Below are 112310 nucleotides of genomic sequence, written 5' to 3' on the forward strand. Positions count from 1 at the left end.
GCGCAGCTGGTGGAGCGCGCCGTCGCGATGGGCGAGCTGGCCCAGCGGCGCCCCATGACGCCGTCCGAGGCGCGGGTGCTGCTGGGCCTGGGCTGACCCGATATTCCTCAGCAAAGTGGTCGCCCCAGCGCCTCGGGAACGACCATCTTGCTGCGGACTATCGGCCAGCGAGGTCGGGCAGCGCCGGGAGGGGCGGGCACGGTGGCGGCCACGGGCCGCGCTCACGCCGCAGCTGCTCGGCGTCCCGTTCTTCCCTCTCCTTCCACCAGTCGGGCTGGTCGAGGGTCCACGTGCGACGGCTCGGCGCGATGTCGGCGCGCCGGTTCCAGGCCGACCTGAGCCGGGTCACGGCCCCACCGCGGGTGTCGCCCTGGGCGACCTCCACCGGTGTCAGGTGGTGCGCACGGAAGCGCTCGCCCCGTGCCAGGTCGCGGCCCCGCTGGCCCGGACGCTGCCAGTGGTAGGCGCCCTGGTACTCGCCGGCGAGCCCGCGCCGCGGGTCGAACAGGTCGGGGACGCCGATCAGTCGCTCGTCCAGGTCGAACACAGGCTCGTTGACGAGCGGCTCGGGCAGGTCGGCGTCGCGCCAGGCACAGAGCAGCCACGCCTCGCGCGCCGAGCGGGCCCGCGCCGTCGCCAGCGGCCAGGCGTCGCGGAAGAGCTGGATGCCGGTCCACGAGGTGCGCCGGTAGGCGTAGGTCGCCAGCTGCTCGATGTCCACCAGTCCGGCCGCCAGCACCATGCTCACGGCCACGACCGCCTCCCAGAGCTCGCCGCGGGCCACGACCTCGTCGAAGAGGGCACGCAGGGGCGTCGTCACGGGGATGCCGGCCACGAGGTGCCGGTCGTACGACGCCAACCGGACCCTGCTCGTGACCGACGCCGGGTGGGCCCGCAGCATCGTGGCGCCCGCCAGCAGCGGCACGGGCAGGTCGGCGTCGCCGCCCGGCCCACGGCCGTCGAAGTACGCAGCGCCCTGCCACCGCAGCGCCGCCCAGCCGGTCACCGCGCCACGGCAGTCGCCGAGCACCCGGTGCCCCTGCTCCAGGATGCGCTGCTCGACGGTCGTGGGCCGGCCGGCCGTGGGCACGTACCACCGCGGCGCCACCGCGAGCCAGCGCCCCGACCGCACCTGCCCCCGGGTCGGCCCCGCGGAACCCGTGGGGTCGAGCCGTCGCGGTGCCACCAACCCCGGGGGTCGGTGGCACCACAGCCGGCTGGCGGCGTCGGCGTCGGTCTCCATGCCGCCGGAGCCTGGACGTTCCCCACCCTGCGCGCGCCTCGGTCTCCCGACCCTGTGGACGGCCCGGCGGGCGACCCCGCGCTGTGGACGGCCAGTGGGCCGATAGTCCGCAGCAAGACGGTTGTGGGACGCCCCGGATGACGACCACTTTGCTACGCACTATCGCGATCGACACCGCGCGACCCCCGCCACCTACAGTGACCCCGTGAAGATCCTCGTGACCGGCGGCGCCGGCTACCTCGGCTCGACGACGGCGACGGCGCTCGAGGAGGCGGGGCACACGCCGGTGGTGCTCGACAGCCTGCTCACCGGGCCGCGCGTGTTCACCGCGGGACGCATCTTCTACGAGGGTGACATCGCCGACCGGGCGCTGCTGCGCCGCATCCGCGACGAGCACCCCGACCTCGAGGCCACCGTGCACATGGCCGCGCGGATCGTGGTGCCCGAGTCGGTGGAGCAGCCCTACGAGTACTACCGCGACAACGTGGCCAAGTCGCTGGAGCTCTTCGACGAGCTCGCCGCGCTCGACCTGCCGCGCGTGATCTTCTCCAGCTCGGCCTCGCTCTACGACGTCAAGGAGGGCTTCGAGGTCCTCGAGAGCGACCCGCTGGCGCCCAACTCCCCGTACGCGCGCACCAAGCACATGATGGAGCAGGTGCTGCAGGACATGGCCGCGGCCACGAACCTGCGCGCCATCATCCTGCGCTACTTCAACCCGATCGGCTCCGACCCGGGCCTCACCTCCGGCATCTACGCCAAGGAGCCCTCGCACGTGCTCGGCCAGCTCGTGATGGCGGCGCGCGGCGTCAAGCCGCAGTTCACGATCACCGGCACCGACCTGCCCACCCGCGACGGCACCGGCATCCGCGACTACATCCACGTCTGGGACCTTGCCCGCGCTCACGTGCGCGCCGTCGAGCGCTTCGACGACGCCCTGGCCGCCGTTGATGCGCCGAGCACGATCATCAACCTCGGCACCGGCGACGGCGTCACCGTGCGCGAGCTGGTGGCCTCCTTCGAGCGCGTCTTCGGCCGCTCGGTGCCGCTCGCCGAGGCCCCGCCGCGCCCCGGCGACGCCGTCGGCGCGTTCGCCAACGCCGACAAGGCCACGCAGCTGCTGGACTGGCGCACCGAGCTGAGCCTCGACGACGCGATCGCCTCGGCGCTGGCCTGGGGCGAGAAGCGCCGGGAGATCCTCGGGTACGAGTGATGCGTGCGTGGGCCGCGGGTCTCGCGAGCGCGCTGCTGCTCGCCGTCCTGCCGGCTGCGCCGGCGGCCGCGGACGACGAGGGACACTCGGCACTCGTCGGGGGAGTGCTGGCCGGTGCCGCGGACCGCGAACCCCTCGCCGGCCGCGTCGTCGTCCTCGACGCCGGTCATCAGCTCGGCAACGCCCGCTTCCCCCGGCAGACCTCGCGGCTGGTGCCCGCCGGTGGGTTCCGCAAGCCGTGCAACACGACCGGGACGGCGACGAACGGCGGCGTGCCCGAGGCCACGATCGTCTGGCAGGTGACCCGCCTGCTGCAGCGCCGCCTCGAGCGGATGGGCGCGCGGGTGGTGCTCACCCGCACGAGCAACAGCGCCCGGCGCTGGGGACCGTGCGTGGACGCGCGCGGCCGTGCCGGCAACCGGCTGCCCTCGGGTGGGGCCGCGGACCTCAAGCTCAGCATCCACGCCGACGGCTCCTACGCCCGCGGAGCCCGCGGCTTCCACGTGATCGTCCCGCCGGCGCGCCGCCCGTGGACCCACGACATCGCCCGCCCCTCGCTGCACCTGGCCCGCGACGTGCGCGGCTCGCTGCGCCGCGCCGGCCTGCGGCCCGCCACCTACGTGGCCCGCGGCACCGGCATCGACGTCCGCAGCGACCTCGCGACCCTCAACCTTTCCGACGTGCCCACCGCGCTGGTCGAGCTCGGCAACCTGCGCGACCGCGGCGACGCCCGCCGTCTGACCTCGCGCGCCGGCCAGGCCCGGCACGCCGCAGCGCTCGCCCGGGCGGTCCGGCTGCACCTGCGCTGAGGGCATCGCAGGTGTCGGCTGCCTGCGCCATGGTCCAGACAGGTGGGCAGACGTAGTCCGCACGGGCCATTTGCGGCCCGGGTTCCCCTGTCACCTGGCGCAACGCATCGGTAACCGCGAGGGTGGAGGAGCGCCGTGGGGAGCGGCGCTCTGGGCGTGTTCATGGGGGAGGCGCCCGCACCGGGGGAGGAACAGCCGATGACGGCGACGACGACGCACGCTTGTGCGCGCACGACCAGCACCAGCACATCCAGCCGACGGCGCGCAGCCGCCGTGGCGTTGCTGCTCGCCGGGGCCGGGAGCGCGCTCGCCGTCGCACCGGCCACCGCCGCCGAGACCAGCGGTACCAGCGCGACGTCGAGCACCGCCGCCACCATGCTGGTCTCGGCCTCCAGCACGGGCGTGCCCGGCAACCGGGCCGCCGACCGTCCGCAGATCAGCGGCAACGGTCGCTTCGTCACCTTCGACACCGCCTCGACCAACATCCACCCGGGCATCACCACCTGGGGCCTGCGCGTCTACCGCAAGGACCTGGTGACTGGGCAGCTGACGGTGATCAGCGCCGACGACGCCGGCACGCCCACCAGCGAGTGGAGCAGCCTCAGCTGGCCCGACGACAGCGGCAACCTGGTGGCGTTCGTCTCCGACGCCGCCCTCGACTCCGGCGCCCGCAGCGTCGGCCGCAACGTGTTCGTGCGCGACGTCGCGGCGGGCGACACCGAGCTGATCAGCGTCGGCGTCGACGGACGTGCGGTCAACGGCGCCTCGAGCCGCCCCATGATCTCGCGCAACGGCCGCTACGTCGCCTTCTCCAGCTTCGGGTCCAACCTCACCTCCGCGGGCGGCAACGGCCAGGAGCAGGTCTACCTGCGCGACCGCCTGGCCGGGACCACCACGCTGATCAGCAAGGCGGCCGACGGCGCGCTGGGCAACAACCGCAGCTACCGCGGCATGGTCAGCGACAACGGCCGCTACGTGGCCTGGGCGTCGTCGGCGTCCAACCTGGTGGCCGGCACGCAGGTCAACGGCGAGAGCATCTTCATCCGCGACCTCGCCACGGGGACGACGCGCCGCGCCAGCATCCGGCCCTCCGACGCCAAGCCGATGGGCGGCTCGCGGCCCTACCTGAGCCCCGACGGCCGGCTGGTGGTCTTCAACAGCTACTCCGCAATCGTGCCCAGCGACACCAACGGGCTCTCCGACGTCTACACCTACGACCAGTTCGCGAACACCGTCGCGCGCGAGAGCCTCTCGGTCTCCGGCGGCGACGGCAGCGACGAGGCGCTGCGCGGCTTCGTGACCGACGACGGCACCCACTTCGTCTTCAACAGCTTCTCGGGCAACCTCACCGAGGACGACCACAACTCCTACGGCGACGTGTTCTTCCGCAACCGCGAGACAGGCCGCAACTACCTGATCAGCCGCAGCACCACGGGCGGCGGCGCCGACGGCCAGTCCTTCCGCCCGGTGCCCGACGCCGACGGATCGGTGGTCACCTTCCTCAGCGCCGCACGCAACATGGTCGCCGGCGACACCTCCGAGGGCTACCAGGTCTACGCCACCGACACGAGCGCGCTGCTCGGCGGCGTGCCGGTCGACGACGCCGCGCCCGTCGTCGCCGTCACCTCGCCGACGCCGGGTCAGAGCCTCCCGGGCGAGTCCCTGACCATCACCGGCACCCTGGCCGACGACACCGCCGTGGTCTCCGGCTGGGTCCGGCTGCGCGACGACGGCACCGGGCTGTGGCGCCAGACCAACGGCACCTGGGGCACCACCGCCGCCAAGCTGCCGGTCGACCTCGCCGGCCCCGGAGCGCCCAGCACCGACTGGACCCTGGCGCTCCAGCTGCCGGCCGGCAGCTACCGCTTCGAGGCCGGTGGCACCGACCGTGCCGGCAACGAGAGCACTGGTTCCGGAGCAGTGCTCTTCTCCATGCTGGGCACGCCGGCGGACACCAGCGCGCCCATCACGCAGACCACCTCGCCCGAGGCCGGTGCCACGTTGGCCAGCCCCGAGGTGACCTTCGCCGGCACCGCCGTCGACGACCGAGGGGTCACCGCCGCCTGGGTGCAGGTGCGCGACAACGACACCAACCTGTGGCTGCGCGCCGACGGCACGTGGGAGCGAGGCGCGCGGCGCGTGCCGGTCACGCTCGCCACGCCCGGCGGCACCACCACCGCGTGGAGTCTGGCCGTGCCGCTGCGCGACGGCCGCTACGGGTACGAGATGCAGGCCCGCGACGCCGCCGGCAACCTCTCCGCTGCCACCTGGCGCACCCTCACCGTCAGCAGCCGGGTGCCCGACACCACCGCACCGACCGCCGCCGTCACGGCGCCGTCCGCCGGCCAGCGCCTCACCAGCGGCGCCGTCACGCTCACCGGCACGGCCGCCGACGACACCGGCGTGAGCTCGGTGTGGGTGCAGGTGCGCGACAACGCCAGCGGGCAGTGGCTGCGGGCCGACGGCACCTGGGGCGACGGCGCGCGACGGATCGCCGCGCTGGTGGCCGCCCCGGGGTCCGCCAGCACCGGGTGGAGCCTCGGCGTCACGCTGCCCGATGGCAGCTACGGCTTCGACGTGCAGGCCCTCGACGCCGCCGGCAACGCCTCGGTGAAGCCGTGGACCTCGTTCCGCGTCGACACCGCCGTGCCCGACACCACCGCCCCGACGGTGGCCGTGACCGCGCCCGCCGCCCGCGCCGTCGTCGCCGGGCCCTCGGTCACGCTGCGCGGCACGGGCACCGACGACGTCGGCGTCACGCTGGCCTACGTGCAGGTGCGCGACAACGCCAGCGGCCTCTGGCTGCGCCCCGACGGCACCTGGGGCGCCGGTGCCCGCCGGATCCCCGCGACCCTCGCCGCGCCGGGGTCCGCCAGCAGCGGCTGGCAGCACGTCGTCAGCCTGGCGCCGGGCAGCTACGGGTTCGACGCGCAGCTCGTCGACGCCGCGGGCAACGCCTCCCTCAAGCCGTTCACGAGCTTCACCGTCTCCTGAGGGACCCACGGGGCGATAGTGCGCAGCAAAGTGGTCGTGATCCGGCCGTCCTAGCGACCACTTTGCTGCGCACTATCGGGGACAGGGCCGCTAGATTCGCCGCATGCCCCTGGACCCCGGTACCGCGACCCTCCTGCAGATGATGGCCGACGCCGGCCACCCGCCGTTCTCGGAGTCGGGGCCGGAGGTGGCGCGCCTGGCGATGCGCGCGATGACCATCGACGTCGTCACGCCCGAGACGCAGGTTCCGGTCGGCTCGGTGGAGGAGACGACCGCGGGCGGCCGCCCGGCGCGCGTCTACCGCCCCGACGGCGAGCGTCCGGCGGACGGCTGGCCGACCCTGGTCTACCTGCACGGCGGTGGCTTCGTGATCGGCGACCTCGACACCCACGACCAGACCTGCCGCCACCTGTGCCGCGGCGCCGAGGCCGTCGTCGTCTCCGTGGACTACCGGCTCGCGCCCGAGCACCCCTGGCCCGCGGCGGTCGACGACGCGCTCGCCGCGGTGCGCTGGGCCCACGAGCACCGCGCCGAGCTGGGAGGCGGCGAGGTGCTGGGCGTCGGGGGCGACTCCGCCGGGGGCAACCTCTCGGCCATCGCAGCCCAGCAGCTGCCCGACCTCGTGGACGCGCAGCTGCTGATCTACCCCGCCACCGACATCACCGGCGAGTACGCCTCGCGGGTCGAGAACGCCGAGGGCTACTTCCTCGACATGCCGATGATGGAGTGGTTCATCGGCTGCTACCTCGAGGGCGTGACCGACGCCGACCTCGACGACCCGACCCTCTCGCCGCTCAAGGGCGACTTCTCCGGCGTGGCACCGGCCGTCCTCGTGACCGCCGAGTTCGACCCCCTGCGCGACGAGGGCGAGGCCTACGCCGACGCGCTCGCCGCGGCCGGCGTCGCCGTCGACCGGACCCGCTACGACGGCCTGGTGCACGGCTTCATCGACATGGGCCTGTTCAGCCCGGTCGCCACGGCGGCGCTCGAGGACGTCGTCGCCCGCACCCGCGCGCTGCTGCACCGCTGAGGAACTTTCTCCCGATCGTTTCAACAGGGCCGCTCCGGCACCCGTAGACCCTCTCGACCGCACGCACGCGAGCGAGAGGCAGTGACGCATGACCGACCCGAGCACCCGGAGCAGCAGCCGCAGCACCCGCAGCAGGAGGCCGGGCATCCGCCTGGCCATCGGAGCCACCGCGGGGAGCCTCGCGTTCGCCGCCCTGAGCGGGGTGACGACGACGAGCGCCACCGCAGCGCCGTCCGCACCCGCCGAGCGCACCAGCGGACCCAGCGCCGCCGCGACCACCCAGGTGGGCACGAGCCTGCAGCTGCGCCGCGCGGTGCGCAAGGCCAACGCCCGCGCCGGCCAGGACCGCATCGTGCTGCGCCGCGACATCGACCTCGGCCCCGGTCAGGGGCAGGGCAACGGCCCGATGCGCGGCGACCTCGACATCACCGACGACCTGGTGATCGTGGGCAACGGCAACACCCTCAACGTGCGCGGTGTCGACCGCGCCTTCGACGTGCGCCCCGACACCCGGCTGGTGCTGCAGCGCCTGAACATCAGCAACGCCGCCGCCGCGAGCGGTGAGAGCGGCGGGGCGATCCGCAGCCAGGGCCAGCTCGTCGTCCGCGGCTCCACGATCAGCCGCAGCGTCGTGCGCGGCGAGGGCTCCTCCGGTGGCGCGATCTTCAACGACGGCGGCACCGCCCAGATCATCAACTCCCGCCTGGTGGACAACCGCGCGGCCCGCGCCGGTGGCGCCGTCGAGGCGCTGGGCGGCACGACCGTCATCCGCGGCACCACCATGCGCGGCAACGCGACCGGCTTCGCCCCGGGCAACGGCGGCGCCGTGCACCTGACCGGCGAGGGCGAGGTGCGCGTGCTCGGCAGCACCGTGACCGGCAACGGCGCGGGCGCCGAGGGCGGTGGGCTCTGGAACTCCGCCGAGGGCACCTTCCTCGTGGACCGCACCACCGTCACGGGCAACACCGCCCAGGGCGCGGCGGCCGACCAGGGCGGCGGCGGCATCTTCAACGACGGCGGCTCGCTCACGGTGACCCGCTCGACCGTCGAGGGCAACGAGGCCACCGGCGCCGCGGGCTCCGGTGGCGGCATCCTCAACGACGGCGGCGAGCTGGACCTGCGCACGACCACCGTGGCCGGCAACTCCGCGCCCCGCGCGGGCGGCGGCGTCGAGGCCGACGGCGGCACCACCGCGCTGCGGTCGGTCACCCTCGAGGGCAACGCCACCGGCGACGCCCCCGGCAACGGCGGCGGCCTGCACCTCACCGGTGCCGGCACGGTGCTGGTGCTCGGCTCCACCGTGGTGGCCAACGAGGCCGGCTCCGAGGGTGGCGGGCTCTGGAACTCCGCCGACGGTGAGTTCCTGGTCTCCAACACCGAGGTGAGGGGCAACTTCGCGCGCGGTGCCGCGGCGGACAACGGCGGCGGCGGCATCTTCAACGACGGTGGCGACCTCACGGTGCAGGGCTCGCAGGTCGTGAACAACGCGGCCTCGGGTGCTGCCGGCTCCGGCGGCGGACTGTTCAACAACCTCGGCAACGCCGAGGTCACCGACACCGCGTTCCGCGGCAACGTGGCGACGCGCGCCGGCGGCGCCGTCGAGGCCAACGTGGGCAGCACGACGATCCGCGACTCCGTGCTCGACCAGAACGCCACCGGCCCGAACCCGGGCAACGGCGGCGGCGTGCACCTGACCGGCGCCGGTGAGGTGACCGTGGCCGGCACGCAGGTGACCGGCAACACCGCCTCCGCCGAGGGCGGCGGCCTGTGGAACTCGGCCACGGGGACGTTCACCGTCACCGACTCCACCATCACCGGCAACACCGCCGAGGGTGCGGCGGCCGACCAGGGCGGTGGCGGCCTCTACAACGACGGCGGCACGCTGACCGTCACCGGCTCCACCGTCGACGGCAACCGGGCCACCGGGGCCGCGGGCTCCGGCGGCGGGCTGCTCAACAACCTGGGCACGCTCGTCGTCACCGACACCGTGGTCTCGGGCAACGACGCCCCGCGTGCCGGCGGCGGCATCGAGACCAACGTGGGCACGGTGACGCTCACCGGCGTCGACCTCACCGACAACACCACCGGTGCCAACCCCGGCAACGGCGGCGGGTTCCACACCACCGGCGCGGGCGTCGTGCTCTACACCGGCGGCAGCGTCACCGGCAACGACGCGGCCGCACAGGGCGGCGGGCTGTGGAACAGCTCCACCGGCTCGATGACGGTGACCGGCGTGACCATCGAGGACAACACCGCGCCCATCGGTGCGGACCTCTACCACCAGCCGCCGGCCAACGGGCTGTTCCTCGTGGACGGCCAGCCGGTGCCCCCGACCACGCCCTGACGCCCCCCCTCGTCACGCAGGGCGTGGCCCCGTGACCCCGGCGGTGCCGTCGGGGTCACGGGTGCGGCGCAGACCGTGTGTCGCCGTCTCGCAGCGTGACCCGCCCGGGCCGCCATGGGGTCGGCCCGGGCGGTGGCACTACCGGCCGGACCGTAGGCTCAGCGTCGTGGTCGAGGACGTTGGAGCGACGAGCAGTGGCTCGTCCATCACCACCTCCCACTGGGCGGACCTGTCGCTGAGCCGCCTCCTCGAGCTCAAGGCGACGGCGGCGCCGGGCGGCGTCAGCCTCGTGGTGCCGGCCCGCAACGAGGCCGCCACCGTGGGCGACGTCGTCACGCGGGTGCGCGAGGCGCTGGTGGACACGGTGGCGCTGCTCGACGAGATCGTCGTCATCGACTCCGACTCCACCGACGCCACCTACGCCGTGGCCACCGACGCCGGCGCCGTGGTGCACCGCTCCGCGGAGATCCGCCCCGACCTGGGCAGCCACCCGGGCAAGGGCGAGGCGATGTGGAAGTCGCAGTTCGTGACGACGGGCGAGCTGATCGTCTTCATGGACGCCGACCTCACCGACTGGGACACCCACTTCGTGCCCGGCCTGCTCGGCCCGCTGCTCACCGACCCCACCGTCGCGCTCGTCAAAGGCTTCTACGAGCGCCCCTTCACCACCGACGACGGCACCGCGGCGGTGCCCTTCGAGGGAGGGCGGGTCACCGAGCTGGTGGCGCGTCCGCTGATCGCCCTGCTCTTCCCCGAGCTGGGCGGGCTGCACCAGCCACTCGCCGGGGAGTGGGCGGTGCGCCGCTCGCAGTTCGAGACCCTCAGCGTGCCCACCGGGTACGCCGTCGAGCTGGCCGCGCTGGTCGACACGGCGCGCACCCACGGCGCCGCCGCCCTGGCGCAGGTCGACCTCGGCACCCGGGCGCACCGCCACCAGTCGCTGCGCGACCTCGGTGGCATGTCGCGCCAGATCCTGGCAGCCGCGCTGACCCGGGCCGGCGTCGCGGGCCTGGGCGACGGCGGCGACGACCCGCGCGTCGAGCGCCCGGCGGCGGTGAGCCTGGTATGACGCTGCGCCTGGGCCGCCACACCTTCGACGACGACGCCACGCTGATGATGGCGATCGTCAACCGCACCCCCGACTCCTTCTACGACCGCGGCGCCACCTGGGCGGAGGACAAGGCGTTCGAGCGCGTCTCGCTGGTCGTCGAGCAGGGCGCTGAGGTGGTCGACATCGGCGGCATCAAGGCCGCGCCCGGCGTCGAGATCGACGCCGCGGAGGAGAAGTCGCGCGTCGTCGACTTCGTGGCCCGGGTGCGTGAGACCTACCCCGGCCTGGTGATCTCGGTCGACACCTGGCGCGCCGAGGTGGGCGACGCCGTCTGCGCCGCGGGCGCGGACGTGCTCAACGACGCGTGGGGTGGCGCCGACCCCGAGCTGGTCGACGTCGCCGCCCGGCACGACGTCGCGCTCATCTGCACGCACACCGGCGGGGCGACGCCGCGCACGCGGCCCTACCGCGTGGAGTACGACGACGTCGTGCGCTCCGCGATCGAGGACACCGTCGGCTACGCCGAGCGGGCACTGGCCGCGGGCGTGGCGCGCGAGTCGCTGGTGATCGACCCGGCGCACGACTTCGGCAAGAACACCTTCCACTCCCTCGAGGTCACCCGCCGCCTCGGCGAGATGGTGGCCACCGGCTGGCCGGTGCTGGTCTCGCTCTCGAACAAGGACTTCGTGGGCGAGACGCTCGACCGCCCGGTGGGGGAGCGGCTGACCGGGACCCTGGCGGCCACGGCCATCTGCGCGATGGCCGGCGCCCGCATCTACCGCGTGCACGAGGTGCCCGAGACCCGCGAGACGGTCGACATGGCGTGGACCATCGCCGGCCGACGGCGCCCGGTGCGAGCGATCCGGGGGTTGCAGTGAGCAGTGCTCTCTCATCTGACGGCAGCCGCGGTGTGCAGCGAGCGGCGCTGGTGCCCGGCGTGCTGGCCCTGCTGCCGGAGTACGCAGGGGAAACCGACCCGGTCACCGAGCTGCGCGCCGCGTGCCTGCGTGCGGTGGCGTGGCTGGGGGAGGTCGGCGGCATCGGGGTCGCCGGCTCGCACCAGGGCCTGCGCCTGGCGCGGCACCTCGCGGCCGAGGCCGGCGTCGGGCTCGACCTCGCGCCCGAGCAGCCGGCCGGGCTGCTCGTCGTCGGCAACGGCAGTGCGCGCCGCACCGAGAAGGCGCCCGGCCACCTCGACGAGCGGGCCGCCGGGTGGGACGACGAGCTCGACGCCGCGCTGCGCGCCGGCCGGTTGCAGGGGCTCGACCTCGGGCTGGCCGACGAGCTGATGGCGGACGTCGACGGGCTGGGCACCCTGCGCGACCTTGGCGTCGTCGAGGGGTGCTCGGCCGAGGTGGACTACGCCGACGACCCGTTCGGCGTCATGTACTGGGTGATGAGGTGGCGATGCGCGTCCTGATGGGTGCCGAACGCTCGACGACAGCGGGCGAGCTGGACGACGAGGACCTGGCCGCGCTCTACGCACCGCCCCAGGACTCCTGGCTGCGCGTGAACATGGTCAGCACGGTCGACGGCGCCGGTGCCGGCGCCGACAGCCGCAGCGGCTCGATCAACAACGACGCCGACCACCGCGTCTTCGCCACCCTGCGCGCCCAGGCCGACGCCGTCGTCGTGGGCGCGGGGACGGCGCGCGACGAGGGCTACGGCACGCTCGAGGTGCCGCTGGTGCTGGTGAGCCGCCGCGGCCAGGTGCCCGAGCAGCTGCGCGACGCCGAGCCGGGCGCGGTGTGGCTCGCCACCTGCGAGTCCGCCGAGCACCTCGACGCCGCGCGCGCGACGCTGGGCGAGGAGCACGTGCTGGTGCTGGGTTCCGACGAGGTCGACCTCGCGCGCCTGCGCGCGGAGCTGGAGTCGCGAGGCTTGCGCCGCCTGCTCGGCGAGGGCGGTCCGCACCTGCTGCGCGACCTGCTGGCGGCGGGCGTCGTCGACGAGCTGTGCTGCACCGTGGTGCCCCGGCTCCTGGCCGGCGACCAGACCCGCATCGTCACCGGCGAGCCCCTCGACGTCGACCTCGAGCTGGCGCTGCTGCTCGAGGACGCCGGCACGCTGCTGGGCCGCTGGTTCGTCGTCCCTTCCCGATAGTACGTAGCAAGGTGGTCGCGGTCGGCGGCTCCTGACGACCCTTTTGCTACGCACTATCGGCGGTGCGGGCGCGCCGGTGCTGCCAGAGTGACCCCGTGGAGATCGGGATGACCCTGCCGGTGATGGAGCCCGACCTGTGGGAGCGCGGGGCGGCGACGCTCGAGGAGTGGGCACGAGCGGTGGACGACGGGCCGTTCTCGTCGCTGTGCTTCGGCGAGCGGGTGGCCTTCGACAACCCGCACGCCCTGACCCTGCTCGGCGCTGCCGCGGCCTGGACGCGCCGCGTGCGGATCGTGACGACGGTGCTGGTGCCGCAGCTGCACGAGCCGGTGCCGTTGGCCAAGGCGCTGGCCACGGCCGACCAGCTCAGCGGCGGCCGGCTGACCGTCGGGCTCGGCGTCGGCGGCCGCGAGGAGGACTACCGCGCGGCCGGCGCCGACCTCGCCACCCAGACCATGGCGGGCATGGCCGAGCGCGCCGGGGTGATGCGGCGGGTCTGGGCGGGGGAGAACCTCACCGGCGCCACCCTGCCCGTGGGCCCGCCGCCCGTGCAGCCCGGCGGCCCGCCGCTGCTGGTGGGCACCATGGGGCCGCGGACCGTCCGGCACGCCGCCTCCTGGGCCGACGGGCTGGCCGGCGTCACTCTCGACCTCGACGTCGCCGCCGTCAGCGGGCTCTTCGACCTGGCCCGCACCGCCTGGGCCGACGCCGGGCGGCCCGAGCCGCGGCTCACCACCTCGTTCTGGGTCGCGCTCGACGACGGCCGCGAGCCCGGCTGGGCCCGCACGCAGGTGCACCGCCACCTGCGCCACTACATGAACTGGCTGCCCGCCGAACTCGTCGACGCGATGGCGCCCACCACCGGGTTCGCCGGCACGGGCGCGGAGCTGCGCGAGGTGCTCAGCCGCCTGGCCGACGTCGGCTGCCACGAGGTGCAGGTGATCCCGGTGCAGTCCGACGTCGACCTCGTGCACCGCGTGGCGGAGCTGGCCGGCGAGCTGGCCGGGTCCGGGCGGTGAGACCGCCCCGGAAGAAAACGGCGACGCCGGGGGTTGGGCCCCTCGTGAGCTCGTACTCCGACGCATCGTCGCGCCCCGGGACGAGTGACCCCGTCCAGCCCCCCGGCGCTGCCGTCGACCCCGGCCCGCCTGCTGGCCAGACCACCGGCCCCGACGACTCGCGCCGCGTCTCGCTGCTGCTCGGCCTGCTCTTCGGTCTCGCCGGCATGGGCTCCTCCTCCGCGGCCGTCGCGATCCCGCTGATCAGCGAGGACTTCGGTGTCGGCCCCGGCACGGCCACCTGGGTGATCAGCCTCTACGCGCTGATGCTCGCGGTCACCACCGCCGTCTACGGCCGCATCTCCGACCTCGTCGGCATCCGCTGGCCGCTGCTCTTCGGCGTCTCCATGATGACGACGGGCGCGCTGCTGGCAGCCGCCTCGCCCAGCTTCGAGCTGCTGCTCGTCGCGCGGCTGCTTCAGGGTGCCGGCGCCGCCGCCGTGCCCACCCTCGGCGTCGCGGTGCTCAACGGCCGCTACAGCGGCGTCAGCCGCGGGCTCGCGCTCGGCCGGCTCGCCGCGGTCGCGGCCGCCGTCAGCTGCCTGGGGCCGCTGCTCGGCGGGCTCATCGAGCACCAGCTGGGCTGGCGCGCCGTGATGGCGCTGCCGGTGCTCGGCCTGGCCGTCGTCCCGGTGCTGTGGCACGCCCTCTCGGCGGAGGGCTCCGGCGCCCGGCTCGACCTGCTGGGGGCCCTGCTCGTGGCCGTCACCGCCGCGGGGGCCGTGCTGCTGGTGCAGTCGCCCTCCACCGGCATCGTGGTCGCCGTCACCGGCGCTGTGCTGCTGGTGCTCGGCACGCCCGTCACCGCCGCACGGGTCCGCCGCAAGCCGCACGGGTTCCTACCGCTGGCGGTCGTGCGCAACGGAGCGGTGGTGCGCAGCGCCTCCGCCGCGGCCTCGGTGCCGGCCGCATGGTTCGCCCTGCTGGTGGGCGTGCCCGCCGTGCTCGTGCCGCGCGGCTGGGAGCCCTGGCAGGTCGGCCTGCTGCTCGTGCCCAGCGCCGTGATGGCCTTCGCCGTGCCACGGTTCGCCGGCCCGATGATCGAGAACCGCGGGCCCCGGCGCTCGCTGGTGGTCTCCACCGCGATCGCCACCGTGGCCATGCTCGTGGCCGCCTCGGGTGCCGGCCTCGTGGCCGCGCAGGGCGGTGCCGTCGGGCCGGCGCTCATCGGCGTCGGCGTGCTGCTCGTGACCATCGCCTTCGGCCTGGGCCAGCCCGCCATGTCGGCCGCCGTGGCCGACGCCGTGGAGCCCGACGTGCGCGGGGTCGCCCTCGGCGTCGCCACCCTGGTGTTCCTGGTGGGCGGCAGCATCGGCTCGGCCGTGGTCGGCGGCGTCGGTGCCGTGCTCGGCGTCGGCTGGGCCCTCGCCATCCTCGCGCTGCTGCCCCTGGGCGGCCTCGCGGTGCTCGCGCGCCGCGGCTGAGCCACGGCCGGGGCCGGCTCGGGACTGGAGCGGCTCGGTACCGTGGACGGCGTGAGCCTCCAGCAGCGTGACATCGACCGGCCCTCGGTGTGGGTCGCCGCCGCCGTGCAGTCGGTGGGCTTCGTGGCGCTCCTCTGGGTGCTGGAGATCGTCGACGTCGCCTCCGGCAACAGCCTCGACGAGCTGGGCATCCGGCCGCGCAGCGACGAGGGCCTGGTCGGCGTGCTGCTCGCGCCGGTGCTGCACTACGGCTGGGGCCACCTGATCAGCAACTCGGTGCCCGCGCTGATCCTGCTGTTCCTCGTGCTGGTCTCCGGGATCGGGCGAGGGCTGGCCGCGACCGCGATCATCTGGCTCGTCGGCGGCCTCGGCGTCTGGCTCACCGCGCCCGCCAACTCGGTGACGATCGGCACCTCGATCCTGATCTTCGGGTGGCTGGTCTACCTGATGATCCGCGGCATCTGGAGCCGCAGCGCCGGCGAGATCATCCTCGGCATGGTGCTGTTCTTCCTCTACGGCGGTCTGCTGCTCGGCGTGCTGCCCGGGCAGCCCGGCATCTCCTGGCAGGGGCACCTGTTCGGCGCGATCGGCGGCGGACTCGCCGCCGCCCTGCTCAGCGACCCGCGGCGCGCACGCTCCCGCGACCGCTACGTCGTCTGAGCCTCAGGCCTCGCCCGCTGCCAACCCGGCGTGCTCGTCGCGCAGCTGCCGCTTGAGGATCTTGCCCGAGGGGTTCTTGGGCAGCGCCTGCGCCACCACCACGTACTTGGGCCGCTTGTAGCCGGCGAGCACCTCGCGGGCGTGCGCCATCACCTGCTCGGAGGTCACCTCGACCCCCTCCTTCGGGACGACGACGGCGGCCACCGCCTCCACCCAGCGCGGGTGGTCGACACCGAACACCGCCACCTCGGCGACGCCGGGCAGCTCGTAGAGCGCCTCCTCCACCTCGCGGCTCGCCACGTTCTCGCCGCCGGTCTTGATCATGTCCTTCTTGCGGTCGACGACGTAGAGGTAGCCGTCGTCATCGACGTAGCCGAGGTCGCCGGAGTGGAACCAGCCGCCCCGGTAGGCCTCCGCGGTCTTGGCCTCGTCGCGGTAGTAGCCCAGCGTCGCGTGCGGCGAGCGGTGCACGATCTCGCCGACCGTGCCAGCGGTGACCTCGGCGTCCTGGTCGTCGACGATGCGGGTCTCCACGTTGAGCGCCGCGCGACCAGCGGAGCCGGCGTGCGTGAGCTGCTCGTGCGGGCCCAGGATCGTGGCCAGGGGAGCCATCTCGGTCTGACCGTAGAAGTTGTACAGGTCGACGTCGGGCAGTCGCTGCTGCATCTCCTTGAGCACCTCGACCGGCATCGGCGAGGCACCGTAGTAGCCGGTGCGCAGGCTGGAGAGATCAGCGCTCTCGAACTGGGGCGAGCGCAGCAAACCGATCCACACCGTCGGCGGCGCGAAGTACTTGGTGATCCGGTGCTGCTCGATCGCGGCCAGCACCGCCGCCGGGTCGGGGCCGGGCAGGATCACGCTGGTCGCGCCGAGGTAGACGTCGACGCCGAGGAAGCAGTCGAGCTGCGCGCAGTGGTACATGGGCAGGGTGTGCAGCTCGACGTCGTCGGCGGTCATCCGGCCGTCGATCGCGCAGGAGACGTACTGCCACAGCAGCGACCGGCTCGAGAGCAGTGCTCCCTTGGGGCGCGACTCCGTGCCGGAGGTGAACATCATCCGCACCGGGTCGTCGTCCTCGACGACGACGTCGGGCGCCGGGCCCTCGTGCTCGAACCAGGTCTGCAGGTCCACCCAGCCCTCGGGCACCTCGCCGCCCGCCAGCCGGATGACGGCGCGCACGGGCACCGACCCCTCCGCCTGCTCCACCGCGGCGCTCGCCACCGGCACCAGCGCGTCCTCGACCACGAACGCCGTCGCACCGCTGTGCTCCAGGATGAACGCGATCTCCTCGGCACCCAGCTGGAAGTTGATCGGCACCAGCACGACGCCGGCGCGCGCCGCCGCGAAGTCGAGCACCGCGAACTGCCAGCAGTTGTGGCTCAGCAGCGCCAGCCTCTCGCCCTTGCTCAGCCCGGCCGCGGCGATCGCACCGGCAGCGCGGTCGACCAGGTCGTCGAGCTCGGCGAACGTCAGGCTCGCGTCGCCGTCGATGATCGCCGTCTTCCGCGGCACCCGTCGCGCGGTGCGGCGGGGCAGGTCGCCGAGGGACTGGCTGCGGGCGTGGTGGGGCAGCTGCGTCATGCCACGAATCTAGCCACGAGTGGCGTGGGTCACCAACGGTGCCTTGCCGGTGGCGTGGCGGTGGGGACCGGTGGTCGGGTCGCGGGGTCTCGGTACGCGCCGTCCCTCGCAGGCTCGGGACGGCGCTACTCGACCACCGGTGCTCACAGGGTCGGGACCGCGCTGCTCCACCACCGACGGTCAGGCCGAGCCGCGGCGCACGATGGTGGGCGGGAAGACCACCCGCATCGGCGTGCCGGCGGTGCCGCCGTCGACCTGGTCGAGCAGCAGCCGGGTGGCCTGGGCCGCCATCTCGCGCACCGGGTGGGCCACGGTGGTCAGGCCGGGCTCCGTGCGCTCGGCGACGCCGAGGTCGTCGTAGCCGACGATCGCCAGCTGGTCGGGCACCGCCACACCCTGCGCCTTGAGGTGTCGCAGCGCGCCGGCCGCCATCAGGTCCGAGGCCACCACCAGGCCGTCGAGGTCGGGGTGACGCGCCAGCAGCGCCGCGGCGGCGCGCTCGCCGGAGTCCTCGGTGAAGTCCCCGTGCTCGACGGCGTCCGCGGCGAGACCGGCCTCGGCCAGCGCCCGGCGCCACCCCTCGAGGCGGTCCAGCCCCGCGGTCATGTCCTCGGGGCCGGCGATGGTGCCGATGCGCCGGCACCCGCGCTCCACCAGCACCCGGGTGGCGTCCTGCCCGCCGGCCACGTTGTCGGTGTCGACGTACGAGACCCGGTCCGACGAGCCCCACGGGCGACCGACGAAGACGCTCGGCAGCGCCAGGTCGGCCAGCTGGCCGGCGAGGTCGCTGCGGTGGTGGGAGACGACGAGCGCGCCGTCGACGTGCCGGTTGCGCAGGTAGCGCAGCATCCGCGCCTCCTCCTGGCCGGGCCGGGCGAGGAGGAGCACCAGCTGCAGGTCGCGCGCGGAGAGCACCTCGGTGACACCGCGCAGGGTGCGGGCGAAGAAGGGGTCGGAGAACACGCGCTCGTCCGGCTCGGGCACGACGACGGCCACCGAGTCCGTGCGGCGCCGCACCAGGCTGCGTGCCGCCGGGTTGGGGGAGTAGCCCAGCCGGCGCACGGCGTCGTCGACGGCGGACTGCGCCGCCGGGCTGACCCGGTTGCCGCCGTTGATGGCGCGGGAGGCCGTGGCGCGGGAGACGCCGGCCACGCGGGCGACGTCGTCGAGGGTCGCCGAGGCGCCGCCGTTCGCCATCGCCTCGTTGAGCCGGTCCACGCGCGCCAACCTAGTCCCTCCCGGCCGGGACGATGCCCGTGCGCGCCACCTCGGCGTACCACCGCGCGCTCGCCTTGGGGGTGCGCACCTGGGTGTCGTAGTCCACGTGCACGACGCCGAAGCGCTGCGCGTAGCCGTAGGCCCACTCGTAGTTGTCGAGCAGGGACCACACGTAGTAGCCGCGCACGTCGACGCCCTGCTCCATCGCGGCGTGCAGCGCCAGCAGGTGGTCGCGCACGTAGGCGAGCCGCGCCGGGTCGCGCACCTCGCCGTCGGCGTCGACGACGTCGTGGAAGGCCGCACCGTTCTCGGTGATCACCAGCGGGGGCAGGGCGGCGCCGTAGTCCTCGCGCAGCCGCAGGAGCAGGCGGGTCAGGCCCGAGGGCTCGACCTCCCACCCGATGCTCGTGCGCGGCAGGCCGCGGCCGGGCACCACGATCCCGCCGCCCACGAACGGCGACGACGTGGGCCGCGCGGGGTGCTCGACGCCGCCGTCGGGCTCGACCGCCACGTCGCGGCCGGCGTAGGCGTCGCCCTGGTAGAAGTTGACGCCGAGCACGTCCAGCGGCTGCGAGACGAGCGCCAGGTCGCCGTCGCGGACGACGTCGAGCCACCCCCCGCCGCGCCACGGCAGCCTGGCTGTGTCGGCCAGGAGGTCCGCGGGGTAGCTGCCGCGCAGCACCGGGTCGAGGAAGAACCGGTTGAACTGGGCGTCGACCCGGCGGGCGGCGTCACGGTCGGCCGGCTCCTCCGGGTCGTGCGGGTCGGCGACGGTCATGTTGAGGGTGATGCCGAGGTCGGCCTCGGTGCCGGCGGTGCGCAGCGCCTCGATCGTGAGCCCGTGCGCCAGCAGCAGGTGGTGCCCGGCGACCATGCCGGCCACCCCCTCCTGGCGGCCGGGGGCGTGCTGCCCGCCGGTGTAGCCGAGGAAGGCCGAGCAGAACGGCTCGTTGAGCGTCGTCCACACCGGCACCCGGTCGCCCAGCACCCCGTGCAGCGCCACGGCGTAGTCGCGGAACCGCTCGGCGGTGTCGCGCTCGAGCCACCCGCCGCGGTCCTCCAGCGCCTGCGGCAGGTCCCAGTGGTAGAGCGTGAGCCAGGGCCGGATGCCGGCCGCGAGGAGCTCGTCGACCAGGCGCTCGTAGAAGTCGGTGCCGGACCGGTTGAGGGATCCCCCGTCGGGGCACACACGCGCCCACGACGTGGAGAACCGGTACGACGCCAGGTTCAGCTCGCGCATCAGGGCGACGTCGGCCGGCATCCGGTGGTAGTGGTCGCACGCGACGTCGCCGGTGTCGCCACCCAGGACGGCGCCGGGCGCGCGGGCGAAGGTGTCCCAGATCGAGGCGGTGCGGCCGTCCTCGGCTGCTGCGCCCTCGATCTGGAAGGCCGCGGTGGCGGCGCCCCAGGTGAAGCCCGGCGGGAAGGTGACCCCCTCGCCGGTGGGCGGGGCGGGCGTGGCGAGGGGGGAGGAGAGGGTGGTCATCCCTTGACGGCTCCTTGCATGATGCCGGAGACGAACTGCCGGCCGGTGACGATGAACAGGACGAGGAGCGGCACGGTCGCGAGGGTCGCGCCCGCCAGCACGAGGCTGTAGTCGGTGTAGTAGCCGCTCTGCAGCTGGTTGAGCGCGATCTGCAGCGTGGGGTTGTCGCCCGGCAGCACGATCAGGGGCCAGAAGAAGTCGGTCCACACCTGCATGAAGGTGAAGAGCCAGAGGATGGCGGCCGCGGGCCGGGCGGCGGGCACCGCCACGTTCCAGAAGATCCGGATCATCGAGCAGCCGTCCATGCGGGCGGCCTCGATGAGCTCGTCGGGCACCGCGTCCACCAGGTACTGGCGCATGAAGAAGACGCCGAACGCGGTGACGACCCAGGGGACGATGACGGCCCACACGCTGCCGGTCCACCCCAGCTCGGCCATCAGGATGAACAGGGGCACGACGCCGAGCTGCGTGGGCACCGCCATGGTGGCGACCACGAAGACCAGGAGAGCAGTGCTCCCACGGAACCGCAGCTTGGCGAAGGCGAACCCGGCGAGCGTGGAGAAGAAGACCACCGAGGTGGCGGTGACGGTGGAGACCAGCACGCTGTTGCCCATGGCCTTCCAGAACGGCACGGAGTCGAAGACCCGCGCCGCGTTCTCGAGGAAGTGCCCGCCCGGGAGCAGGGGCGGAACCTGCTGCGTCACCACGTCGGAGGTGTGCGAGCCGATCAGGAACGACCAGTACAGCGGCGCCGCCGACCCGAGCACGAAGGCGATCAGCAGGCCGTAGACCAGGAACCCCGGGTTCTGGGCGAGCCCGCGGGCGGCGCGGGTGCGCCTGGACCGCCCCGGGGGGCGCACGGGCGGGTCCGCGATCGCCGTCATCGGCCGCCTCCCAGCGCGTTGACCCGGCGGGTGATGACGAAGTTGACCATCGCGATGCTCACGATCAGCAGGAAGAGGAGCCAGGCGGTGGCGGAGGCCTGGCCGAGGTCGCGCAGCCGCCACCCGAAGTCGTAGATGAGCATCGTCAGGGTGCTGAACTGCCGGTCGCTGCCGCCGTTGGCGGCGGCGGTGTTGTCGAACAGGCGCGCCTCGGTGAAGATCTGCAGCCCTCCGATGGTGGAGGTGATGATCACGAAGATCATCGTGGGCCGGATCATCGGCAGGGTGATGCTGCGGAACTGCCGCACCCGGCCGGCGCCGTCGATCGCGGCGGCGTCGTAGAGGTCGCGCGGGACGGCCTGCATGGCGGCCAGGAAGATCAGCGCGTTGTAGCCGGTCCAGCGCCAGTTGACCATCGAGGCGATGGCGACGTGGCTCGCGAACCGGTCGGTGTGCCAGCCGATCGGGCCGACGCCGACCCAGCCGAGGGCCTCGTTGAGCAGGCCGTAGCGGTCCCCGAAGAGGCTGCCGAAGATGATGGCGACGGCCGCCGGCGAGACGACGAAGGGCAGCAGCACGCTCATCCGCCACAGGGTGCGGCCGCGCAGCTGGGTGTCGAGCAGCGCCGCCAGGCAGACGGCGATGACCACCTGGGGCACCGAGGAGAGCAGGAAGATGCTGATCGTGTTGACCAGCGACTTCAGGAAGTAGGGGTTCTCCAGGACCGTGCGGAAGTTCTCCAGGCCGACGAACTCGCCCTGGCCGCCGATCAGGTTCCAGTCGAAGAGCGACACGTAGGCCGTGTAGACCAGCGGGAAGAGCCCGACGACGGCGAACAGCAGGAAGAACGGCGAGACGTAGAGGTACGGCGAGAACCGCACGTCCCACACCGAGACCCGCTGGCGCCAGGTGAGGCGCGGTGGGACCGGGGCGCCGGGCAGCGTCGTCGCGGTGGCGACCGTGCCGCGCGGGGGCTCGGCGGCCCGGCCTCCCCCCGCGGCCGACGCGGTGGCGTCGTCCGCGGGAGGCAGGTCGAGGTCGTGGGTCATGGGTGGTCTCCGGGGGCCGGGAGGTCAGGGCGGTCGGTCAGCCGAGCGCGGAGGCGTCGCTGACGAAGGTCTCCCACGACTCCTCCGGGGTGTTCGAGCCGTCGTCGACCCGCAGGAGCGCGGCCTGGAAGGCGGCCAGGACGTCGGGGTAGTGCACGCCCTTGAACGGCTGCATGGTGAGGGCCTCGGCGCGGTTGGAAAGGATCTGGCCGGTGGGGGCGTCGTTGAAGAACGGGTTGGTGCCCTCGGTCAGGATCGGGTCGCCGAGCGCCTCGGGCTGGCTGGGGAAGGGGCCCTTGGCCTCGTAGGCGCGCAGCTGCTGCTCGGGGCGGGTGATCCACTCCGCGAACTGCTGGGCCTCCTCGGGGTGCTCGGACTGCGCCGGGACGACGAGGAACGAGCCGCCCCAGTTGCCGGCGCCGCCGGGGAAGACGTCGGCGAAGTCCCAGCCCTCGACGCCGGCGGCGTTGCCCTCGACGATGCCCAGCATCCAGCCGGGGCACGGCATCGTGGCGTGGCCGTCGTTCTGGAACGATGCCGTCCAGTCGTCGTTCCACTGCGCCAGCCGCGTGGAGAGGCCCGCCTCGGAGTTGGAGGTGACGGTCTCCCAGACCGCCTCGAGCTCGGGGTTCTCGACGTCGATCTCGCCGTCGGCGTTCTCGAAGGGGTACTCGATCTGGTTGATCATGGCCTGGCCGATGCTGCCGCTGGAGTCGTACCAGGCGGTGTCGGGCATCGCCGCGACGAACTGCTCGCCGGTGGCGTAGTAGTCCTCCCAGGTGCCCATGAGCTCCGCGACCTCCGCGCGGTCGCTGGGCAGGCCGGCCTCCTCGAAGAGGTCGGCGCGGTAGCAGATCCCCTCGGGGCCGATGTCGGTGCCGTAGCCGATCAGCTGGCCCTCGTCGTCGGTGGCCTGGGTCTCGACGAAGTCATACCAGCGGCCCTCGACCGCGGGGTCGGCGAGGTCGACGAAGGCGCCGGACTCGGCGAGGATCGCCCGCATCGCGTCGCCCTCGACGGCCTCGATGTCGGAGAGGCCGGAGTTGGCGGCCAGCTTGGTGTAGAGGTTGTCCTTGGCCTCGTCCCAGTTGGCGACCTTGCGCTGGGTGACCTGGATGTCGGGGTTCTCGGCGTTCCACTCCTCGATGAGCTCCTCGTAGCCGAACTCGTTGAAGGTGGCGATCGAGAGCTCGACGGCGCCGTCGGCGGAGTCGTCCTCGCCACCACCGCACGCGGCGGTGAGGGAGGCGACCAGGGCGGTGACCGCCGCGAGGGCGAGGCCACGACGGCGGCGGGCGCTGCGCGTGGTGCTGCGAGTGGGGCTGCTGGTGGTGCGGTTGAGCGTCACGATGGGCTCCTGCGGTGTGCTGCGAGGCCGGACCGGGATGGTGGGTCCCGGTGTGGAGACGCCCGCCTCGAAAGTGTGAGAGCGCTTCCACCAAGGTGCGAAGAGAGTGACACGCGTCACGATGCAGCGTCAAGGCCTGCCGGCCAACCGGTTGCGTGCGAGCGTGGAAACGCTCTCACCGAGCGTGCAGCGCGGCGGCCAACCGCCCGAGCTGCGTCGCCGAGGGGGAGTGTCCGGGGAAGTAGGTGCACACCCGGTCGGCCCCGAGCGGGGCGAAGCGCCGGGCGATCTCGGTGGCGCACTCCTCCGGCGTGCCGCGCACGGCCAGGGTGGCGAGCGCGGTGTCGTCGACCAGCGCCATCATCGCCGCCACCTCGCCACGCTTCGAGAGCGCGTTGAGCTCGGGCTGCAGGTCGCCCCAGCCCTCGACGTCGAGCACCGGCCGGTACGCCGGCGTCGAGCCGTAGAAGCCCAGCAGCGCCCGGACGCCGTCGTCGGCGGCCCGCTGCTCCTCGGGGGTCTCTCCCATCGCGCAGATGGCCTGCGGCAGCACCGCGAACCCGGCGCGGTCGCGGTCGCCGCGGGCCAGGCCCTCCTCGACGGCGGGCAGGGTGCGCTCGCGCAGGTGGCGCTCGGAGTTGAACGGCATCACCAGCAGGCCGTCGGCCACCTCGGCCGCGGTGCGCGTCATCACCGGCCCCAGGGCCCCGAGCAGCACCGGCGGACGGCCGAAGGGGTGCGGGCCGGGCACGAAGGTCGGCGGCATCAGCGTGTGGGTGGTGTGCTCGCCGCGGAAGTCCAGGCGGGTGCCGTGCTGCCAGGAGTCGAGGATCGCGACGACGGCGAGCACGATCTCGCGCATCCGCGCCGCCGGCGGGCTCCACGTGGCGCCGTACCGCTTCTCCACGTGCGGGCGGATCTGGGACCCCAGCCCCAGCCGGAAGCGGCCCCCCGACATCAGGTGCAGGTCCCACGCGGTGTGCGCCAGGTGCATCGGGCTGCGCGGCATCGCGATCGCCACGTTGGTCATCAGGTCGGCCTGCACGACCCCGGCGGCCGCGGCGAGCGGCAGGAACACGTCGTGCGGTCCCTCGAAGGTGAACAACCCGTCCGCGCCGGCCTCCACCAGCTCGCGGGCACGCTCGGCGGAGCGGTCGGGGCGGGCGTCCAGCTGCACGTCGAGGAGCATCGCGGCAGTGTCGCAGTAACCTGGGGCCGATGGGCACCACTGTGGTCGTGGGCGGCGGCATCCTGGGCGCGGCGGTCGCGCGGCGACTGCTGCAACAGCGGCCCGACGAGCGCGTCGAGGTGTGGGAGAAGGAGCGCGCGCTCGCCCAGCACCAGGCCGGCCGCAACTCCGGCGTCGTCCACGCTGGGCTCTACTACGAGCCCGGCTCGCTGAAGGCCACGCTGTGCCGCCGCGGCGTCGGCCTGCTGCGCACGCTGTGCGCCGAGCACGGCCTGCCCTACCGCGAGATCGGCAAGGTCCTGGTGGCGCTCGACGACGCCGAGGTCGTGCGGTTGAGCGGGATCCGCGACCGCGCCGCGGCCAACGGGGTGCCCGGCGTCCGGCTCGTCGACGCCGCCGAGCTGCGCGAGCTAGAGCCGCACGTGCGCGGCGTCGCCGGGCTGCACTCGCCCACCACCGCCATCTGCGACTACGCGGCGGTCACCCGGTTGCTGGCCCAGCAGGTGGAGGCGGCCGGGGGAGTGGTGCGGCGCGGACTGGCCGCCACGCAGGTGCGTCCCGACCGGGTGCTGGGTCGCACCCTCGCGGGCGACGACGTCGAGGTGCCGGCCGACCGCGTCGTGCTCTGCGCCGGCCTGCACGGCGACCGCCTCGCCGCCACGGCCGGCGGCTCGTCGTCGCCCCGCATCGTGCCGTTCCGCGGCGAGTACCTGCTGCTGCGCCCCGAGCGCCGCGACCTCGTGCGCGGTCTGGTCTACCCCGTCCCCGACCCGCGCTACCCCTTCCTGGGCGTGCACCTGACCCCACGCGTCGACGGCGAGGTGCTCGTGGGCCCGAACGCCGTGCTGGCGCTGGCGCGCGAGGGCTACGACTGGGGCTCGCTCAGCCCACGCGACCTCGCCGAGGTGGCCCGCTACCCCGGGTTCCGCCGCTTCGCACGGCAGCACTGGCGCACCGGCGTGCGCGAGGTGGTGGGCTCGCTCAGCACGCGCGCCTACGTGCGGGCCGCGCGTCGCTACGTGCCCGAGCTGCGGGTCGCCGACGTCGCCCCCGGGCCTGCCGGCGTCCGTGCCCAGGCGCTCGACGACGACGGCGGGCTGGTCGACGACTTCCGCATCGACCGGCTCGGCGACCGCGGTCAGGTGGTGGCGGTGCGCAACGCACCCTCCCCGGGTGCCACCTCCGCCCTGGCCATCGCCGAGCACGTGGTGGCCCTCGCCATCTCCGATAGTGCGTAGCAAAGTGGTCGTGGATCGACGGCGCCGACGACCAGCTTGCTGCGGACTATCTCGCAGCGGTCAGCGCGAGGCGCGCGCCCGCTCGGCCAGCCGGGTGGCGGCGGCCCGCACGAGCGGCAGCTCCTCGGGGTCGCGCGCCGCCTCGTGCGGCACCCGGCCGCCGGTGAGCGCCGCCGGCTGGGTGAGCCAGATCCAGGTGCGCCACGGGTCCAGGCCCGCCGTCAGCAGCGGCTCGAGCACGGGCAGCAGCTCCTCGCGCACCTCGCCGGCGTCGTCGAGCTGGAAGGTGGGCACGAGCACCCCGCCGTCGTGCGGCACCAGCAGGACGGCGCCCCGCTCGGCCGCCTTGTGGACGGCGAAGCGCGCGGCGTCCGCCGAGGTGCCGCGGCGCTCGCCGAGCCCGGCGTAGTCCAGCCAGCCGCCCGCGAGCAGCTCGGCGCGCACCCGCGCCTCGCGGCGCAGCTGCACGAGTCCCACGGGGACCGCGTGCTCGGGGTCCTGGCCCTCGGAGGTGAGCAGCTGGGCCAGCCGCTCCAGCGCGGGGCGCGGCAGCGGCGCGCCGGTGCCGGGCTCGCGCCACTGGGCGTGGCCGTCGTCGTCACGGGTGAAGGTGGGCAGGCCGGCCGGCGCGAGCTGCTCGACGAGGCCGAGCCGCTCGAGCCTGAGGGCGAGCCGGTCGGCCAGCTGGTCGTCGTCCACGACTCTCATCCTCCCCGACGCCGCCGATCACCCGCCCAGCGCGTCGGCGGACCGGCCCCTCGACCCGGCCCGAGTGCGCACGGGTCGAGCGCCGACCCGGCCCGAGTGCGCACAGGTCGAGCGTCGACCCGGCCCGAGTGCGCACAGGTCGAGCGCCGACCCGGCGCGAGTGCGCACGGGTGGGGCGTCGACCCGGCCCGAGTGTGCACAGGTCGAGCGCCGACCCGGCCTGAGTGCGCACAGGTCGAGCGTCGATCCGTCCGTGCCGCAGCCGGGTCGGCGGGAGGCGCTCAGGCGCTCAGGCGCTCAGGGCCTCGACCTCGCTGCCGGCGGGCACCTGGGTCCACGAGGTGACGAACTCCAGGCCGCTGCGGCGGAAGAGCTGCGAGACGGGGCAGCGACGGTCGGTCTCGGCCTCGAGCCGGGCGAACTGCTCGGGCGTGGCGTCGGTCTCGATCCGCGCCGTGACCTCGACCCGGTCGAAGTTGGCGTTGCCCTCCTCGCCCCCGACCAGGACCGCGGTGTCGAGGTCGCCCTGCACCCGGAAGTCCAGGCGGCCCAGCGTGATGCCGAGGTCCTTGGCCACCAGTTGCGCGGTGACCTGGTTGCACGAGGTCAGCGAGCCCAGGGCGTAGAACAGCGGGCTCGGTGCGGCGTCCTGGCCGCCGAAGGCGGGGTAGGCGTCGGTCTCGAAGCGGTGCGGGGAGTCCGGCACCTGCAGCTGCTGGGCCACGCCGGTGCCGGTGCCCTCCACGACGAAGGGGACGACGGTCTGCTTGGGACGCGTGCTCATGACGACTCCTGATCTAGATGAGAAAGTACATCTAGATTGTAGGCATAGAGCCTCAAGCCCTGTCCGGACCGGCGCAGCCGCACGCAGCCGGGTCAGCCGCGAGCGGCCTTCCGTGCCCGCGAGGCGGTCTTGGCGCGGTCGTTCTGGTCGAGCACCACCTTGCGGATGCGGACGGCCTCGGGGGTCACCTCGACGCACTCGTCCTCGCGGCAGAACTCCAGGCACTGCTCGAGGCTCAGCCTGCGCGGGGGGATCAGCTTCTCGAACGCGTCCGCGGTGGCGGAGCGGATGTTGGTCTGCTGCTTCTCCCGGGTGATGTTGACGTCCATGTCCTCGGAGCGGGAGTTCTCGCCGACGATCATGCCCTCGTACACCTCGGTGGTGGGCTCGACGAACATGACGCCGCGCTCCTGCAGCGAGGTCATCGCGTAGGCGGTGGCGGCACCCTTGCGGTCGGCCACCAGCGAGCCGTTGTTGCGCGAGCGGATCTCGCCGGCCCAGCGCTCGTAGCCCTCGGAGATGTGGTGCGCGATGCCGGTGCCGCGGGTCTCGGTCAGGAATTCGGTGCGGAAGCCGATCAGGCCGCGAGCCGGGACGATGAACTCCATGCGCACCCAGCCGGTGCCGTGGTTGGTCATCTGCTCCATGCGGCCCTTGCGCTGGGCGAGCAGCTCGGTGATGGTGCCGAGGTGCTCCTCGGGAGCGTCGATGGTGAGGCGCTCGAAGGGCTCGTGCACCTTGCCGTCGACCTCGCGGGTGACCACCTGGGGCTTGCCCACGGTCAGCTCGTAGCCCTCGCGGCGCATCTGCTCCACCAGGATGGCGAGCGCGAGCTCGCCGCGGCCCTGGACCTCCCAGGCGTCGGGGCGGTCGGTGGGCAGCACCCGCAGCGAGACGTTGCCGATCAGCTCGGAGTCCAGGCGGTCCTTGACCATGCGGGCGGTGACCTTGGAGCCCTTGACCCGGCCCACGAGCGGCGAGGTGTTGGTGCCGATCGTCATCGAGATGGCGGGCTCGTCGACGTGGATCAGCGGCAGGGCCACCGGGTTCTCCGGGTCGGCCAGGGTCTCGCCGATGGTGATCTCGGGGATGCCCGCGACGGCGACGATGTCGCCCGCACCAGCGCGCTCGCCCGGGGTGCGCTCGAGGCCCTCGGTGATCAGCAGCTCGGTGATCTTGACGTTCTTGACCGAGCCGTCGCGACGCATCCACGCCACCTGCTGGCCCTTGCGCAGCTCGCCCTGGTGGATACGCAGCAGCGCCAGCCGGCCCAGGAAGGGGGAGGCGTCGAGGTTGGTGACGTGCGCCTGCAGCGGCGCACCCTCGGTGTAGACGGGCGCGGGGATGGTCTCGAGGATGGTCTCGAAGAGCGGCTCGAGGTCGGTGCCGTCGGGGAGCGTGCCGTCCTCGGGCTGCGTCGTCGAGGCGATGCCGGCCTTGCCGGAGGCGTAGACGACGGGGAAGTCGAGCGCGTCCTGGCTGTGGGAGTCGTCGAGCAGGTCCATGAACAGCTCGTAGGTCTCGTCGACGACCTCCGCGATCCGGGCGTCGCTGCGGTCGACCTTGTTCACGACCAGCACCACCGGCATGTCGGCGTTGAGCGCCTTGCGCAGCACGAAGCGGGTCTGCGGCAGCGGACCCTCCGAGGCGTCCACCAGCAGCACGATGCCGTCGACCATCGAGAGCCCGCGCTCCACCTCGCCACCGAAGTCGGCGTGGCCGGGGGTGTCGATGATGTTGATGGTCATGCCGTCGTCGTAGCCGGCGGCCTTGGCCGAGGGACCCGTGTAGTGGATCGCGGTGTTCTTGGCGAGGATCGTGATGCCCTTCTCGCGCTCGAGGTCACCGGAGTCCATGACCCGGTCGGCGACGCTCTCGGCCTGGTGCTCGGTGAAGGCGCCGGCCTGCCGGAGCATCGCGTCGACCAGCGTGGTCTTGCCGTGGTCGACGTGCGCGACGATCGCGACGTTGCGCAGGTGGGCGGTCTTGGTTCCAGGCATGGCGGGACGACGTCGCTTCCGATGGAGGAGCGGGGCCGGCCGAGCGGGGCCCCGAGGGCGCGTCGATTCTAGTGCCGCCGGGGCTCGCGGCCCCCATCGGCGGCGCCCGGGCACGGACGTCGTCCGGCGTGGACGCCCGGGCGGGACTACGCTGCCCTCGCCGCCGCTCGGCACGGGGCCGGACGGCGGGGAGCCTCCCGAGGTCGGCATGAGTGACGCGTTGAGCCGCGCGCTGGAGGGCGGTGACGCCGCCGAGGTGGCGGCCGCCCTGGTGGCCGACTCCTCCCTGCTGCTGCGCCGCGGCGACCTCTCCGCGCTCCGTGCGGCTGCCGAGGTGGTGGCCCCGGACGGCGGCCCGCTCCCGGTCGCGGTGGCCTGGCGCCTGGGGTTCGCGCTGCACCAGGGCGGGCACTTCGACGAGGCGCTCGCCACCTACGAGCGGGCCGTCCTCGACGGGTACCCGCCACCGTCCCCGCCACCTTCCCGGGCCGACGTCGCCCAGCTGCTGGCCTCGCACGCCTCCACCCGTTGGGCCCGCGGCGACGCCGTCGGCAGCCGGGCCCTCGCCGACCGGGCCCTGGCGGAGGCGACGACGAGCGCGGACGACTCGGCCCTGGCCTCGGCCTGGGTGGCCCAGGCCCTGGTGTGCGCGTTGGAGGGCGACCGCAACACCAACCTGCACGCCTACGAGAAGGCGCTCGCCGCCGCGCGACGAGCGGGTGACCTGCTCACCCAGGTGCGCGTGCTCAACAACCTGGGCTCGCTGGAGACCGAGGAGGGCCGCTACGCCGCGGCGCTGGTGCACCTCGACGACGCCGTCGCGGTGGCCGAGGCCGAGATCTCGACCCCCATCCGGGCGCTCACCCTGATCAACCGCGCCGAGGCGCTGCTGGGCCTCGGTCGCGTCGACGAGGCGCTCGCCGAGCTGACCCACGCCGGCCGGCTGGCTCGCGAGCAGGGGTCGCCGCTGCTGGCCTACGCGGCGCTCGGCGTCGGCGACGTGAACCGTGTGCGCGGCAACGCCACGCAGGCCGCCGTCAGCTATCGCGAGGCCGTGACCCTGGCCGAGCGCACCGGTGACGCGCAGGTCCTCGGCGCGGCACTGGCCGGGCTGGCACGCGCCGGCATCGTCGAGGACCCCGAGGAGGCGCGGGCCGCCGCCGCGCGGGCGCTCGCCGAGCCGGCCGCGATGGGCACCGTGGAGCCCCTCCTGGCGGCGGGCTGGCTGGCCCTGCACGACGGCGACGCCGCCGCCTCGGCGGACCACGGTCGCCGCGCCGCTCGCGAGGCGGGACGTCGTCGCGACTCCCGCGGGCTGGCCGAGGCGCTGGAGCTGCGGGCGCTGGCCGAGCCCGGGACGCCCGCTGCCCGGGACCTGCTGGAGGAGGCGGGCACCCTCTGGGCCGCGACCGGGCACGCCATCGGCCGCGCCACGAACCGGGTGCTGGCGGCCCGCGCCCGCGGGGACGCCGTCGCGGAGCAGGCCGCCCGCGGCACCCTGCGCAGCCTCGGGGTCCGCGACGACGCCCACCGCATCGCGGGGCCGCTGCAGGCCCTCGGCGAGCACGCCGGTGCGAGCGTCGTCCTGCGGGCGCTGGGCGCGTTCTCGGTGCTGCGCGACGGCGTGCCGGTGCCGGGCTCGGCGTGGCAGTCCCGCAAGTCGCGCGACGCGCTGAAGCTGCTCGCCGGCCGCAGCGGGCGGCCGATCACCCGCGAGGCGCTGAGCGAGCACCTCTGGCCCGGGACCCCCGGCACCGGCGGCCGGCTCTCGGTCGTGCTCTCCACGGTGCGCGCCGTCCTCGACCCCGAGAAGCGGCACGGCGCCGACCACTACCTGCTGGCCGACCGGGCCACGGTGGCGCTGGCTCGGCCGACCGTGGAGGTCGACGTCGACCTGTTCGTCAGCGCCGCCCGCGAGGCGCTGGGGGCGGCCCGCGGTGCCGAGCCGGGCGCCGTCGAGGCCCTGGAGCGCGCGGCAGCGCTCTACACCGGCCACTACCTCGAGGACGACCCCTACAGCGACTGGGCCGAGGAGCGGCGCGAGGAGCTCCTGGCACTGGTCCAGGAGGTGCGTCGCACCCTCGCCCAGACGCTGCTGCGTGGCGACCAGCCCCAGCGCGCGGTCGGCTGGCTGGTGAGCGCCCTCGCCGACGACCCCTACGACGAGCCCACCCACCACGGGCTGCTGCGCGCCCTGCACCGGGGCGGGCGGTACGGCGAGGCGCGGCGCCACCACCGCGCCTACGCGGCGCGGATGGGGGAGATCGGGGTCCCGGCGGCGCCGCTGCAGGCGGTCACGGGCTGACCCGAAGGTTTCCCGAAGGGGCGGCGCGCAGGGTGGCGCCACCGATCACGGTGCCGCAGCGGCACCCGTCCGAAGGGAAGCACCATGACCTCGCTCCTGCCCTCGTTCCTGCGCCGCACGACCCCCGCCGTCGCCCTGATGGCCGGCATCGCCCTGCTCGCCGGCACGGGTGGCGCCGTCGCCGGCGGCATGATCACCGGCGCTCAGATCAAGAACGGCACCGTGACCGGCGCCGACGTCAAGAACCTCTCGCTGACCACCCAGGACCTCAGGTCCGGCACCCTGCTGGCCAGTGACCTGCGCCCGTCGGCGCAGGAGGAGCTGCAGGCGGTGAGCGCCTGGCGCGTCGTCAGCTCGACCACCGGCCCGCTGACCAACAACACCAACGCCAACCGCACCGCCACCTGCCCGGAGGGGACCAAGGTGCTCGGGACCGCGGCCTACTGGTCGGTGAGCCGGGTGGCCCCGCAGGTGGTCATCGCCAACGACGGGCAGAGCATCACCGCCTACTCGACCAACACCTCGGGCGGCAACGACACCATGTACGTGCAGGCGGTGTGCGGTCACGTGGTGCCCGCCAGCTGATCCCACCCTCCTGCCCGACCCTTGAGGGTTGTCGGTGGCGTGGGGTGCACTGTGGTCATGTCTCGGACCCCGCCCCCCGCCCGCCCCGTCCCTCCCGCCTGCGGCGTCGTCCCGCCGTACCTGCTGCGCCACCTCGCCGAGGCCACCGGTCGGTCCGGGGGTGAGGCCGGGCCGGCCGAGCGCACCCTCGTGGTCGACGAGCAGCTCCGCAGCCGCCGGGCGGCGCGTGCGGTGACCGCCCCCGGGCCGGCCGCGTCGCCCGGCCCGGACTGGCTGGTGCACGACGCCGAGGGCGGCACCACGCTGCCCGGGCGGCCGGTGCGCGCGGCCGGCGAGCCGCCGGTGGGCGACACGGCCGTGGAGGAGGCGGCCACCGGCATCACCGCCGCGCTGGCACTGCTGCTCGAGGAGTGGGGGCGCGACTCCTACGACGGCGCGGGCCGCACGGTCAGCGCCAGCGTCCACTACGGCCAGCAGTACGCCAACGCCTTCTGGGACGGCGTCCAGCTGGTCTTCGGCGACGGCGACGGCATGGTCTTCGAGCGCTTCACCCGCAGCGTCGACGTGCTGGCCCACGAGCTCGGGCACGCCGTCGTGGAGCGCACGGCGGGACTGCTCTACCAGGGTCAGTCGGGGGCCCTCAACGAGTCGTTCTGCGACGTCATGGGCTCCTGCGTCAAGCAGCGGGTGCTGGGGCAGCAGGCCGCCGAGGCCGACTGGCTGGTGGGCGCCGAGCTGTTCTCCGCCGGGGTGCAGGCTCGCGGCCTGCGCGACCTGGCCGCCCCCGGCACCGCCTACGACGACCCCCGCCTGGGGCGGGACCCCCAGCCGGCGCACCTGGACGACTACGTCGAGACCACCGACGACAACGGCGGCGTGCACCTCAACTCCGGCATCCCCAACCGGGCCTTCCACCTGGCGGCCACGGCGCTCGGCGGCACCAGCTGGGCCGGTGCCGGCCGGATCTGGTTCGCGGCGCTCACCGGCGGTGCGGTCCCGCCCGACGCCGACTTCGCCACGTTCGCCCGGGCCACGGTGGCCGCGGCCGGCCCCGACGCCGCCGCGGTGCGCGAGGCCTGGCAGCAGGTGGGCGTCGTCGTCGAGGAGTCGACGGCGCAGAGCGACACCCCCGGGGCGCCGGTCGCGCCCGCCGCGGCCACGGGGGAGGTGCGCGTGCGGCGCAGCGGCGGCATCGTGGGCCGCGCCGTCGAGGCCCAGGTGCGGCTCGACGACGAGCAGGCGCTCGCCCAGCTGCCCGAGCTGCCGGCGCTGGTGGAGCGCGCCTGCCGCACCCAGGCGTGGCAGAGCCCACCGGCGCCGCGCCCGGTGGCCGACGGGTTCAGCTACGAGTTCGAGCTGGAGGGGCAGGTGCAGCAGCTGCCGGAAGCGGCGCTCAACCCCGAGCTGCGCCGGATCGCCCAGCTGCTGCTGGGGGAGGGTGGTGCCTGAGGACCAGTGCCAGTGCCAGTGCCAGGGTCAGGCCGAGCCGAGCGCACGGTCGAGGGCGGCCTCCACGTGCAGCGTGGTGCACGGGAAGACCGGCAGCTCGGAGTCGGCCTGGTGCACCAGCAGCTCCAGCTCGGTGCAGCCCAGGATCACCCCACCGGCGCCGGCGTCCCACAGCTCCTCGATCAGCCCCACCACGGTGCGCCGCGAGGAGTCGAGCACCTGACCGTGCACGAGCTCCTCGTAGATGATCCGGTTCACCTCGGCGTGGTGGCGCTCCTCGGGCACCAGCACCTCCAGCCCGTGGCTGGCGATCCGGTCGGTGAAGAAGCTGCGCGACATCGCGAACGTGGTGCCCAGCAGAGCCACCTTCTCCACGCCCTGGGCGCGGCAGGCCTGGGCGACGACGTCGGCCAGGTGCAGCACCGGCACCTCGACGGCCTCGGCCACCTGCTCGGCGACCCGGTGGAACGTGGTGGTGCACAGCACCAGGAAGTCGGCACCGGCCCGCTCGACGCCGCGCGCGGCCTCGCAGAGCACCGCGGCGACGTCGTCCCAGCGCTCGGCCTCCTGCAGCGCCGTGACCTCGGCGAAGTCGACCGAGGCCATCACGGTGCGTGCCGAGGAGAGCCCGCCGACACGCTTCTCGACGCCCTGGTTGAGGGCCTGGTAGTAGGCGGCGCTGCTCTCCCAGCTCATCCCGCCGATGAGTCCGATGGTCTGCACGGGGGGAAGTCTGGCACGCGCCTTACTCGGGCAGGCGGTAGACCTTGTGCTGCGCGGCCTGGGCCTTGGGGCGGATGACGATCTCGTCGATGTTGACGTGGGCGGGGCGGGTCGCCATCCAGGCGATCGCGTCGGCGATGTCGTCGGCCACCAGCGGGTCGGGGACGCCCCGGTAGACCGCGTCGGCCTTCTCCTGGTCGCCGTCGAAGCGCACCAGCGAGAACTCCTCGGTGCGCACCATGCCGGGGGCGATCTCCATGACCCGCACGGGCTGGTCGAAGAGCTCCAGGCGCAGGGTCTCGGTCACCACCTGGGTGCCGTGCTTGGCCGCGGTGTAGCCGGCGCCGCCCTCGTAGGCGATCCGACCCGCGGTGGAGCCGACGTTGATGATCGCGCCCGCGCCGGAGGCGACCAGCGCCGGCAGCAGGGCGCGGGTGACCTGCATCAGGCCGATCACGTTCACCTCGTACATCGCCCGCCACTCCTCGGAGCTGGCCTGCGCCACCGGCGTCGAGCCGTAGGCGCCGCCGGCGTTGTTGACCAGCAGGTCCAGCCGCGGCCCGACGGCGTCGGCCAGCGCCGCGACGGCGGCCTCGTCGGTCACGTCGCAGGCCATGGCGGTGCCGCCGATCTCGGCCGCGAGCGCCTCGATCCGCTCGACCCGGCGTGCCGCGCACAGCACGTGGTAGCCCTCGGCGGCCAGCCGGCGGGCGGTCGCCTCGCCGATGCCGCTGCTGGCGCCCGTGACGACGGCGGTGCGGGCCGATGTGCTGGTGGTGTTCTCGCTCATGGGCGCCATTGTGCCCACCCCGCGGATGCGTGCCGGCGACCCCGGCCCGCGCTGCCCCGCGCCCGCGGGCTGTGGACCGGCCAGGAATGATCGGGGGGAGCGGCCGGTTGCCGCCCTGGGTACCTGTCAAGGGTGCCGGGTGGGTGCTGCCCGGGCCGCGCCGCGGCGAGGTGCACGAGTGGAGGTGGAGCAGTGGGGCCGATCCGGCGGCTGGCGATGGTCAGCCTGCACACCTCCCCGCTCGACCAGCCGGGCACCGGCGACGCCGGCGGCATGAACGTCTACGTCGTCGAGCTGGCGCGGCGGCTCGCGGCCCGCGACATCGAGGTCGACATCTTCACGCGGGCCACCTCCTCCTCGCACGGGCTGGTCGTGGAGGCCTTCCCCGGCGTCGCGGTGCACCACGTGCACGCCGGGCCCTTCGAGGGGCTGACCAAGCACGAGCTGCCAGCCCAGCTGTGCGTCTTCGCCCGTGAGCTGCTGCGCGCCGAGGCCGCCCACCCGGTAGGCCACTACGACGCGCTGCACTCCCACTACTGGCTCTCGGGGCAGGTGGGGGCACTGGCGCGCGACCGGTGGCGGGTGCCGCTGGTGCACTCCATGCACACCATGGCCAAGGTCAAGAACGCGGCGCTGGCGCAGGGCGACCTGGCCGAGCCCCAGGCGCGGCTGATCGGCGAGCAGCAGGTGGTCGAGGCGGCCGACCTGCTGATCGCCAACACCGACCTGGAGGCCAAGCAGCTGATCAACCTCTACGACGCCGAGCCCGGTCGCGTCGAGGTGGTCTACCCCGGTGTCGACCTCGAGGTGTTCACCCCGCTCGAGGAGCACGCGCGGGCCGCTGCCCGCGCCGAGCTCGACCTGCCGCCGGGCTCCAGCGTCCTGCTCTTCGCCGGGCGCATCCAGCCGCTGAAGGGCCCCGACGTGCTGCTGCGCGCCGTCGCGGTGCTGCTGGCCCGGCGCCCCGAGCTGCGCTCGTCGCTGGTGGTCCCGGTGGTGGGCGGCCCGTCGGGCACCGGGCTGGAGCGTCCCACCGCGCTCACGGCCCTGGCCGCGCAGCTGGGCATCGACGACGTCGTGCGCTTCGTCCCGCCGGTGGGGCAGCAGCAGCTGGCCCGCTGGTACGCGGCGGCCGACGCCGTCGCCGTGCCCTCCTACAACGAGTCCTTCGGCCTGGTGGCCGCCGAGGCCCAGGCGTGCGGCACTCCCGTGGTGGCGGCCGCCGTCGGCGGCCTCACCACCGTCGTGCGCCACGAGCACAGCGGCCTGCTGGTGGAGGGGCACGACCCCGAGCCCTGGGCCCAGGCGCTGCTGCGGATCGTCGACGACGAGCCGCTGCGCGCGGCGCTGCGGGCCGGTGCGCCGGTGCAGGCCGGGCAGTTCTCCTGGGAGGCCACCGCCGACCGGTGCCTGGAGGCCTACGACCGTGCCCGCACCATGATGAGGGAGCCCGCATGACCCCCGACCCGACCCCCGGGCTCACGCCGAACGGACCCGTGGAGGCCGCCGACCCGGTGGTGGCCGCCGTCGTCCGTGCCTACCTGACCGACAACGAGCTCGACGCCGCCGAGCTCAGCCCCGGCGTCTTCTCCTTCTCGCTGCCCGGCGAGCGCAAGCTGCAGACCGCGGTGCGCCTCGACGTCGGGCGGCACGCGTTGGGCGTGCACGCCTTCGTGTGCCGGCGGCCCGACGAGAACCACGAGCGGGTCTACCGCTGGCTGCTCGAGCGCAACCTGCGCCTCTACGGCGTCGCGTTCGCGCTCGACGCCGCCGGCGACATCTACCTCGACGCGCGGCTGCCCCTGGCCGCCGTCAGCCCCGACGAGCTGGACCGGCTGCTGGGCTCGGTGCTCACCTACGCCGACGAGTCCTTCAACACGCTGCTCGAGCTGGGCTTCGCGACCGCGATCCGCAAGGAGTGGGAGTGGCGGACCTCCCGGGGCGAGCCGACCTACAACCTGGAGGCGTTCCGCGGCTGGCTCGAGAGCGGCACCGGGGACTGACCCCCGCCCCGTCCTGACAGGCTCAGCGCGGCGCGGGCGGCTCGGTGGCCAGCGTGCGGGGCTTGCGGCGCGCCACCGCGACGCCGACCAGGCACAGCAGGCCGCCGAGGTAGGCCACCGGCGGCGGCGCCTCGCCCAGGAACAGCAGACCCAGCACGATCGTGATCGGCGGGACCAGGTAGGTGGTGACCCCCAGGCGCGAGGCGTCCATGTGGGTGAGCGCATAGGCGTAGGTGGTGAAGGCGACCGCCGTCGGGAAGACGCCGAGGTAGACCAGCCAGGCGATCGAGGAGCCGGGCGCCGCCTGGGCCTGCGTGAGCAGCTGCCCCGCGAAGGGCAGGCATACCACCGCACCCACCGTGCACGCGAGCCACGTGACGTGCACCGCGGCCAGGCTCGCCATCAGGGGCTTCTGGACGATCACGCTGACGGCGTAGACCACCGCCGCGAGCAGGCACAGCAGCACCCCCAGCACGTCGCGGCCGCCGGCCCCCTCGGAGGCCAGGGCGATCAGCCCGACGCCGGCGAAGGCCAGCGCCAGACCGAGCCCCAGCCACGCTGTGAACCGCTCCCCGAGCACCAGGGCCGCCAGCAGCGCGATCAGCACCGGAGACACCTGGATGAGCATCGCGGCCGTGCCGGCGTCGACCCGCTGCTCGCCCTCGTTGAGCGCCACGTTGTAGACGCCGAACCACAGCACCCCGATCACCAGCACCGAGCGCCACTGCGCCGCGCGCAACCGCGGCACGCCGCGCCCCAGTGCCACCACCGCCAGGCACAGCGCGCCCACCAGCAGCCGGCCCAGCGAGAGCGCCCCGGCCGAGAAGTCCTCGCCCAGGTGCCGGATCGCCACGAACGCCGAGGCCCACAGCACCAGCGTGACGCCGACCGCGGCCACCGGGAGCCACGTGGGCGGCGTCGGCCGCGCCTGGTCGGCGGTGCCCGGCGTGGAGGTGCCGGCGGCCGAGCCGGGGGAGGGAGCGGGACCTGCCCCGCGCGAGCTGCTCACCCCCGCAGCCTAGGAACCCGCGCCCCCGTCTGACACGCGGGTTTCGGACACCGCACCCGCTTCGCCTGCCATCTGCCCCCGTCCTGGCTCCGGGTGCGCCGGGTCGAGCACCGACCCGGCGCGCTCCGTGCCGGGTCGGTGGGGGCTGCGCCGACTACGGTGGTGGCAGCGGGTGCGTGGCCCGTGGTCGGCATGGGGTCGGCGAGGGGGAGTCGATGACGGTGAGCAGGTGCCCGCGGTGCGGTGCCGAGCGCACCGACCCCGCCCTGCCCTGCCCGGTGTGCGCGTTCCCGCAGCGCGACCCGGTCGGCGACACAGCGATGCGCCCCCGCCGGCCGCCGCCGGGGCCGCCCGGTCCGCCGCCACCCGGTCCGCCCCCGTCGTTCTGGCCCAGCGCCCCACCGCCACCACGGCGCTCCCGACGCACGCCGGTGCTCGCGCTGCTCGCCGTCCTGCTGGTGGTCGGCGTCGTCGTGGCCGGGCTGGTGTGGGGGCCCGACCTCCTGGGGGGTGACGACGACCCCGGCGCCACGCCCGAGCCCTCGAGCAGCGCATCGACGACCGGCCCGTCCACGACACCGACACCGACGCCCACCCCGACACCCACGCCCACGCCCACACCGACGCCGACCACGTCACCGCCGACCCCCAGCGCTCCGCCGCCCCGCCCCAGCCGCGACCTGGCCGCCGAGCGCGCCCAGGCGCGTCGCACGGCCCTGGAGGGGCTCCAGGCGTGGGCACGGGTGCAGGCGGGTGAGTCACGGGCGTGCCGGGCCGCCGTCCGCGCCACCGTGCTGCCGGGGCGCGGGCCGCTGCGCCGGTGCGGCGCCGACCTGGGCACGCGCCCCGGGCTCGACCTGCGCCTGCGCGTGCTCGGCGTCGAGCTCGGACGGCGTGCGGGCAGCGTGACCGTCCGGTTCAGCGACCGGTCTGCCGACGGCGGCGCAGGCAGCGGTCGTCGCGACTACCCGCTGGTGCGGCGCCAGGGCCGGTGGCTGCTGGACTTCCGCGAGTCGACCGGCTGAGCCCCGGGCATCCCTCAGAGGTCGAGCTTGTAGCCCAGCCCCCGCACCGTGACCAGGTAGCGCGGCTCGCTCGGCTCCGGCTCGAGCTTGGCGCGCAACCGCTTGACGTGCACGTCGAGGGTCTTGGTGTCGCCCACGTAGTCCGAGCCCCACACGCGGTCGATGAGCTGCCCGCGGGTCAGCACCCGGCCGGGGTTGCGCAGGAACATCTCGAGCAGCTCGAACTCCTTGAGCGGGAGCCGCTGCTCGCTGCCGTCGACGGTCACCACGTGGCGCTCGACGTCCATGCGCACCGGCCCCGCCTCGAGGGTGTCGGGGGAGAGGTCGGGGTCCTGACCGCGACGCAGGACGGCGCGGATGCGGGCCACCAGCTCGCGCGGCGAGTACGGCTTGGTGACGTAGTCGTCGGCGCCGAGCTCGAGGCCCACCACCTTGTCGACCTCGTCGTCCTTCGCGCTGACCATGATCACCGGCACGTTGCTGGTCTGCCGGATCGTGCGGCACACCTCGGTGCCGGGGATCCCCGGCAGCATGAGGTCGAGCAGCACGATGTCGGCGCCGTTGCGGTCGAACTCGGTGAGCGCGGTGTTGCCGTCCGCCGCGATCGCGACCTCGAACCCCTCCTTGCGCAGCATGTAGGCCAGAGCGTCGCTGTAGCTCTCTTCGTCCTCGACGACGAGTACCCGTGTCACGGGCGTTCCTCCTGTGTGGTGGTGCTGAGGGCGGGGTGGTCGGGGGAGTGCTGGGGCAGCGTCAACGTGAACGTCGACCCCTGCCCCTCCACCGACCACACCCGCACGTCGCCGCCGTGGGTGGCGGCGACGTGCTTGACGATGGACAGTCCCAGGCCGGTGCCGCCCGTGGAGCGGTGGCGGGCCGGGTCGACGCGGTAGAAGCGCTCGAAGATCCGGTCCATCTCGTCGGTGGGGATGCCGATGCCCTGGTCGACCACCGAGATCTCGACGTTGCCGTCGGTGGCCCCCTCGACGGCCTTGGTGGTGACCAGCACGGTGGAGTCGCGTTCGGAGTAGCTGACGGCGTTGGCGACCAGGTTGGCGACGGCCGCGGTGACCTGCTCCTCGTTGCCGAGCACCTTCAGCCCCCCGACCCCGCCGGTGACGACGGTGACCCCCTTCGCGGAGGCGTCGATCGCGGAGGTGTCGACGGCGACCGCGATGGCGTCGTCCAGCGAGACCGGCAGCGGGCTCTCCAACGGCTCGTCGCCCTGCAGGCGGCTGAGCTCGATGACCTGCTGCACCAGCCGCGAGAGCCGGTCGCTCTCGGTGAGCATCCGGCCGGCGAACCGGCGCACCGCCTCGGGGTCCTCGGCGGCCTCGTCGGCGGCCTCGGCGAGCAGCCGGATCGCCCCCACGGGCGTCTTGAGCTCGTGGCTCACGTTGGCCACGAAGTCGCGGCGGACCGCCTCGACGCGGCGCTCCTTGGTGCGGTCCTCGACCAGCACCAGGATCAGTCGCGACCCCAGGGGCGCGACCCGCGCCGTCACGTGCCGTGCAGGCGCCGCGGTGCGCTGCATGAGCAGCTCCGTCTCGCGGATCTGGCCGTCGCGACGCACGTGGGTGACCAGGTCGGCCAGCTCGGTGTTGAGCAGGGTGGTGCCGCGCACGAGCCCCATGGCGTAGGCCGGGGCGGAGGCCTTGAGCACCACGTCGGCGTCGTCGACCACGACGGCGCTGCTGCGCAGCACCGAGAGCACCGCGGCCACGCCGGGCGGGACGACGGGCTCCTCGACGACGGGCTGGCGGTACTGCTGGCGCTCGCTGACGTGCCAGGCGAGCACGGCACCGCCGCAGACGATCGCACCGATCGCCGCGGCGACGAACGCCTGCACCGTCGGGTCCACGCCCCCCAGGGTACGGCTCCGTCCGCCCGGGACTCACCGGGCGAGGCGCGGCTTCGCAACGTTCACCGCTCGTTCACCCCGCGCCTGCGGTCGCGCAGCCGGCCGGGGTTACGGTCCTCGGCATGCGTGATGCCTTCGACGACCAGCTGTCCGAGATGTTCGCCGACCTCGCCGGCATCGCCGGCATGGTCGAGGTGGCCATCGAGCGCGCCACCGTCTCCCTCATGGACGGTGACGCCTCCCTGGCCGAGGCCGTCATCTCCGCCGACGCCGAGATCGACGCCGTGCGCGAGAAGGTCGAGGACGACGCCTTCGCGCTCCTCTCCCTCCAGCAGCCCGTGGCCGGCGACCTGCGCACGGTCGTGGCGGGCCTGCGGATGGTCACCGAGCTCGAGCGGATGGGTGACCTGGCTGTACACGTGGCCAAGATCGCCCGCCTGCGCGTGCCCGAGACCGCGGTGCCCGAGGACGCCCGCGCCACCATCAGCCGGATGGCCGACGTGGCCCGCGACATGGTGCAGCGCGTCGTCCAGATCATCATGGACCGCGACGTCGAGGCCGCCATCGCGCTGGGCCGCGACGACGAGGAGATGGACCAGCTGCGCCGCGCCAGCTTCACCGAGCTGCTCTCCGACTCCTGGCAGCACGGTGTCGAGGCCGCCGTCGACATCGCCCTGCTGGGCCGCTACTACGAGCGGCTCGCCGACCACGCCGTCTCGGTGGCCAGCCGGGTGGTCTTCGCCGTCACCGGTGAGTTCCCCAGCCGGGACCGCAGCGCGCTGCCTGCCTGAGTCGGCGGCCTGGTCCGGCCCAGGGCCGGGCTGCGCCCGGCCTGGTCCGGGCTGCGCCTCGCTCTCCGCGGGTTCGTTCCTCACCCGCGGGTCGCTCGACTGGTGCTCGATCCGTGAGTCAGCGGGTCTCGACGCGCTCCCCGCAGGTTCGCGGGCTCACCTGCGGTCGCTTGCTCGACCACCGATGACGAGGCTTCGCGAGCTCAGCCTCGTCCCTGGTTCGCCACGGCGGCGGCGGCCTCGGCGGCGGCCTGGGGGTCGAGGTAGCGACCACCCTTCTCGATCGGACGCAGGTCGTCGTCGAGCTCGTAGACCAGCGGCATGCCGGTGGGGATGTTGAGGCCGGCGATCTCGTCGTCGCCGATGTCGTCGAGGTGCTTGACGATGGCGCGCAGGCTGTTGCCGTGCGCCGCCACCAGGGTGGTGCGGCCGGCACGCAGGTCGGCGGCCACCTCGGACTCCCAGTAGGGCAGCAGCCGGGCGATGACGTCCTTGAGGCACTCGGTGCGCGGCAGGTCGGCGTCGGGCACGTCGGCGTAGGCGGGGTGGCCCACCTGCGAGAACTCGGCGTCGTCGTCGAGCGGCGGGGGCGGGGTGTCGAAGGAGCGCCGCCAGAGCATGAACTGCTCCTCGCCGTACTCCTCGAGGGTCTGCTTCTTGTCCTTGCCCTGCAGGGCGCCGTAGTGGCGCTCGTTGAGGCGCCAGGAGCGCCGCACGGGGATCCAGTGCCGGTCGGCGGCGTCGAGGGCCAGGTGCGCGGTGCTGATGGCGCGACGCAGCAGCGAGGTGTGCACGACGTCGGGCAGCACGCCGGACTCCACGAGCAGCTCGCCGCCCCGGGCGGCCTCGCCGCGGCCCTTCTCGGTGAGGGGGACGTCGACCCAGCCGGTGAAGAGGTTCTTGGCGTTCCAGTCGCTCTCGCCGTGGCGGAGAAGGATCAGGGTGTGGCTCACTCCTCCTCACCCTCCTCGCCGTGCGGCTCGGGCTCGTCGACCGGGCACGGCACCTGCTCGACGGCCTCGTCGGCCGGCTCGGCGCCCGCGCTGGGGGCGATCTCGAGGTCGGCGGAGGGGGCGTCGTCGAGGCCGGTGTACTGGCCGCAGGCACGCTTGACGAACACGTCGACCGGCACCTCGCTGCCGTCGTCGAAGACGAAGGTCATGGGCAGCACGCGCCCCGGGGCGACCGGCTCGCCGTCGATCCGCAGACCGGCCTCCTCGAGCTGACCGCGCCCGTAGGGCTCGAGCTCGATCTCGCCGTCGGTGGCGGTGACGCCCTCGCCCTCGACGCCGGTCAGGGTGATGACGTCGTCCGCGTTGCGGCTGGCGACCAGGCCGTGCAGGGTGCCGGAGCCCTCCTCCTCGCTGACGATCACCACGTTGGAGAGGGTGACCTCGTCGGCGTGCACCGTGGTGCCGGCCGTGATCTGGTTGATCCGGTTGGTGGCCTCGTCGAAGCCGCAGGAGGCCAGCAGCGGGGCGGAGACCAGGACGCCGATGGCGGCCAGGCGCAGCGTGTGGCGCGAGCGAGCGAGCATGGGGGCAGCCTAGTGGACCGCCCCCGGCGTCACTGACGCAGTCCGAGGGTGCCGCCCACCACGATGACGGCGATGCCGACCAGCACCACGTAGGCGCTGGCGAGGGCCAGCAGGCGGGTGGCTCCGAGCTTGAGCCCGAGGGTGAGCGGCAGGTAGGTCCAGCCGTCCTCGTGGTCGGAGACCAGGCCGAAGGTCGAGCGCAGCACGTGCACCCCGACGCCGAGCGCGGCCGCCAGCAGCGTCATGGCCAGCTGCGGGGCGCCGCCCTCGGCCTGGCCGCCCCAGCCGCCGTAGGCCAGGTAGGCCGGGTAGAGCGAGAACGCCACGGCCCAGGTGAGCAGCGAGAGCGGCCCGGTGCGCAGGGCCACGTTGCCGAGCATCCCGATGGCCAGGGAGAGCAGGTAGCAGCTGCCGGCGGTGATGCCGGTGGAGATGGACAGCGGCACCACCAGCAGCACCGCGCAGGCCAGGGCGAACCAGGCGGTGCCGGGATCGAGCCGGCCGTCGGCCAGCGGCTTGCCCGGGGTCTGGTGCCGTTCGTCGCGCACGCGGTCGACGAGGTCGTTGTGCCAGCCCAGGATCGCCTGCCCGGCGAGCACGGTGAGGGCGACGACGAGCACCTCGCGGCCGGGCCGGCCGGCGAAGGCAGCGGCCGTCGCGAGCACACCGGCGGTGAGGACGGCCTGCAGCGGGTGGGCGGTGCGCAGCAGGAGCAGCGGCCACCCGTTGCGCACCCGGGAGCGCAGGTCGCGGCCCTCGCTGCCGCGGCGGGTCTCGCGGTCGGTGCGGGCGGGGCGGGGGTCGCGCTCGGCGACGGCGGTGCCGGTCCCCGTGCTTGCGGTGCCCCCGGACAACGACGCAGCGGTGTCGACGGACTTCTCGGAACCGCGTCGGCCGGGCCGTCTGATCGCCATGACGGCATTATCACCCCCACCTCCACGTCGCGGGCGTGATTCCGGGGCGCCTGCGGTGCGCCTACGGTGGGGCGCTCACCCCACGGCCCCTCGGAGGTCCCCTGTGACACCGCACCGCCGGCGCTCCCGCGTCACCGGCCTCCTGCCGGCCCTCATCCTGGCCCTCGTCACCACGCCCCTCCTGGCCCCGACGACGACGGCGGCGTCGGCGTCGGCGACGAAGGCCGGCGGTGCCGACGTGATCGGCCACCGCGGGCACCCGGTCGGCGTCACGGAGAACACCCTCGCGAGCTTCCGCAAGGCGCTGCGGGCGGGCGCCGACGGCGTCGAGCTGGACGTGCGCGTGACCGCCGACGGCAAGCTCGTGGTGATGCACGACGACTCGCTGGCGCGCACCACGACCTGCTCGGGGACCGCCGTCAGCGACGCGAGCCTGGCCTGGATCCAGCGCAGCTGCCGCGGGCGGGTCGGCGGCGAGCGGATTCCGAGCCTGGCGGCCGTCGCCGGCTGGCTGCGCCGGGCGCCCGGTGCGGTCGCCGTCGTCGAGATCAAGGGCGGTCCCTGGACCGCGCCGCGCATCCGCGGCCTGCAGCGCGTGCTGCAGCAGCGGCGGGTGCTGGGGCGCGTCACCGTGCTCTCGGGTGACGCCTGGCTGCTGCGCCAGGTGGAGCGGGCTGCTCCGCGGCTGCACACGCACGCGCTGGCCGACTCCTGGGCCGAGGTCCAGGGGTGGCGACGCGACTTCCCGCAGCTCGACGGCGTCAACCTCCACGCGGCCGACGCGACCCGTGCGCGGGTCGCCGCGCTGCACCGTGCCGGCCTCACGGTGCTGGGTCGCACCACCTCCTCGCGGGCCGACTTCCGGCGTCTGCGGGCAGCCCGCGTGGACGGCTTCGTGACCGACCGGATCGGCCTGGCGCGCAGGCGCTGAGAAACGCTCCGGGAGCGCCTCGCAGGCGGTCGCTAAGAGCCGGCGCACCACACGATCGTCGGTCTGTCAAGCCCGGATGTGGCCTCTGACCTGCGCAAACGCTGTCAGGAGTTCCCTGCGGACGTGATAAGATGAACACCTAGGAAGGGGTTCATCACACATGACTTTCACCGTCGGCGAAACGGTTGTTTACCCCAATCACGGGGCCGCGGTCATCGAGGACATCGAGACCCGGAAGATCAAGGGAGAGGACCGTCAGTACCTCGTCCTCCGCATCGTCGCCCAGCAGGACCTGGTGGTACGCGTCCCCGCGTGCAACCTGGACCTGGTCGGGGTGCGCGACGTGGTCGACAAGGAGGGGCTCGAGCGGGTGTTCGACATCCTCCGGGCCGAGCACGTGGAGGAGCCGACCAACTGGTCGCGCCGCTACAAGGCCAACCTGGAGAAGCTGCACAGCGGCGACGTCATGAAGGTCTCCGAGGTCGTTCGCGACCTCTGGCGTCGTGAGCGCGACCGCGGTCTCTCCGCCGGTGAGAAGCGGATGCTGGCCAAGGCGCGCCAGATCCTCGTCTCCGAGCTGGCCCTGGCCGAGCACACGAACGAGGACAAGGCCGAGACCATGCTCGACGAGGTCCTCGCCAGCTGAGTCCCGTCGGCACCTGCTGACACATGTTCCACCGACGGCCCCCGGGAAGATCCCGGGGGCCGTCGTCGTGCTTGGGCACAGTCGGGTGTGCCCTCGTGCCCTAGGTTGGCCCGATGAGCGACTGGGAGGACCTCGAGCCCGACCTGCCCCCCGCCCTGGGCACGGTGCTGGAGCAGGGCCGCGGCTCGCTGCCCTTCGCGCTGCTGCACGGCGAGGCGCTCGTGACCTGCGCGGTGTGGGCCCTGGGGGAGTCGGGCGTGACGCCGGTGGACCTGGGGACCGACTGGTCGGGGCTCGCGGAGTCGGGCGAACCGTTCTGCCTGCACGACAGCCTGTGCCCGATGACGCCCGCCTCCTTCATCGCCGACTGCATGCGCCATGCCGTGGCTACCGACGCCATCGTGGTGGGCGTGCGTCCGGTGACCGACACCGTCAAGCAGGTCGACGGCGGCCGCGTGGGCGCGACCGTGGACCGCGAGGGCCTGCAGGCGGTGTGCTCACCGGTGGTGCTGCCCCCGCGGGTCGTGCGCGAGCTGGCCCACGTGCCCGCCCCCGACCTGGCCGCGGCCGACCTGGCCGAGCTGGTGCGTTCCCTGGGCGAGCGCCACCCGGTGGAGCTGCGCGAGGCACCGCCGGAGGCACGCCGCGTGCTCGACGTCGACGACGTCGCCCTGCTGGAGGCGCTCACGACCCCCGAGTCGCGCCGCTGACCCCGTCGAGCAGCCCGTCGAGCAGTCGTGCCGCGAGCCCGACGTCCTCGGGCCAGGTGATCTTGAGGTTCGTGCGCGCGCCCGGGACGGCCGCCACCACCAGGTCGGGCGCGAACCGCTCCAGCGTCGCCGCGGTGTCCGTGCCCTCGACGCCGGCCTCGCGGGCGGCGGCGTAGGCGGCCAGCAGCTCGGCGGCGCGGAAGGCCTGCGGCGTCTGGACGCCGTGCAGCTCACGGTGACCGTGTGCACCCCGCGCGGGGCCCCCCAGCACCGGCCCGAGCGGCACCGTGGGCAGCGCGCCGCCGCTGCGCCGGGCCTCCTCCAGCACGCGGGTCAGCAGCCCGGGGCCCGCGAGCGGTCGGGCGCCGTCGTGGACCGCGACGACGTCGACCAGCCCGGCCTCGACGTCCGGCGCCAGCACCGCCAGCGCGGCCTGCTCGCTCGCGTGCCGGGTGGCGCCGCCGCTGACCAGCACGACCGTGCGCTCGTCGTCGGGCCCGAGCACGTCGGCCAGGTGGGCGCCGAGCGCCCCGGCGACGGCGTCGTGCTCGTCGTCGCGCACGACCACCACCACCCGCGTCACCTCGGGCAACGTGAGGGCGTCGAGCACCGACCAGGCCAGCACGGGCCGCGACCCGAGCGGCAGCAGCACCTTGTTGACCTCGGCTCCCACCCGGGTGCCGGAGCCGGCGGCGAGGACGACGACGGCAGCAGCGGTCACGGGGCGAGCCTACGACCCGAGGAGCGGCCGGGTCCGCGCACGCTGTTGCCTGCGCGTTACACGGCGAAACATCACCGACAACAGGCGCGACCTACGTTGAGGCCATGGCTCTCCGGGGACCTCACGACGAGTGGCAGCCGGTGTGCCGGATCGCCGAGCTGGAGGTGGGCCGCGGCGTCAACGCACTGGTCCACGGGCAGGCCGTGGCCATCTTCCGGACGGCGGACGACACCGTGTACGCACTGGGCAACCACGACCCCTTCGCCAAGGCCTCGATGCTGGCCCGCGGGATCGTGGGCGAGCGCGACCGGGTGCCGTTCGTGGCGCCCGTGGCCCACAAGCACGCCTTCGACCTGCGCACCGGCCGCTGCCTGGACGACCACCACGTGAGCGTGCCCGCCTACGACGTCAAGGTGCTCGAGGGTGTGGTGCTGGTCGGCCAGCGCAAGAGCGTGGCGGCCTGAGCGAGCAGCGGGTCAGAGCCCGTCGGGCAGCTCGGCGGTGAGGATGTCGTCGCCGCCGAAGACGGCGTCCTGCCACACCAGGCGGCTCCCGGAGAGAGCCGGGAACGCCTGCTGGCCGCGCGCGTCGAGCAGGTTGTAGATGGTGCCGGACCCCAGCGAGTAGAGGTGCAGGTCGGTGTCGACGACCTGGTCGCCGCCCACCTCGGCCACGCCGCCGCCCAGCGCCCCCACGGCCTCGGGCCACACCGCGTAGTCCGCGCCCAGGGCAGCGCCGAAGGGCACCGCGGTCTCGGAGAGCACCACCGCGGCGCCGGAGGGGTCGAAGAGCGCCGCGAGCTGCTCGTCGTCGAGCGCCAGCACCCGACCGCCGGCGGTGGCGACGGCGAGCACGGCGCCACCCACCTGGCCCACCTGCTGCACGGTCTCGCCCGCGGGGTCCCACAGGTAGACCTCGCCGGCGTCGGTGCCCAGGGCCACGAGCCCGTCGCCGGTGCCGACCGAGGTCACCGAGGAGATGCCGGCGGCCTCGAGGTCGAGCTCGGTCAGCGTGCCGGCGGGGTCGAGGAAGGAGGCGGTCGCGATCTCCTCGGTGGCCCACGCGGCGCCGTCCTCGCCGCCGGCGAGCCCGGCGGTGATGGTGGAGATGCCGATGTCGGCCAGCGGGGTGCGCGTGCCGTCGGCGTCGTAGCGGGCCAGGGTGCCCGGGAAGCTGTAGCCCTCCACCTCCAGCGCCACCAGCGCCTCGCCGGCGAAGGCCACCTGGACGGCGCTCTCGGAGCGCGTGGCGGGCTCGCTGCCCACGCTGCCGGTGGCCGCGACACCGGTGAGGCCGCCGGCGGTGCTGAGGTCGACCCAGGCCACCTGCTCGCCGGAGACGGTGGGGGCCAGCTGGGTCGAGGAGGAGGACTCCACCACCTGGCCGTCGGCCTCCTCGGGTGCCGTGCAGCCCGCGCAGATGTCGACGGCGTCGAAGACCTCTCTCGCCACGCGCAGGATCACCGGGTCCGCGCCGGCGGCCTGGATGGTCTGCTCGACGGCGCGACGGGCGTCGAGGAAGCCCGCGGTGGGTCCGAGCTGGGTGACCAGCGCCGCGTAGACGATCTTGTCGAAGTCGTCGGCGAGCGGTGAGGCGTTGCCGTCGCCGCCGTCGATCTCCGCGAGCCGGCTGCGGATGGTCCACAGCGCGTTGCTCCACACCAGCGAGTTGGAGTGCACGCCGCCGTTGTCCTGGTTGTCCTGGGTGAGCAGTCTGAACCGGGTGCCGGTGTCGAGCAGGTAGAGGTAGTCGCCGAAGGTGACCCCGGACTGCAGGTCGCGGGTGGCCAGCGTGTCGTACATCGGCTGGCACAGCGCGGTGGGGTCGGCGACGGCGGCGCAGCCGGCCTCGCCGAAGCTCGGGTCGTCGGCACCGCTCAGCTCGTTGCCGATCACGTTGCCCAGGTAGTCGGCGAAGCCCTCGTTGAGCGCGCCGGGCTGGCCGGAGTAGACGAGGTCGGCAGAGGAGGCGATGACCCCGTGGGTGATCTCGTGCGCGGCGACGTCGTTCTGCACGAACTCGAAGCCCTCGCACGGGACGCCGTAGACCATCTGCGGCCGGGGCAGGGAGTCGTCGAAGTAGGCGTTGCAGGCGTTCGGGCCGGTCAGGTTGACCGACGAGACCAGCGAGGAGCCGGCGTCGTCCCAGGAGCGGCGTCCGAGCCGGCCGTAGAAGTCGTACACGGCGCGGGCCAGGGCGTGCGCGCCGAGCGCGTCGCCGTCGGCGACCTGGCCTCCGGCGGAGGTGACCGGGCGGCCCGGCAGCTGGGTGTCGTCGAGCCCCTGCATGTCGAAGGTCTCGATGCCGCCCTCGCCGGTGGCCGGGTCGAAGGTGGGGGTGGTGGTGTCGAGCAGCCCCACGCTGCCGTCGGCCAGCTCGGTGCCGGTGGCGGTGACCTCGCCCATCACGCGGCTGCGGCCGGTGACCTCGACGGCGTCACCCTCCGCCCGTGAGCGGGCGCGCACCGGCGCGCGCTGGTGCAGCGGCACCACGGCGGCCACCTCGGCGGAGCCGGCGCGTGCCTCCAGCACGTCTCCCGTGACGGCGTCGACGTAGTAGCGGCCCAGCACGGCGATCTCGACCTGCTGCCCGGGCGCGGGGCCGACGACGACCTCCCACGCCAGGCGGCCGCCGTCGGCCGGCAGCACCACCAGGCGCGGGTCCGGGCGCGGGTCTCCGCCGGACGCGTCGCGCGCCGTCGCTGACGCCTCTCGCGCCGTCAGCTCAGGCTCGCTCGGCGGCTCCAGGCCCGGGAACACCCGGCCGCGGACGGCGTTGAGCCGCACGTCGTCGGCCTGCTCGTCGCCGTCGGTGAGGCTCAGCACCAGGCTGCCGTCCAGCACCGGGTACCCGGCCGCCTCCTGCGTGGCGCGCACGGTCACGACGCCCGCGATCGTGGGGTTGCCGGGCTCCTCGAGGCTCAGCTCCTCGGGAGCGACGCCGAGCAGTCGCTCGCCCCACTCGGCGAGCAGTGCCTCGCTGACGGCGAGGGCGTCGCCGCCGTCCGCCGGGGCGTAGCGGCCGCCGCTGAGCTCGCCCAGGTAGCCGGTGACGTCGTCCTGGCGGCCCACCCAGCCGGACCCGGTGATGGCCCGCAGCTCGTCGAGCGCGGACTCCAGCTCGGCGCGACGCTCGGCGGTGTCGGGCTCGCCGGGGGCGGGCTGCCAGGTGGTGGAGACGACCAGCGACTGCGGCGCCCGACCACCGCCGTCGCCGTCGCCGCCCTCGAGCGACCGGCCGCCCGTGCAGGCGGAGGCGGCGAGCACCACGCCGGCGAGGGCGGCGGCGAGCGCGACGCGCTGGCCCGGACGGGTCGTCATCGGTGCCTTCCGTGGGCCGGCGAGATCGGCGGGATCGAGCGCATTGTGCGAACGGACCAGGAGTCGTGTCAACGGTTGGAGTGGCCCAGACCCGCTCAACCACGCCGTTCTGAGCACCGGTCTAGCTCACTCGGCAAGGTCTGCGCGGATACCCCGCGGTGGTCGGGGTCTGCTGTCATCATGCGGCCACACCCGCTCCTTCTGCACCGTCTGTGGAGGTCCCCGATGCCGTGCCCCACGTGCAGCAGCGACAACCCCGAGGTCGCGGCCTACTGCCACAAGTGCGGCACCTCCCTGCGTGCAGGAGCCGGCACCCAGCGCAGCTACGCGGTCGCCTCCTCCGAGGGCGTGTGCCAGTTCGCGCTGATCTCCACGGTGATGCCCCACACCAGCCGCGAGTCGGCCGACAACTACCGCTGGGCGATGATCCTCTCCTCGGTGCTCGTCGTGGGAGCCACCGCGCTGGGCCTGCTGCCGGTGGCCGTGGCCGCCGCGGCCCTGCTCGTGCCGCTGGCCTACCTGGTCTACATCTACGACGTGAACCTGTGGGAGGACGCACCGGTCGCCGTCGTGCTCGGGGTCTTCGTGGTGAGCGGTGCTCTCGCGCTGCTGGTCTCGCTGGTCTTCTTCGACTGGGTCTTCGCCGGCCAGTTCCAGGAGTTCGCCGCCGGCGGCCGTGCGCGCAGCGGCTTCGACCTGGGCAGCATCCTCGTGCCGCTGCTGGTCTTCGCCGTCCTGCTGCCGGTGGTCTCCGAGGTGCTGCGCAACCTGCCCGGCGTGGTGCTGGCCCGGATGCCGCAGTTCGACGACATGATCGACGGGCTCACGTTCGGTGTCGCCGCCGGCACGGCCTACGCGGCCGTCGAGACGCTGGTGCTCTACCGCGCCGTGTTCACCTCCGGCGAGCTGCGCACCACCGAGGGGCTGGCCGGGTGGATCGTGGTCGTCGTCAACCTGATGGTGGTCAAGTCGCTCGTCTACGGCACCGCCACCGGCATCGCCGTGGCCGCGTTCTCCGGCAAGGGGGAGGGCTACGACGGACTCACCGCCTTCTACCTGCGCAACCTCGGCTTCGCGTGCCTGGCCAACGTGGCGTACTGGCTCGGCGTGCGGCTGCTGGCCTACCTGCCCTACGGGCAGGCGCTGGGGCTGCTGTGGGGCTTCCTGGTGCTCGCCGTGCTCGTCGTCCGGATCCGGGTGATGCTGCAGGCGGCGCTGCTCGAGGCCGCCGTCGAGGACGCGGCCAAGGCCGAGTCCTCGAGCCGCGACGTGTTCGTGGAGACCTTCTGCCCCGAGTGCGAGAACATGCTGCTCAGCGGCGCGCAGTTCTGCATCGTGTGCGGTGAGTCGGTGCGCGCGGTCTCGCGCCAGACGCGGCGACAGATGGCGGCCTCGCCCGGCGACCCGCCACCCGAGCAGCCGACCGAGGGGGGTGCCTCGTGAGCGCCCCGACGCCGCCTCCGGGTCGGCCCCCGGCCGGCCCGCCGCCGTCGCGTCCGCCGACCGGGCCGCCGGGCATGCCGCCCCCCTACGCCTGGGGTCCGCCGGTGCCGGGCGCGCCGCCACCCCCACCGCCGGGTTCCCTGCACCGCAGCTCCCGCGGGCTCACCATCGCATTGGTGGTCGTGGGCGTGGTGGCCGTCGGCGCGCTCGGCGCGCTGGCCGCCGTGCTCTTCGGCGGGGGCGGTGACGACGAGACCGCCGGGCCGCCGTCGCTGAGCAGCACCGCCGAGCCCGAGGGCGGCTCCGGCATCCTCGACCCCGAGCCGATCGGCAGCGCGGAGCCGCTGCCCGAGCCGGCCCCCGAGCCCAGCCAGCCCACCGCCCCCAGCGAGCCGCCGACCGTCGAGCCCACCGAGGCGCCGCAGACGCAGGAGCCCGCTCCAGACCCGGGAGGCCCCGACATCCCGGGCAACGGGCGGACCGTGACCGTCGGCCCCGGTGTCCAGGTGCTGGTGCCCGTCGGCTGGGAGGTGGCCGGGCAGGGAGAGAGCGACGTCGCGGTCAGCAGCGGCGACGGCTCCTTCGGCTACGTGCTGACCGGCGTCGACGACCCCTCCACCGACGCGGCGTCCGTGATCACCCAGAACCTCTCCGGCCTGCTGCCGGCCGACAACTACACCCAGCTCGACACCGGCGACGTGCGACCGCTGGAGCCCTTCGGCTCCCTGGTGTCGGTCGCCGTCATGGACTACACCTCGCTGTGGGTCGATGCCCAGGCCCCCATCCCGCTGGCCGGCCAGGTCTACGCGGCGGTGCGCTCCGACGGCGTCGTGGTCCTGATGACGGTGGAGCACACCCCGCCCGAGGACTTCGAGGCCACCGTCGGCGACTGGGGCCAGCTCGTCGACGGCACCCTGGGGCTGCTGGGCGGGTCCTAGTCCGGCCTGGCCAGGACCGATGGGGCTGGTCTTGCTGGTGTGTTCGGTGGGGTTGGTGGGGCGCAGGTGGCTCGCGTGGCGAGAGGGTGATCCCACGTGGACGTGGGAACGCGGAACTGGAGGGCCAGAATTCTGGCCCCCCGGTTCCGCGAATGCCCGTCCGGTGGGACTGGTGTGACGCATGGTGTGAGCGAGAAGACCCGCTGCTCCGGATGTCCGGCGATACTCCCGCGGTCGTGGGAGAGGAACTCAGACCAGTCCGAGGAACTTCTCGATCCGACGCGCCAGGCGCACGGGGTCAGCGAGGTCGGCCCAGGTGATGCGGATGCACCGCCACCCGGTGATCTCGCGGATGTCGTCCTCGCGCAGCCTGTCGCGCACCACAGCGTCGCTGGCAGTCTCCCCGGGGCGCAGGAGGCGTCCGTACTTCACGAGCCCGTCGAACTCCAGGAAGACGCCGTACTCGGGCCAGGCGAAGTCCACGCGGTACTTGACGTTGCCGTGCTCGTCCTTGATCTCCTTCTGCGCGATGGGACGCGGGATCCCCTCCCGGAAGCAGAAGTGGTCGAAGCGGGTCTCGCCGACCGACTCGATGAGCGGGTTCGCCAGCCGGAGCACGAGGTCGGTGACCATCGAGTTGGTCCACTGCTCCATCTCGACGGCGCGGATCTGCAGCTCCTTCTCGGTGACCATGCCCGTGAACAGGAAGAAGTTGACGACGCACAGCGCGGCCGCGGTGTGCCCGAGCAGCGTGCACTCCAGTGCGGCGCGGGCCGGGGAGGTGACCGGGAGACCGTTGACGTAGCCGACGTCCTCCAGCAGGACAGCCCCCCGGTGCTGGGTGACGTCAGCACACCGCCGGCCGCTGAGTCCGTCGGTGCGGGTCGTGTGCACGCGGTCGAGGGACAGACCCCACGTGGGGCCTCCGTACTCGGCGACGGCACTGGTGTGCGAGAGCAGGCTCGGCGTCCGGGCCGAGGCGACCACCGCGCGACCGCGCAGGAGGAATCGGCCGACGTCGTCGAGTCCCTGCCAGATGGCCGGCTGGGTGTAGGCGCCGTGCCTCACACGTGCGAGCGCGCCCTGGCGGACGAGCTTGTCGATGTGCTTGTCGCTCATCCCGCTGGCGAGCAGGTCGCGCCGGAGCATGACGGGTCCGTTGCGGGGGTCGTCCACGGGGCGGTTGCGTGTCGGTGCGTTCACGCCCTCAGTGGATGTGATGGCGGACAGTTCCCGCTGCTGTCGCGGCTACTCCTGTGGACAGGCCTCGCCTGAGGTCCACCCTGTGCACGACACGTGGGCCGACGTCACGACATCCGGGGGGCCGATCACGGAACCGGAGGGCCGGAATCCAGGCCCCCCTGTTCCGTGATCCCACGTGGACGTGGGATCACCCCCCTGGGCAACCGGCCTCAGCCGACCCGACCCCGCGCCCGGACGGCGGGCACGAGCGCGCCGTCCACCAGACCGATCAGCTCGTCGGAGACCAGCCGGTCGCGCTCGAGGGGCAGCATGTGGCCGGCGCCGGGGCAGACGACGAAGCGGGCGCCGCGGATGGCGCCGGCGATGCGGCGGCCGTGGCGCGGCGGGGTGAGCAGGTCGCGGCTGCCGACGAGCACGACCGTCGGCACGTCGTCGAAGGCGGCCAGCGCCTCGGTGCGCTCGTGGGTCATGAAGTCGCGGTAGAAGCCCGACATGGTGGCGGGCGGGCAGGCGATCAGCTGGTCGACCACCAGGCCGACGTCACGCGGCCGCAGCGGGTCTCCGAACAGGAACCGCGTGACGACGCGCCGCTCGATGCCCGGTGAGCGGCGACGCCGTGAGCGCGAGTGAAGCCGAGCCCGGATCGCGAGCATCCGCGGGATCTGGGACTTGATGAGCGGTCCGGTCTCGGGCAGGCCCAGCGTGACGGTGTCGAGGTGGCCCGAGGAGGTGGAGACGAAGAGCAGCCCGGCCACGCGCTCGACCAGGTCGGGGCGCTCCTGCGCCAGGGCCATGATCGTCATCCCACCGATCGAGTGACCGGCCAGCACGAGGCGTCCGTGCGGGGCGTGGGCGTCGATGACGGCTCCCATGTCACGGGCCAGGTGGGTGATCGTGCACGCCTGCTCGGGTGCGGCGGAGGAGCGGCCGTGCCCGCGGTGGTCCCAGGTGAGGATCCGGACGTCGTGGCCGTAGCGGGTCAGCAGGTCCCGCACCTGGTAGTGCCAGTCCGCCTCGTCGGCGGTCCAGCAGTGCGCCAGCACCACGCTGACGGGCGCGTCGGCGGGGCCGTGGGTGGTCACGTGCAGGTCGAGACCGTCGTCGGTCTTCACGAGGGCTCCTGGGGAGGGGGCTCGGGGGCGGCTCAGGACGGGGAGCGGCGCAGCAGCAGGGCGGTGGCGATCGCCGCGACACCCTCGCCGCGCCCGGTCAGCCCCAGGCCGTCGGTGGTGGTGGCCGACACGCTCACGGGGGCGCCCACCGCGGCGGAGAGTGCTGCCTCGGCGTCGGCGCGACGCGGACCGACCTTAGGCCGGTTGCCGATGATCTGCACCGCGACGTTGCCCACGTCATACCCCGCGGCCCGCACACGGGTCGCCGTCTCGGCCAGCAGGACGACGCCGGCGGCACCCGCCCACGCGGGCTCGCTGGTGCCGAAGTTCGAGCCCAGGTCGCCCAGCCCGGCGGCGGAGAGCAGGGCGTCGCAGGCGGCGTGGGCCGCGACGTCGCCGTCGGAGTGCCCGGCCAGACCAGCCGGCTCCTCGGGCCAGGAGAGGCCCGCCAGCGCCATCGGCACCCCCGGCTCGAGGCGGTGCACGTCGGTGCCGACGCCGGTCCGCAGGGCGCCGAGCAGGTGGGGGAGGGCCGCGCCGTCGTCGGGGGAGGGAGTCGCCTGGGTCACCTCGGCATCATGCACGAGCGCCGTCCGGGGTGGCCCCGGTGGCGTCATCGGTCACAATCGTGGGGTGTCCCATGCCCCACGCGGTGCCTGGACCCTGGCCGGCGTCCTCGCCGGTGCAGCCGGTCTGGCCACCAGCTACCTCGCCGCCTCGGTCCTCTCCATCCGCGAGGCGCCGGTCGTCGCGGTCGCTGACCTGGTCATCCGGCTGACCCCCGGCCCGGTCGTCGAGTTCTTCATCGGCCTGCTCGGCACCCTCGACAAGCCGCTGCTCGTCGTCGGCATCCTGGTGGTGCTGGGCCTGCTCTTCGGCTGGTGCGGCCGGCTCGCGCGCCGGCGCTGGTGGGCGCCCGCCGTGGTCTTCGCGGCGCTCGCGGTGGTCGGTCTCGTGGCGGTCCTCGGACGCAGCGGCACCACCACCGCCGACGCGCTGCCGGTCGCGGTCGGCTTCGTCACCTGGCTGATCGCCCTCTCGCTGCTCACCGGCCCGCTGCGGCGCCTGGAGGAGCTCGACGACGAGCGCGACGACGTCGCGGTGACATCGACGGTCGACGGTGAGCGCACGCCCGTGGCCGCCCAGCGGCGCGGGTTCCTGATCGGTGCCGCCTCGGTGCTCGGTGTCTCCGCCGTGCTCGGCGTGGCCGGTCGCTTCCTCGGGGCGGGCCGCCGCCAGGTGGAGGAGACCCGACGGCTGCTGCGGCTCTCGGCGGTCACCGAGCCGGCCGTGCCGGCTGGTGCGCGCGTGGACGTGCCGGGCGTCGCGCCGTGGATGACGCCGGCCGACGACTTCTACCTGATCGACACCGCGATCGTGCGCCCCGCCATCGACCCGGCGCAGTGGACGCTGCGCATCCACGGCCTGGTCGACCGCGAGATCAACATCAGCTACGCCGACCTGGTGGCGCGGGAGGTGACCCAGCGCTGGGCCACCCTGAACTGCGTCTCCAACCAGGTCGGCGGCGACCTGGTGGGCAACGCGTGGTGGAGCGGCGCGCGCATCGCCGACATCCTGGCCGAGGCCGGCGTCGACCCCGAGGCCGACTGCGTGCTGCAGACCTCCGAGGACGGCTGGACCTGCAGCACACCGCTGGCCGCCCTGCTCGACGACGACCGCGAGGCGATGCTCGCCGTCGCGATGAACGGTCGCCCCCTGCCCATCGACCACGGCTTCCCCGTGCGCACGATCGTGCCCGGCCTCTACGGCTACGTCTCGGCCTGCAAGTGGGTCGTCGACTGGGAGGTGACCCGCTTCGCGGACGTCACCGCCTACTGGACCGAGCGCGGCTGGGGCGAGATGGGGCCGGTCAAGATCGCCTCGCGCATCGACGTGCCGCGCTCGGGCGAGGAGGTGCCCGCGGGCGAGGTCGTCCTGGGCGGCTCGGCGTGGTTCCAGCACACCGGCATCTCCGCGGTCGAGGTCTCCGTCGACGGCGGGGAGTGGCAGGCGGCCACCTTGGGCGAGGTGCCCTCCGCCGACACCTGGGTGCAGTGGCGCGCCGCGGTCGACGTCGAGCCGGGCGACCACGAGGTGCGGGTGCGCGCCACCGGCGCCGACGGCGAGGTGCAGACCTCGGTGGAGCGCGACGTGCTGCCCGACGGCGCCACCGGCCTGCACGCGGTGGGCTTCACCGCGACCTGATCTACCGCCGGCCCGACGTCGGCTCCGGCCCTGTGGACGGTAGGTGGGCTGTTCCGTGCCCGACCGGGGGGCCTGTCACGGAACAGGGGGGCCAGGATTCTGGCCCCCCTGTTCCGTGATCCCACGTGGACGTGGGATCGCCCCCGCGCTACCAGTTGCCGCCGGGGGAGGCGGGGAGCGGGTGCTTGCCGTCGCGGATCACGTACACGGTGCCGCCGGAGGTGGGCAGCCAGGCGTTCTCGAACTGGGCGCGGTCGTAGGTGCGGCGCACGCCCTGGCTGTTCGCGCCGGCGGGGTCGTTGACGACGACGTCGCCGCTGCGGGTGAAGCCCACGATCACCAGCAGGTGGCCGTTGGACGCCGAGATGGGGGCGCCGGAGAGCTGCCCGGAGGCGAAGGAGATCGAGGCGACGAGCGGGATGCCGGCGGCGACCAGCAGCTCGGCCTCGCGCAGGGAACGCAGGCGGGTGACGAAGGCCTTGCCGGCGCGCGGTGCGGCGTAGGCGGTGTTGAAGGCCCAGTTGCCGGTGCCGCCGTAGTCGTGGTCGTAGGTGGCGCGGGCGGCGAAGTCGACCCAGGGGTGGGCGTGGTCGCGCGGCACCCACGGGTACTCGGCGCGGCCGGGGAGCGAGCGGTAGTAGCCCAGCACCATCGAGGTGGAGGTGGGCGAGCACCAGGCCTGGCCCCCGTTGCCCCACTGGGGGTAGTGGCCGCGGTGGGTCATCTGGGAGTAGCGCGGCACGTCGAGCACGGTGCCGGCGGCGCTCGCGGCACCGGGCCTGGAGGCGGTGACGCGGCCCTCGGGCAGTCGCGAGGCGACGGCGCCGACGGTGTCGAGGGTGGGCAGGAGCTTGCTGCCGGCGCGGCGCGCGAGCGTGACCCGCACCTGGTAGCGGGTCAGGCCGGCGGTGGCGGCGGTGCCCGAGGCCTGCCAGGTGTCGACGTTGGCGGTGCCGAGGTCGTCGGACTGGCCCGAGCTGGTGCTGCGCTTGACGGTGGCGTCGCCCGAGGCCCAGCGACCCATCAGGTCCCAGCTGGAGACCCGTCCGCTCGCGTCGGCGCCGCGCACCCGCACCTCCAGCCAGCTGTCGCCGGGGGTGCTGGCCGACCAGGAGGGGATGAGCTCGGTGAGGCCGAAGCCCGGGGTCACCCACGCCGAGGTCCAGCTGCCCTGCTGGTAGGCGCGACCGCCGAGCGTGCGGGCCACCATGCCGGTGCCGGGGCGCAGGTCGCCCTTGATCACGCGCAGGCCGGTCTTGGTGCCGGTGTGCCAGTCGGCGTAGCCGTCCCAGGCGTCGTAGGCGATGGCGCGCCCGGCGCCGGCGGCGCGGCGGGCGGCGGTGCGGCCCAGCACGGCCTGCCCGGCACGGTCGGCGGGCAGGGCGCTCTGGTCAGCGCGGTCCACGGCTGGTGCCGACGGAGCCGCGGCGGCGGGAGGCACGACCAGCAGGCCGGCGGCGAGGGCGAGGGCGGCGGGGGCGAGCGCGGGGGGAAGTCGACGCATCTCCTCAGGCTAGGTCACATGCGCCCCACGCGTCACGACATCCTCGCGCGTCACACGCACCGGCTGCCGCGCCGGCGATCAGGCCCACGGGCCCGTCCCTCTCTAGACTGTCGCGGTGACCATCCGGCTCTACGACACCGCGACCCGCGACGTGCGCGACTTCGAACCCCTCGAGGCCGGCAGGGCGGGCATCTACGTGTGCGGGCTGACGGTGCAGTCCGAGCCCCACGTGGGCCACGTGCGCTCCGGGGTCAACTTCGACGTCCTGGCGCGCTGGCTCACCCATCGCGGCTACGACGTCACGCTCATCCGCAACGTCACCGACATCGACGACAAGATCCTCGCCAAGGCCGCCGAGCAAGGTCGACCCTGGTACAACCTCGCCGCCGCGATGCACCGCCAGCTCGACGCCGCCTACACCGCCCTCAACGTGGCGCCTCCCACCTACGAGCCGGCCGCCACCGGGCACGTGCCCGAGATGCTCGAGCTGATCGAGGAGCTGATCGGGAAGGGCCACGCCTACGCCGCCGAGGACGGCTCGGGCGACGTGTACTTCGACGTCCGCTCCTGGCCCGCCTACGGCGAGCTGACCCGCCAGGGCATCGACGACATGGAGGCCGCCGGCGACGCCGACCCGCGCGGCAAGCGCGACCCCCGCGACTTCGCGCTCTGGAAGGGCGCCAAGCCCACCGAGCCCATCACCGCCACCTGGCCCAGCCCCTGGGGGCGCGGCCGCCCGGGCTGGCACATCGAGTGCTCCGCGATGGCCGGCAAGTACCTCGGCCCCGCCTTCGACATCCACGGCGGCGGCGTCGACCTGCGCTTCCCGCACCACGAGAACGAGCAGGCCCAGAGCCGTGCGGCCGGCCGACCGTTCGCCTCCTTCTGGCTGCACAACGCCTGGATCACCACCGCCGGCGAGAAGATGAGCAAGTCGCTCGGCAACTCCCTCACCATCCCGGCCGTGCTCGAGCGCTACCGCGGCATCGAGCTGCGCTACTACCTGCTCTCCGCGCACTACCGCAGCCACGTGGAGTTCAGCTTCGAGGCGCTCGACGAGGCCGCGGTGGGCTTCCGTCGCATCGAGACCTTCCTGGCCAAGGCCCCCGCGGCCACGGACGACGCCCGGCTCGGCGAGCTGCCCGAGGCCTTCGCGGCCGCGATGGACGACGACCTCGGCACCCCGGCCGCCCTCGCGGTGCTCTTCGACACCGTGCGCGAGGGCAACCGGGCCGAGGACCCGCGCCCGCACGCCGCCCGGGTGCGTGCCATGCTCGACGTGCTGGGTCTCGACCCGGCCGACCCGGTGTGGGCCACCGGTGGCGGGCGCGAGGTGGAGCGGCTCACCGGCGCCGTCGACGCTCTGGTGGGCGCGCTGCTCGAGCAGCGGCAGCAGGCGCGCGCCGCCAAGGACTTCGCCACCGCCGACGCCGTGCGCGACCAGCTGCAGTCGGCCGGCATCGAGGTCGAGGACACCCCCGACGGACCGAAGTGGAGCTTGGGCTGATGGCAGGCAACAGCAGCAGACGCGGCGCCGTCCGCAAGACCAGCAAGAAGCCCACCGCCGGGTCGGGGGGCCGGGTCAAGCGCGGCCTCGAGGGCAAGGGCCCCACCCCCAAGGCCAAGGACCGGCCCTACCACAAGGCGCACGCCGCCGAGAGGCGCGCGCAGCGCGGCCAGGCACGCCCGCGGCGCAAGACCTCCGACGTCGAGTGGATCGCTGGGCGCAACTCCGTGGTGGAGGCGCTGCGCGAGGGCGTGCCGGTGACCGGCGTCTACGTGGCCGAGGGCGCCGAGCGCGACGGCCGGCTGCGCGAGGCCTTCCGCCTGGCCGCCGACGGGGGCATCAGCCTGCTCGAGGTCAGCCGCGGCGAGCTCGACCGGCTCACCGACGGTGCCGTGCACCAGGGCCTGGCCGCGAAGATCCCGGCCTACGAGTACGCCCACCCCGACGACCTGCTCGACCTCGCCGACGAGCAGGGCGAGCCCCCGCTGGTGCTGGCGCTGGACTCCGTGACCGACCCGCGCAACCTCGGCGCCGCCGTGCGCAGTGCCGCCGCGTTCGGCGCCCACGGCGTGCTCGTGCCCGAGCGGCGTGCCGCCGGCATGACGGCCTCGGCCTGGAAGACCTCCGCCGGTGCGGCCGCGCGCATCCCGGTGGCCCGCACCGTCAACCTGGTGCGCCAGCTGAAGGCCTACCAGGAGGCGGGCTGCATGGTCGTCGGCCTGGCCGCCGACGGCGAGGTCACCCTGCCCGACCTCGACCTCGCCGACGGGCCGCTCGTCGTCGTCGTCGGTGCCGAGGGCGGCGGGCTCTCGCGCCTGGTGGCCGAGACCTGCGACCAGCTGGTCTCGATCCCGATGGCCAACCAGGTCGAGTCGCTCAACGCCGGCGTGGCCGCCTCCGTGACGCTCTACGCGATCGCGCAGGCGCGCGCTTGATCCCGAGGTGAGCAAGCGGCGCCGCGTCTTCGTCGGCACCACGTACGCGGTGGTGTGGCTGCTGTGCGCCCTGGTCATCGGCGTCGCCGTCTTCTTCGGCAGCAGCCGGCAGACCACGCTGGCCAGCCACGACGCCGTCGTGACCCCGAACCTCTCCGGCCAGGCGGTGCTGCGCACCGGGCCGGTGCTGCCCGACCTGCGCCTGCCCTCCGGCTCGCGGCTCGGCGTCGTCATCACCCTCGGCAAGACCGAGGTCGGCTCCACCGAGGCGCTGGTGGAGCGCTACGCCTTCCTGGCCAGCACCCCGGCCGGCACCATCAGCAAGGTCGAGGGCGCCGTGCGGGACATGGCCGTGGACGCGGCTGTGCGGGGCGCCACCCTGGGCGTGCTGCCGCTGCTGCTGTGGGCGCTGGTCGGGTCGGCTCGACGACGCGAGCTGGCGCGCGCGGCCGGCAGCTGGCGCGGTGGGGTGGTGCTGCTCATCCTGGCGCTCGTGGTCGCCGGCACCTGGGCGCCGTGGGAGCCTGATGAGGAGACCCTCGAGGGCCAGCAGGAGTGGTTGGCGCTGCCCGACTTCCTCGGCCCCGAGATCCCGGTGCCCGCCGAGGCCGCGCAGCTGGAGGTGCTCGGCGGGGCCACCACCAGCGGGGCGCGGCGCCTGATCCAGAGCGCCGTCGACACCTACGACAAGAGCCTGCGCTTCTACGACGCTGCCGAGGAGGCCGCCGCCGAGATCGAGGTGCGCGAGCCGGGTGACGACGAGACCGTCGTGCTGCTGGTCAGCGACCGCCACGACAACGTGGGCATGGACGCCGTCGCGCGCGCGGTGGCCGACCGCGCCGGTGCCACCGCGGTCATCGACGCCGGCGACGACACCTCGACCGGCTCGGAGTGGGAGGCGTTCTCGCTGGACTCCCTCGACGCCGCCTTCGACGACCTCGACGACCGGTGGGCCGTCACCGGCAACCACGACAACGGCCCCTTCGTGGGCGAGTACCTGGCCGGGCTCGGGTGGGACGTGCTCGACGGCGACGTCGTCGAGGGGCCCGCGGGCGGCCGGATGCTCGGCGTCCCTGACCCGCGCTCGAGCGGGCTGGGCACCTGGCGAGACGAGAGCGGCCTCTCCTTCAGCGAGGTCGGCGACCGGCTGGCCGACGAGGCGTGCGCGGCGCAGGAGCGCGGCGAGCGGATCCACACCCTGCTCGTGCACGACGCCAACCTCGGCTCGGCCACGCTCGAGCGCGGCTGCGCCGACCTGGTGGTCGGCGGGCACCTGCACGTGCAGGAGGGCCCCACCCCGGTGGAGGGCGAGAACGGCGAGGTGGGCTACAGCTTCACCACCGGCACCACCGGAGGCGCTGCCTACGCCATCGCGCTGGGCAGCAAGCTGCGCCGTCCGGCGCAGGTCACCCTGATCACCTACGACGCCGAGGGGCTGCCCGTGGGTCTGCAGCCCGTCGTGCTGCAGACCAACGGCCGCTTCGACGTCGGCGACTACGTGGACCTCACCTACGAGGCGCCCGCCGGCGAGCAGTCCGAGCTCGACGACGGGCCGGCCACCGGGCCCGACGGCGACGTCCTCGACGACGAGGTCGCCGACGAGTCCACGGACCAGCCCACCGAGGAGCCCACCGAGGAGCCCACCGAGTAGCTCAGACGGCCTCGGGGTCGGGCTCGTCGGTGGTGGCCAGCTGCTCGTCGGGCCGGTGCGGGAGCACGGTCGCCAGGTAGTCCCGGGCGGAGTCGAAGATGTCGACCTCGCGGCCGGCCTGCTCGGAGAGGTACCAGCGGTGCTCGAGCACCTCGTGGAACACCTCGGCCGGCTCCAGCTTGCCGCGCGCCTCGGCCGGGATCATCCGGGTGATCGGCTCGTAGACCTCGGTCAGCCAGCGGGCGGCCACCAGGTGTCGGTCCTCGCGGCCGAGGTCGTGGTGGGCGGTGTAGGCCGCGAGGTCGTTGAGCAGCCGCCTGGCCTGGCCGTCCTCGACGTTCATGCCGGTGAGGGCCTGCAGCTCGCGACAGTGGTGGCCCAGCTCGACGACGCGCGGCCGGATGACGACCTGGTCGCCGTCGAAGTCGGTGACGATGTCGAGCTCCTCGACGTCGAAGCCGAGGTCGTTGAGGCGCTCGATGCGCTGCTCGATGCGCCACATCTCCTCGACGCCGAAGCGCTCCTCGCCGGTGAGCTCGGCCCACAGCGCGTGGTAGCGCTCGGCAAGCATGCCCACCACGGCGTGCGCGTCGAGGGGCGCGTCGACGCCGGCGCTGGCCTGCAGGTCGAGCAGCTCGGCGAAGACGTTCTCGGTGCCCACCGTGACGTCGTACTCGCGCAGCCGGTCCGAGAGCTCGGTCTTGAGCTCGCCGGTCTCGGCGTCGACCAGGTAGGCGCTGAACCCGCCCGCGTTGCGCCGGAACAGCACGTTGCTGAGCGAGACGTCGCCCCAGTAGAAGTCGGCGAGGTGCAGCCGCACGAGCAGCACCACCATGGCGTCCACCAGGGTGGGGAGGTTGTCGGCGGAGAGGCCGTGGCTGAACAGGCTGCGGTAGGGCAGCGAGAACTGCAGGTGCTCGGTCAGCAGCGCGGCCGGCAGCTCCTCGCCGTCGGCGCCGATTCGTCCGGTGACCACGCCCTGCGGCACCACCGCCGGCAGCCCCATCCGCTGCAGGTCGCGCAGCATCCGGTACTCGCGGAAGGCGATCTCGGCCACCGTCTCCTTGACCGCGTACGTGCGGTCGCGCAGGCGCACGATGCGCACCACGTGGCGGGAGAGGCCGCGCGGCAGCGGCACCACGTGCTCGGGCGTCCACTCCTCCAGCGGGGTGGACCAGGGGAGCGTCAGCAGGGCCGGGTCGGGGCGGCTGGCGACGATGTGGAGCGCCATCCGGACAGGCTAGTGCCGTTCGGCAGGTGAAGGGGTCGGTCGCCGGTTCCGCTGCGCTCGGTGCGAGCTCGTTCCTCGCCCGCGGTTCCGCTGCGCTCGTGCTGCAGGCCGGGCTGCGAGGGTCTGGACGCGCTCCGCGCAGGTTCGCGGGCTCACCTGCGGTCGCTTGCTCGACCACCGATGAGCCGTGGTTCGCGGGCTCACTACGGCTCTAGCCGGACCGCGCCGGGTCCCTCGTGCGCCAACGCGTCCCCGGGGTTGACCAGGCTGCAGCTGCGCAGCGAGAGGCACCCGCAGCCGATGCAGCCGTCGAGGCGGTCGCGCAGCAGCTCCAGGCGGCGGATCTGCTCGTCCAGGCGTGGGCGCCAGGCGCGGCTGAGTCGGTGCCAGTCGGCCTTGGTGGGGGTGCGGCCCTCCGGCAGGGTCGCGAGCGCCTCGCCGATCTCCTCCAGGGTCAGGCCCACCCGCTGGGCGCTGCGGATGAACGCGACGCGGCGCAGGGCCGAGGAGGAGTAGCGGCGCTGGTTGCCGCTGGTGCGCTCGGAGCCGATCAGGCCGCGAGCCTCGTAGAACCGGACGGCGCTGGTGGCCACCCCGGCTCGCTCGGCCAGCTGCCCGATCGTCAGGGTCGCCATGGTGCCAGCCTCCCCGGACCTCGAGCGGACTTCAAGTCCGTTCTCGACACGAGCAAGACTAGAACAGGTTCTATTTCTCCTGCTAGCGTGCCGGGCCATGACCGCCCAGCCCTTCCCCGCTCCCTCCGCCGCCGGTGCCGCCGAGCCCCGCGTCGTCGTCGTCACCGGTGCCGCCTCGGGGATCGGGCACGCCACGGCCGCGATGTTCCGCGACCTCGGTGACACCGTCTTCGGCCTCGATCTCAACGACACGGTGCCCGACGGCGTCGAGTTCGTGCACTGCAACGTGGGGGAGCGCGCCTCGGTGGACGCCGCGATCGAGACCTGCGCGCGGCACGGCCGCATCGACGTGCTCGCCAACGTCGCCGGTGTCGTGCAGTTCGGCCACTTCGAGCAGATCACCGACGAGGAGTGGGACCGCGTGCACGCGGTCGACCTCAAGGGCCCCTTCATGCTGATCCGTGCCGCCATGCCCCACCTGCGCGCGTGCGGCGGCAACGTCGTCAACGTCAGCTCGGTGGCCGGCAACGTCTCCCAGCCCTACACCGTGGCCTACGCGGCGGCCAAGGGTGGGCTCACCCAGCTCACCAAGGCGCTCGCGCTCGAGCTCTCGCCGTCCGGCATCCGCGTCAACGCCATCTGTCCGGGCACCGTCGACACCCCGATCGTCGGCGAGGTCTTCGGCATGATGCCCGCCGACCTCGACCAGCGCGTGGCCGACCGGCTCATCATGATGCTGCCCGGCAAGCCGATCGCCCCCGCCGAGATCGGCACCGCCATCGTCTACCTCGCCTCGCCCGCCGCCCGGATGATCACCGGCGAGGTGCTGGCCTTCGACGGCGGCATGAGCTGAGGTCGTGGAACGACCCGCGGCAGCGAGGTCCGCGGCGATCTGCTGAGATGTCGCCTGGTGGACGCACGCCAGGTCCGGACGGCACCCTGTCCGAACGTGGTCAGGAGCGACCACTCGGCCGCCTTGGCGCAACTGGCAGCGCAGTGCACTTGTAATGCGAAGGTTGCGGGTTCGAGTCCCGCAGGCGGCTCGATGTCGGAGGTCGGTCCTGGCCTTCCCGCGTGCCCACCTTCACCTGCCGCGGCTGCGCCGCACTGTGTGAGGGCAGGCGCCTGCGGATCTACTGCTCGCTCAGGTGTCAGCGGGAGTACGAGCAGACCCAGCTGGTGGCGCTGTGGCTGGCGACCGGGCAGGCGAATGCCGGATCGGGCAGGAGGCACTATGTGCGTCGACACGTGCTGCGTGAGCAGAGCGGCCTGTGCGCGATCTGCGGCTCGCCTCCTGAATGGCTCGGCTCCCCACTCGCCTTCGTGCTCGACCACATCGACGGGGACTCGAGCAACAACGTGCGAGCGAACCTCCGGCTGGTCTGCTCGAACTGCGACTCGCAGCTGCCGACGTACAAGAACCGGAACCGAGGAGCAGGCCGTCACTATCGCCGCGAGCGGTACCGCGACGGGCGGAGCTACTGACCGACGATGTCGCGGGTCCGTCGGACTGGCTGGTCCGTGCGTCACCACCCGCTCCTACGATGGTCCGGTGCCCGCCCCCACCCCGCTCTTCGTCGTCGGGGTGGCGCGCTCGGGCACCACGGCGCTGACCGAGGTGCTCTCCGACCACCCCCAGGTCGTCATCGGCATGGAGCGCTTCAAGAAGCTGTGGGGCGAGCGGATCGGGGAGCTGACGCCGCAGCTGCTCACCCGGGAGCGGTTCCTGGACTTCGACGACGACCTCACCCGCATCCGCCCCGATCGCAGCCAGCGGTGGGCCGACTTCTACGCCAAGCAGGCCGACCGGTTCGACCAGGCGCGCTACGTGGGCGAGAAGATGACGGCGACGCCCATGGAGGCGCTGTGGCAGACCATGCCCGACGCGCGGTTCGTCGGCATCGTGCGGCGCATCGAGGAGGTCGCGGCCAGCTGGGACGCGCGGGCAGCCCGCCCCGACGACGTCGGCTGGTCCGAGCGGCTCGACAACGAGCGCGCCGTCCAGGCCTGGAACCGCAACAACACCCGGCTGCGCCGCGCGCGCCGTCAGCACCCCGAGCGGGTCGCGCTGGTGGAGTACGGCGAGCTGTTCGGCGACCCCGACGGCGGCGCCCTGCGCCGCCTGCTGGCCTGGCTCGACCTGGAGGTGACGCCGGAGGTGGAGGAGTCCTTCGGTCAGGCGCACCGCACCTACGTGGAGAAGGTCGCCGGCAAGGACCGCACCCTGGCACCCGAGGTGGAGAGGCTGCTCGCCGAACGGGTCGCCCCGAGGCTGTGGCACCACCTGAGCAAGCTCACCGTCTGACCTGGGCGCTGACCTGGGTGCTGACCTGGGCGCTGACCCGGCGCCGACCGGGCCCGCGCGGCGCTGCCTACGATGTGCCCCGTGACCGACCCGACGCCGCTCTTCCTCGTCGGGGTCGGCCGCTCGGGCACCACCGCGCTGGCCGAGCTGTTCGCCGAGCACGAGCGTGTGGTCATGGGCATGGAGCGCTTCAAGTACCTGTGGGGTGCTGCCCGCCTCGACGAGCTGACGCGCGAGAAGCTGCAGCCGGCGGCGTTCTTCGACTTCGACGACGGCCTCACCAACGTGCGACCCGACGTCCACCAGCGCTGGCACGACTACTACGCCAAGCAGCACGACCGCTTCGAGAACGCCGCCTACGTGGGCGACAAGATGACCCTCGCCCGCTTCGACCGGCTGTGGGAGGCCATGCCCGACGCGCGGTTCGTGTGCATCGTGCGCTCGCCCGTGGAGGTCGCGCGCTCCTGGGACGTGCGAGCGGGTCGCACCGACGACCCCAACTGGCCCGCCCACCTCGACCGCCGTCGCGGCATCGAGGCGTGGAACACCGGCAACCTCAAGATCCGCCGGGCCGCGCGCCAGCACCCCGAGCTGGTGACGGTCGTGGAGTACGCCGACCTCTTCGGCGACCCGACCGGCCGCGCGGTGCGCGCCGTCATGGAGCGCCTCGGCCTGGAGGTGACGCCTGCGGTGGAGGCCGCCTTCGCCGAGGCGCACGAGACCTACACCGGCAAGGTCCGCACCCAGCACGGCGAAGTGCCGCGCGAGGTCCGGCGCTTCGTGCGCCAGCACGTCACGCCGGACCTGTGGCGGCACCTGCGCAAGCTCGCGGTCTGACGCCGGCGCCTACCGCAGGCGGCGCGCCTCGAAGCGCAGCGGCGGCGAGGCGATCTCGTCCTGCGCGGCCACCAGCTGGATCTCGCGCGTGCCGGCCTCGAGGGTCCGCTCGAGCACCGCGAACACGCTCGAGGTGGTGGCCATCAGGGCCTGGGCCGGCGAGCCGGTCGTGCGCAGGTGCGCCAGGTAGAGCGCCGCGGTCACGTCGCCGCAGCCGTTGGGCGTGATCGGCAGGAGGGGCGTGGTCACCGCCCACGCGCCGTCGTCGGAGACGGCGACGACGTCGATGCTGTCGCCCTCGCCGCCCGCACCTCCCGCACCGCCGTCCTCGGTGATCACGCTGGTCACCAGCACGTCGCGCGGGCCGGTGGCGCGCACCGCGTCGACCGCGTCGAGCACCTGCGCCATCGTGCGGGTGGTCGTGCCGGCGAGGAAGTCGAGCTCGAAGTGGTTGGGCGTGATCACGTCGGCGGCGGGGACCACCTGGTCACGCATGAACTCGGGGATGCCGGGCCGCACGAACATCCCGCGCCCGACGTCGCCCATCACCGGGTCGCAGCAGTAGACGGCGTCGGGGTTGGCCGCCTTGACCCGTGCGACGGCGTCGAGCACCACCGCGCCGACCGCGGGGTCGCCCTGGTAGCCCGAGAGCACGGCGTCGGCCTCGCCCAGCACGCCGCGGTCCTCGATGCCCGCGATCACCTCGGCGACGTCGTCGGGTGCGAGCAGCGGTCCGCGCCAGGCCCCGTACCCGGTGTGGTTGGAGAAGTGCACGGTGATGACCGGCCACACCTCGTGCCCGAGGCGCTGGAGCGGGAAGACGGCGGCGGAGTTGCCGACGTGGCCGTAGGCCACCGACGACTGGATGGAGAGGATCTTCACGGACCCGATCGTCCTCTCGGACACCTAGCCGGAGCAAACTAGAACAGGTTACAGTTCCCGCCATGAGCAAGCGTGCAGAGCGGTGGGACGAGGCCGACTACGTGGTGGTGGGCTCCGGCAGCGCCGGGGCCGCGGTCGCCGGGCGGCTGGCCGAGTCGGGGGCGAGCGTCATCGTGCTCGAGGCCGGCAAGACCGACCTGAAGCTGCTGACCCGCAAGCCCGGGATGATCGGGCCGATGCACGCGGTGCCCGAGATCAAGAAGCTCAACGACTGGGGCTACTACTCGGTGCCGCAGAAGCACATCCTCGACCGCAAGATGCCCGTGCCGCGCGGCAAGGTGGTCGGTGGCTCCAGCTCGGTCAACGGCATGGTCTACGTGCGCGGCAACCGCGCGAACTTCGACTCCTGGGCCCGCGAGGGCAACACCGGCTGGGACGCCGACTCGGTCAACGCCACCTACAAGAGGATGGAGGACTTCGAGGACGGCGAGAACGCCTTCCGCGGCGCCGGCGGGCCGATCAAGGTGACCCGCAACAAGATGCCGCAGGAGGGGTCGCTGCAGTTCATCCAGGCCACCGCCGACGTCATGGGCTGCAAGATCCTCGACGACTACAACGCCGAGGAGCAGGAGGGCGTCGGGCGGATGCAGCAGAACGCCGCCGACGGCTGGCGCTACAGCGCCTCGCGCGGCTACATCCACGACCTGGCCCCGCAGACCCTGCAGCTGCAGTCCGAGGTGCTGGTCACCAGGGTCGTCATCGAGAACGGCCGCGCCACCGGCGTCGAGTTGCGCGACACCTCGCGCAAGGGCCGTGGCGCCACGCGCACCGTGCGCGCCGGCAAGGAGGTCGTGCTGGCCGCGGGCTTCGTCGGCTCCGCGCAGCTGCTGATGCTCTCCGGCGTCGGCCACGCCCAGCACCTGCGCGACCACGGCATCGAGGTCGTCTCCGACCTGCCGGTCGGCGACAACCTGCACGACCACATGTTCCACGCGATGACGTTCCACGCCACCAGCTCCAAGATGCGCGGCAACGCCCTGTACTTCGCCAAGGGGCTGGCCAAGGAGCTGCCCCGGCCGGGCTCCACCTTCCTGGCCAACTCGGTCTTCGAGGTGCTGGCCTTCCTGCGCACCTCGCAGGCCACCGACGTGCCCGACCTCCAGCTGCACCTGCTGCCGTGGAGCTACGTCTCGCCCAACCAGGACGAGGCCATCCGCCACGACGTCGACCCGCGGCCCGCGCTCACGATCCTGGCGACGCTCATCTACCCGCGCAGCCGCGGCACGCTGCGGCTCGCCTCCGCCGACCCTGCTGCGGCGCCGCTCATCGACCCCGCCTACCTCGCGGACGCAGCCGACCTCGACCTGCTCACCGAGGGCTCGGAGATGGTGCGCGAGATCATGGCCGGCGCCGCGTTCGGTGGTGCGGTCAAGGGCGAGATCCACCCCGGCGGCCAGCTGCGCGGCAGTGAGCTGCGCAACGCCATCCTCAACCGCGCCACCTCGGTCTACCACGGGGTCGGCACCTGCCGGATGGGCGTCGACGAGCTCGCCGTCGTCGACCCGGAGCTGAAGGTCCGCGGCGTCGAGGGGCTGCGCGTGGCCGACGCCTCGATCATGCCGTCGATCACCGGCGGCAACACCAACGCGCCCGCCATCATGATCGGCGAGCGCGCCTCCGACCTGATCCTGGGCCGCCCGGCCGGGGCCCGCTGATGGTCCGCCCGGTCGCCGGCGACCTGCGCCGTCCCGCCCACCTGACCGACGAGTTCCTCGAGGGCCTCGTGGCGCGCGTGCCCGGCTCGGGCGGCGCCACCTGGAAGCTCACCGAGGTCTACACCGGCGAGGTGCTCGTCGAGCTGCCGCAGTCCACCCCGGAGGACATCGAGCGCGCCTTCCTCAAGGCTCGCGCCGCCCAGGCGCAGTGGTCGCAGTGGCCGCTCAAGAAGCGGCTCGCCGTCTTCAAGCGTGCGCACACGCTGCTGGTCGACAACGCCCACCGCACCGCCGACCTGATCCAGGCCGAGAGTGGCAAGAACCGGCGGATGGCGGTCGAGGAGTCCTGCGACCCGCCCATGGTGATCAGCCACTACCTCAAGCGCGCGCCCAAGGCGCTCGCACCGGTCACTCGCGGCGGCCCGATCCCGGTGCTCTCCACCTCCACCGAGATCCGCCAGCCCAAGGGCGTCGTCGGCATCATCGCGCCCTGGAACTTCCCGTTCGCCACGGGTCTCTCCGACGCGATCCCCGCGCTGATGGCGGGCAACGCCGTCGTGGTCAAGCCGGACAACAAGACCGCGCTCTCGCCGCTGTTCGGCATCTCGCTGCTCGAGCAGGCCGGGCTGCCCAAGGGCCTGTTCCAGGTGGTGTGCGGCGAGGGCCCCGACGTCGGGCCGACGCTCATCGACAACGCCAACTACGTGATGTTCACCGGCTCCACCGCCACCGGGCGGGTCATCGGCGAGCGGGCGGGCCGCAACCTGATCGGCTGCTGCCTCGAGCTCGGCGGCAAGAACCCGATGATCGTGCTGCCCGACGCCGACCGCGACGAGTGGGTGAAGGGCGCGCTGTTCGGCGTCTTCGGCAACACCGGCCAGATCTGCATGCACATCGAGCGGATCTACCTGCCCGACGAGCGCTACGACGAGCTGCGCGACGCCTTCGTGGCTGCTGCCGAGAACCTCACGATGGGCGCCACCTACGACTTCGAGCCCGAGCTGGGCTCGCTGGTCTCGGTCGACCACCGCGACCGGGTGGCCTCGCACGTGGAGGACGCCGTCGCCAAGGGCGCCCGGGTGCTGACCGGAGGCCGCGCCCGCCCCGACATCGGCCCGGCGTTCTTCGAGCCGACCGTGCTCGAGGGCGTCACCAACGACATGCTCGCCGGCTCCTGCGAGACCTTCGGCCCGGTGGTGGCGCTGCACCGCTACCGCCACGTCGACGAGGCGATCGGTCTGGCCAACGACACCGACTACGGCCTCAACGCCTCGGTGTGGGGCACCGACCTCGACGCCGCCCGTGCCGTCGCCCGCCGCATCCACAGCGGCAACGTCAACGTCAACGACGCCCTGGCCACGGCCTACGCCTCCAAGGGCACCCCCTCGGGCGGCGTCAAGCAGTCCGGCGTCGGCGCCCGCCACGGCGACCAGGGGATCCTGAAGTACACCGACGTGCAGAACCTCGCCGTGCTCAAGAAGCAGGTCATGGGCGCTCAACCGGGCCAGGACTACGACGCCTACGTCAAGCAGATGCTGACCTCGCTGAAGCTGATGCGGCGCACGCGCATCCGCTGACGACGTCGCCGCCCGCGCGTCTCGTGCTGCGGGCGGCCGGGACGGCGGCTAGTGTCCTGCGCGCGAAATCCGTGTCATAGATCGCGGTCTGCGTGCGTGCATCGCAAGGCGGCGTCGCGCCGTCACATTGGGCGTCTTTCCAGCGTCGCCAACGCCGCGAGGTGCGTGCGCAGGCCGCGAGAAATGTCGCGGATTTCAAGTGCAGGACACTAGGTTGCCGCCATGGATCGTCGTGCTGCCGGGGTCGTCACCGTGCTGCTCTCGCTGCTCGCCACCCTGCTCGTCGGTGCGGGGCCGGCCTCGGCGGCCACCGGCAACATCCCGGACGCCGATCGCGACGGCGAGACCACGTCGCTCGACTTCCAGCGCGTCCACGTGAGCAACAACGAGCGGGCGGTCGTGGTGACAGCGTACTTCGACCGGGTGGCCCGGGGACTCATGGGGGTGTACCTCCAGACCGACGGCGGCGAGACGGTGCTGGTCGGCGCCGACTACCGCCCGGGCCGCGAGCGCGTCCTGTTCTACTCCGAGGGTCGGCGAACCTGCCGTGGTCTCTCCGTGCGCTGGGACGTGCACGCATCCACGGCGCGCGTGCGGGTGCCGGCGCGCTGCGTGGCCGGGGGCGACCACAGCGCGGTGCGCGCCCAGCTCATCACCGAGCAAGGTGGCGACACCGACCTCGTCCCCGACCAGACCTTTGCGGGCACGTGGCCGTGGAGCCGGTGGTTCGCCCGCGGGTGACGAGCCGCCGTCAGGCCACCTGCAGCGACCGCTTCGAGAGCCCCAGCCAGTAGCCGTCGATCACCTGGTTGCCGGGCGTGCCGGCGTCCCGGGCCGCCCCGAGGGTGACGAAGAGCGGCGAGAGGTGCTCGACGGTCGGGTGCGCGTAGGGCATGCCCGGCGCGCGCTCGGCGAAGGCGGCCAGCTCGTCGACGTCGCCGCGCGCCAGCGCCTCGCCCGCCCAGCGGTCGAACTCCACCGACCAGGTCGGCGGGGTGGCGTCCAGCCGCCAGTCGGTGAGGAACGGCAGGCCGTGGGTGAGGAAGCCGCTGCCGACGATCAGCACGCCCTCCTCGCGCAGCGGGCGCAGCCGCTCGCCCAGCCGCAGCAGGCGCTGCGGGTCGTGGGTGGGCAGCGACATCTGCAGCACGGGGATGTCGCCGTCCGGGTACATGATCTTCAGCGGCACCCAGGCACCGTGGTCGAGCCCGCGCGAGGTGTGCTGGTGCACCGGCTCGGTGGCCGGCATCATCGCGGCGATCCGGCTGGCCAGCGCGGAGGCGTCCGGGGTCGCGTAGGTCTCGCGGAAGTACTTGGGGTCGAAGCCGCCGAAGTCGTAGACCAGGGGAGCACCGCTCGCGCTCAGCGACAGCGGCGCCGACTCCCAGTGCGCGCTGACGATCAGGATCGCCGTCGGCCGGGGAAGGTCGCCCGCCCACGCCGCCAGCTGGCCCGACCACGTGGGGTCGTCGAGCAGGGGCGGCGCGCCGTGGCCGATGTAGAGCGCGGGCATCAGGTCATTCATGATTCAACTATACATCGGGGCGGACGTGTCGCCGAGTCGTCGCGGACGCGCGCCAGGGGAGGCCCGGCCCTCAGGCGACGGGCTGCTGCAGCTCGGTCACCCAGCCGGTCGGGTCCTGGAAGGGCGTCTCCAGATACAGCTCGCGGCCGGGGCCGGAGGTGGCGAGACCTCGGCGTTCCACCTCGGTCTCCAGGGCCTGCCAGGCCGCGCCGATGTCGTCCATGGGGCCGTGGTGCACCAGTGTCAGGGCCTGCTCGACGGCGGGCAGGTCGACCAGCTCCAGCCCGCCGGAGGCGGCGGTGGCCGAGCCGGCGGACGTCGGCCAGCCCACGCTGATGTCGACGCCGCCCGCCTCGAGCGGGGTGTAGCTGGCGGTGGCCGGGCCGGCAGGCCGCAGGCCGGCGGCGCCCATGAGCTCACCCAGCCGCTCGAACAGGGAGCCCACCATCGGGCCGATCTCCTCCATGGACTCGACTCGGTCGCGGACCTGCGCCAGGCTGCCGGCGGGCAAGGGCTTGATCAGGAACTCGTGCTCGGACATGGTGCCTTCTCTCTCGATCGCCCGAAGACGGGCCGCGACGCCGGTGAGGCGCTGCTGGTCGGCCGTGATCTGCTCGGCCAGCTGCGCCTCGCGCAGCCGCAGCATCCCGCGCAGCTCCTCCGCACCGACGCCGCCGTCGAGGATTCGGCCCACCTGGTCGAGGGCGAAGCCGAGGTCCTTGAGGGCGACGAGCCGGTTGACGCGCGGGAACTGCGTGGCGCTGTAGGAGCGGTAGCCGGTCACGGGGTCGACCGCGTGCGGGGTCAGCAACCCCAGCTGGTCGTAGTGGCGCAGCATCCGCACGGACAGGCCGGCGTGCTTGGCGAAGTCTCCGATGCTCAACATGACGAGGACGAGGCTGGCGTCTCACACGGTGTGAGGGTCAAGCGTTCGGCGAGTCGGGGACCGGCAGGCTCCAGTCCACGGGCGCGGCGCCCTGCTCCTCGAGCAGTGCGTTGACCCGGCTGAAGGGACGCGAGCCGAAGAAGCCACGGCGCGCCGAGAGCGGCGAGGGGTGCGCCGACTCCACCCACGGCACCGACCCCAGCTCGCCCTTGAGCGACTGGGCGTCGCGTCCCCACAGGACGGCGGCCATCGGCTGGCCGGCGCCCGCGCGCTCCACCAGCACCTTGATGGCGTGCTCGGTGACCGGCTCCCAGCCGCGCCCGCGGTGCGAGGCGGGCTCGCCGGGCCGCACGGTCAGGGCGCGGTTGAGCAGCATCACTCCCTGCTCCGACCAGGGCGTCAGGTCGCCGGAGCGGGGCGGCACGACGCCGAGGTCCTCGCGCAGCTCCAGGTAGATGTTCACCAGGCTGCGCGGCAGCGGCCACACCTCGGGGTCGACGGCGAAGCTGAGCCCGATCGGGTGCCCCGGGGTCGGGTAGGGGTCCTGGCCGACGACGAGCACGCGCACCTGCTCCAGCGGGCGGCGGAAGGCGCGGAAGACGTGCTCCCCGGCCGGCAGGTACCCACGCCCGGCGGCGACCTCCTCGCGCAGGAAGGCCCCCATCCGCGCGACGTGCTCCTCCACGGGCGCGAGGGCCTCGGCCCAGTCGGCCGCCATCAGCCCCTTCTCCACCATGCCCGCGAGCGCACTCATGCGGCGACCGTAGCGGGCGCGACCAGGCTCAGTCCGGCATGAGCCGGTCCACCAGCTGCCGGACGACGGCATCGGTGCTGGTGCCGGCGTCGATGGAGGTGGTCAGCCGGTCGAGCATCAACCCGTCGAGCGCGTAGTGGAACAGGGCGATCTCGCGCCGCCCGCCGGCCATGCCGGTGCTGCGGTGGAAGGCGACGTCGGCGGCGAAGCCCTCGCGCAACCAGGTACCGAGCAGCTGCTCGACCTCGGGACGGCGGGCGGCCTCGAGCCGGAGCTCGAAGAGGGCGAGGGTCACCTCCCGCTCGCGGGTCAGGCGCTCGACGATGTAGCCCACGTAGTCGCGCATCAGCGCCCGGCCGGGCCGGCGGCGCGCCCACGGCTCGATGACAGCGGGGTCGGGGGCGAGGCGCTCCCCGATCCGCGCGACCAGTGCCTCGAGGAGCGCGTCGCGGCTGCGGAAGTAGTTGGAGGCAGTGCCGCGCGGCGTGCCGGCGCGGTCGTCGACGGCGCGGTGGGTCAGGCCGCGGGCACCCTCCTCGGCCAGGATCGCGAGGCCGGCGTCGGTCAGCGCGGCACGTCGCTCGGGGTTGGTGGGCACGGGCAACAGGGTAGCGACGACCACGACACCTGTCGTAGTCTGGATGACGACCACTACATCTGTCGTGAAAGCAGGACGAGACGTGCGTGCGCTGACCTATTTCGTGGCCACCTCCCTGGACGGGCGGATCGCCGGCCCGGACGGCGACTGGAGCGCCTTCCCCACCGAGGGCGACCACCTCGACATGATCCTGGCGAGCTGGAGCGACACCCTGCCGGCGCACGTGCTCGCAGCGCTGGGGCGTGAGCCGGACGGCACCCGGTTCGACGCCGTCCTGATGGGCTGGGAGACCTACGCCGTCGGGCTGCCGCTCGGCGTCACCTCGCCGTACCCGCACCTGGAGCAGGTGGTGGTCAGCCGCCGGCACGGCCCGGAGGACGTGCCGACCGACGTGCGGGTGGTCGGTGACCCGCTCGCCGAGGTCCGGCGGCTCAAGCAGCAGCCCGGCGCCGGCATCTGGCTGTGCGGCGGCGGCGCGCTGGCGGCGTCGGTGGCCGAGGAGATCGACCGCTGGGTGCTCAAGGTCAACCCCGTCGTCATGGGTGACGGCGTCCCCCTGCTGCACGGCGGCGGCTACGCTCCGCGTGACCTCGTGCTGACGGCGTGCACCCCCTACCGCTCCGGCGTCGTCGTCCTGGAGTACGAGCGGGCGTGAGGCCCTCGCGGCAGGTCAGCGGGCGAGGCGCCGCTCCAGCCAGTCGACCGCGAAGGCGGTGACCGCGGCGGCGTCGACCAGCACGCTCGGCGCCTGGCCGACGCGTCCGCGGCGTCCCCGACCCGTGGCGAGGAACGCCTCGACCACCTCGGCGAAGTAGTCCTCGGCCAGCCCCTCGACGACGGGCTCGCTGGTGTCGAACTCCTCGACCCAGCGCCACTCGGTCCGGCCGTCCTCACCGAGCAGCGGCACCTCGTAGCGCAGGACCCGCTTGCCCGGCAGGTCGGCGAGGTGCTCGGCATGGTGCAGGAGCGTCATCGTGTCGAGCGGGGCTCCCAGCAGGAGCACGCGGCCGCCTGCCTCCACGAGCCGCGCGAACGGGGTGCCGGGACCGTAGCCGTAGTCCAGCGGGTGCGGGTCAGTGAACCACGCGGCGCGGGCGCCCAGGGCGGCGACCGAGGCGCCGTGCGCCGCGCTGCGCAGGGCGCCGGGGGTCGTGCGCAGGAACTCGGGCAGCACCCCGTTCTCGCGAGCGGCACGGGAGGCCCGCGGGTCGAAGGGCGCGGCGTGCGACCGCCAGGGCTCGGGCACGCTGCCGTCGTCGTCCGCCACCTCGTGGAAGCGGATCTCCCAGTCGGTGTAGGCCAGCACGGTGCCCGCCGGGCCGACGACGTCGCGCAGCGCGGCGATCACGGTGTCGGGGCCGTCGAGCAGCGGCCCCACCACGCTGACGGCGGCGTGCACCATCACGCTGTCGCCGTCCGCCAGACCCAGCGCAGCGAGATCGCGTGCCAGGTCGGCCCGGGTGAGCGGCTGGCTCACGGCGGGGTGGGGCGGCTGAGCCGGTCCAGGAAGGCCCGCATCACGGCCTCGCGCAAGGGCGGCGCGGCCAGGTCGAGCAGCGCGTTGATCTCGGCGCGACGGGTGGGCAACGACAACCCGTCGGCGTCGGCGCTCTCGCTCACTAGGCCGGCGGCTGCGAGCAGGCCGTCGAACGCGGCGTCGTCGAGGGTGGCCGGGTCGAGCAGCCCGACGACCGCGGCGACCTCGGGGTCGACCTGCACCGGCCCGGCCTGGACGGCGGCGGCCACCGACTCCGCCAGTGCGGCGGTGAACCCCTCCACGTGCGCCAGCGTGGCCGCGCTGACCGACACGTGCACGGTGGCCGGCTGGTCGCGGAAGCGCATCTGCGGCTGCACGTACCAGCCACGCTCGGTCATCTCGTCCACGAGCGTGAACGGGTCGCAGGTCTCGTCGGTGGTGAACGCGACCAGGGTCGAGTCCGGTGCCGCCACCACGCGCAGCGCGGGCTGGGCCTCGACCGCGGCCACGACGGCATCGGTGGCGCGCAGGGCCTGGTCGGAGAGCCGCTCGTAGCCGGCGTCACCCACCTGCTGCAGCACCGCCCAGGCGCCGGCCACCGGGCCACCCGAGCGTGTGGACTGCATCGTGGAGTTGAGCATCGTGTAGCCCGGCCAGTCCGCCCAGGCGAACAGCTGCGGGCGGCGCACGGCGCTGTCGCGGTGCAGCAGCAGCGAGGCACCCTTCGGGGCGTAGCCGTACTTGTGCAGGTCGACGGAGATCGAGGTGACGCCGGGTACGGCGAAGTCCCAGGCCGGCACGGCGCGACCCAGCCGTGCCGCGTAGGGCAGCACCCAGCCGCCGATGCAGGCGTCCACGTGGCAGCGGATGCCGCGCTCGGCCGCCAGGGCGGCCAGATCGGTGATCGGGTCCACCACCCCGTGTGCGTAGGAGGGAGCGCTGCCGACGACGAGAACAGTGCTCTCGTCACACGCTGCCGCCGTGGTGGCGACGTCGGCGCGGAAGTCGGACCCGGTGGGCACCACCCGGGCCTCGACGCCGAAGTAGTGCGCGGCCTTGTGGAAGGCCGCGTGCACCGTGTCGGGGACGACCATCGACGGGCGGCTCACGTGCGGGAAGGCGTCACGGGCGCCCTGCACGGCCAGCAGCACCGACTCGGTGCCACCGGAGGTCACGGTGCCCACAGCACCCTCGGGTGCGGTGAGGAGCCTCAACCCGAACGCCACCAGGTCGTTCTCCATGCGCAGCAGGCTCGGGAAGGCCGTGGGGTCCAGCCCGTTGGTGGCGGCGAACGCACCGACCGCCGCGGCAGCCAGCCGGTCCAGCTCGGGCATCCCCGAGTCGTAGACGTAGGCGAGCGTGCGGCCGCTGTGCACCGGCAGGTCGTCGCCGCGCAGCTGCTCGAGCCGGGCCAGCACGTCGTCCATCAGGTCTCCTGGTGCTCGGGGGTGTCGGTGAGGTCGTCGAGGCGGTAGCGGACCAGCCAGACCAGGCTGAGCAGCACCAGTGCCGCGGGCAGCAGCGAGAAGCCGAGCGTGATGGCGGTCAGCGCCGAGTCGGGCTGCACCAGGTCGCCGGTGGTGCCGGAGCGGTAGGAGCCGGCGGCCAGCACCAGCGCGAAGACCCCCGGCCCGAGTGCCAGCCCGAGCGTCTCGCCCGCCGTCCAGACGCCGGTGTAGACGCCGACCCTGCTGGTGCCCGTGCGGCGGGCGTCGAGCGCGGCGGCGTCGGGCAGCATCGCGAGCGGGAACACCTGGCATCCGGCGTAGCCGACGCCCACCAGGGCGACGGCGGCGAACACCACCGCGGTCGGGGCCACCTGCGCCGTCGCGGCCAGCGCGGCGCCGAGCGCCAGCACCAGCGAGGAGGCCAGGTAGCCGCGACGCTTGCCGATCCGGGACCCCAGGGCGGCCCACGCCGGCGTCAGCACCAGCGCCGGGCCCACGAAGCAGACGAACAGGATGGTCGCGGCGCCGCTGCGCCCCAGCACGTCACCGGCCAGGTAGTCGACGCCGGCGAGCATGCAGCCGGTGGCGAGCGCCTGCAGCACGAAGCAGGTCAGCAGCGCCCGGAAGTCGGGAGCGCCGGCGACGAGCCGCAGCTGGTCGCGCAGGCTCCCCGGCCCGGGTTCCACCGCGCCCACGGGTGCGTGCCGGGTGCCCCGGTAGGCCGCCAGCACACCCACGAGGATGATCCCCGCCATCACCACACCCATCACCCGGTAGCCGTCGCGACCGCCCACGGCGTCGCGGATGGCAGGTGCCGAGGCACCGGCCACCAGGATCGTGAGCGCGAGGATCGCGACGCGCCAGGTCATCAGGCGGGTGCGCTCGGAGTAGGAGTGGGTGATCTCGGCCGGCATCGCCACGTAGGGCACCTGGAAGAAAGCGTAGGCCGTGGCGGCCGCCAGGAAGAACACCAGAACCCAGGCCGCCTCGAGCGTGCGTGACCCCAGCCCCGGCGAGGCGAAGACCAGCGCGAAGCACACCGCGAGCAGCAGACCGGCACGCAACAGCCACGGCCGCCGGGGCCCGCGCGGGTCGCGGGTGCGGTCGCTGATCCGCCCCGCGACCGGGTTGAGCACCACGTCCCACGCCTTCGGCAGGAACACGATGGCGGCCGCGGCCACGGCCGCGATGCCGAGCGAGTCGGTGAGGTAGGGCAGCAGCATCAGCCCCGGCACGGTGCCGAACGCGCCCGTGGCCACCGACCCCGCGCCGTACCCCAGCCGCACCCAGCGGGTGAGGGCGGCAGCGCGGTCCGGGTCGGGCATGGCCGGACCCTAGCGGGCGGGTGCCGCCTGGGGGGTGGTTCGACGGCTCCCGAGGTCTTTCGCTGGTTGAGCCGTGAGGAGCGCCAGCGACGAGCGTGTCGAAACCTGGCGAGCCGACCGCCCTCCGGTGCCCACTGAGCCGCGGCTCGCGGTCGCCCGTGGTGCGGACCGACAGCGACGACGGCGAGGGCGCTGCGGTGGGCCGCCGCGCACGGCCGTCTTCCGGTGGTGGAGTAGCCGGGTGGCGAGCTTGCGAGACATCCGGCGTACCGAGACCTCCGCACCTGGCCGCTCGCCTGCACACCGGCATCGCCGGTGACGGGCTGGCGGTGGTCCGGACCGACAGCGACGACGGCCAGGGCGCCGCGGTGGGTCGCCGCGCACGGCCGTCTTTCGGTAGTCGAGTAGTCGGGTGGCGAGTTTGCGAGACACCCGACGTACCGAGCCCCCCGCACCAGCTCGGCAACCGCGACCACCCTTGTCCAGGAACAGAAAAACTGTTACTAGTTTGTTCCTCGGCGACCCGTGGATAACTCCCGAAACCGGGCCTTAAGTGTCGGTGGTCGGTGCTTGAGTAGACCAATGACCAGCACCGCTCCCGACCTCGCCGAGGTCCTCGCGCGCGAGGAGATCGAGCGTGCGGAGCGCGAGCACGCGCTGCAGATGGTGCGCTCGGCGCAGAACCAGCTGATGAGCGCCGAGGTCGCGAAGCTGCGGATGATCGTGGAGTGGGCGAAGGTCAACCGCTTGGATGACGACCACCTGGCCGGTGAGCCCGACCCCGAGGCCGTCATGTCCGACGAGGAGGTTGAGGAGCTGGAGGCCGCACTGGGTGAGCAGGGGTTCTGCGACCGCTGGTTGAGCGTGGCCGGCCCGGGTGCGCCGGTCGTGTCGGAGTTCGCGGCCATGGAGCTCTCCTCCACCCTCGGCATGGGCACGGACGCCGGGCTGAGCCTGGTGGGGCGGGTGCTGGAGCTGAAGTACCGCCTGCCCCGTCTTTACCGAAGGGTCGAGGAGCTGCAGGTCCCGGTGTGGAAGGCGTTCGAGCTCGCCGACCTGACCCAGAAGCTCCCGTACGAGGCCGCGGTGCACGTGGACCGCCAGGTCGAGGCCGCGGCCGGGAAGATCGGCAAGCGCCAGATGGAGCGACTGGTCGCGGAGACCCAAGCGAGGTTCGACCCCGCCGCCGCGGCCCAGGCAGAGAAGGGGAAGCGGGAGCGTCGGTTCTTCGACATCGGCGAGTCCCGCAGGACCCCCGACATCGCTGGCAGCCTGGAGTCGCTCGCCGGCACTCGTGAGGTCACCGGGTGCCTGGACGCCGCCGACGCCGCCGACCTCGAAGCCGTCATCCGCCACACAGCAAGGGCGCTGGGCAAAGCCGGCTGTGAGGACTCCCTGGACGTGCGCCGCGCGGCTGCGGTGGGTGAGCTCGCCCGCAACCAGCTCGCCCTTGACCTCGAGACCGGCGAGATCACCGACCAGCCCCGCTCCGGCTTTCACGGTCGTGCGGTGGAGCTGGTGGTGCACCTGTCCGACGAGGCGTTCACCGTCGCGGGGTACATGGTCGGCCGCCTCGAGAGCACCCAGACCCCGGTGAGCGCCGACGTGATCCGCGACTGGTGCGGCACCGCGGGCAGGATCATCGTCCGGCCGGTCATCGATCTCAACGGTGCGGTGCATGTCGAGCAGTACGAAGTCCCCCAGCGCATGAAGCGGCGCTCCCGGTGGACCGACCCGCGCTGCGTCTACCCCCACTGCAACCGCCCCGCGGATCGCTGCGACTGCGACCACCTCAAGCCCTACGAGCAGGGCGGCGCGACCTGCACCTGCAACCTCGCGCCGCTCTGCCGGCGCCATCACCGGTTCAAGACCCACGGCGCGGTGACCTACCGACGACTCGGACCAGGCGCGTACGAGTGGGAGTTCCAGACCGGGATGACCATCGTCCGCGACCATCTCGGCACCCATCCGCCTGTCTGGCCCAAGCCGCCTCCACCGGACGACTGGGAAGCCGAACCACCAGACGACCCCGTCTTCGACTGACAATGCGTCCTCGACTACCCGCTGGTCGAGGTGCGAGGAGCGAGCCACGAGACCCGGTGAGCTGATCAGCCTTCCGCCTCAAACCGGGGTGACTGGAGGGCAACCGGGTGTGGGGGTCTCGTGGCTGAGCACGCACCCGAGCCGGATGGTGCATGCTCGTCGCGTGCGCCGAACCCTGCTGCCCATCGCCTGCCTGGTGCTGGCCCTCGTCGGCTGTGGCGCCGAGACCGGGGACCAAGCGGGAGAGCCGGTCGGTGGCGACGTGCCGACGACGCCCCGGGCGCTGGCCGCAGTGGCCGCCGAGTACACCGGCACGCCGTCCTCGGCGGACCGCGAGGCCGACGCGGCCGAGGAGTTCGCGCGTGGCGGCGTGGGCGCCGAGCTGCGCTTCGGCTCCGACGGCGAGTACGACGGCGATGCGCTCACGGTCGCCGTGGGCCAGGGCCTGGACCCGTCGTTGACCGACTGCGAGAGCACGACCAACGAGTACCTCGCCGGCTGCGTGGAGACCGACCTGGGCGTGCTCCTGTGGGAGGCCGAGGCACCCGAGGAGGATCCGGGCGTGGTCTACGTGGCGGTCGAGAAGGGGGACACCTCGGTGCTGCTGTTCTACTCAGGCCCCGCGATCACCGGCGATCCCCGCGAACTCGACCTGCCCATCTCCGTGGAGTCGCTCTTCGACATCGCCAGCGACCCCCGCGTCGATGTCACCACGTCCCAAGCGGCGATCGAGGCCGGCTCCGACCTGTCGTTCTGGCGCGGCTGAGCTGTAGCTTCATGGCCCGGGGGGAGTGCCGTCGGGGCACTCGACGCGCATCGCGGTGACCCGGCCGGCGACGTCGTAGACGCGGCATGCCACGCCCCACGTGGCTTCGCCCTGGTCCGGCGGCAGCAGGTCGCCCGACTCCCAGAACGCGTACACGTCGACGCGGATCGAGGTGCCCTCGCCCCCGACGACGCGCCAGTCGGCGTTGGCCCGGCTGCCGATCACCGAGCGACCCCTACCCTCCAGCCAGCGCGCCACCACGGCGCGCCGCCGCTCCGGCGACCCGGGCCGGGCGCGCGCCAGCACGTCGTCGAGCGCGGTCGGCAGCACGAGGTCGGCCACCCGGCCCGCCTCGGCGTCGGCATCCTGCTGGAGGGTGCTGCACCCCGCGGCGAGCAGCACCACGGTCAGGACGGCCACGCACTGCGGGAATCGGCGGACGACACACACCCGGACATGGCACCATCCGCCGGTGCGCACCGCTCTCTCGGCCCTCGTCCTCACCCTCGCCGCGACGCTCCTGGCCGCCACACCCGGGTCGGCGGCGCCGGCCGACGACTGGCGCGGCTCGACGACGGCCCAGCCCGACGCGTACGCGTGGCTGGACGACCTGACCCCGGACATCGACTACGAGATCCTCACGGTGCGCGGCCTCACTCCCGCGCAGGTGCGCCGCACGCTCGGCACAGTCACCAAGCGTCTTCCCGACATGACGCCTGCGCGATCCGAGCGGTGGGTGTCGAACCGGGTCGACCGGCGCGACTACAGCGCACCGTGCCTGGCGCTGGTCGACGGGCGCGGGCCCGCGGTCGTCGTCTACCTGCCCTACTGGTCAGCGGGGGATGCCCTCGCTCGCCTCTCCCGCAACGGCACGGTGGCCGGCTTCGTGACCACCGTCGAGCTCGACACCTACGTGACGGTGGCGAAGCGGGGCCGCGTCGTGCGCGACTTCGACGCCGGCTTCCGGCCGCCCCGCCGCAGCGCGCTGCCGCAGGAGCAGGGGCTGGACTGGGGCTCCCGCGACCAGAACATCTGGGCGACGGCGTGGGCCTTCAACGAGAGGGTGACCCGCGTGCACCTGAGCGAGGAGTGGTTCCAGGGTCCGCACCCGGCCTACCGCTTCCGCGGCACCTGCTGAGGCCGCTGACGCTCCAGCTAGCGCGCCAGCGCCCGTGACCCACCGGAGCCGTGCTGCCGCTTGCGGCTCGTGCCGATCTTGCCGGGGTCGGGGTCGGCGCCGGACCAACGGTCGATCCAGTCGTCGATGGCGGGCCAGGTGGTGCCGCGGGCGGCACGGCCGGTGAGCATGCCGAGGTGCCCGCCCGGGACGATCTCGAACTGCACCTCCTGGGAGCCGCTCAGCAGCGGCACCATCGCCTTGACGGCGGGCACCGGCGCGATGCCGTCGGTGGCGCCGGCGAACACCAGCACCGGCGGGGTCACCTCGGAGAGCGAGATGTCGCGACCGTCGAGTTCGAAGACGCCGTCCTTGAGCACGTTGCCCTTGAGCAGCCGGTGGTAGAGCTGGCCGAAGGTGCGGCCGGGGTAGGCGGTCATGTTGGCCATGAACCGGTCGACCGCCTCGACCTGGGCGAGCCACTCGGTGTCGTCGATGTGGGTGAGCACCGCGGCCGGCTTGGTGACCAGCTTCTGGATGGAGGAGAGCTGGAAGGCCCACTTGACCATCGGCTGGGGCGCACCGCCCATCGCCTGGTAGGCGCGCGTGACCAGACCTCGGCCCTCTCCGAGGTTGAGCAGCGGGCGCAGCGGCGCGACGAGCGGCACCAGGCTGGTGTCGACGGGGGAGCCGACGACGGCGATCGAGGCGATCGGCAGTTCGGCGTGGTCGGCGGCGGTGAGCAGCGCGAACAGGCCTCCCAGGCTCCAGCCGACCAGGTGCACCGGGCGGCCGCCGGCGTGCTCGGAGACCTCGCGGATGGCGGCTGGCACCACCTCGCGCACCCAGTGCTCGATGCCGAGGTTGCGGTCACGGAAGGAGACCTGCCCGTACTCGACCAGGTAGGTCGGGCGCCCGCCGGCCACCAGGTGCTCCACGAGCGAGCAGCCGCGGCGCAGGTCGAAGCAGAGCGCCGGCGCAGCCAGCGGCGTGACGAGCAGCACCGGGTCGCCCTGGGGTCGCGAGGTGGCCGGACGGTAGTGGTAGACCTCGCGCAGCATGCCCTCGTCGATGAGCGTGCGCGGCATCGGCCGCAGGTCGGCGAGGCCGCCGTAGAACGCCTTGTGCGCCACGTTGCCGGCGGCGCTGACCAGCTGGGCGGGCTTCGGGATCAGGTCCACCCCAGCCAAGTTACCCGCTCGTCCCCACGGGTGCGGCTAGTGCCTTGAATCGGAAGTTGTTGATCGGTTGGCGGTCTCAGGGTGTGTGCAGCGCAAGGCGCCGGCGCGCTGCCATACCGGGTTGTCTCGCAAGCGTCGGCAACGCCGCGATGTGCGTGCCATGGGGACGCGAAGCGTCCGAGAACTTCCGGTTCGAGGCACTAGCATCCGCGGATGCCGAGCACGGGCGACGCCGAGATCCGGTTGAGCAGCGCCCTGCCGGTCTCGGCCGCACAGGCGTGGGAGCGCGTGACGACGCCCGAGGGCATCGACCACGAGCTGGGTCCGCTGCTCTCCATGACGATGCCGCCCGGGTTGCGCGGCCGTTCGCTGGCCGATGCGCAGGAGCTGGTCGGGCTCCCGCTGGGCAGGGCGCGGTTGCTGCTGCTCGGCGTCCTCCCGGTCGAGCACGACGAGATGACGCTGGTGCGGGTCGACGCCGGCCGCGGCTTCCACGAGCGGTCCTCGATGCGGCTGCTGCGTCGCTGGGAGCACGAGCGCACCGTCGAGCCCCGGGGCGCCGCGATGTGCGTCGTCCACGACCGGCTGGTGCTCGAGCCGCGCAGGGGTGTGCCGCTGCCGGTGGCCCGCCGGGTCACCGCAGCGCTGTTCGCACACCGGCACCGGCGCCTGCGGGGGTGGGCGGCCGACGTCGCCGCGTGAGCGCCGTCAGTCCTCGTGGGCGGGCCGGGTCTTCTTGTCGTGCTCGTGCTCGCCGTCGGTGAGCTCGGTCATGAAGCTGCGCGCCCAGGCCTGGACGTCGTGCTGGCGCACCTGCTTGCGCATGGCCCGCATCCGGCGCTGCGTCTCCTTCTCGTCGGCCTGGTAGGCCTCGAGCAGCGCGGACTTCATGCCGTTGATGTCGTAGGGGTTGACCAGCCACGCCTGGCGCAGCTCCTCGGCGGCGCCGGCGAACTCCGAGAGCACCAGCGCCCCGGTGTCGTCGTAGCGGCAGGCCACATACTCCTTGGCGACCAGGTTCATGCCGTCGCGGTAGGGCGTCACCACCATGATGTCGGCGGTGCGGTAGAGCGCCGCCATCTCCTCGCGCGGGTAGGAGGAGTGCAGGTAGCTGATCGCGGGGCGCCCGATGCGGCCGAGGTCGCCGTTGATGCGACCCACCAGCCGCTCGATCTCGTCGCGCAGCACCTTGTACTGCTCCACGCGCTCCCGCGAGGGCACCGCCACCTGCACGAAGACCGCGTCCTCGACGTCGAAGTGCCCGTCCTTGATCAGCTCGCTGAAGGCGCGCAGCCGGGCGTAGATGCCCTTGGTGTAGTCGAGCCGGTCGATGCCCAGGAAGATCTTGCGCGGGTTGCCCAGCGCCTCGCGGATGTCGGAGGACCGCGTGGCGGCGGCCGTGGAGGTGGCCAGCTTCTCGAAGCCCGCGGCGTCGATGGAGATCGGGAACGCCTTGGCACGCACGGTGCGGCCGTCGGGCAGGTAGATGGTGTCGCGGTGGGTCTTGTGCCCCACCCGGTGGCGCACCAGGCGCACGAAGTTGGCGGCCCCGCCCGAGAGCTGGAAGCCGACCAGGTCGGCGCCGAGCAGTCCCTCGAGGATCTGACGGCGCCACGGCAGCTGCTGGAAGAGCTCCTGCGGCGGGAAGGGGATGTGCAGGTAGAAGCCGATGCGCAGGTCGGGGCGCAGCTCGCGCAGCATCTGCGGCACCAGCTGCAGCTGGTAGTCGTGCACCCAGACCGTCGCACCCTCGGCGGCGTGCTCGACCGCCTTCTCGGCGAAGATCCGGTTGACCTCCACGTAGTACTCCCACCACTCGCGGTGGAAGGCCGGCTTGGCCACGACGTCGTGGTAGAGCGGCCACAGGGTGCCGTTGCTGAACCCCTCGTAGAAGCCCTGCACCTGCTCCGGCGTCAGGCTGATCGGCACCAGCTGCATGCCGTCGTCCTCGAAGGGCTCGAGGTCGGTGTCGTTGCCTCCCGGCCACCCGATCCACACGCCGTTGCCCGTGCGCATCACCGGCTCGATGGCGGTCACCAGCCCGCCGGGGGAGCGCCTCCAGCCGGGCTTGCCGTCCGCGAGCGTCACGCGGTCGACCGGGAGGCGGTTGGCGACGATCACGAGGTCCGAGGGCATGGCCGTCACGCTAGCGGCTGCGCGTGAGCGGCCGGCAGCACCCGGCAGGGTGGACGGCCGTCGTCGGGCCGTGTGTCGGGCCGGCTGTCGGGCTGGCTGTCGGGCTGGCCTGACACCGGGGCGACCTGCTGGCAGGATCGTGCGGACGCGGCGCGGTCCCTAGCGTCGTCGCATGACCTCGAACCTCGCGGAGAGCACCCCACCGACGATGTCCCAGCGACCCGGCACGGGCGACGACGCCGCCGCTGCGTCCGAGGTGGACGGCGTGCCCCGGGCGCGCCGCCTCGGCCTCGACACCGCCTACGTGGCGACGGCCCTGCCGCTGGGCGTCGTGGGCTTCGTCGTGGTCCTCACCGGGCTGGCGCTCGGGCTCGGGCTGCTCGTCGTCTGGGCGGGTCTCGCGGTGCTGACCGGCACCGTGCTCGCAGCCCGGGCGCTGGCACACCTCGAGCGCGGTCGGCTGCGCACGCTGCAGCTGCGCGAGGCCGCCACGCCCGCCTACCTGACGGCGCCGCCGGGCGCCCGGCCGATCCGTCGGGTGCTGACGCCCCTGCGCGACGCGCAGTCCTGGCTCGACGCGCTCTGGGGTCTCGCCGGCTTCGTGACCGGCCTGACGGCGTTCGTCGTCGTCGTCAGCTGGTGGGCCACCGCGCTCGGGGGCGTGACGTACTGGTTCTGGCAGCAGTGGCTGCCCGACGACAACGTGGGCCTGGTGCAGCTGGTCGGCTTCGGCGACAGCACGGTGCTGGAGTCGCTGCTCAACCTGCTGGCGGGACTGTTCTTCGCGGTGACGCTGCCGGCGGTCACCCGGGTCAGCGCCCTCGCCCACGCGGGCCTGGCCTCGGCGCTGCTGTGCGGCCGCGCCGAGCTGCAGCAGGAGGTGCAGCGGGTGGAGGAGGGCCGCTCGGCCGCCCGGGTCGCCGAGGCCGCGTCGCTGCGCCGGCTGGAGCGCGACATCCACGACGGCCCCCAGCAGCGGCTGACCAGGCTCGCGCTCGACCTCGGCCGGGCTCGGCACCAGCTGGACCAGGAGGACCCGCGCCGCGCGGCCGAGACCCTGGACGCGGCGCTGGCGCAGACCCGCGCCACCGTGGAGGAGCTGCGCGCGCTCTCGCGCGGGATCGCGCCGCCGCTGCTGGTCGACCGCGGGCTACGCGTGGCGCTCGAGGAGCTCCTCGATCGCTCGGTGGTGCCGGCCCGGGCGCGCCTCGAGCTGCCGGAGCACCTCGCGCCGCACGTGGAGACCGCGGTCTACTTCGTGGTCTCCGAGGCGTTGACCAACGTGGCCAAGCACAGTGGCGCCGCCGCGGTCGAGGTGGCGGTGCACCTGACGGACGGCTCGGTCGTCGTCCGGGTCGAGGACGACGGCGTGGGCGGCGCCCACCTGGCCAAGGGCGCCGGACTGGCCGGCCTCGAGCAGCGGCTCGCCGGGGCCGACGGCACGCTCCGCATAGACTCGCCGTCGGGGGGACCCACCAGGCTGTGTGCTGAGATCCCGTTGTGAGCCGACCCTCCCTGCGCGTCGTGGTGGCCGACGACTCCGTTCTGCTGCGCGAGGGGCTGGTGCTCGTGCTCGCCGAGGCAGGGCACGAGGTGCTCGCCGCGGTGGGCGACGGGCCCGGCTTCGTGGAGGCCATGGCCACCCTGCGGCCCGACGTCGGCGTGGTCGACGTCCGGATGCCGCCCAGCCACACCGACGAGGGGCTCCGCGCCGCCGCCGAGGTGCGCCGGGCGCGGCCCGACGTGCCGGTGCTGGTGCTGAGCCAGTACGTGGAGGTGGCCTACGCCGAGGACCTGCTGGAGGCCGGCGGCGCGGGCACCGGCTACCTGCTCAAGGACCGGGTCGCCGACGTGGAGGACTTCCTGGGTGCGCTGGGCACCGTGGCGGCCGGTGGCACGGTGCTCGACCCCGAGGTGGTGCGCCGGCTCATGGTGCGGCGACGGGACCCGCTCCAACGGTTGACCGAGCGCGAGCTCGAGGTGCTGGCGCTGATGGCGCAGGGACGGTCGAACGCCGCGGTGGCCCAGGCCCTGACCGTGACCCCGGGTGCGGTCGAGAAGCACACCCAGCGGATCTTCGCCAAGCTCGAGCTGCACCCGGACGACGACGCCGCGCACCGCCGGGTGCAGGCGGTGCTGCGCTACCTGCGGGCCCGCTCGACGGACTGACCACCCGAGGCGTCGCAGGGAGCGCGTCCCTCAGGCGGCCCCCACCTGCGCCCGCAGCTGCCCCAGCTGCCGGGCCAGGGTCAGGGTGAAGGAGTGCGGCACCAGCGGGCTCTCGCGCAGACCCTCCTGCAGGCACCGGCCCACCTCCACGATCTCGTGGCCGTAGCCGCGCCCGATCAGCGGCACCTCGCTCTCGACGACGACGGGCTCGCCGCCGTCGGCGGGCGTGAAGACCGCCCGCTCGGGGTGGTGGAAGGTGGGGATGTCGAGGCGCCCGAGGTCGGTGGCCACCGCCGCCGCCCGCGAGGACTGCGAGGTCATCGAGCAGACCAGGGTGGCCAGGGCGTCACCGGGGTAGCGCCCGGTGACGACGGCGCTGGCGTCGACGCCGCGGTCGGTGAGCACCGCCTGGGCGTGCAGCGACTCGGCCTCACCCAGCAGCAGGTGCGCCAGGGTGAGGGGGTAGATGCCCATGTCGAGCAGCGCGCTGGCGCCCAGCGCCGGGTCCCACATCCGGCCCGCGGGGTCCGGCGGCACCGGGAAGCCGAGCTCGGCGTGCAGGTGGCGCGGGGTGCCGAACCGCCCGGCGCGCAGGTCGCGCTGCACCGCCAGCACCACCGGGTGGCAGGCGGTCCACATGGCCTCCATGAGGAAGCGGTCGTGCCGGGCCGCCTCGGCGATCAGCTGCTCGGAGGTGGCGACGTCGACGGTCAGCGGCTTCTCGCACAGCACGTGCTTGCCTGCCGCGAGCGCGAGGCCGGCGTCCTCGAGGTGGCGGCCGTGCGGCGTGGCCACGTAGACGACGTCGACCTCGGGGTCGGCGACCAGCGCCTCGTAGGAGCCGTGGGGCCGCCCGCCGTGCTCGGCGGCGAAGGCCTCCGCGGCCTCGGCCCGGCGCGACCCGACGGCGACCAGCTCGGCGTCGGGGGTCAGGGCGAGGTCGCGGGCGAAGGTGTGGGCGATCGCGCCCGTGGCCAGGATGGCCCAGCGCGTGGTCGTGGTCATGCCGGGACCCTATGCGAGCCGGGCCGGCGCGGCGGGTCGAACTACACGGGTGTGGTTCTACGCGTATCCTCGGGCGCGGACCCACCACCACGCTCGGGTCCGCACGTGGCACGACGACCCCCCGGGAGACCTGATGGACGCCCAGCGCGACACCTCGGCGCAGCCGCAGGAGGCTGCCGGCCTCAGCGAGCGCGACCGCGAGATCCTGGAGTTCGAGCGCCAGTGGTGGAAGTACGCGGGTGCCAAGGAGTCGGCCGTCCGCGACCAGTTCGACATGAGCTCGACCCGCTACTACCAGGTGCTCAACGCCCTCATCGACCGCCCCGAGGCGCTCGCGGCCGACCCGCTGCTGGTGCGTCGCCTGCGGCGCCTGCGCTCCCAGCGCCAGCGCCAGCGCTCGGCCCGCCGTCTCGGCTTCGAGCTGTGAGCGCCCCGCGCGGCCTGGACCGCCGCGGGGTCGTGCTGCCCTCGCCGCTGGTCATGCTCAGCGTGATCGCGGTCGCCATGGCCGCGATCGCGTTCGTCGCCACACGGGGCGGTGCGCCCACCGAGCGCGAGGTGACGCCGGTCGCCGAGGCGCCCAGCGCCAGCGCCAGCGCGACGCCGTCGCAGGAGCCCAGCCGCACCCCGAAGCCCAAGCCCGAGCCCGTCGTGGAGCGCGGTGAGGTCGCCGTCGAGGTGTACAACAACTCCGGCATCAGCGGCCTGGCCGGCCGCGTGGCCGAGCAGGCCGGGTCGGCCGGCTGGCAGGTCGTCGGCGAGGACAACTGGGTGGGCTCGATCCCCACCAACACCGTCTACTACCCCAAGCGGCTCGAGGCCGAGGCCGAGCTGCTCGCCCTCGACCTCGGGATCCAGCGCACCTACCTCGCCGTCGACCCCATGAAGCTCGACCGGCTCACGGTGATCCTCACCGGCGAGCTCGGCGCCTGACCGCGACCCGTCAGTTCAGCGGCCGCACCGAGGCCGGGACGCCGCCACCACGGTGCACGTCCTCGACGAGCTCCTGCAGCGCCGTCAGCGCGACCCGCTGGGAGAGCGGTCCGTAGCTGACCCGGGCGACGCCCAGCTCCTCCAGGCGCGCCAGCGGCAGGCTGCCCGGGACGCCGATGACGGTCAGCCGCTGCGGGCCGAGCGCCTCGACCAGGGTCGAGACCTGCTGCTCGTCCAGCTTGCCGGGCACGAACACCACCGGGGCACCGGCGTCCAGGTAGGCGCGGCTGCGCTCGACGGCGTCGGCCAACACCTCGGCGGGGTCGCGGTCACCGGCCTTGACGAAGGCGTCGGTGCGGGCGTTGAGCACGAAGTCCGGCACGCCCTCGGCGGCGGCCGCGGCCATGACGGCCTCCACCTGGGCGGCGGCCTCGGCCAGCGGGCGCATCTGGTCCTCCAGGTTGGCGCCGACGACGCCGACGCCGATGGCGCGCCGGACGGTGTCGAGGGCGTCGCCGTACCCGCCCTCCAGGTCGGCGGTCACGGGCAGGTCGGTGGCCCGCACGATCCGCTCGACCATGCCGATCATCTCGGCGACGGGGATGTTCTCGCCGTCCTCGTAGCCGAGGGTGGCCGCGATCGAGTGGCTGGCGGTCGCCAGGGCGCGGGTGCCGGGGGTCGCCGTCACCACCTGGGCGCTGATCGCGTCCCACACGTTCACGACGGTGAGCAGGGTCTCCTCCCGGTGCAGCCGCAGCAGCTCGGTGGCACGGTCGGGGGTGCTGGCGGTCCGGGTGTTCGTCTGGTCGGTCATGCCGTCCCGGTAACCAGGCGCGGCGGGGACCCACACACGGCATCTGGGAGGCTGGTCCCGTGGAGTTCACCTCGCACGACGGCGAGCAGCGCTACGCGGCTGTCGTCCGCGCCGCTGCCGGAGTCGTCGTCGGCCTGGACTTCGACGGCACGCTCGCACCGATCGTCGACGACCCGGCCCAGGCCCACATCCACCCCGAGGCGCGCGACGTGCTGGTGGCCCTGGCAGCCCAGGTGGCCGCCGTCGCCGTGGTGACGGGCCGCCCGGCCCGGCAGGCGCTCGACCTCGGCGGGCTCGAGGAGGTGGGCAACGCCATCGGCGACGCCGGCAAGGAGCTCTACCTCTTCGGCCAGTACGGCAACCAGCGCTGGAGCTCCACCCACCGCCGCATCGTCGGTCCCCGACCGCCGGCCGGCCTGGCCACCTTCGAGCGCGAGCTGCCCCGGGTGCTGCGCCGGGAGGGCGCCGAGCAGGCGCACGTGGAGGACAAGGGCCTGGCCGTCGCCGTGCACACCCGGCGCATGGACGACGCCGACGGGGCCTTCGAGCGCCTGCTGCCCGCACTGCGCGACCTGGCCTCGCGCCACGACCTCACCGTGGAGCCGGGCCGCAACGTGATCGAGGTGCGCTCGGGCGACATGCACAAGGGCCGGGTGGTCCACCGGCTGGCCGAGGAGCTCGAGGTCGGCGGCTTCGTGTTCGCCGGCGACGACCTGGGCGACCTGGAGGCCTTCGACGCTCTCGACGTGCTGGCCACGCAGGGGCTGCCGACGCTCAAGATCTGCTCGGCCTCCGAGGAGCAGGGCGCCCTGGGTGAGCGCGCCGACGTCGTCGTCCCGGGTCCGGCCGGCGTCCTGGAGCTGCTGCGCCAGCTCACGGCCGACGCCGCCGCCACCCGCGCCTGAGCCCCGCGCGGAGGCCGCCGACCGCCTGTCCACATGGCGGAACTCACGTCCAGATACCGGGACCGCGGTGCGCGAGCGGTCACCACCCACCCGTACAGTGGGCGACAGCTCATCCAGAGGGACTGAGGGAACGGCCCTGAGAAGTCCCGGCAACCGCCGCGTACCCCCCGTGACGCCCAGTCGTCACGGTCGCGGAAACGGTGCCAAATCCGTCCTGTCGGCGATGGTCGCCGACGGGAGAGATGAGAAGGAGGACTCATGAGCGCTCCCGCCGTCGAGCAGGCCAACCCCGCCGCCCCCGTCAGCCCCGCGAAGGCCGAGCACACCACCCGCGAGGGCGCGTTCGGCAACGCCGTCGCCCTCTCGTGCCGCGAGTGCGGCCACCAGGTCGACCTGGGGCCCTTCTACGCGTGTCCGGAGTGCTTCGGACCGCTCGAGATCAGCTACGAGTTCCCCGCGATCACCCGCGAGGAGATCGAGGCCGGGCCCGCCAACATCTGGCGCTACAAGGCGCTGCTGCCGGTGCCCACCGACATCGAGACCAGCCCCAACACCGAGCCGGGCTTCACCCGCCTGCTCGAGGCGCGCAACCTCGCCGCCGAGCTGGGCCTGACCAAGCTCTGGGTCAAGGACGACTCCACCAACCCCACGAACTCCTTTAAGGACCGGGTCGTCGCGTGCGCCCTCAGCGCCGCCCGCGAGCTGGGCTCCAAGGTCTTCGCCTGCCCCAGCACCGGCAACCTCGCCAACGCGGTGGCGGCCGCCGGCGCGCGGGCCGGCATGCGCACCGTGGTGTTCATCCCCAGCAACCTCGAGCAGCCCAAGCAGGTCAACTCCGCGGTCTTCACCGAGTCGCTGGTGGCCGTCGACGGCAACTACGACGACGTCAACAAGCTGGCCTCCGAGATCGCCGGCGAGGAGGAGGGCTGGGCGTTCGTCAACGTCAACGTGCGGCCCTACTACGCCGAGGGCTCCAAGACGCTGGGCTACGAGATCGCCGAGCAGCTCGGCTGGCGCCTGCCCGACCAGATCGTCATCCCCGTGGCCTCCGGCTCGCAGCTCACCAAGGTGCACAAGGCCTTCCAGGAGCTGATCAAGCTCGGTCTGGTGGAGGACAAGCCCTACAAGGTCTTCGGCGCCCAGGCCTCGGGCTGCTCGCCCGTCTCGGTGGCCTACAAGGCCGGCGTCGACGCGATCCGCCCGGTCAAGCCCGACACCATCGCCAAGAGCCTGGCCATCGGCAACCCCGCCGACGGCATCTACGTGCTCGACATCTGCCGCGAGACCGGTGGCGCCGTCGAGGACATCACCGACGACGAGGTGCGCGAGGCCATCGTGCTGCTCGCCCGCACCGAGGGCATCTTCACCGAGACCGCCGGCGGCACCACCGTGGGTGTGCTCAAGAAGCTGGTCGAGACCGGCCAGCTCGACACCGAGGCCGAGACCGTCGTCATCAACACCGGCCACGGTCTGAAGACCCTCGACGCCGTCAGCGGCGCCGTCGGGCCCGCGGCCACGATCGCGCCCAGCTACGCCGCGTTCGCCGCCGCCGGCATCGTCTGAGCCGGCCCGAGCAGCCCACCCGCACCCGAGAGGATCCCCCGTGAGCGTCTCCGTCCGCGTCCCCACCATCCTGCGCACCTACACCGGTGGCGAGTCCGAGGTCAGCGCCACGGGTGCGACCCTGGCCGAGGTGCTGGACGACCTCGACGCCAGCTACCCGGGCATCCGGGCGCGGGTGCTCGACGACAACGGCGCGCTGCGCCGCTTCGTCAACGTCTACGTGGGCAACGAGGACGTGCGGTTCCTGGAGAACCTGGAGACCCCGACGCCGGAGGGCGCCCAGGTCTCGGTGATCCCAGCGGTCGCCGGGGGCTGACGCCTGCTGTTCACCCCCGCGGTGCCGCGGCCGGTGCCGCGGTTGGTCCGCGGTTCAGGCGCGGGTGATGTAACCGGCAGCATGGGACGACGTCTGCTCTCCGCCGTCGCGACGACGGGCGCCGTGACCGGTGCTCTCGCCGCCGGCGCCGCCCTGGGCGGGCGCGAGGTGCTGCGCCGTCAGGCGGCGGCGGCCCGCGCCGTCATCGGTCAGCCGCACGGCGAGCAGGCGCCGCGCGCCGACAAGACGTACAAGAAGCGTTTCGGCGACCCGGTCGAGCTGCTGCTGGTGGGCGACTCGGTGGCCGCGGGCCTGGGCGCCGAGCAGCCGCGCGAGACCCTCGGCGCTCGGCTGGCCAAGGGCACCGGCAAGCGGCTGCAGCGTGCGGTGCGACTGCGCACCGTGGCCGTGGTGGGCGCCGAGACCAGCATGCTCGCCGACCAGCTCGCCACCCTCGAGCCGGGCTACCGGCCCGACGTCGCCGTCGTGGTGGTGGGCGGCAACGACGTGACCCACCGCGTGCCGGTCGCCGAGTCGGCGCGCGACCTGGCGGCCGTCGTCACCACGCTGCAGGAGCGCGGCGCCACCGTCGTGGTCGGCACCTGCCCCGACCTCGGTGCCCTGACGCCGGTGCCGCAGCCGCTGCGCGCGCTCGGGTCGCGCGCCTCGCGCCAGCTGGCCGCCGCCCAACGGGCCGCCGTGCTGCCGCTGGGCGCCTACGCCGTCGACCTCGCGGCCGTGGTGGGGCCCTTCTTCATCACCAACCCCGACGAGATGTTCAGCCTCGACCGCTTCCACCCCTCCGCGCTCGGCTACAAGCGCACGGCCAAGGCGCTGCTGCCCTCGGTGCTGGCCGCGCTCGGTGCCCGCGACGCCGTGCCGTTCGGGCACCACGCGCCCGAGTCGGCCTGACCCTGCCGGAACGGCCCGCCCTCGGTAGTCTGCGCGGGTGCCAGCCACCCAGCCCGACACCCAGCCGAGCGCCCAGCCCGCCACCGACCTGTACCTGGACCTGATGGCCAAGGTGCTCACCCGTTACGGCTTCGAGGGCCGCAACGTGACGGTGCAGCTGGGCGGCCGTTCCTACGAGTCCTACCTGTGGGAGATGCTGCGCGCGCAGATGAAGGAGCGCGACATCCGGATGGTCGAGACCGGTGAGTTCGACGCCGAGCGCCGCAAGGTGGGCGCCGACTGGCCGGTCGACGCCGAGTCGATGATCGGTCTGGCCCGGATGGCCAACCTGCGCCACTGCGTCGAGACCGTGATCCAGGACGGCGTGCCCGGCGACCTGATCGAGACCGGCGCGTGGCGCGGCGGGTCGTGCATCTACATGCGCGCGATCCTCAAGGCGCACGGCGAGACCGGCCGCACCGTCTGGGTGGCCGACTCCTTCGAGGGTCTGCCGCCGCCGGACGCCGAGAAGCACGCCGCCGACACCGGCGACCAGCACCACACGCGCCACGACCTCGCGATCTCGGTCGACGACGTGAAGGAGAACTTCCGCCGCTACGACCTGCTCGACGAGCAGGTGCAGTTCCTCAAGGGCTGGTTCTCCGACACCCTGCCCACCGCGCCGATCGAGCAGCTCGCGGTGCTGCGCCTGGACGGCGACATGTACTCCTCCACCATCGACGCCCTGGACGCGCTCTACGACAAGGTCGCCCCCGGCGGCTTCGTGATCGTCGACGACTACGGTGCGGTGCCGGCGTGCGCGCAGGCGGTGCACGACTTCCGCGACGCCCACGGCATCACCGAGCCGCTGCAGGAGATCGACTGGGCCGGCCAGTTCTGGCGGCGGTCCTCGTGAGCGAGGTGAGCGAGGCGGGTGGGCAGACCACCGAGGCGCACTACGAGGCGGGCGTCGCCAAGCTCGAGCGCGAGCTGGCGTTCGCGCGGCGCAACGGTGCGCTCGCCGTCAAGCAGATGTACCGCGCGGTCGTGCGCGACCTGCGCGCCAGCGAGAAGGCGCTCGAGCGGGCCCGCGGGCGCAGCAAGCGGCTCAAGGCCCAGGTCGACGCCGCCGAGCGCCGCGCCGTCGCGGCCGAGCGCCGCGCCGTGGCGGCGGAGCGCGAGCTGGCCGCCGTGCGCGCCAGCAGCACCTGGCGCGCCGGCGCCGCCGTGACCGCCGTGCCGCGTCGGTTGGCGCAGCGCCTGCGTCGCTCGTGAGCCGCCCGCTGGTCCTGCTGGCCACGTTCGCCCTGCTGCCTGACGGCGAGACCGGAGGGCAGCTCCTCGTCGACGCCTTCGCGGAGCGTGGGGCCGAGGCCCGCTGGGTGGCGTGGGACGACCCGAGCGTGGACTGGGCGGCGGCCGACGCCGTCGCCGTCCGCTCCACCTGGGACTACCACCGCCGGCTCCCCGAGTTCCTCGCGTGGGCACGGGCGACCGGCGAGCGCACCCGGCTGCTCAACGACGCCGCGGTGCTGGCCTGGAACGCCGACAAGGCCTACCTGCTCGAGCTGCCCGACCTCGCCGACCCCATCGCCACGGTGCCCACCGCCCTGCTCGACGACGAGGGGCTGGTGCGCGACCTGCAGGCGGCGATCGACCGCTGGGGCACCGTCGTCGTCAAGCCGCGCACCGGTGCGAGTGGCACCGGGGTGTGCGTGGCGGCCAGCACCGACGACCAGCGCCTCGACGCCCTCACGCCCGGCCCGTGGCTCGTGCAGCCGCTGGTGGAGTCGGTGCGCACCACCGGCGAGACCTCGGTGTTCGTGATGGCAGGTAGCGCCTGCGCGCAGGTGGACAAGGTGCCCGCGCAGGGCACCGACGAGATCCGCGTGCACCCCAGCCACGGCGGCAGCAACGCTGCCGTGCCGCTGGACCCCGCCAGGGCGGCGCTGGCCGAGCAGGTCGTGGCCCGGATGGCGGCCCACCGGGCCACCGAGCTCGTCTACGCCCGCGTCGACCTCGTGCAGTGGCAGGGGGAGTGGGTGCTCTCCGAGCTCGAGGTGATCGAGCCCGGCCTCTACCTCGACCTCGTGCCCGCGGTGGCCGGTCCGTTCGCCGACGCCGTCCTCACCACACTCGCCAGCTCCTGAGGAATCCGCTCGCGGTGCCAACCCCGTGGGTGGGTGCTGCGTTGTGAAAGGTGTGGACCACGACGAGGAGGCCTTCACCCGCTGGGCGCGCGAGCGCCAGCTGGCGCTGCTGCGCACGGCGGTGCTGCTGACCGGCGACCGGCACCGCGCCGAGGACCTGGTGCAGGAGGCGCTGGCCGCCGTCGCGGCTCGCTGGCGACGCCTCGAGAGCGGCCACCCCGAGGCGTACGCGCGCCAGGTGCTGGTGCGCCGCAACATCTCGTGGTGGCGCAAGCACCGCCGCGAGGTGGTGCGCGAGGTCGACGACGCCGAGCGCGTCACCCGCGACCCCACGGCCGCCTCCGACCGCCGCCTCGCGCTCGACCGGGCGCTGGCCGGACTGACGCCCAAGCAGCGGGCCGTCGTCGTGCTGCGCTTCTACGAGGACCTGCCCGAGCGCGAGGTCGCCGAGGTGCTCGGCGTCAGTGCCGGCACCGTCAAGAGCCAGACGCACGCGGCCCTGGGCCGCCTGCGCGCGGCCGCCCCCGAGCTCGCCGACCTGCTGGGAGACCTGCGATGACCGACCACGAGCTGCGCGACCTGATGCGCGCCCACGCCGACGAGATCACCCTCGAGCGAGACCTGGCGGTCCCCGCCTGGCGGGCCGGACGCCGCACCCGGCGGCGCCGCGCCGTCGTCAGCACGGGCGCCGCGGCGCTGGCCGTGGCCACCGTGGTGGGCGGCGTCAGCGTGCTCGACCGACCGAGCGAGACCGCGCCGGCCCTGACGCCCGGCACTCCCACGCCCACGCGCGCACCGTCCGAGTCGGCGTCCGAGACACCCACGACGCCGCCCGGCAGCACCACGCCCGACGCCCGGATCGGCGGCACCCGGGTGTTCCTGGCGGCGAGCCCGGACGACCCGGCCGCCCTGCCGCTGCAGCGCGAGGGCCGCCCGTCGCTGCCCGACAAGTTCGACCTCGGCGCGGAGGCGCCGTCGGTCGCCGAGGCGCCCATCCGGTTCGCCGAGGCGGCGCTCGCGGTGCAGGGCCCGGACGTCGAGGAGCGGGTGCTGCTGCTCGCGCCCGACGGCACCCCGCGCTCGCTCGACATCTCGCGGCTGGACGCCTACGACGTCCAGGGCGGTGGCGCCACCGAGGCGCTGCCGGTGCACGACGCGATGCTCTCCCCGACCGGTCGCTACCTAGCGTTCCCGCAGGTGGGCCGGATCGCGACGTACGACGTCGCTCGCGACACGTGGGGCTCCATCCCCGTGGACCCCGTCCCCGAGCTCGAGTGGCTGGGCGACACCGACCTGTGGCTGCGCTCGTCCACCGGTGCCGGCCCCCTGGTCGACGTGCGGACCGGTCGGCGCTCCGGCGGCGCCTCGAGGGACCTCACCGGCGACGCGCTGCGCGCGATCCCGTCGGCGAGCCCGCGCGGCCGCAGCCGGCTGGGCCCGTACGGCACCGCGCAGACGGTGGTCCTCGAGCAGGCGCCGACCGACGAGTCCACCGCGGAGGTGTTCCTGGGCGAGCAGCCGGAGCTGCTGGTGGCAGCCACCGGGAACGGTGACGAGGCGGCCGGGCTCCTGGTCGGCGAGGCGACCGACGAGGCGGGGCGACCGGCCGCATGCTGCACGGTCGCGAGCTGGGGGCAGGGCGAGGGCGTGGGCCAGGGCGTGCTGGTCTACCAGTGGGCGCCTCCGGGCGCGACCACGGCGCACCTGCTGAGCTGGACCGTCGGCACCCACCGGGTGGAGCGGGTGACGGAGATGACCGGCGTGCCCGAGGACGGCTTCGTCGTGACCAGCTGGGCACGGCTCTGGGACTGAGCAGGTGTGGGCAGGTGTGGGGAGACCGGTCCCGGGCACCATCGGAGCATGCGACCCCTCGCCGTGCTCCTCGTGACGCTCCTGCTGATGACCGGCTGCGGAGGCTCCGAGGACCCCGGGACGGGCGCCGGGCCCGAGGAGTCCTCGGCGGGGGCGGCCTCCGAGACGCCCGCCCCGGAGCCGGGGCCCGAGAGGGGATCGGAGACGGCCTCGGAGACGTCGGAGCCTGTGGCGGCGCCGCTGTGCGCGGGTCTGCGGTTCGACGGGTTCACCGGCGGGGGCGAGGCACTCGACCTCGCCGCGGGTGACCCCTTCCCCGGGGGCGTCGACGTCGAGGCGGCTGCGCCCACCTGCTACCAGCAGGGCCCGCGGGGGTCGGTGGAGCTGACCCGCTACACCGACGCGGTCGAGGGCCGGCGCAACTACGACGAGGTGGCCGCCGGCCGTGGGGTGCCGCTGAGCGTGTGTGCGCAGGTGCCGGTCACGGGCTCGCGCTTCCTCGAGGGCATCGTGGTGGTGGCCTGCGAGCCCGAGAGCGCGGGGGTGCCGATCCCGGCGGCGGTGGTGCTGGTCGCGCCCCTGGGTGAGCAGTACCTGCGGTGCATCGCCGCTGCCCCGCCCGGCCAGACCGAGGCGACACCGGGGCTCCAGCAGGCGGCCGCGCAGGTGTGCGGGAGGGCGATGTCGGCGGTGGCCGGGCCCTGACCCCCCTTTGCACTCGCAGGGTGAGAGTGCTAAACATGACATTGGCACTCTCCCTGTGAGAGTGCCACCCACCCCGGGTCCGGGGAGTCGAGGTCAGCAGCGACGGCGGGAAGGGTCCGCCGGTTCGGCCTGATCGTCCGTCGCGGGCGACGAACCAGGCCCTCCACAACTCTGCCAATGCGAAGGAATCGCTGGAGTTATGCCGAAGCTGATTGCGTTCAACGAGGAGGCCCGGCGCGGCCTGGAGCGTGGCATGAACACGCTCGCCGACGCCGTGAAGGTCACTCTCGGCCCCAAGGGCCGCAACGTCGTGCTCGAGAAGAAGTGGGGTGCCCCCACGATCACCAACGACGGTGTGAGCATCGCCAAGGAGATCGAGCTCGAGGACCCCTACGAGAAGATCGGTGCCGAGCTCGTCAAGGAGGTCGCCAAGAAGACCGACGACGTCGCCGGTGACGGCACCACCACCGCCACCGTGCTCGCCCAGGCGATGGTCCGCGAGGGCCTGCGCAACGTGGCCGCCGGTGCCAACCCGATGGGCCTCAAGCGCGGCATCGAGGCGGCCGTCGAGGCCGTCTCCGAGCAGCTGCTCGCGATGGCCAAGGACGTCGAGACCAAGGAGCAGATCGCCTCCACCGCGAGCATCTCCGCGGCCGACCCGACCGTCGGCGAGATCATCGCCGAGGCGATGGACAAGGTCGGCAAGGAAGGCGTCATCACCGTCGAGGAGTCGAACACCTTCGGCCTCGACCTCGAGCTCACCGAGGGCATGCGGTTCGACAAGGGCTACATCTCGGCCTACTTCGTCACCGACCCCGAGCGCATGGAGACCGTCGTCGAGGACCCCTACGTCCTCATCGCCAACTCCAAGATCTCCTCGGTCAAGGACCTGCTGCCGCTGCTCGAGAAGGTCATCCAGAGCGGCAAGCCGCTGGTGATCATCGCCGAGGACGTCGACGGCGAGGCCCTCTCGACCCTGGTGGTCAACAAGATCAAGGGCACCTTCAAGTCCGTGGCCGTCAAGGCCCCCGGCTTCGGTGACCGCCGCAAGGCCATGCTGCAGGACATCGCGATCCTCACCGGCGGCCAGGTCATCTCCGAGGAGGTCGGCCTCAAGCTCGAGACCGCCGGCCTGGAGCTGCTCGGCCAGGCCCGCAAGGTCGTCATCACCAAGGACGAGACCACCATCGTCGAGGGTGCCGGCGACCAGGGCCAGATCGAGGGCCGGGTCAACCAGATCCGCGCCGAGATCGAGAAGTCCGACTCCGACTACGACCGCGAGAAGCTCCAGGAGCGCCTCGCCAAGCTGGCCGGCGGCGTGGCCGTCATCAAGGTCGGCGCGGCCACCGAGGTCGAGCTCAAGGAGCGCAAGCACCGCATCGAGGACGCCGTGCGCAACGCCAAGGCGGCCGTCGAGGAGGGCATCGTCGCCGGCGGCGGCGTCGCCCTGGTGCAGGCGGCCTCCACCGCGTTCGAGAAGCTGGACCTGGTGGGCGACGAGGCCACCGGTGCCAACATCGTCCGCGTGGCCACCTCGGCCCCGCTCAAGCAGATCGCGGTCAACGCCGGTCTCGAGGGCGGCGTCATCGCCGAGAAGGTCGCCAACCTGGAGCCCGGCTTCGGTCTCAACGCGGCCACCGGCGAGTACGTCGACATGATCGCCGAGGGCATCATCGACCCCGCCAAGGTGACCCGCAGCGCCCTGCAGAACGCCGCCTCCATCGCGGCGCTCTTCCTCACCACCGAGGCCGTCGTGGCCGACAAGCCCGAGAAGGCCCCGGCCATGCCGGGCGGTGGCGACATGGGCGGCATGGGCGGCATGGACTTCTGAGTCCTGCTCCCTGCCTCACCCCGTAGCACCTGCACCACCCGAACGGCCCCGGTCCTGCTGGACCGGGGCCGTTCGGCGTTCCTGCTGGAAGCGGGTGCGAGGAGGGGTGGTTCAGCGCCAGCGCCAGGCGACGACCATCGGGTCGATGATCGCTCGACGCTCGGCCCGGGTGTCGACCAGGCTGTTCTCGAAGGTGATCCGCCACAGGTAGGGCCCGCGCGCCACGAACCACGACTCCTGCACCAGGTCGAGCCCGTCGGTGTTGTTGCGGTAGTTGGCCCGCACCCGCACCGCCTGCTCGCCGTCGAGCCAGGCGCGGGGCATGGTGGTGGTGCCGAGCAGGGTGACCTGCGAGTCGCCCTCGGAGGACTGCTCGATGCTGCTCTCGGCCACCGACTCCAGCAGCTCGGTGGCACCGGAGAGCGGGATCGGGGGCTTGGTGCGGCGCAGGTACACCGAGGAGGCGTAGCCCTCGAAGTCGGAGTAGTTGCGGGCGCCCACGGTCTGCGGGCCGAGGTCGGTCTGGGTGATCTGGCCCCAGCCGGACGGGGCACGCACGGTGGCCGCGCCCACGGAGAGCTCGATGCCCGAGGCTGCCGGCACGTCGGGGTAGGTGGGGCGTGGCTCGCGGGTGCGCGGCTCGGCCGGGGTGCTCGGCGCCGTCGGGCTGGGCGGAGGGGTCGGGGCCGGCGGGCTCGTGGGCTCCTCGGCCGTCGGGTCCTCGGTGGGCTCGTCGGTCGGGTCGCTGGTGTCGCTGGTCTCGGGGTCGTCGGCGCGATCGCGCTCGTCGTCGTCGCCGCTGAGGGCCAGTGCCGTGATGCCGCCGGCCACCAGCACGACGGCGGCCACCGCGCCGGCCACCAGGAGGCCAGTGCGCGAGCGGCGCGGCGGGGGTGGCGGGGGACCGGGCCGGTAGGGCGTCGGGGGCAGCACCGGAGCGCCGGCGCTCGAGGGGAACGAGGGCTGGCTGGGCTGGTAGCCGGCCGTGCTCGGCTGCGAGGGTCGCGAGGGCTGGGAGAGGGCACCGAACGGTGCACGGGGTGCGTCGGAGGAGGGCACCGGGCGGACGGCGGGGGTGCCGGGCTGGCCGGCCAGCTCCGCGACGCGGGTCAGCGCGGTGCGCATGGCGTGCGCGTCGGGGAAGCGGTCGGCGGGATTCTTGGCCATGCTGCGCTGCAGCACCTGGTTGAGGGCGGTGGCCGCGGCCGAGTCGGGCACCACCTGCGGGACGGGGGCGCTGAGGTGGGCGTTGCCCACTTGGATGTCGGTGCCCCCGTAGGGGGCACGGCCGGCGATCGCCGTCCACAGCACGCAGCCCAGGGCGTAAACGTCGGCGGCAGGCGTGGCGGGCTGGCCCTCGCAGCGCTCGGGGGCCAGGTAGGCGAAGGTGCCGGCCACCTGACCGGCCTGGGTGAGGCCGGGCTCGGCGTTCTGCGCGATGCCGAAGTCGCAGAGGTAGGCGAAGGGGTCGTCGGAGACCTGGCGCAGCAGCACGTTGTGCGGCTTGATGTCGCGGTGCACGACGCCGGCGCGGTGGGCGTCGCCGAGGGCAGAGGCCAGCTGCGCCCCGATCCGCGCCGCGACCCGCAGGGGCACCGGACCGTGGGCCTTGATGGCGTCGGCCAGGTCGCCGCCGGCCACGTACTGCGTGGCGATGAACAGGCAGCCGTCGTGCTCGCCGTGGGCGAAGATCGTGATGATGTGCGGGGAGTCGAGGCTGGCCAGGATGCCGGCCTCGCGGCCGAACCGCTCGCGGTAGTCGGGCTGCCCCGCCAGCTCGGGCGGCAGCACCTTGAGGGCCACCGTGCGGCCCAGGGCCCGGTCGGTGGCGGCGAAGACCACGCCCATGCCGCCGCGGCCGAGCTGCCGCACCACCTGGTAGTCGCCGAACTCCTCGCCGGGCACGGGGAAGCGGGCCATGGGGCGGACCTCCGTCGTCGGCCGGGAGCAGAGCAGGACCCGGGGAGCCTATCCACCTCCCGGTGCCCTGAAACCGCCGCCGCACCGGTGGCGGCCCCGGGTCCGGGCCGGGACCGGACCGGGGGGATGAGAGTGTGGAGGCGTGGCCCCCGACCAGCGCTTCGACGCCCTCGCCCGCGAGCTGATCGAGCCGCTGCGACGCTTCCTCGCGCGTCGTGCCGACCCCGCCACCGCCGAGGACGCGCTGGCCGAGACGCTCCTCGTGCTCTGGCGGCGCCTCGACGACGTGCCGGAGCAGCCGCTGCCGTGGGCCTACGCGGTGGCGCGCAACTGCCTCGCCAACGCGCTGCGTGGTGAGCGGCGCCAGGCGCGCCTGGCCGCGCGGGCCGCGTCGATGGAGCAGCCGCAGGTGGAGGAGGGGCCCGAGGTGGTGCTCGGTGTCGACGACGAGCTGGCCACCGCGCTCGCGGCGCTGCCCGAGCAGGACGCCGAGCTGCTGCGCCTGTGGGCGTGGGAGCAGCTGGAGCCCCGCGAGATCGCCGAGGTCCTCGAGATCACCGCCAACGCCGTCTCCGTGCGCCTGCACCGCGCCAGGGCGCGGCTGCGTGCGCAGCTCGAGCGCGTCCCCGGAGAGGTCGAGACCCCCGGGCTGTAAGGGCGGTGACCCTGCCGGACATGGACGGGTGAGCAGCACCCACCACCCACCGAGGAGCACCCCGTGTCCGAGGACCCGTCCGACCAGCAGCCCGAGCTCTCCGCGGAGGAGGCCGCCCTCCTGCGCGAGCGGCTGCGCCGCCTCGACCCCGCGGCAGGCCTGGAGCCGACGCCCGAGCTGACCGTGGCCCGGCTGCTGGCGCAGGCCCGGGAGGACCAGCTCGCCGACCTGCCCGAGACCCGGCAGACCGGCGTCCACGACCGCAGCCGGCTCACGTGGCTGGTCGCGGCGGCGGCCCTGGTGCTCATCGCCGGCGTCGGTGCCGTCGTGCTGCTGGACCGCGACGGCGGCTCGACCCCCGCGGCAGCGCCTACCAGCGACCCCTCGACCGACGTGCAGTCCCCGGTGCCGGGAGGCAGTGAGCCCGAGGGGACCGGGACCCCGACGGGTCGAGCGACGGTGCTGGGGGTGCCCGCCGGGGTCGGGAGCGCGCGGTGCGCGGTGCCGGCTGCCGAGGTGCTCTCGCGGCAGACGCTGGCCTTCGACGCCGTCGTGAGCGAGGTGCAGGACGGCCTGGTGACCCTGACGCCGAGCATGTTCTTCGCCGGCGAGCCCACCACCCAGGTGGAGGTGCAGGCGCCCCCCGAGGTGCTGCAGCAGCTGCTGCTCGCCGTCGACTTCCAGGAGGGGGAGCGCTACCTGGTGGCCGCCACGGGCGGCGAGGTGGCCGTGTGCGGCTACACCGGAGCCTGGACTCCCGACCTCGAGCAGCTCTACCTCGAGGCCTTCCCGGGGTGAGCACCGCTCTCGGTGGGTCGCCCGTCGTCGGTCTGCTGCTGGCTGCCGGTGCGGGCTCGCGGATGGGACGCCCCAAGGCGCTCGTGAGCGATGACGGCGGACCGTGGCTCCCACGGTCGGTGCAGGTGCTGCGCGCCGGCGGTTGCCCACGGGTGCGCGTGGTGCTGGGTGCTGCCGTATCCGAGGCGTTGCCGCTGCTGGACGGCCTCGAGGGTGGCGACGTCGAGGTGGTCGAGGCGCACGACTGGGCGGACGGCATGGCGGCGTCGTTGGCCGCCGGACTGCGCTCGCTGGCGGATGACGAGACGGCCGGTGCGGCACTCGTGCACCTGGTGGACCTGCCCGACGTCGGCCCGGAGGTGGTGGCACGACTGGTCGCCGGCGCGGGGCCGTCGTCCCTGGCGCGGGCGGCCTACGGTGGTCGCCCTGGACACCCGGTGCTGCTCGGGCGCGACCACTGGAGCGGCGTGCTGGCCGGGCTCGAGGGCGACGAGGGAGCCCGTGCCTACCTGGTCGCGCACGGCGCCCGGGTGGTGGAGTGCGGCGACCTGGCCACCGGGCACGACGTCGACCGACCCCCGGGTGACGTCGCGCCGTGAGCGGGGCGCCGCTGCGACTGCAGCCGCTGGTGCGGGCACGGGTGGCACGACTGGGCGAGGCGGGTGCGGCGTGGGCCGCCGACCTGCCCGCGGTGCTCGTCGAGCTGGCGGAGCGGTGGTCGCTCACGTGGGAGCGGCCGCTGCCCGGCGGCAGCTCCGCCTACGTCGTCGGGGCCCGGACGTCGGCGGGGGAGCAGCGGGTGGTCAAGGTCGAGCTGCCCGACCCCGAGCTCACCGATCCCGCCCCGGTGCTGAGCGCCGCGGCCGGCCGCGGGTACGTGCTGCTGCACGACACCGCTCCTGAGCACCGCGCGCTGCTGCTCGAACGGCTCGGCGACTCGCTCGAGCGGTCCTCGGCGGCTCCGGAGGAACGCGTCCTGCGGCTGGTGACCACGCTCCGTGTGGCCTGGGCCGGTGTCGGATCGGTGGTCGCGGTGGAGGTGGACGACAAGGCCGTCCAGCTGGCCGAGATGGTGGAGCGGCTCGATGCCCGGCACGGGCACCCGCTGTCGTCGTCGCTGCGGCGGGTGGTGCTCGCGCACGCCGAGCGGTTGGCCGGGTGGGCGGGGGAGACGGTGACCGTGCACGGCGATCCCCACCCCGGCAACCTGCTGCGGGTGCTCTCGCCGCGGATCGGGGCGCCGGACGGGTGGGTGCTCGTCGACCCCGACGGCTTCCGCGCCGACCCCGCCTACGACGTCGGCGCCGCCCTGCGCGACTGGAGCTCCCACCTGCGCGGCCCCGACGCCGCAGCCCGACTGCGCTCCTGGTGCTCGCTGGCCGCCGAGGCCTCCGACGTCGATCCCGACCGCACCTGGGCCTGGGCCCACCTCGAGCGGGTCACCACCGGCCTGTTCCTCCTCGACCTCGGCGCTCCGCGGGTCGCTGCCCCGTTCCTGGAGGTGGCGGAGGCGCTGGTGTGACCTCGCCAGCAAGCCGGCACACCGACCGTCGGCCCCTGGGGCCGGTATCGCGGGTGACGGGCTGGCGGTGGTGCGGATCGACAGCGACGACGGCGAGGGCGCCGCGGTCGGTCACCGCAGGCACGCGTCCTCCGGTGGTCGAGTAGTCGGGTGGCGAGCTTGCGAGACACCCGGCGTGCTCGATCCGAGACCCCCCACCAATCCGCCGACCGCAACCACCCCACCTGAGGAACAGGAAAACTGTTACCAGCTTGTTCCTCGCCGACGGGTGGACAACCCTCGAAACCAGGCCATGAGTGTCGGTGGTCCCTGCTTGAGTAGACCCATGACCACCACCGCTCCCGACCTCGCCGAGGTCCTCGCGCGCGAGGAGCGCGAGCGTGCTGAGCGCGAGCACGCGCTGCACATGGTGCGGTCCGCGCAGACCCAGCTGATGAGCGCCGAGGTCGCGAAGCTGCGGATGATCGTGGAGTGGGCGAAGGTCAACCGCCTCGACGCCGACCACCTGGAAGGTGAGCCCGACCCCGACGCCGTCATGTCCGACGAGGACGTCGAGGAGCTCGAGGCTGCACTCGGTGACCAGCTGGGGGACCAGGGGTTCTGCGACCGCTGGCTCTCCGTCGCCGGCCCCGGTGCCCCCGTGATCAGTGAGTTCGCGGCCATGGAGCTCGCCTCCACCCTGGGCATGGGCACGGACGCCGGCTTCACCCTGGTCGGGCGGGTCCTGGAGCTGAAGTACCGCCTGCCCCGTCTCTACCGGCGCGTGGAGGAGCTGCAGGTGCCGGTGTGGAAGGCGTTCGACCTCGCCGACCTCACCCAGCCCCTCCCCGCTGAGGCGGCCGAGCACGTGGACCGGCAGGTCGAGGTGGTCGCCGGGAAGGTCGGCAAGCGCGCGATGGAGCGCCTGGTCGCCGAGACCCAGGCCCGGTTCGACCCGGCTGCTGCAGCCGAAGCCGCCCAGAAGAAGCGCGAGCGCAGGTTCTTCGACATCGGCGAGTCCCGCCGCACCCCCGACACCGCCGGCACCCTGGAGTCGCTGGCCGGCACCGTCGAGGTCGCCGGTTGCCTGGACGCGGCTGATGCTGCCGATCTCGAGGCTGCGATCGGGAACACGGCGAGGGCGCTCGGCAAGGCGGGGTGCGAGGACTCGCTGGACGTCCGCCGCGCCGCCGCCGTGGGGGAGTTGGCGAGGAACCGGCCGGCCCTCGACTTCGAGACCGGCGAGGTCACCGAGGCGAAGACAGGTCGCGCGGTCGAGCTGGTCGTGCACCTCTCCGAGGAGGCCCTGACCGCCGCCGGGTACACGGTGGGTCGCCTGGAGGGCACCCAGAGCCCGGTCAGCGCCGACGTCATCCGCCAGTGGTGCGGCACTGCCGCCAGGATCACCATCCGTCCCGTGATCGACCTCAACGGTGCGGTCCACGTGGAGCAGTACGAGGTCCCGAAGCGCATGAAGCGGCGGTCGAGGTGGACCGACCCGAGGTGTGTGTACCCGCACTGCAACCGGCCGGCCGACCGCTGCGACTGCGACCACCTCAAGCCGTTCGAGCAGGGCGGCGCGACCTGCACCTGCAACCTCGCGCCGCTGTGCCGTCGGCACCACAGGTTCAAGACCCACGGCGCCGTCACCTACCGGCGCATCGGGCCGGGTGCCTACGAGTGGGAGTTCCAGACCGGGATGACCATCGTCCGCGACTACCTCGGCACCCACGAGCCACAGTGGCCCAAGCCCCCACCACCTGCGGAGTGCGAGCCCGAACCACCCGACGACCCCGTCTTCTACTGACGCGCGCACCGGGATCCCTGACAGCCGAGCCCCTCCCGCCATCCCCCGGTCACCGACAGCAGCACGGGTGCTGAGGTCTCGAGGCTCGGCCGTGGCGGGCCTCGCACCTCGACCGCGGTGACCGACGTGGGTCCGTCAGGCGCGCCGGACGCGGATGGGCCCCTTCGCGGTCGAGGGGTCGACCACCTGGCCCTTCTGCACGATCTCGACCTCGCCGGCGGCCACCAGGCGGCGGGCGGCGGAGCGGGCGGGCTCCATGAGGGGGCGCCAGTCGTCCTCGTCGTCACCGCCGACGGCGCGAGCGGCCTCGGAGGGGCAGATGGTGGCGGAGCGGGCGCGACCCTCGAGCAGGCGCAGGACGGCGGCCTCCAGGTCGCGATCGACCGGCTTGACCTTGCGCTTGCGGCAGGCGTCGCTGCACCAGCGCACCTCGTCCCAGACGTCGGCCCACTTGCGGCGCCACTCGATGCGCCGGCCGCAGGAGGCGCAGGTGCGGGGCTCGGGCTCGCTCACCTGCCCATCCTCCCGCCGCGACCAAGCCAGGCGCCGGGACCAACCCGGTGCCAACACCGTGCTCAGTAGCCTCGGTCACATGCAGCCGCCCACCCCCGACCTGCCCACCCTGACGGCGGGGCTGGCCGCGACCGGCTACCTGGTGGACGAGGACCTCGCCACCGTGGCCTACCTGGCGCTGCGGATGCAGCGACCGCTGCTGCTCGAGGGCGAGCCCGGCACCGGCAAGACCGCGCTGGCCGAGGCGCTGGCCGAGAGCCTGGAGCTGCCGCTGGTGCGTCTGCAGTGCTACGAGGGGATCGACGCCACGCAGGCGCTCTACGACTGGGACTTCCCGCGCCAGATCCTGCACCTGCGTGCGCTCGAGGCGGCCGGGGGAGTGGGGGGAGCCGGCGTCGAGGAGGCCGAGAAGAGCCTCTACGACGAGCGGTTCCTGCTGGCGCGCCCGGTGCTGGACGCCCTGCAGCGCAGCCCCGCGGTGCTGCTGGTCGACGAGGTGGACCGCGCCGACGACGAGTTCGAGGCGTTCCTGCTGGAGGTGCTGAGCACCTACCAGGTCTCGATCCCCGAGTACGGCACGATCCGTGCTGCGACGCCGCCGCTGGTGGTGCTGACCTCCAACCGCACCCGCGAGCTGCACGACGCGCTCAAGCGCCGCTGCCTCTACCACTGGATCGACCACCCGGGCCTGGAGCGTGAGGTGCAGATCGTGCGCTCCCGGGCGCCGCAGGTGAGCGAGCAGCTGGCCCGGCAGGTCGTCGAGGTGGTGCAGAAGCTGCGCCTCGGCGCCGACCTGGAGAAGCCGCCGGGCGTCGCCGAGACCCTCGACTGGGCGCGCGCCCTGGACTACCTCGGCACCACCGACCTCGACCTCGCCTCCTCGGCGCGCACCCTCGGCGCGCTGGTGAAGTACCGCGAGGACGCCGACAAGGTGCAGCACGCGCTCGACCAGATGCTGCGGGCATGAGCAGTACCCGGTCCGGCGACCCGCGCGACGGGCGGCACCGCCACGACGTCGAGGAGGTGCTGCTCGGCTTCACCCGGGCTCTGCGCGCTGCCGGCGTCGCGGTGACCCAGGACCGCGCGCAGACCTACCTGGCTGCGGTGGCTGCCGTCGGGCTCGCCGACCAGCGGGCCACCTACGTGGCCGGTCGCGCCACGCTGTGCGCCTCGCCCGACGACCTCGCCCGTTACGACCAGGTGTTCCACGCCTGGTTCGACCACCGCGACGGCCTGCCCCGCTCGCGCCCCGGCGCGCCGCCCACCCCCACCGTCGCCACCCTCCCGCTCGACGACAGCGGCGGGGGAGAGGGCGAGGAGCAGCAGGACGACGACGTCGTCCGCGCCCGCGCCAGCGAGGCCGAGGTGCTGCGCCAGCGCGACGTCGCCTCGCTGAGTGCCAACGAGCGCCAGCGGCTGGCCGCGATGATGGCCTCGCTGCGACCCCGTCCGCCGCTGCGCCGCACGATGCGCCACCAGCGCTGGCACCGAGGTGACGTCGACGCCGCCCGCACCCTGCGCGCGAGCCTGCGCCACATGGGCGAGCCGGCTGCGATCCAGTGGCGACGCCGCGGCACCCGGCCGCGCAAGGTGGTGCTGCTGCTCGACGTCTCCGGCTCGATGAGCGGCTACGCCGACGCGCTGCTGCGGTTGGCGCACCGGATCACCGTCGCCTCGCCGCGCGGGAGCGTCGAGGTGTTCACCGTCGGCACGCGCCTGACCCACCTGACCCGGGCGCTGCGCAACCGCGACGCCGAGCGTGCGCTGGTGGCAGCCGGCGAGACCGTGCCCGACTGGTCGGGGGGCACCCGGCTGGGCGAGACGCTGCGGGTGTTCCTGGAGCGGTGGGGGCGGCGCGGCATGGCGCGCGGCGCCGTCGTCGTGGTGTTCAGCGACGGGTGGGAGCGCGGCGACGCCGCGCTGCTCGGCGAGCAGATGAAGCGGTTGAGTCGGGTGGCGCACCGGGTGGTGTGGGTCAACCCGCACCGCGGCAAGGTGGGGTACGAGGCGGTGCAGCAGGGCGTCCTGGCGGCGCTCCCGCACTGCCACGACTTCGTGGCCGGCCACTCGCTGGCCACGTTCGAGGAGCTGATCGAGGTGGTGGCCCGTGCGTGAGGTGCTGGACGAGCTGATGACGTGGTGGGACGCCGGCGAGACCATCGGCGTGGGCACCGTGGTGGCGACCTTCCGATCCGCACCGCGCCCGCCGGGCGCCTCGATGCTGGTGGGGCCCGACGGCTCCGCGGTCGGGTCGGTCTCGGGCGGCTGCGTGGAGGGAGCCGTGTACGACCTCGCCACCGAGGTGGTGGGCGACGGCGCCCCGGTGCTGCAGCGCTACGGGGTCTCCGACGACGA

General features: G+C 73.7%; 108 protein-coding genes, 1 tRNA gene and 1 riboswitch (2 of these 110 running past the window's edge). Of the genes, 67 read left to right on the top strand and 42 right to left on the bottom strand.

Features of this window, described 5'->3' with window-relative positions; all coding sequences use genetic code 11:
* Positions 1–96: the final stretch of a beta-keto acid cleavage family enzyme gene (locus ABD948_RS03770; RefSeq protein ID WP_345262794.1), read on the top strand. The gene continues 738 nt to the left of window position 1, outside the view; the window shows 96 of its 834 coding nt (coding positions 739–834); its start codon lies beyond the left edge, outside the window; it ends in the stop codon at positions 94–96.
* Between the two features lie 61 nt (positions 97–157).
* On the opposite strand, the gene ABD948_RS03775 is transcribed toward ABD948_RS03770, so the two are convergent.
* Positions 158–1243: a hypothetical protein gene (locus tag ABD948_RS03775; RefSeq protein ID WP_345262796.1), complete on the bottom strand. Its 1086-nt coding sequence runs from the start codon at positions 1241–1243 to the stop codon at positions 158–160.
* A 205-nt stretch (positions 1244–1448) separates the two neighbouring features.
* Here ABD948_RS03775 and galE point away from each other — a divergent pair, with 205 nt between their 5' ends.
* The 12 genes from galE (at position 1449) to ABD948_RS03835 (ending at position 15926) form a co-directional block, all read left to right on the top strand.
* Positions 1449–2453 carry a UDP-glucose 4-epimerase GalE gene (gene galE, locus ABD948_RS03780; RefSeq protein ID WP_345262798.1) on the top strand — a complete coding sequence of 335 codons (1005 nt, stop codon included), beginning with the start codon at positions 1449–1451 and terminating at the stop codon, positions 2451–2453.
* Positions 2453–3262: an N-acetylmuramoyl-L-alanine amidase family protein gene (locus ABD948_RS03785; RefSeq protein ID WP_345262800.1), complete on the top strand. Its 810-nt coding sequence runs from the start codon at positions 2453–2455 to the stop codon at positions 3260–3262. Before galE ends, ABD948_RS03785 begins: the two co-directional genes overlap by 1 nt.
* Positions 3263–3535: 273 nt before the next feature.
* Entirely contained in the window at positions 3536–6256 is a 2721-nt protein-coding gene (locus ABD948_RS03790; RefSeq protein WP_345262802.1) for an Ig-like domain-containing protein, read from the top strand.
* Between the two features lie 103 nt (positions 6257–6359).
* Positions 6360–7286, top strand: a complete 927-nt coding sequence (locus tag ABD948_RS03795) for an alpha/beta hydrolase (protein WP_345262804.1) — start codon at positions 6360–6362, stop codon at positions 7284–7286.
* A gap of 88 nt (positions 7287–7374) precedes the next feature.
* The gene (locus tag ABD948_RS03800) at positions 7375–9630 is read left to right on the top strand and encodes a beta strand repeat-containing protein (protein ID WP_345262806.1); all 2256 of its coding nucleotides are present in this window, start codon (positions 7375–7377) and stop codon (positions 9628–9630) included.
* A gap of 166 nt (positions 9631–9796) precedes the next feature.
* Positions 9797–10699 (top strand): glucosyl-3-phosphoglycerate synthase, encoded by a 903-nt coding sequence (locus tag ABD948_RS03805; protein ID WP_345262808.1) that lies wholly within the window; start codon positions 9797–9799, stop codon positions 10697–10699.
* Positions 10696–11559 carry a dihydropteroate synthase gene (gene folP, locus ABD948_RS03810; RefSeq protein WP_345262810.1) on the top strand — a complete coding sequence of 288 codons (864 nt, stop codon included), beginning with the start codon at positions 10696–10698 and terminating at the stop codon, positions 11557–11559. Before ABD948_RS03805 ends, folP begins: the two co-directional genes overlap by 4 nt.
* Positions 11560–11591: 32 nt before the next feature.
* On the top strand, positions 11592–12101 hold the full coding sequence (locus ABD948_RS03815; RefSeq protein ID WP_345262812.1) for a class III extradiol ring-cleavage dioxygenase family protein: 510 nt from the start codon (positions 11592–11594) through the stop codon (positions 12099–12101).
* A complete protein-coding gene (locus ABD948_RS03820; RefSeq protein WP_345262814.1) occupies positions 12089–12784 on the top strand; it encodes a dihydrofolate reductase family protein in 696 nt (231 codons plus the stop codon). Before ABD948_RS03815 ends, ABD948_RS03820 begins: the two co-directional genes overlap by 13 nt.
* 95 nt (positions 12785–12879) lie before the next feature.
* Positions 12880–13803, top strand: a complete 924-nt coding sequence (locus ABD948_RS03825) for an LLM class flavin-dependent oxidoreductase (RefSeq protein ID WP_345262816.1) — start codon at positions 12880–12882, stop codon at positions 13801–13803.
* A 44-nt stretch (positions 13804–13847) separates the two neighbouring features.
* On the top strand, positions 13848–15266 hold the full coding sequence (locus ABD948_RS03830; protein ID WP_345262818.1) for an MFS transporter: 1419 nt from the start codon (positions 13848–13850) through the stop codon (positions 15264–15266).
* A gap of 51 nt (positions 15267–15317) precedes the next feature.
* Positions 15318–15926, top strand: a complete 609-nt coding sequence (locus ABD948_RS03835) for a rhomboid family intramembrane serine protease (protein WP_345262820.1) — start codon at positions 15318–15320, stop codon at positions 15924–15926.
* Between the two features lie 3 nt (positions 15927–15929).
* Here the strand turns inward: ABD948_RS03835 and ABD948_RS03840 are convergent, their stop codons facing one another.
* From ABD948_RS03840 to ABD948_RS03870, 7 genes are all read right to left on the bottom strand, one after another.
* Positions 15930–17507 carry a fatty acyl-CoA synthetase gene (locus ABD948_RS03840; protein WP_345262822.1) on the bottom strand — a complete coding sequence of 526 codons (1578 nt, stop codon included), beginning with the start codon at positions 17505–17507 and terminating at the stop codon, positions 15930–15932.
* Positions 17508–17687: 180 nt separating this feature from the next.
* A complete protein-coding gene (locus tag ABD948_RS03845) occupies positions 17688–18725 on the bottom strand; it encodes a LacI family DNA-binding transcriptional regulator (protein ID WP_345262824.1) in 1038 nt (345 codons plus the stop codon).
* 10 nt (positions 18726–18735) lie between these two features.
* Positions 18736–20211, bottom strand: coding sequence for a GH1 family beta-glucosidase (locus tag ABD948_RS03850; protein ID WP_345262826.1), 1476 nt, complete (start codon positions 20209–20211; stop codon positions 18736–18738).
* Entirely contained in the window at positions 20208–21095 is an 888-nt protein-coding gene (locus ABD948_RS03855; protein ID WP_345262828.1) for a carbohydrate ABC transporter permease, read from the bottom strand. The genes ABD948_RS03850 and ABD948_RS03855 overlap by 4 nt, the downstream gene beginning before the upstream one ends.
* Entirely contained in the window at positions 21092–22144 is a 1053-nt protein-coding gene (locus ABD948_RS03860) for a carbohydrate ABC transporter permease (protein WP_345262830.1), read from the bottom strand. The genes ABD948_RS03855 and ABD948_RS03860 overlap by 4 nt, the downstream gene beginning before the upstream one ends.
* 37 nt (positions 22145–22181) lie before the next feature.
* Positions 22182–23492 (bottom strand): ABC transporter substrate-binding protein, encoded by a 1311-nt coding sequence (locus ABD948_RS03865; RefSeq protein WP_345262833.1) that lies wholly within the window; start codon positions 23490–23492, stop codon positions 22182–22184.
* Positions 23493–23667: 175 nt separating this feature from the next.
* A complete protein-coding gene (locus tag ABD948_RS03870) occupies positions 23668–24681 on the bottom strand; it encodes a TIGR03617 family F420-dependent LLM class oxidoreductase (protein WP_345262835.1) in 1014 nt (337 codons plus the stop codon).
* 29 nt (positions 24682–24710) lie between these two features.
* Here ABD948_RS03870 and lhgO point away from each other — a divergent pair, with 29 nt between their 5' ends.
* Complete coding sequence (lhgO, locus tag ABD948_RS03875; RefSeq protein WP_345262837.1) at positions 24711–25919, top strand: L-2-hydroxyglutarate oxidase; 1209 nt, start codon at positions 24711–24713, stop codon at positions 25917–25919.
* A gap of 60 nt (positions 25920–25979) precedes the next feature.
* Here lhgO and ABD948_RS03880 read toward each other — a convergent pair whose 3' ends face one another.
* From ABD948_RS03880 to typA, 3 genes are all read right to left on the bottom strand, one after another.
* Positions 25980–26618, bottom strand: a complete 639-nt coding sequence (locus ABD948_RS03880; RefSeq protein ID WP_345262839.1) for a hypothetical protein — start codon at positions 26616–26618, stop codon at positions 25980–25982.
* A gap of 298 nt (positions 26619–26916) precedes the next feature.
* Entirely contained in the window at positions 26917–27411 is a 495-nt protein-coding gene (locus ABD948_RS03885) for an OsmC family protein (protein ID WP_345262841.1), read from the bottom strand.
* Positions 27412–27503: 92 nt separating this feature from the next.
* The gene (typA, locus tag ABD948_RS03890) at positions 27504–29411 is read right to left on the bottom strand and encodes a translational GTPase TypA (RefSeq protein WP_345262843.1); all 1908 of its coding nucleotides are present in this window, start codon (positions 29409–29411) and stop codon (positions 27504–27506) included.
* Positions 29412–29619: 208 nt separating this feature from the next.
* On the opposite strand from typA, the gene ABD948_RS03895 reads away from it, so the two are divergent.
* The 3 genes from ABD948_RS03895 (at position 29620) to ABD948_RS03905 (ending at position 33750) form a co-directional block, all read left to right on the top strand.
* A complete protein-coding gene (locus ABD948_RS03895; RefSeq protein WP_345262845.1) occupies positions 29620–31716 on the top strand; it encodes an ATP-binding protein in 2097 nt (698 codons plus the stop codon).
* Between the two features lie 84 nt (positions 31717–31800).
* Complete coding sequence (locus ABD948_RS03900) at positions 31801–32301, top strand: hypothetical protein (RefSeq protein ID WP_345262847.1); 501 nt, start codon at positions 31801–31803, stop codon at positions 32299–32301.
* Positions 32302–32358: 57 nt separating this feature from the next.
* Complete coding sequence (locus tag ABD948_RS03905) at positions 32359–33750, top strand: protealysin inhibitor emfourin (protein ID WP_345262849.1); 1392 nt, start codon at positions 32359–32361, stop codon at positions 33748–33750.
* Between the two features lie 27 nt (positions 33751–33777).
* On the opposite strand, the gene ABD948_RS03910 is transcribed toward ABD948_RS03905, so the two are convergent.
* Both ABD948_RS03910 and ABD948_RS03915 read right to left on the bottom strand, forming a co-directional pair.
* Positions 33778–34473, bottom strand: coding sequence for an aspartate/glutamate racemase family protein (locus tag ABD948_RS03910; protein WP_345262851.1), 696 nt, complete (start codon positions 34471–34473; stop codon positions 33778–33780).
* 22 nt (positions 34474–34495) lie between these two features.
* On the bottom strand, positions 34496–35263 hold the full coding sequence (locus ABD948_RS03915; RefSeq protein ID WP_345262853.1) for an SDR family NAD(P)-dependent oxidoreductase: 768 nt from the start codon (positions 35261–35263) through the stop codon (positions 34496–34498).
* Positions 35264–35455: 192 nt separating this feature from the next.
* Between ABD948_RS03915 and mshA the strand changes: the two genes are divergently transcribed.
* Both mshA and ABD948_RS03925 read left to right on the top strand, forming a co-directional pair.
* Positions 35456–36721 (top strand): D-inositol-3-phosphate glycosyltransferase, encoded by a 1266-nt coding sequence (gene mshA / locus ABD948_RS03920; protein WP_425576521.1) that lies wholly within the window; start codon positions 35456–35458, stop codon positions 36719–36721.
* A complete protein-coding gene (locus ABD948_RS03925; RefSeq protein WP_345262855.1) occupies positions 36718–37266 on the top strand; it encodes a type III secretion system chaperone family protein in 549 nt (182 codons plus the stop codon). The genes mshA and ABD948_RS03925 overlap by 4 nt, the downstream gene beginning before the upstream one ends.
* 22 nt (positions 37267–37288) lie before the next feature.
* Here the strand turns inward: ABD948_RS03925 and ABD948_RS03930 are convergent, their stop codons facing one another.
* Positions 37289–38275 carry a DMT family transporter gene (locus ABD948_RS03930; RefSeq protein WP_345262857.1) on the bottom strand — a complete coding sequence of 329 codons (987 nt, stop codon included), beginning with the start codon at positions 38273–38275 and terminating at the stop codon, positions 37289–37291.
* A gap of 215 nt (positions 38276–38490) precedes the next feature.
* Between ABD948_RS03930 and ABD948_RS03935 the strand changes: the two genes are divergently transcribed.
* On the top strand, positions 38491–39300 hold the full coding sequence (locus ABD948_RS03935) for a hypothetical protein (RefSeq protein WP_345262859.1): 810 nt from the start codon (positions 38491–38493) through the stop codon (positions 39298–39300).
* A gap of 14 nt (positions 39301–39314) precedes the next feature.
* Here the strand turns inward: ABD948_RS03935 and ABD948_RS03940 are convergent, their stop codons facing one another.
* Both ABD948_RS03940 and ABD948_RS03945 read right to left on the bottom strand, forming a co-directional pair.
* Positions 39315–39992 carry a response regulator gene (locus tag ABD948_RS03940; RefSeq protein WP_345262861.1) on the bottom strand — a complete coding sequence of 226 codons (678 nt, stop codon included), beginning with the start codon at positions 39990–39992 and terminating at the stop codon, positions 39315–39317.
* Positions 39989–41161 (bottom strand): sensor histidine kinase, encoded by a 1173-nt coding sequence (locus tag ABD948_RS03945; RefSeq protein ID WP_345262863.1) that lies wholly within the window; start codon positions 41159–41161, stop codon positions 39989–39991. The genes ABD948_RS03940 and ABD948_RS03945 overlap by 4 nt, the downstream gene beginning before the upstream one ends.
* Positions 41162–41283: 122 nt before the next feature.
* Between ABD948_RS03945 and phoU the strand changes: the two genes are divergently transcribed.
* On the top strand, positions 41284–41952 hold the full coding sequence (gene phoU, locus ABD948_RS03950; protein WP_345262865.1) for a phosphate signaling complex protein PhoU: 669 nt from the start codon (positions 41284–41286) through the stop codon (positions 41950–41952).
* A 203-nt stretch (positions 41953–42155) separates the two neighbouring features.
* Here phoU and ABD948_RS03955 read toward each other — a convergent pair whose 3' ends face one another.
* Genes ABD948_RS03955 through ABD948_RS03965 form a run of 3 tightly spaced genes read right to left on the bottom strand, consistent with a single transcriptional unit; the run spans position 42156 to position 44403 of the window.
* Positions 42156–42905 carry a phosphoglyceromutase gene (locus ABD948_RS03955; RefSeq protein ID WP_345262867.1) on the bottom strand — a complete coding sequence of 250 codons (750 nt, stop codon included), beginning with the start codon at positions 42903–42905 and terminating at the stop codon, positions 42156–42158.
* Positions 42902–43489, bottom strand: coding sequence for a hypothetical protein (locus ABD948_RS03960; RefSeq protein WP_345262869.1), 588 nt, complete (start codon positions 43487–43489; stop codon positions 42902–42904). The genes ABD948_RS03955 and ABD948_RS03960 overlap by 4 nt, the downstream gene beginning before the upstream one ends.
* Before the next feature lie 29 nt (positions 43490–43518).
* A complete protein-coding gene (locus ABD948_RS03965; RefSeq protein ID WP_345262871.1) occupies positions 43519–44403 on the bottom strand; it encodes a UbiA family prenyltransferase in 885 nt (294 codons plus the stop codon).
* Positions 44404–44506: 103 nt separating this feature from the next.
* Between ABD948_RS03965 and ABD948_RS03970 the strand changes: the two genes are divergently transcribed.
* The 3 genes from ABD948_RS03970 (at position 44507) to ABD948_RS03980 (ending at position 46690) form a co-directional block, all read left to right on the top strand.
* A complete protein-coding gene (locus ABD948_RS03970; protein ID WP_345262873.1) occupies positions 44507–45334 on the top strand; it encodes a glycerophosphodiester phosphodiesterase in 828 nt (275 codons plus the stop codon).
* 160 nt (positions 45335–45494) lie between these two features.
* Positions 45495–45980, top strand: coding sequence for a CarD family transcriptional regulator (locus ABD948_RS03975; RefSeq protein ID WP_345262875.1), 486 nt, complete (start codon positions 45495–45497; stop codon positions 45978–45980).
* 113 nt (positions 45981–46093) lie between these two features.
* Positions 46094–46690, top strand: a complete 597-nt coding sequence (locus ABD948_RS03980) for a 2-C-methyl-D-erythritol 4-phosphate cytidylyltransferase (RefSeq protein WP_345262877.1) — start codon at positions 46094–46096, stop codon at positions 46688–46690.
* Here the strand turns inward: ABD948_RS03980 and ABD948_RS03985 are convergent.
* Positions 46665–47411 (bottom strand): IspD/TarI family cytidylyltransferase, encoded by a 747-nt coding sequence (locus ABD948_RS03985; RefSeq protein WP_345262879.1) that lies wholly within the window; start codon positions 47409–47411, stop codon positions 46665–46667. The two genes, ABD948_RS03980 and ABD948_RS03985, sit on opposite strands and share 26 nt — an antisense overlap.
* 104 nt (positions 47412–47515) lie before the next feature.
* Between ABD948_RS03985 and nirD the strand changes: the two genes are divergently transcribed.
* Entirely contained in the window at positions 47516–47875 is a 360-nt protein-coding gene (gene nirD, locus ABD948_RS03990; protein ID WP_345262881.1) for a nitrite reductase small subunit NirD, read from the top strand.
* A 12-nt stretch (positions 47876–47887) separates the two neighbouring features.
* Here nirD and ABD948_RS03995 read toward each other — a convergent pair whose 3' ends face one another.
* On the bottom strand, positions 47888–50731 hold the full coding sequence (locus ABD948_RS03995; protein WP_345262883.1) for a M4 family metallopeptidase: 2844 nt from the start codon (positions 50729–50731) through the stop codon (positions 47888–47890).
* Between the two features lie 225 nt (positions 50732–50956).
* Between ABD948_RS03995 and ABD948_RS04000 the strand changes: the two genes are divergently transcribed.
* Positions 50957–52174 carry a zinc ribbon domain-containing protein gene (locus tag ABD948_RS04000; protein WP_345262884.1) on the top strand — a complete coding sequence of 406 codons (1218 nt, stop codon included), beginning with the start codon at positions 50957–50959 and terminating at the stop codon, positions 52172–52174.
* Between the two features lie 176 nt (positions 52175–52350).
* On the top strand, positions 52351–53112 hold the full coding sequence (locus ABD948_RS04005) for a hypothetical protein (protein ID WP_345262886.1): 762 nt from the start codon (positions 52351–52353) through the stop codon (positions 53110–53112).
* Between the two features lie 249 nt (positions 53113–53361).
* Here the strand turns inward: ABD948_RS04005 and ABD948_RS04010 are convergent, their stop codons facing one another.
* The 3 genes from ABD948_RS04010 to ispF all read right to left on the bottom strand — a co-directional run bounded on the left by ABD948_RS04010 (position 53362) and on the right by ispF (position 55936).
* On the bottom strand, positions 53362–54315 hold the full coding sequence (locus tag ABD948_RS04010; protein WP_345262888.1) for a type IV toxin-antitoxin system AbiEi family antitoxin domain-containing protein: 954 nt from the start codon (positions 54313–54315) through the stop codon (positions 53362–53364).
* A gap of 209 nt (positions 54316–54524) precedes the next feature.
* Complete coding sequence (locus tag ABD948_RS04015) at positions 54525–55427, bottom strand: alpha/beta fold hydrolase (protein ID WP_345262890.1); 903 nt, start codon at positions 55425–55427, stop codon at positions 54525–54527.
* A gap of 32 nt (positions 55428–55459) precedes the next feature.
* On the bottom strand, positions 55460–55936 hold the full coding sequence (ispF, locus tag ABD948_RS04020) for a 2-C-methyl-D-erythritol 2,4-cyclodiphosphate synthase (RefSeq protein ID WP_345264455.1): 477 nt from the start codon (positions 55934–55936) through the stop codon (positions 55460–55462).
* A 124-nt stretch (positions 55937–56060) separates the two neighbouring features.
* Here ispF and ABD948_RS04025 point away from each other — a divergent pair, with 124 nt between their 5' ends.
* Positions 56061–57632, top strand: coding sequence for a molybdopterin-dependent oxidoreductase (locus ABD948_RS04025; protein ID WP_345262892.1), 1572 nt, complete (start codon positions 56061–56063; stop codon positions 57630–57632).
* A 148-nt stretch (positions 57633–57780) separates the two neighbouring features.
* Here ABD948_RS04025 and ABD948_RS04030 read toward each other — a convergent pair whose 3' ends face one another.
* The gene (locus tag ABD948_RS04030; RefSeq protein ID WP_345262894.1) at positions 57781–59136 is read right to left on the bottom strand and encodes a C39 family peptidase; all 1356 of its coding nucleotides are present in this window, start codon (positions 59134–59136) and stop codon (positions 57781–57783) included.
* A gap of 115 nt (positions 59137–59251) precedes the next feature.
* Here ABD948_RS04030 and cysS point away from each other — a divergent pair, with 115 nt between their 5' ends.
* From cysS to ABD948_RS04045, 3 genes are read left to right on the top strand one after another with little or no spacing between them, the layout of a single operon-like run.
* Positions 59252–60643, top strand: a complete 1392-nt coding sequence (gene cysS, locus ABD948_RS04035) for a cysteine--tRNA ligase (protein WP_345262896.1) — start codon at positions 59252–59254, stop codon at positions 60641–60643.
* Positions 60643–61578, top strand: coding sequence for a 23S rRNA (guanosine(2251)-2'-O)-methyltransferase RlmB (gene rlmB / locus ABD948_RS04040; RefSeq protein ID WP_345262898.1), 936 nt, complete (start codon positions 60643–60645; stop codon positions 61576–61578). Before cysS ends, rlmB begins: the two co-directional genes overlap by 1 nt.
* Positions 61579–61585: 7 nt before the next feature.
* Positions 61586–63229, top strand: coding sequence for a metallophosphoesterase (locus ABD948_RS04045; RefSeq protein WP_345262900.1), 1644 nt, complete (start codon positions 61586–61588; stop codon positions 63227–63229).
* A 1-nt stretch (position 63230) separates the two neighbouring features.
* On the opposite strand, the gene ABD948_RS04050 is transcribed toward ABD948_RS04045, so the two are convergent.
* Both ABD948_RS04050 and soxR read right to left on the bottom strand, forming a co-directional pair.
* A complete protein-coding gene (locus ABD948_RS04050; protein ID WP_345262902.1) occupies positions 63231–64460 on the bottom strand; it encodes a DUF4032 domain-containing protein in 1230 nt (409 codons plus the stop codon).
* Positions 64461–64663: 203 nt separating this feature from the next.
* Positions 64664–65095, bottom strand: a complete 432-nt coding sequence (soxR, locus tag ABD948_RS04055) for a redox-sensitive transcriptional activator SoxR (protein ID WP_345262904.1) — start codon at positions 65093–65095, stop codon at positions 64664–64666.
* Between the two features lie 97 nt (positions 65096–65192).
* On the opposite strand from soxR, the gene ABD948_RS04060 reads away from it, so the two are divergent.
* The 5 genes from ABD948_RS04060 to ABD948_RS04080 all read left to right on the top strand — a co-directional run bounded on the left by ABD948_RS04060 (position 65193) and on the right by ABD948_RS04080 (position 68237).
* A complete protein-coding gene (locus ABD948_RS04060; RefSeq protein ID WP_345262906.1) occupies positions 65193–65948 on the top strand; it encodes an SDR family NAD(P)-dependent oxidoreductase in 756 nt (251 codons plus the stop codon).
* Positions 65949–66065: 117 nt separating this feature from the next.
* Positions 66066–66138 (top strand) — tRNA-Thr (locus ABD948_RS04065).
* A gap of 31 nt (positions 66139–66169) precedes the next feature.
* Positions 66170–66580: an HNH endonuclease signature motif containing protein gene (locus ABD948_RS04070; RefSeq protein WP_345262907.1), complete on the top strand. Its 411-nt coding sequence runs from the start codon at positions 66170–66172 to the stop codon at positions 66578–66580.
* A gap of 67 nt (positions 66581–66647) precedes the next feature.
* Positions 66648–67400 (top strand): sulfotransferase family protein, encoded by a 753-nt coding sequence (locus ABD948_RS04075; RefSeq protein WP_345262909.1) that lies wholly within the window; start codon positions 66648–66650, stop codon positions 67398–67400.
* Between the two features lie 81 nt (positions 67401–67481).
* On the top strand, positions 67482–68237 hold the full coding sequence (locus ABD948_RS04080; protein WP_345262911.1) for a sulfotransferase family protein: 756 nt from the start codon (positions 67482–67484) through the stop codon (positions 68235–68237).
* Between the two features lie 9 nt (positions 68238–68246).
* Here the strand turns inward: ABD948_RS04080 and pdxY are convergent, their stop codons facing one another.
* Positions 68247–69119: a pyridoxal kinase PdxY gene (pdxY, locus tag ABD948_RS04085; RefSeq protein ID WP_345262912.1), complete on the bottom strand. Its 873-nt coding sequence runs from the start codon at positions 69117–69119 to the stop codon at positions 68247–68249.
* A gap of 62 nt (positions 69120–69181) precedes the next feature.
* Here pdxY and ABD948_RS04090 point away from each other — a divergent pair, with 62 nt between their 5' ends.
* The 3 genes from ABD948_RS04090 (at position 69182) to ABD948_RS04100 (ending at position 73152) form a co-directional block, all read left to right on the top strand.
* Positions 69182–70834, top strand: coding sequence for a GMC family oxidoreductase (locus ABD948_RS04090; RefSeq protein WP_345262914.1), 1653 nt, complete (start codon positions 69182–69184; stop codon positions 70832–70834).
* Entirely contained in the window at positions 70834–72411 is a 1578-nt protein-coding gene (locus ABD948_RS04095) for a succinic semialdehyde dehydrogenase (protein WP_425576523.1), read from the top strand. Before ABD948_RS04090 ends, ABD948_RS04095 begins: the two co-directional genes overlap by 1 nt.
* A gap of 222 nt (positions 72412–72633) precedes the next feature.
* Positions 72634–73152 (top strand): hypothetical protein, encoded by a 519-nt coding sequence (locus tag ABD948_RS04100; RefSeq protein WP_345262916.1) that lies wholly within the window; start codon positions 72634–72636, stop codon positions 73150–73152.
* 10 nt (positions 73153–73162) lie between these two features.
* On the opposite strand, the gene ABD948_RS04105 is transcribed toward ABD948_RS04100, so the two are convergent.
* From ABD948_RS04105 to ABD948_RS04120, 4 genes are all read right to left on the bottom strand, one after another.
* Entirely contained in the window at positions 73163–73936 is a 774-nt protein-coding gene (locus tag ABD948_RS04105) for a dioxygenase family protein (protein ID WP_345262917.1), read from the bottom strand.
* A 70-nt stretch (positions 73937–74006) separates the two neighbouring features.
* Positions 74007–74822, bottom strand: coding sequence for a MerR family transcriptional regulator (locus ABD948_RS04110; protein WP_345262919.1), 816 nt, complete (start codon positions 74820–74822; stop codon positions 74007–74009).
* Positions 74823–74859: 37 nt separating this feature from the next.
* Positions 74860–75576 carry a uracil-DNA glycosylase gene (locus ABD948_RS04115; RefSeq protein WP_345262921.1) on the bottom strand — a complete coding sequence of 239 codons (717 nt, stop codon included), beginning with the start codon at positions 75574–75576 and terminating at the stop codon, positions 74860–74862.
* Between the two features lie 28 nt (positions 75577–75604).
* The gene (locus tag ABD948_RS04120) at positions 75605–76174 is read right to left on the bottom strand and encodes a TetR/AcrR family transcriptional regulator (RefSeq protein WP_345262923.1); all 570 of its coding nucleotides are present in this window, start codon (positions 76172–76174) and stop codon (positions 75605–75607) included.
* A gap of 82 nt (positions 76175–76256) precedes the next feature.
* Between ABD948_RS04120 and ABD948_RS04125 the strand changes: the two genes are divergently transcribed.
* On the top strand, positions 76257–76829 hold the full coding sequence (locus tag ABD948_RS04125; RefSeq protein WP_345262925.1) for a dihydrofolate reductase family protein: 573 nt from the start codon (positions 76257–76259) through the stop codon (positions 76827–76829).
* A 15-nt stretch (positions 76830–76844) separates the two neighbouring features.
* Here the strand turns inward: ABD948_RS04125 and aac(3) are convergent, their stop codons facing one another.
* Genes aac(3) through ABD948_RS04140 form a run of 3 tightly spaced genes read right to left on the bottom strand, consistent with a single transcriptional unit; the run spans position 76845 to position 80424 of the window.
* The gene (gene aac(3) / locus ABD948_RS04130) at positions 76845–77651 is read right to left on the bottom strand and encodes an aminoglycoside 3-N-acetyltransferase (protein WP_345262927.1); all 807 of its coding nucleotides are present in this window, start codon (positions 77649–77651) and stop codon (positions 76845–76847) included.
* Positions 77648–79078, bottom strand: coding sequence for a pyridoxal phosphate-dependent decarboxylase family protein (locus ABD948_RS04135; RefSeq protein ID WP_345262929.1), 1431 nt, complete (start codon positions 79076–79078; stop codon positions 77648–77650). Before ABD948_RS04135 ends, aac(3) begins: the two co-directional genes overlap by 4 nt.
* Complete coding sequence (locus tag ABD948_RS04140) at positions 79078–80424, bottom strand: MFS transporter (protein ID WP_345262931.1); 1347 nt, start codon at positions 80422–80424, stop codon at positions 79078–79080. The genes ABD948_RS04135 and ABD948_RS04140 overlap by 1 nt, the downstream gene beginning before the upstream one ends.
* Before the next feature lie 582 nt (positions 80425–81006).
* Between ABD948_RS04140 and ABD948_RS04145 the strand changes: the two genes are divergently transcribed.
* A complete protein-coding gene (locus ABD948_RS04145) occupies positions 81007–82467 on the top strand; it encodes an HNH endonuclease signature motif containing protein (protein ID WP_345262933.1) in 1461 nt (486 codons plus the stop codon).
* Between the two features lie 163 nt (positions 82468–82630).
* Positions 82631–83233 carry a hypothetical protein gene (locus tag ABD948_RS04150; protein WP_345262935.1) on the top strand — a complete coding sequence of 201 codons (603 nt, stop codon included), beginning with the start codon at positions 82631–82633 and terminating at the stop codon, positions 83231–83233.
* Positions 83234–83242: 9 nt separating this feature from the next.
* Here the strand turns inward: ABD948_RS04150 and ABD948_RS04155 are convergent, their stop codons facing one another.
* Entirely contained in the window at positions 83243–83653 is a 411-nt protein-coding gene (locus ABD948_RS04155; RefSeq protein WP_345262937.1) for a hypothetical protein, read from the bottom strand.
* Positions 83654–83705: 52 nt separating this feature from the next.
* On the opposite strand from ABD948_RS04155, the gene ABD948_RS04160 reads away from it, so the two are divergent.
* Positions 83706–84371: a hypothetical protein gene (locus tag ABD948_RS04160; RefSeq protein ID WP_345262939.1), complete on the top strand. Its 666-nt coding sequence runs from the start codon at positions 83706–83708 to the stop codon at positions 84369–84371.
* A 17-nt stretch (positions 84372–84388) separates the two neighbouring features.
* On the opposite strand, the gene ABD948_RS04165 is transcribed toward ABD948_RS04160, so the two are convergent.
* Positions 84389–85531 (bottom strand): alpha/beta fold hydrolase, encoded by a 1143-nt coding sequence (locus ABD948_RS04165; protein ID WP_345262941.1) that lies wholly within the window; start codon positions 85529–85531, stop codon positions 84389–84391.
* 213 nt (positions 85532–85744) lie between these two features.
* On the opposite strand from ABD948_RS04165, the gene ABD948_RS04170 reads away from it, so the two are divergent.
* Positions 85745–86233: a hypothetical protein gene (locus ABD948_RS04170; protein WP_345262943.1), complete on the top strand. Its 489-nt coding sequence runs from the start codon at positions 85745–85747 to the stop codon at positions 86231–86233.
* A gap of 6 nt (positions 86234–86239) precedes the next feature.
* On the opposite strand, the gene ABD948_RS04175 is transcribed toward ABD948_RS04170, so the two are convergent.
* Positions 86240–87667, bottom strand: coding sequence for an alpha,alpha-trehalose-phosphate synthase (UDP-forming) (locus ABD948_RS04175; RefSeq protein ID WP_345262945.1), 1428 nt, complete (start codon positions 87665–87667; stop codon positions 86240–86242).
* A 172-nt stretch (positions 87668–87839) separates the two neighbouring features.
* Between ABD948_RS04175 and ABD948_RS04180 the strand changes: the two genes are divergently transcribed.
* Positions 87840–89171 (top strand): sensor histidine kinase, encoded by a 1332-nt coding sequence (locus ABD948_RS04180; RefSeq protein ID WP_345262947.1) that lies wholly within the window; start codon positions 87840–87842, stop codon positions 89169–89171.
* 11 nt (positions 89172–89182) lie between these two features.
* Positions 89183–89836, top strand: a complete 654-nt coding sequence (locus tag ABD948_RS04185) for a response regulator transcription factor (RefSeq protein ID WP_345264459.1) — start codon at positions 89183–89185, stop codon at positions 89834–89836.
* Positions 89837–89866: 30 nt separating this feature from the next.
* Here the strand turns inward: ABD948_RS04185 and ABD948_RS04190 are convergent, their stop codons facing one another.
* A complete protein-coding gene (locus ABD948_RS04190; protein WP_345262949.1) occupies positions 89867–90841 on the bottom strand; it encodes a Gfo/Idh/MocA family protein in 975 nt (324 codons plus the stop codon).
* Positions 90842–90974: 133 nt separating this feature from the next.
* On the opposite strand from ABD948_RS04190, the gene napA reads away from it, so the two are divergent.
* On the top strand, positions 90975–91268 hold the full coding sequence (gene napA, locus ABD948_RS04195; RefSeq protein WP_345262951.1) for a nucleoid-associated protein NapA: 294 nt from the start codon (positions 90975–90977) through the stop codon (positions 91266–91268).
* Entirely contained in the window at positions 91265–91774 is a 510-nt protein-coding gene (locus ABD948_RS04200) for a LytR C-terminal domain-containing protein (protein ID WP_345262953.1), read from the top strand. The genes napA and ABD948_RS04200 overlap by 4 nt, the downstream gene beginning before the upstream one ends.
* Positions 91775–91784: 10 nt before the next feature.
* Here the strand turns inward: ABD948_RS04200 and ABD948_RS04205 are convergent, their stop codons facing one another.
* Positions 91785–92588 (bottom strand): isocitrate lyase/PEP mutase family protein, encoded by an 804-nt coding sequence (locus ABD948_RS04205; protein ID WP_345262955.1) that lies wholly within the window; start codon positions 92586–92588, stop codon positions 91785–91787.
* Between the two features lie 59 nt (positions 92589–92647).
* Here ABD948_RS04205 and otsB point away from each other — a divergent pair, with 59 nt between their 5' ends.
* The 11 genes from otsB (at position 92648) to groL (ending at position 102761) form a co-directional block, all read left to right on the top strand.
* On the top strand, positions 92648–93493 hold the full coding sequence (gene otsB, locus ABD948_RS04210) for a trehalose-phosphatase (RefSeq protein ID WP_345262957.1): 846 nt from the start codon (positions 92648–92650) through the stop codon (positions 93491–93493).
* Between the two features lie 106 nt (positions 93494–93599).
* Positions 93600–93742: riboswitch (SAM riboswitch) on the top strand.
* A 9-nt stretch (positions 93743–93751) separates the two neighbouring features.
* Positions 93752–95056 carry a threonine synthase gene (thrC, locus tag ABD948_RS04215; protein ID WP_345262959.1) on the top strand — a complete coding sequence of 435 codons (1305 nt, stop codon included), beginning with the start codon at positions 93752–93754 and terminating at the stop codon, positions 95054–95056.
* 40 nt (positions 95057–95096) lie between these two features.
* Positions 95097–95372, top strand: coding sequence for a MoaD/ThiS family protein (locus ABD948_RS04220; protein ID WP_345262961.1), 276 nt, complete (start codon positions 95097–95099; stop codon positions 95370–95372).
* A gap of 81 nt (positions 95373–95453) precedes the next feature.
* Complete coding sequence (locus tag ABD948_RS04225) at positions 95454–96284, top strand: SGNH/GDSL hydrolase family protein (protein ID WP_345262963.1); 831 nt, start codon at positions 95454–95456, stop codon at positions 96282–96284.
* Positions 96285–96321: 37 nt separating this feature from the next.
* Positions 96322–97179, top strand: a complete 858-nt coding sequence (locus tag ABD948_RS04230) for a TylF/MycF family methyltransferase (protein ID WP_345262965.1) — start codon at positions 96322–96324, stop codon at positions 97177–97179.
* Positions 97176–97538 carry a hypothetical protein gene (locus ABD948_RS04235; RefSeq protein WP_345262967.1) on the top strand — a complete coding sequence of 121 codons (363 nt, stop codon included), beginning with the start codon at positions 97176–97178 and terminating at the stop codon, positions 97536–97538. Before ABD948_RS04230 ends, ABD948_RS04235 begins: the two co-directional genes overlap by 4 nt.
* Positions 97535–98413 (top strand): ATP-grasp domain-containing protein, encoded by an 879-nt coding sequence (locus ABD948_RS04240; protein WP_345262969.1) that lies wholly within the window; start codon positions 97535–97537, stop codon positions 98411–98413. Before ABD948_RS04235 ends, ABD948_RS04240 begins: the two co-directional genes overlap by 4 nt.
* Positions 98414–98465: 52 nt before the next feature.
* On the top strand, positions 98466–98972 hold the full coding sequence (locus ABD948_RS04245; RefSeq protein WP_345262971.1) for a SigE family RNA polymerase sigma factor: 507 nt from the start codon (positions 98466–98468) through the stop codon (positions 98970–98972).
* Entirely contained in the window at positions 98969–100225 is a 1257-nt protein-coding gene (locus ABD948_RS04250) for a hypothetical protein (RefSeq protein ID WP_345262973.1), read from the top strand. Before ABD948_RS04245 ends, ABD948_RS04250 begins: the two co-directional genes overlap by 4 nt.
* Before the next feature lie 48 nt (positions 100226–100273).
* Positions 100274–100930, top strand: coding sequence for a hypothetical protein (locus ABD948_RS04255; protein WP_345262975.1), 657 nt, complete (start codon positions 100274–100276; stop codon positions 100928–100930).
* 199 nt (positions 100931–101129) lie between these two features.
* Complete coding sequence (gene groL / locus ABD948_RS04260; protein ID WP_345262977.1) at positions 101130–102761, top strand: chaperonin GroEL; 1632 nt, start codon at positions 101130–101132, stop codon at positions 102759–102761.
* Between the two features lie 111 nt (positions 102762–102872).
* On the opposite strand, the gene ABD948_RS04265 is transcribed toward groL, so the two are convergent.
* On the bottom strand, positions 102873–104681 hold the full coding sequence (locus ABD948_RS04265) for a serine/threonine-protein kinase (RefSeq protein WP_345262979.1): 1809 nt from the start codon (positions 104679–104681) through the stop codon (positions 102873–102875).
* A 142-nt stretch (positions 104682–104823) separates the two neighbouring features.
* Between ABD948_RS04265 and ABD948_RS04270 the strand changes: the two genes are divergently transcribed.
* The 5 genes from ABD948_RS04270 to ABD948_RS04290 all read left to right on the top strand — a co-directional run bounded on the left by ABD948_RS04270 (position 104824) and on the right by ABD948_RS04290 (position 109442).
* Positions 104824–105336 carry an RNA polymerase sigma factor gene (locus ABD948_RS04270; protein ID WP_345262981.1) on the top strand — a complete coding sequence of 171 codons (513 nt, stop codon included), beginning with the start codon at positions 104824–104826 and terminating at the stop codon, positions 105334–105336.
* Positions 105337–105399: 63 nt separating this feature from the next.
* Positions 105400–106134: a hypothetical protein gene (locus ABD948_RS04275; RefSeq protein WP_345262983.1), complete on the top strand. Its 735-nt coding sequence runs from the start codon at positions 105400–105402 to the stop codon at positions 106132–106134.
* Positions 106131–106733 carry a nucleotidyltransferase family protein gene (locus ABD948_RS04280; protein WP_345262985.1) on the top strand — a complete coding sequence of 201 codons (603 nt, stop codon included), beginning with the start codon at positions 106131–106133 and terminating at the stop codon, positions 106731–106733. The genes ABD948_RS04275 and ABD948_RS04280 overlap by 4 nt, the downstream gene beginning before the upstream one ends.
* The gene (locus ABD948_RS04285; protein ID WP_345262987.1) at positions 106730–107656 is read left to right on the top strand and encodes an aminoglycoside phosphotransferase family protein; all 927 of its coding nucleotides are present in this window, start codon (positions 106730–106732) and stop codon (positions 107654–107656) included. The genes ABD948_RS04280 and ABD948_RS04285 overlap by 4 nt, the downstream gene beginning before the upstream one ends.
* Positions 107657–107981: 325 nt before the next feature.
* Complete coding sequence (locus tag ABD948_RS04290; protein WP_345262989.1) at positions 107982–109442, top strand: HNH endonuclease signature motif containing protein; 1461 nt, start codon at positions 107982–107984, stop codon at positions 109440–109442.
* Positions 109443–109577: 135 nt separating this feature from the next.
* Here ABD948_RS04290 and ABD948_RS04295 read toward each other — a convergent pair whose 3' ends face one another.
* The gene (locus ABD948_RS04295; protein ID WP_345262991.1) at positions 109578–109955 is read right to left on the bottom strand and encodes a DUF3253 domain-containing protein; all 378 of its coding nucleotides are present in this window, start codon (positions 109953–109955) and stop codon (positions 109578–109580) included.
* Positions 109956–110034: 79 nt separating this feature from the next.
* On the opposite strand from ABD948_RS04295, the gene ABD948_RS04300 reads away from it, so the two are divergent.
* The 3 genes in view from ABD948_RS04300 to ABD948_RS04310 are tightly spaced (each overlapping or abutting the next) and all read left to right on the top strand, a layout consistent with a single transcriptional unit that may run on beyond the window.
* Positions 110035–110922 carry an AAA family ATPase gene (locus tag ABD948_RS04300; RefSeq protein ID WP_345262993.1) on the top strand — a complete coding sequence of 296 codons (888 nt, stop codon included), beginning with the start codon at positions 110035–110037 and terminating at the stop codon, positions 110920–110922.
* Positions 110919–112070: a vWA domain-containing protein gene (locus ABD948_RS04305; RefSeq protein ID WP_345262995.1), complete on the top strand. Its 1152-nt coding sequence runs from the start codon at positions 110919–110921 to the stop codon at positions 112068–112070. Before ABD948_RS04300 ends, ABD948_RS04305 begins: the two co-directional genes overlap by 4 nt.
* Positions 112063–112310 carry the 5' end (the start) of an XdhC family protein gene (locus ABD948_RS04310; protein ID WP_345262997.1) on the top strand. 883 nt of this gene lie beyond the right edge of the window, so only the first 248 of its 1131 coding nucleotides appear in the window; the start codon lies at positions 112063–112065; the stop codon falls past the right edge of the window. The genes ABD948_RS04305 and ABD948_RS04310 overlap by 8 nt, the downstream gene beginning before the upstream one ends.

This window comes from Nocardioides nanhaiensis (assembly GCF_039542785.1).
Lineage (GTDB): Bacteria > Actinomycetota > Actinomycetes > Propionibacteriales > Nocardioidaceae > Nocardioides > Nocardioides nanhaiensis.

What these genes read in the sequence shown, in the direction of transcription:
- ABD948_RS04170 (WP_345262943.1), top strand. Translation starts at nt 85,745, where the DNA reads ATGCCGAGCACGGGCGACGCCGAGATCCGGTTGAGCAGCGCCCTGCCG.
- ABD948_RS04250 (WP_345262973.1), top strand. Translation starts at nt 98,969, where the DNA reads ATGACCGACCACGAGCTGCGCGACCTGATGCGCGCCCACGCCGACGAG.
- ABD948_RS03860 (WP_345262830.1), bottom strand. Translation starts at nt 22,144, where the DNA reads ATGACCCACGACCTCGACCTGCCTCCCGCGGACGACGCCACCGCGTCG.
- ABD948_RS04145 (WP_345262933.1), top strand. Translation starts at nt 81,007, where the DNA reads ATGACCAGCACCGCTCCCGACCTCGCCGAGGTCCTCGCGCGCGAGGAG.
- ABD948_RS03775 (WP_345262796.1), bottom strand. Translation starts at nt 1,243, where the DNA reads ATGGAGACCGACGCCGACGCCGCCAGCCGGCTGTGGTGCCACCGACCC.
- ABD948_RS04175 (WP_345262945.1), bottom strand. Translation starts at nt 87,667, where the DNA reads ATGCCCTCGGACCTCGTGATCGTCGCCAACCGCCTCCCGGTCGACCGC.
- ABD948_RS04030 (WP_345262894.1), bottom strand. Translation starts at nt 59,136, where the DNA reads ATGCGTCGACTTCCCCCCGCGCTCGCCCCCGCCGCCCTCGCCCTCGCC.
- ABD948_RS04095 (WP_425576523.1), top strand. Translation starts at nt 70,834, where the DNA reads ATGGTCCGCCCGGTCGCCGGCGACCTGCGCCGTCCCGCCCACCTGACC.
- ABD948_RS04110 (WP_345262919.1), bottom strand. Translation starts at nt 74,822, where the DNA reads ATGTTGAGCATCGGAGACTTCGCCAAGCACGCCGGCCTGTCCGTGCGG.
- ABD948_RS03785 (WP_345262800.1), top strand. Translation starts at nt 2,453, where the DNA reads ATGCGTGCGTGGGCCGCGGGTCTCGCGAGCGCGCTGCTGCTCGCCGTC.
- ABD948_RS04255 (WP_345262975.1), top strand. Translation starts at nt 100,274, where the DNA reads ATGCGACCCCTCGCCGTGCTCCTCGTGACGCTCCTGCTGATGACCGGC.
- ABD948_RS04000 (WP_345262884.1), top strand. Translation starts at nt 50,957, where the DNA reads ATGCCGTGCCCCACGTGCAGCAGCGACAACCCCGAGGTCGCGGCCTAC.
- ABD948_RS04190 (WP_345262949.1), bottom strand. Translation starts at nt 90,841, where the DNA reads ATGACCACGACCACGCGCTGGGCCATCCTGGCCACGGGCGCGATCGCC.
- ABD948_RS04100 (WP_345262916.1), top strand. Translation starts at nt 72,634, where the DNA reads ATGGATCGTCGTGCTGCCGGGGTCGTCACCGTGCTGCTCTCGCTGCTC.
- folP (WP_345262810.1), top strand. Translation starts at nt 10,696, where the DNA reads ATGACGCTGCGCCTGGGCCGCCACACCTTCGACGACGACGCCACGCTG.
- ABD948_RS04305 (WP_345262995.1), top strand. Translation starts at nt 110,919, where the DNA reads ATGAGCAGTACCCGGTCCGGCGACCCGCGCGACGGGCGGCACCGCCAC.
- ABD948_RS03980 (WP_345262877.1), top strand. Translation starts at nt 46,094, where the DNA reads ATGAGCGACTGGGAGGACCTCGAGCCCGACCTGCCCCCCGCCCTGGGC.
- ABD948_RS03870 (WP_345262835.1), bottom strand. Translation starts at nt 24,681, where the DNA reads ATGCTCCTCGACGTGCAGCTGGACGCCCGCCCCGACCGCTCCGCCGAG.
- ABD948_RS03855 (WP_345262828.1), bottom strand. Translation starts at nt 21,095, where the DNA reads ATGACGGCGATCGCGGACCCGCCCGTGCGCCCCCCGGGGCGGTCCAGG.
- ABD948_RS04290 (WP_345262989.1), top strand. Translation starts at nt 107,982, where the DNA reads ATGACCACCACCGCTCCCGACCTCGCCGAGGTCCTCGCGCGCGAGGAG.
- ABD948_RS04225 (WP_345262963.1), top strand. Translation starts at nt 95,454, where the DNA reads ATGGGACGACGTCTGCTCTCCGCCGTCGCGACGACGGGCGCCGTGACC.
- typA (WP_345262843.1), bottom strand. Translation starts at nt 29,411, where the DNA reads ATGCCTGGAACCAAGACCGCCCACCTGCGCAACGTCGCGATCGTCGCG.
- ABD948_RS03885 (WP_345262841.1), bottom strand. Translation starts at nt 27,411, where the DNA reads ATGAGCACGCGTCCCAAGCAGACCGTCGTCCCCTTCGTCGTGGAGGGC.
- ABD948_RS03995 (WP_345262883.1), bottom strand. Translation starts at nt 50,731, where the DNA reads ATGACGACCCGTCCGGGCCAGCGCGTCGCGCTCGCCGCCGCCCTCGCC.
- ABD948_RS03840 (WP_345262822.1), bottom strand. Translation starts at nt 17,507, where the DNA reads ATGACGCAGCTGCCCCACCACGCCCGCAGCCAGTCCCTCGGCGACCTG.
- ABD948_RS04050 (WP_345262902.1), bottom strand. Translation starts at nt 64,460, where the DNA reads ATGGCGCTCCACATCGTCGCCAGCCGCCCCGACCCGGCCCTGCTGACG.
- ABD948_RS03895 (WP_345262845.1), top strand. Translation starts at nt 29,620, where the DNA reads ATGAGTGACGCGTTGAGCCGCGCGCTGGAGGGCGGTGACGCCGCCGAG.
- ABD948_RS04135 (WP_345262929.1), bottom strand. Translation starts at nt 79,078, where the DNA reads ATGGACGACGTGCTGGCCCGGCTCGAGCAGCTGCGCGGCGACGACCTG.
- nirD (WP_345262881.1), top strand. Translation starts at nt 47,516, where the DNA reads ATGGCTCTCCGGGGACCTCACGACGAGTGGCAGCCGGTGTGCCGGATC.
- napA (WP_345262951.1), top strand. Translation starts at nt 90,975, where the DNA reads ATGGACGCCCAGCGCGACACCTCGGCGCAGCCGCAGGAGGCTGCCGGC.
- ABD948_RS03905 (WP_345262849.1), top strand. Translation starts at nt 32,359, where the DNA reads ATGTCTCGGACCCCGCCCCCCGCCCGCCCCGTCCCTCCCGCCTGCGGC.
- ABD948_RS04115 (WP_345262921.1), bottom strand. Translation starts at nt 75,576, where the DNA reads ATGAGTGCGCTCGCGGGCATGGTGGAGAAGGGGCTGATGGCGGCCGAC.
- ABD948_RS04140 (WP_345262931.1), bottom strand. Translation starts at nt 80,424, where the DNA reads ATGCCCGACCCGGACCGCGCTGCCGCCCTCACCCGCTGGGTGCGGCTG.
- ABD948_RS03965 (WP_345262871.1), bottom strand. Translation starts at nt 44,403, where the DNA reads ATGGCGATCAGACGGCCCGGCCGACGCGGTTCCGAGAAGTCCGTCGAC.
- rlmB (WP_345262898.1), top strand. Translation starts at nt 60,643, where the DNA reads ATGGCAGGCAACAGCAGCAGACGCGGCGCCGTCCGCAAGACCAGCAAG.
- ABD948_RS03850 (WP_345262826.1), bottom strand. Translation starts at nt 20,211, where the DNA reads ATGACCACCCTCTCCTCCCCCCTCGCCACGCCCGCCCCGCCCACCGGC.
- ABD948_RS04060 (WP_345262906.1), top strand. Translation starts at nt 65,193, where the DNA reads ATGACCGCCCAGCCCTTCCCCGCTCCCTCCGCCGCCGGTGCCGCCGAG.
- ABD948_RS03915 (WP_345262853.1), bottom strand. Translation starts at nt 35,263, where the DNA reads ATGAGCGAGAACACCACCAGCACATCGGCCCGCACCGCCGTCGTCACG.
- ABD948_RS04205 (WP_345262955.1), bottom strand. Translation starts at nt 92,588, where the DNA reads ATGACCGACCAGACGAACACCCGGACCGCCAGCACCCCCGACCGTGCC.
- ABD948_RS03900 (WP_345262847.1), top strand. Translation starts at nt 31,801, where the DNA reads ATGACCTCGCTCCTGCCCTCGTTCCTGCGCCGCACGACCCCCGCCGTC.
- ABD948_RS04090 (WP_345262914.1), top strand. Translation starts at nt 69,182, where the DNA reads ATGAGCAAGCGTGCAGAGCGGTGGGACGAGGCCGACTACGTGGTGGTG.
- ABD948_RS03925 (WP_345262855.1), top strand. Translation starts at nt 36,718, where the DNA reads ATGACCCCCGACCCGACCCCCGGGCTCACGCCGAACGGACCCGTGGAG.
- ABD948_RS04300 (WP_345262993.1), top strand. Translation starts at nt 110,035, where the DNA reads ATGCAGCCGCCCACCCCCGACCTGCCCACCCTGACGGCGGGGCTGGCC.
- ABD948_RS03975 (WP_345262875.1), top strand. Translation starts at nt 45,495, where the DNA reads ATGACTTTCACCGTCGGCGAAACGGTTGTTTACCCCAATCACGGGGCC.
- phoU (WP_345262865.1), top strand. Translation starts at nt 41,284, where the DNA reads ATGCGTGATGCCTTCGACGACCAGCTGTCCGAGATGTTCGCCGACCTC.
- ABD948_RS03800 (WP_345262806.1), top strand. Translation starts at nt 7,375, where the DNA reads ATGACCGACCCGAGCACCCGGAGCAGCAGCCGCAGCACCCGCAGCAGG.
- groL (WP_345262977.1), top strand. Translation starts at nt 101,130, where the DNA reads ATGCCGAAGCTGATTGCGTTCAACGAGGAGGCCCGGCGCGGCCTGGAG.
- ABD948_RS04180 (WP_345262947.1), top strand. Translation starts at nt 87,840, where the DNA reads ATGACCTCGAACCTCGCGGAGAGCACCCCACCGACGATGTCCCAGCGA.
- ABD948_RS04265 (WP_345262979.1), bottom strand. Translation starts at nt 104,681, where the DNA reads ATGGCCCGCTTCCCCGTGCCCGGCGAGGAGTTCGGCGACTACCAGGTG.
- ABD948_RS03935 (WP_345262859.1), top strand. Translation starts at nt 38,491, where the DNA reads ATGACGGTGAGCAGGTGCCCGCGGTGCGGTGCCGAGCGCACCGACCCC.
- ABD948_RS03795 (WP_345262804.1), top strand. Translation starts at nt 6,360, where the DNA reads ATGCCCCTGGACCCCGGTACCGCGACCCTCCTGCAGATGATGGCCGAC.
- ABD948_RS03960 (WP_345262869.1), bottom strand. Translation starts at nt 43,489, where the DNA reads ATGCTCGCTCGCTCGCGCCACACGCTGCGCCTGGCCGCCATCGGCGTC.
- soxR (WP_345262904.1), bottom strand. Translation starts at nt 65,095, where the DNA reads ATGGCGACCCTGACGATCGGGCAGCTGGCCGAGCGAGCCGGGGTGGCC.
- lhgO (WP_345262837.1), top strand. Translation starts at nt 24,711, where the DNA reads ATGGGCACCACTGTGGTCGTGGGCGGCGGCATCCTGGGCGCGGCGGTC.
- thrC (WP_345262959.1), top strand. Translation starts at nt 93,752, where the DNA reads ATGAGCGCTCCCGCCGTCGAGCAGGCCAACCCCGCCGCCCCCGTCAGC.
- ABD948_RS03820 (WP_345262814.1), top strand. Translation starts at nt 12,089, where the DNA reads ATGCGCGTCCTGATGGGTGCCGAACGCTCGACGACAGCGGGCGAGCTG.
- ABD948_RS04105 (WP_345262917.1), bottom strand. Translation starts at nt 73,936, where the DNA reads ATGAATGACCTGATGCCCGCGCTCTACATCGGCCACGGCGCGCCGCCC.